At 38.0% G+C, this 113,277-nt stretch carries 113 protein-coding genes, 1 pseudogene and 1 riboswitch; of the genes and pseudogenes, 87 read left to right on the top strand and 27 right to left on the bottom strand.

Annotation, left to right across the window (positions count from 1 at the left end; genetic code table 11):
- Positions 1 to 248: 248 nt before the first annotated feature.
- The 8 genes from K364_RS0118940 (at position 249) to K364_RS24795 (ending at position 6,535) form a co-directional block, all read left to right on the top strand.
- Positions 249 to 941, top strand: coding sequence for a C39 family peptidase (locus K364_RS0118940; protein ID WP_028309324.1), 693 nt, complete (start codon positions 249 to 251; stop codon positions 939 to 941).
- 119 nt (positions 942 to 1,060) lie between these two features.
- Positions 1,061 to 1,597, top strand: a complete 537-nt coding sequence (locus tag K364_RS0118935; protein ID WP_156946534.1) for a hypothetical protein — start codon at positions 1,061 to 1,063, stop codon at positions 1,595 to 1,597.
- A gap of 370 nt (positions 1,598 to 1,967) precedes the next feature.
- Positions 1,968 to 2,051: riboswitch (cyclic di-GMP riboswitch) on the top strand.
- A gap of 401 nt (positions 2,052 to 2,452) precedes the next feature.
- On the top strand, positions 2,453 to 2,956 hold the full coding sequence (locus K364_RS24800; protein WP_156946533.1) for a hypothetical protein: 504 nt from the start codon (positions 2,453 to 2,455) through the stop codon (positions 2,954 to 2,956).
- Between the two features lie 311 nt (positions 2,957 to 3,267).
- On the top strand, positions 3,268 to 3,441 hold the full coding sequence (locus tag K364_RS26835; protein WP_156946532.1) for a hypothetical protein: 174 nt from the start codon (positions 3,268 to 3,270) through the stop codon (positions 3,439 to 3,441).
- 220 nt (positions 3,442 to 3,661) lie between these two features.
- A complete protein-coding gene (locus tag K364_RS0118915) occupies positions 3,662 to 4,093 on the top strand; it encodes a hypothetical protein (protein WP_028309322.1) in 432 nt (143 codons plus the stop codon).
- A gap of 203 nt (positions 4,094 to 4,296) precedes the next feature.
- Positions 4,297 to 4,620, top strand: coding sequence for an IS200/IS605 family transposase (tnpA, locus tag K364_RS0118910; protein WP_028309321.1), 324 nt, complete (start codon positions 4,297 to 4,299; stop codon positions 4,618 to 4,620).
- A 1,110-nt stretch (positions 4,621 to 5,730) separates the two neighbouring features.
- On the top strand, positions 5,731 to 6,072 hold the full coding sequence (locus tag K364_RS0118895; RefSeq protein WP_035270253.1) for a transposase: 342 nt from the start codon (positions 5,731 to 5,733) through the stop codon (positions 6,070 to 6,072).
- Positions 6,029 to 6,535 (top strand): transposase, encoded by a 507-nt coding sequence (locus K364_RS24795; protein WP_169734772.1) that lies wholly within the window; start codon positions 6,029 to 6,031, stop codon positions 6,533 to 6,535. The genes K364_RS0118895 and K364_RS24795 overlap by 44 nt, the downstream gene beginning before the upstream one ends.
- A gap of 334 nt (positions 6,536 to 6,869) precedes the next feature.
- Here K364_RS24795 and K364_RS0118885 read toward each other — a convergent pair whose 3' ends face one another.
- Positions 6,870 to 7,310 carry a hypothetical protein gene (locus tag K364_RS0118885; RefSeq protein WP_028309319.1) on the bottom strand — a complete coding sequence of 147 codons (441 nt, stop codon included), beginning with the start codon at positions 7,308 to 7,310 and terminating at the stop codon, positions 6,870 to 6,872.
- Positions 7,311 to 7,414: 104 nt separating this feature from the next.
- A complete protein-coding gene (locus tag K364_RS0118880; protein WP_028309318.1) occupies positions 7,415 to 7,627 on the bottom strand; it encodes a hypothetical protein in 213 nt (70 codons plus the stop codon).
- 537 nt (positions 7,628 to 8,164) lie between these two features.
- Here K364_RS0118880 and K364_RS0118870 point away from each other — a divergent pair.
- Positions 8,165 to 8,515: a hypothetical protein gene (locus K364_RS0118870; RefSeq protein WP_028309316.1), complete on the top strand. Its 351-nt coding sequence runs from the start codon at positions 8,165 to 8,167 to the stop codon at positions 8,513 to 8,515.
- A 23-nt stretch (positions 8,516 to 8,538) separates the two neighbouring features.
- Entirely contained in the window at positions 8,539 to 9,351 is an 813-nt protein-coding gene (locus K364_RS0118865; RefSeq protein WP_028309315.1) for a DUF4179 domain-containing protein, read from the top strand.
- Positions 9,352 to 9,951: 600 nt separating this feature from the next.
- Here K364_RS0118865 and K364_RS0118860 read toward each other — a convergent pair.
- The gene (locus K364_RS0118860) at positions 9,952 to 11,385 is read right to left on the bottom strand and encodes a DDE-type integrase/transposase/recombinase (protein ID WP_028307679.1); all 1,434 of its coding nucleotides are present in this window, start codon (positions 11,383 to 11,385) and stop codon (positions 9,952 to 9,954) included.
- A gap of 349 nt (positions 11,386 to 11,734) precedes the next feature.
- Between K364_RS0118860 and K364_RS0118855 the strand changes: the two genes are divergently transcribed.
- From K364_RS0118855 to K364_RS0118820, 9 genes are all read left to right on the top strand, one after another.
- Positions 11,735 to 11,938: a hypothetical protein gene (locus K364_RS0118855; protein ID WP_156946531.1), complete on the top strand. Its 204-nt coding sequence runs from the start codon at positions 11,735 to 11,737 to the stop codon at positions 11,936 to 11,938.
- 244 nt (positions 11,939 to 12,182) lie between these two features.
- Positions 12,183 to 12,950 carry a hypothetical protein gene (locus K364_RS0118850; RefSeq protein WP_028309313.1) on the top strand — a complete coding sequence of 256 codons (768 nt, stop codon included), beginning with the start codon at positions 12,183 to 12,185 and terminating at the stop codon, positions 12,948 to 12,950.
- A gap of 320 nt (positions 12,951 to 13,270) precedes the next feature.
- Positions 13,271 to 13,678: a hypothetical protein gene (locus K364_RS0118845; protein ID WP_028309312.1), complete on the top strand. Its 408-nt coding sequence runs from the start codon at positions 13,271 to 13,273 to the stop codon at positions 13,676 to 13,678.
- A gap of 190 nt (positions 13,679 to 13,868) precedes the next feature.
- Positions 13,869 to 14,120: an N-acetylmuramoyl-L-alanine amidase gene (locus tag K364_RS26410; RefSeq protein ID WP_084296077.1), complete on the top strand. Its 252-nt coding sequence runs from the start codon at positions 13,869 to 13,871 to the stop codon at positions 14,118 to 14,120.
- 31 nt (positions 14,121 to 14,151) lie between these two features.
- Positions 14,152 to 14,718, top strand: a complete 567-nt coding sequence (locus K364_RS0118840; RefSeq protein ID WP_051534225.1) for a DUF6036 family nucleotidyltransferase — start codon at positions 14,152 to 14,154, stop codon at positions 14,716 to 14,718.
- Entirely contained in the window at positions 14,705 to 15,082 is a 378-nt protein-coding gene (locus K364_RS0118835) for a hypothetical protein (protein ID WP_028309310.1), read from the top strand. Before K364_RS0118840 ends, K364_RS0118835 begins: the two co-directional genes overlap by 14 nt.
- A 124-nt stretch (positions 15,083 to 15,206) precedes the next feature.
- Entirely contained in the window at positions 15,207 to 15,674 is a 468-nt protein-coding gene (locus K364_RS0118830) for a nucleotidyltransferase domain-containing protein (RefSeq protein WP_051534224.1), read from the top strand.
- Between the two features lie 94 nt (positions 15,675 to 15,768).
- A complete protein-coding gene (locus tag K364_RS0118825) occupies positions 15,769 to 16,113 on the top strand; it encodes a nucleotidyltransferase domain-containing protein (protein ID WP_028309308.1) in 345 nt (114 codons plus the stop codon).
- Complete coding sequence (locus K364_RS0118820) at positions 16,110 to 16,439, top strand: HEPN domain-containing protein (RefSeq protein ID WP_028309307.1); 330 nt, start codon at positions 16,110 to 16,112, stop codon at positions 16,437 to 16,439. Before K364_RS0118825 ends, K364_RS0118820 begins: the two co-directional genes overlap by 4 nt.
- 312 nt (positions 16,440 to 16,751) lie before the next feature.
- Here the strand turns inward: K364_RS0118820 and K364_RS0118815 are convergent, their stop codons facing one another.
- The 6 genes from K364_RS0118815 to K364_RS24790 form a co-directional block, all read right to left on the bottom strand.
- Entirely contained in the window at positions 16,752 to 16,991 is a 240-nt protein-coding gene (locus tag K364_RS0118815; RefSeq protein ID WP_028309306.1) for an MTH865 family protein, read from the bottom strand.
- Between the two features lie 132 nt (positions 16,992 to 17,123).
- Positions 17,124 to 17,777 (bottom strand): Crp/Fnr family transcriptional regulator, encoded by a 654-nt coding sequence (locus K364_RS0118810; protein WP_028309305.1) that lies wholly within the window; start codon positions 17,775 to 17,777, stop codon positions 17,124 to 17,126.
- Positions 17,778 to 17,947: 170 nt separating this feature from the next.
- Entirely contained in the window at positions 17,948 to 18,313 is a 366-nt protein-coding gene (locus K364_RS0118805; RefSeq protein WP_156946530.1) for a GerW family sporulation protein, read from the bottom strand.
- Positions 18,314 to 18,390: 77 nt separating this feature from the next.
- Positions 18,391 to 19,104 carry a hypothetical protein gene (locus K364_RS0118800; protein ID WP_028309303.1) on the bottom strand — a complete coding sequence of 238 codons (714 nt, stop codon included), beginning with the start codon at positions 19,102 to 19,104 and terminating at the stop codon, positions 18,391 to 18,393.
- Between the two features lie 11 nt (positions 19,105 to 19,115).
- Positions 19,116 to 19,535, bottom strand: coding sequence for an anti-sigma factor family protein (locus K364_RS0118795; protein WP_028309302.1), 420 nt, complete (start codon positions 19,533 to 19,535; stop codon positions 19,116 to 19,118).
- A 3-nt stretch (positions 19,536 to 19,538) separates the two neighbouring features.
- Entirely contained in the window at positions 19,539 to 20,054 is a 516-nt protein-coding gene (locus tag K364_RS24790; RefSeq protein WP_084296075.1) for an RNA polymerase sigma factor, read from the bottom strand.
- Positions 20,055 to 20,642: 588 nt separating this feature from the next.
- On the opposite strand from K364_RS24790, the gene K364_RS0118780 reads away from it, so the two are divergent.
- The 39 genes and pseudogenes from K364_RS0118780 (at position 20,643) to K364_RS0118575 (ending at position 66,061) form a co-directional block, all read left to right on the top strand.
- Entirely contained in the window at positions 20,643 to 21,872 is a 1,230-nt protein-coding gene (locus K364_RS0118780) for an IS110 family RNA-guided transposase (protein ID WP_028306748.1), read from the top strand.
- Positions 21,873 to 22,213: 341 nt separating this feature from the next.
- Positions 22,214 to 22,489, top strand: coding sequence for a MoaD-like domain-containing protein (locus K364_RS24785; RefSeq protein WP_035270246.1), 276 nt, complete (start codon positions 22,214 to 22,216; stop codon positions 22,487 to 22,489).
- A 108-nt stretch (positions 22,490 to 22,597) separates the two neighbouring features.
- Positions 22,598 to 23,113 (top strand): hypothetical protein, encoded by a 516-nt coding sequence (locus K364_RS0118765; protein WP_156946529.1) that lies wholly within the window; start codon positions 22,598 to 22,600, stop codon positions 23,111 to 23,113.
- A gap of 138 nt (positions 23,114 to 23,251) precedes the next feature.
- Positions 23,252 to 23,827, top strand: a complete 576-nt coding sequence (locus K364_RS24780) for an RNA polymerase sigma factor (protein WP_051534222.1) — start codon at positions 23,252 to 23,254, stop codon at positions 23,825 to 23,827.
- Complete coding sequence (locus tag K364_RS0118755; RefSeq protein ID WP_028309300.1) at positions 23,808 to 24,410, top strand: hypothetical protein; 603 nt, start codon at positions 23,808 to 23,810, stop codon at positions 24,408 to 24,410. The genes K364_RS24780 and K364_RS0118755 overlap by 20 nt, the downstream gene beginning before the upstream one ends.
- 13 nt (positions 24,411 to 24,423) lie before the next feature.
- Positions 24,424 to 25,497: a DUF8173 domain-containing protein gene (locus K364_RS0118750; protein ID WP_028309299.1), complete on the top strand. Its 1,074-nt coding sequence runs from the start codon at positions 24,424 to 24,426 to the stop codon at positions 25,495 to 25,497.
- Positions 25,484 to 26,446, top strand: coding sequence for a DUF8173 domain-containing protein (locus K364_RS0118745; RefSeq protein WP_028309298.1), 963 nt, complete (start codon positions 25,484 to 25,486; stop codon positions 26,444 to 26,446). The genes K364_RS0118750 and K364_RS0118745 overlap by 14 nt, the downstream gene beginning before the upstream one ends.
- A gap of 119 nt (positions 26,447 to 26,565) precedes the next feature.
- A complete protein-coding gene (locus K364_RS28005) occupies positions 26,566 to 26,715 on the top strand; it encodes a DUF4160 domain-containing protein (RefSeq protein ID WP_422857243.1) in 150 nt (49 codons plus the stop codon).
- A 12-nt stretch (positions 26,716 to 26,727) separates the two neighbouring features.
- Positions 26,728 to 26,988 carry a DUF2442 domain-containing protein gene (locus tag K364_RS0118735; protein WP_028309297.1) on the top strand — a complete coding sequence of 87 codons (261 nt, stop codon included), beginning with the start codon at positions 26,728 to 26,730 and terminating at the stop codon, positions 26,986 to 26,988.
- 341 nt (positions 26,989 to 27,329) lie between these two features.
- On the top strand, positions 27,330 to 29,426 hold the full coding sequence (locus K364_RS24775; RefSeq protein ID WP_035270243.1) for a sigma 54-interacting transcriptional regulator: 2,097 nt from the start codon (positions 27,330 to 27,332) through the stop codon (positions 29,424 to 29,426).
- Between the two features lie 271 nt (positions 29,427 to 29,697).
- Positions 29,698 to 30,927: a homocitrate synthase/isopropylmalate synthase family protein gene (locus tag K364_RS0118725; protein WP_051534221.1), complete on the top strand. Its 1,230-nt coding sequence runs from the start codon at positions 29,698 to 29,700 to the stop codon at positions 30,925 to 30,927.
- Between the two features lie 19 nt (positions 30,928 to 30,946).
- On the top strand, positions 30,947 to 31,813 hold the full coding sequence (locus tag K364_RS0118720) for a creatininase family protein (RefSeq protein ID WP_028309295.1): 867 nt from the start codon (positions 30,947 to 30,949) through the stop codon (positions 31,811 to 31,813).
- A 21-nt stretch (positions 31,814 to 31,834) separates the two neighbouring features.
- Positions 31,835 to 33,034, top strand: a complete 1,200-nt coding sequence (locus K364_RS0118715; protein WP_028309294.1) for a pyridoxal phosphate-dependent aminotransferase — start codon at positions 31,835 to 31,837, stop codon at positions 33,032 to 33,034.
- A gap of 359 nt (positions 33,035 to 33,393) precedes the next feature.
- Positions 33,394 to 34,386, top strand: a complete 993-nt coding sequence (locus K364_RS24770) for a tripartite tricarboxylate transporter substrate binding protein (RefSeq protein ID WP_051534220.1) — start codon at positions 33,394 to 33,396, stop codon at positions 34,384 to 34,386.
- A gap of 74 nt (positions 34,387 to 34,460) precedes the next feature.
- Complete coding sequence (locus K364_RS25845; protein WP_051534219.1) at positions 34,461 to 34,922, top strand: tripartite tricarboxylate transporter TctB family protein; 462 nt, start codon at positions 34,461 to 34,463, stop codon at positions 34,920 to 34,922.
- Between the two features lie 12 nt (positions 34,923 to 34,934).
- Positions 34,935 to 36,437: a tripartite tricarboxylate transporter permease gene (locus K364_RS0118700; RefSeq protein ID WP_207640886.1), complete on the top strand. Its 1,503-nt coding sequence runs from the start codon at positions 34,935 to 34,937 to the stop codon at positions 36,435 to 36,437.
- A gap of 19 nt (positions 36,438 to 36,456) precedes the next feature.
- Positions 36,457 to 37,851 (top strand): MmgE/PrpD family protein, encoded by a 1,395-nt coding sequence (locus K364_RS0118695; protein WP_028309292.1) that lies wholly within the window; start codon positions 36,457 to 36,459, stop codon positions 37,849 to 37,851.
- A 24-nt stretch (positions 37,852 to 37,875) separates the two neighbouring features.
- Positions 37,876 to 38,562: a GntR family transcriptional regulator gene (locus K364_RS0118690; protein WP_028309291.1), complete on the top strand. Its 687-nt coding sequence runs from the start codon at positions 37,876 to 37,878 to the stop codon at positions 38,560 to 38,562.
- 41 nt (positions 38,563 to 38,603) lie between these two features.
- Complete coding sequence (locus K364_RS0118685; RefSeq protein WP_028309290.1) at positions 38,604 to 39,272, top strand: cyclase family protein; 669 nt, start codon at positions 38,604 to 38,606, stop codon at positions 39,270 to 39,272.
- Positions 39,269 to 40,108, top strand: coding sequence for a carbon-nitrogen hydrolase family protein (locus tag K364_RS0118680; protein WP_028309289.1), 840 nt, complete (start codon positions 39,269 to 39,271; stop codon positions 40,106 to 40,108). The genes K364_RS0118685 and K364_RS0118680 overlap by 4 nt, the downstream gene beginning before the upstream one ends.
- A 23-nt stretch (positions 40,109 to 40,131) precedes the next feature.
- The gene (locus K364_RS0118675; RefSeq protein WP_028309288.1) at positions 40,132 to 41,775 is read left to right on the top strand and encodes an FAD-dependent oxidoreductase; all 1,644 of its coding nucleotides are present in this window, start codon (positions 40,132 to 40,134) and stop codon (positions 41,773 to 41,775) included.
- Entirely contained in the window at positions 41,766 to 41,993 is a 228-nt protein-coding gene (locus tag K364_RS0118670) for an ATP-binding protein (RefSeq protein WP_028309287.1), read from the top strand. Before K364_RS0118675 ends, K364_RS0118670 begins: the two co-directional genes overlap by 10 nt.
- A gap of 44 nt (positions 41,994 to 42,037) precedes the next feature.
- The gene (locus K364_RS0118665; RefSeq protein ID WP_035270240.1) at positions 42,038 to 43,957 is read left to right on the top strand and encodes an aconitate hydratase; all 1,920 of its coding nucleotides are present in this window, start codon (positions 42,038 to 42,040) and stop codon (positions 43,955 to 43,957) included.
- A 699-nt stretch (positions 43,958 to 44,656) separates the two neighbouring features.
- Positions 44,657 to 45,592 carry an ABC transporter substrate-binding protein gene (locus tag K364_RS0118655; protein WP_028309285.1) on the top strand — a complete coding sequence of 312 codons (936 nt, stop codon included), beginning with the start codon at positions 44,657 to 44,659 and terminating at the stop codon, positions 45,590 to 45,592.
- 90 nt (positions 45,593 to 45,682) lie between these two features.
- The gene (locus K364_RS0118650; protein ID WP_028309284.1) at positions 45,683 to 46,804 is read left to right on the top strand and encodes an ABC transporter ATP-binding protein; all 1,122 of its coding nucleotides are present in this window, start codon (positions 45,683 to 45,685) and stop codon (positions 46,802 to 46,804) included.
- Between the two features lie 41 nt (positions 46,805 to 46,845).
- Positions 46,846 to 47,526 (top strand): ABC transporter permease, encoded by a 681-nt coding sequence (locus K364_RS24760; protein ID WP_084296067.1) that lies wholly within the window; start codon positions 46,846 to 46,848, stop codon positions 47,524 to 47,526.
- A complete protein-coding gene (locus K364_RS0118640; protein ID WP_207640885.1) occupies positions 47,504 to 48,133 on the top strand; it encodes an ABC transporter permease in 630 nt (209 codons plus the stop codon). Before K364_RS24760 ends, K364_RS0118640 begins: the two co-directional genes overlap by 23 nt.
- 19 nt (positions 48,134 to 48,152) lie before the next feature.
- Positions 48,153 to 49,502, top strand: coding sequence for an MmgE/PrpD family protein (locus tag K364_RS0118635; protein ID WP_028309282.1), 1,350 nt, complete (start codon positions 48,153 to 48,155; stop codon positions 49,500 to 49,502).
- A gap of 10 nt (positions 49,503 to 49,512) precedes the next feature.
- Positions 49,513 to 50,130, top strand: a complete 618-nt coding sequence (locus K364_RS0118630; RefSeq protein WP_028309281.1) for a type 1 glutamine amidotransferase — start codon at positions 49,513 to 49,515, stop codon at positions 50,128 to 50,130.
- Between the two features lie 218 nt (positions 50,131 to 50,348).
- A complete protein-coding gene (locus tag K364_RS0118625) occupies positions 50,349 to 52,394 on the top strand; it encodes an alkaline phosphatase family protein (protein ID WP_028309280.1) in 2,046 nt (681 codons plus the stop codon).
- A 141-nt stretch (positions 52,395 to 52,535) separates the two neighbouring features.
- Positions 52,536 to 52,862 (top strand): thioredoxin family protein, encoded by a 327-nt coding sequence (locus K364_RS0118620; protein WP_028309279.1) that lies wholly within the window; start codon positions 52,536 to 52,538, stop codon positions 52,860 to 52,862.
- Positions 52,863 to 52,900: 38 nt separating this feature from the next.
- Positions 52,901 to 54,121 (top strand): thioredoxin-disulfide reductase, encoded by a 1,221-nt coding sequence (gene trxB, locus K364_RS0118615; protein ID WP_028309278.1) that lies wholly within the window; start codon positions 52,901 to 52,903, stop codon positions 54,119 to 54,121.
- Between the two features lie 297 nt (positions 54,122 to 54,418).
- Positions 54,419 to 56,032 (top strand): BCCT family transporter, encoded by a 1,614-nt coding sequence (locus K364_RS24755; protein WP_242841748.1) that lies wholly within the window; start codon positions 54,419 to 54,421, stop codon positions 56,030 to 56,032.
- Positions 56,033 to 56,329: 297 nt separating this feature from the next.
- Positions 56,330 to 57,754 (top strand): annotated as a pseudogene (gene mttB / locus K364_RS27405) ([trimethylamine--corrinoid protein] Co-methyltransferase).
- Positions 57,755 to 57,912: 158 nt separating this feature from the next.
- On the top strand, positions 57,913 to 59,307 hold the full coding sequence (locus K364_RS0118595; RefSeq protein WP_035270236.1) for a sigma-54 interaction domain-containing protein: 1,395 nt from the start codon (positions 57,913 to 57,915) through the stop codon (positions 59,305 to 59,307).
- A gap of 254 nt (positions 59,308 to 59,561) precedes the next feature.
- Positions 59,562 to 60,977, top strand: coding sequence for a trimethylamine methyltransferase family protein (locus K364_RS0118590; RefSeq protein ID WP_028309274.1), 1,416 nt, complete (start codon positions 59,562 to 59,564; stop codon positions 60,975 to 60,977).
- 152 nt (positions 60,978 to 61,129) lie between these two features.
- On the top strand, positions 61,130 to 62,926 hold the full coding sequence (locus tag K364_RS27670; RefSeq protein ID WP_028309273.1) for a sigma-54 interaction domain-containing protein: 1,797 nt from the start codon (positions 61,130 to 61,132) through the stop codon (positions 62,924 to 62,926).
- Between the two features lie 184 nt (positions 62,927 to 63,110).
- Entirely contained in the window at positions 63,111 to 64,562 is a 1,452-nt protein-coding gene (locus K364_RS0118580) for a trimethylamine methyltransferase family protein (RefSeq protein ID WP_028309272.1), read from the top strand.
- 56 nt (positions 64,563 to 64,618) lie between these two features.
- A complete protein-coding gene (locus tag K364_RS0118575) occupies positions 64,619 to 66,061 on the top strand; it encodes a trimethylamine methyltransferase family protein (RefSeq protein WP_051534218.1) in 1,443 nt (480 codons plus the stop codon).
- Positions 66,062 to 66,131: 70 nt separating this feature from the next.
- On the opposite strand, the gene K364_RS0118570 is transcribed toward K364_RS0118575, so the two are convergent.
- From K364_RS0118570 to K364_RS24740, 9 genes are all read right to left on the bottom strand, one after another.
- Positions 66,132 to 67,118: a zinc-dependent alcohol dehydrogenase gene (locus K364_RS0118570; protein WP_028309270.1), complete on the bottom strand. Its 987-nt coding sequence runs from the start codon at positions 67,116 to 67,118 to the stop codon at positions 66,132 to 66,134.
- A 45-nt stretch (positions 67,119 to 67,163) separates the two neighbouring features.
- Positions 67,164 to 68,657: a tripartite tricarboxylate transporter permease gene (locus tag K364_RS0118565; RefSeq protein ID WP_028309269.1), complete on the bottom strand. Its 1,494-nt coding sequence runs from the start codon at positions 68,655 to 68,657 to the stop codon at positions 67,164 to 67,166.
- Between the two features lie 26 nt (positions 68,658 to 68,683).
- Complete coding sequence (locus K364_RS0118560) at positions 68,684 to 69,160, bottom strand: tripartite tricarboxylate transporter TctB family protein (protein WP_028309268.1); 477 nt, start codon at positions 69,158 to 69,160, stop codon at positions 68,684 to 68,686.
- Positions 69,161 to 69,250: 90 nt separating this feature from the next.
- On the bottom strand, positions 69,251 to 70,261 hold the full coding sequence (locus K364_RS24750) for a tripartite tricarboxylate transporter substrate binding protein (RefSeq protein WP_051534217.1): 1,011 nt from the start codon (positions 70,259 to 70,261) through the stop codon (positions 69,251 to 69,253).
- Positions 70,262 to 70,324: 63 nt separating this feature from the next.
- Positions 70,325 to 71,539 carry an NAD(P)/FAD-dependent oxidoreductase gene (locus tag K364_RS24745; protein ID WP_051534216.1) on the bottom strand — a complete coding sequence of 405 codons (1,215 nt, stop codon included), beginning with the start codon at positions 71,537 to 71,539 and terminating at the stop codon, positions 70,325 to 70,327.
- An 18-nt stretch (positions 71,540 to 71,557) separates the two neighbouring features.
- Entirely contained in the window at positions 71,558 to 72,199 is a 642-nt protein-coding gene (locus K364_RS0118545; protein WP_028309267.1) for a hypothetical protein, read from the bottom strand.
- Positions 72,196 to 72,942 (bottom strand): 4Fe-4S dicluster domain-containing protein, encoded by a 747-nt coding sequence (locus K364_RS0118540; RefSeq protein WP_028309266.1) that lies wholly within the window; start codon positions 72,940 to 72,942, stop codon positions 72,196 to 72,198. The genes K364_RS0118545 and K364_RS0118540 overlap by 4 nt, the downstream gene beginning before the upstream one ends.
- Before the next feature lie 31 nt (positions 72,943 to 72,973).
- A complete protein-coding gene (locus K364_RS0118535; RefSeq protein WP_028309265.1) occupies positions 72,974 to 74,539 on the bottom strand; it encodes an anaerobic carbon-monoxide dehydrogenase catalytic subunit in 1,566 nt (521 codons plus the stop codon).
- A 46-nt stretch (positions 74,540 to 74,585) separates the two neighbouring features.
- A complete protein-coding gene (locus tag K364_RS24740; protein WP_035270231.1) occupies positions 74,586 to 75,128 on the bottom strand; it encodes a 4Fe-4S dicluster domain-containing protein in 543 nt (180 codons plus the stop codon).
- A gap of 253 nt (positions 75,129 to 75,381) precedes the next feature.
- Between K364_RS24740 and K364_RS24735 the strand changes: the two genes are divergently transcribed.
- The 4 genes from K364_RS24735 (at position 75,382) to thmT (ending at position 78,871) form a co-directional block, all read left to right on the top strand.
- Entirely contained in the window at positions 75,382 to 76,968 is a 1,587-nt protein-coding gene (locus tag K364_RS24735) for an ATP-binding protein (RefSeq protein ID WP_051534215.1), read from the top strand.
- A 15-nt stretch (positions 76,969 to 76,983) separates the two neighbouring features.
- Positions 76,984 to 77,691 carry a response regulator transcription factor gene (locus K364_RS0118520; protein WP_028309264.1) on the top strand — a complete coding sequence of 236 codons (708 nt, stop codon included), beginning with the start codon at positions 76,984 to 76,986 and terminating at the stop codon, positions 77,689 to 77,691.
- A gap of 167 nt (positions 77,692 to 77,858) precedes the next feature.
- On the top strand, positions 77,859 to 78,593 hold the full coding sequence (locus tag K364_RS0118515; RefSeq protein WP_028309263.1) for a type II toxin-antitoxin system Phd/YefM family antitoxin: 735 nt from the start codon (positions 77,859 to 77,861) through the stop codon (positions 78,591 to 78,593).
- Between the two features lie 89 nt (positions 78,594 to 78,682).
- Positions 78,683 to 78,871 (top strand): 2-hydroxymuconate tautomerase, encoded by a 189-nt coding sequence (thmT, locus tag K364_RS0118510; protein WP_028309262.1) that lies wholly within the window; start codon positions 78,683 to 78,685, stop codon positions 78,869 to 78,871.
- A gap of 112 nt (positions 78,872 to 78,983) precedes the next feature.
- On the opposite strand, the gene K364_RS0118505 is transcribed toward thmT, so the two are convergent.
- A complete protein-coding gene (locus tag K364_RS0118505; RefSeq protein WP_028309261.1) occupies positions 78,984 to 80,354 on the bottom strand; it encodes a glucose-6-phosphate isomerase in 1,371 nt (456 codons plus the stop codon).
- A gap of 200 nt (positions 80,355 to 80,554) precedes the next feature.
- Here K364_RS0118505 and K364_RS0118500 point away from each other — a divergent pair, with 200 nt between their 5' ends.
- Genes K364_RS0118500 through K364_RS24725 form a run of 3 tightly spaced genes read left to right on the top strand, consistent with a single transcriptional unit; the run spans position 80,555 to position 83,471 of the window.
- Positions 80,555 to 81,649, top strand: a complete 1,095-nt coding sequence (locus tag K364_RS0118500; protein WP_028309260.1) for an AI-2E family transporter — start codon at positions 80,555 to 80,557, stop codon at positions 81,647 to 81,649.
- Positions 81,649 to 82,581, top strand: coding sequence for an amidohydrolase family protein (locus tag K364_RS24730; protein ID WP_051534214.1), 933 nt, complete (start codon positions 81,649 to 81,651; stop codon positions 82,579 to 82,581). Before K364_RS0118500 ends, K364_RS24730 begins: the two co-directional genes overlap by 1 nt.
- The gene (locus K364_RS24725; RefSeq protein WP_051534213.1) at positions 82,548 to 83,471 is read left to right on the top strand and encodes an amidohydrolase family protein; all 924 of its coding nucleotides are present in this window, start codon (positions 82,548 to 82,550) and stop codon (positions 83,469 to 83,471) included. Before K364_RS24730 ends, K364_RS24725 begins: the two co-directional genes overlap by 34 nt.
- 175 nt (positions 83,472 to 83,646) lie before the next feature.
- Here K364_RS24725 and K364_RS0118485 read toward each other — a convergent pair whose 3' ends face one another.
- The 3 genes from K364_RS0118485 to K364_RS0118475 all read right to left on the bottom strand — a co-directional run bounded on the left by K364_RS0118485 (position 83,647) and on the right by K364_RS0118475 (position 85,506).
- The gene (locus tag K364_RS0118485; RefSeq protein WP_028309259.1) at positions 83,647 to 83,898 is read right to left on the bottom strand and encodes a type II toxin-antitoxin system RelE family toxin; all 252 of its coding nucleotides are present in this window, start codon (positions 83,896 to 83,898) and stop codon (positions 83,647 to 83,649) included.
- On the bottom strand, positions 83,888 to 84,220 hold the full coding sequence (locus tag K364_RS0118480; RefSeq protein WP_028309258.1) for a type II toxin-antitoxin system Phd/YefM family antitoxin: 333 nt from the start codon (positions 84,218 to 84,220) through the stop codon (positions 83,888 to 83,890). The genes K364_RS0118485 and K364_RS0118480 overlap by 11 nt, the downstream gene beginning before the upstream one ends.
- Before the next feature lie 158 nt (positions 84,221 to 84,378).
- Complete coding sequence (locus tag K364_RS0118475; RefSeq protein WP_028309257.1) at positions 84,379 to 85,506, bottom strand: radical SAM protein; 1,128 nt, start codon at positions 85,504 to 85,506, stop codon at positions 84,379 to 84,381.
- Between the two features lie 224 nt (positions 85,507 to 85,730).
- Between K364_RS0118475 and K364_RS24720 the strand changes: the two genes are divergently transcribed.
- From K364_RS24720 to asnB, 7 genes are all read left to right on the top strand, one after another.
- Positions 85,731 to 86,549: a polysaccharide deacetylase family protein gene (locus K364_RS24720; protein ID WP_084296059.1), complete on the top strand. Its 819-nt coding sequence runs from the start codon at positions 85,731 to 85,733 to the stop codon at positions 86,547 to 86,549.
- 87 nt (positions 86,550 to 86,636) lie between these two features.
- On the top strand, positions 86,637 to 87,047 hold the full coding sequence (locus K364_RS0118465) for a PocR ligand-binding domain-containing protein (protein ID WP_028309256.1): 411 nt from the start codon (positions 86,637 to 86,639) through the stop codon (positions 87,045 to 87,047).
- A gap of 187 nt (positions 87,048 to 87,234) precedes the next feature.
- Positions 87,235 to 87,828 carry a hypothetical protein gene (locus K364_RS24715; RefSeq protein ID WP_051534212.1) on the top strand — a complete coding sequence of 198 codons (594 nt, stop codon included), beginning with the start codon at positions 87,235 to 87,237 and terminating at the stop codon, positions 87,826 to 87,828.
- A 235-nt stretch (positions 87,829 to 88,063) separates the two neighbouring features.
- Complete coding sequence (gene grpE, locus K364_RS0118455; RefSeq protein WP_028309255.1) at positions 88,064 to 88,714, top strand: nucleotide exchange factor GrpE; 651 nt, start codon at positions 88,064 to 88,066, stop codon at positions 88,712 to 88,714.
- Positions 88,714 to 90,573, top strand: a complete 1,860-nt coding sequence (locus K364_RS0118450) for an Hsp70 family protein (protein WP_028309254.1) — start codon at positions 88,714 to 88,716, stop codon at positions 90,571 to 90,573. The genes grpE and K364_RS0118450 overlap by 1 nt, the downstream gene beginning before the upstream one ends.
- A gap of 19 nt (positions 90,574 to 90,592) precedes the next feature.
- Positions 90,593 to 91,873 carry a J domain-containing protein gene (locus K364_RS0118445; RefSeq protein ID WP_028309253.1) on the top strand — a complete coding sequence of 427 codons (1,281 nt, stop codon included), beginning with the start codon at positions 90,593 to 90,595 and terminating at the stop codon, positions 91,871 to 91,873.
- A 165-nt stretch (positions 91,874 to 92,038) separates the two neighbouring features.
- Entirely contained in the window at positions 92,039 to 93,889 is a 1,851-nt protein-coding gene (asnB, locus tag K364_RS0118435; RefSeq protein WP_028309252.1) for an asparagine synthase (glutamine-hydrolyzing), read from the top strand.
- Positions 93,890 to 93,900: 11 nt separating this feature from the next.
- On the opposite strand, the gene K364_RS0118430 is transcribed toward asnB, so the two are convergent.
- Both K364_RS0118430 and K364_RS0118425 read right to left on the bottom strand, forming a co-directional pair.
- On the bottom strand, positions 93,901 to 94,323 hold the full coding sequence (locus K364_RS0118430) for a PIN domain-containing protein (protein ID WP_028309251.1): 423 nt from the start codon (positions 94,321 to 94,323) through the stop codon (positions 93,901 to 93,903).
- Positions 94,320 to 94,538: a type II toxin-antitoxin system Phd/YefM family antitoxin gene (locus K364_RS0118425; RefSeq protein ID WP_028309250.1), complete on the bottom strand. Its 219-nt coding sequence runs from the start codon at positions 94,536 to 94,538 to the stop codon at positions 94,320 to 94,322. Before K364_RS0118425 ends, K364_RS0118430 begins: the two co-directional genes overlap by 4 nt.
- A gap of 269 nt (positions 94,539 to 94,807) precedes the next feature.
- Here K364_RS0118425 and argH point away from each other — a divergent pair, with 269 nt between their 5' ends.
- From argH to K364_RS26830, 4 genes are all read left to right on the top strand, one after another.
- Positions 94,808 to 96,184, top strand: a complete 1,377-nt coding sequence (gene argH, locus K364_RS0118420) for an argininosuccinate lyase (RefSeq protein ID WP_028309249.1) — start codon at positions 94,808 to 94,810, stop codon at positions 96,182 to 96,184.
- Between the two features lie 169 nt (positions 96,185 to 96,353).
- A complete protein-coding gene (locus tag K364_RS0118405; RefSeq protein ID WP_028309248.1) occupies positions 96,354 to 96,758 on the top strand; it encodes a hypothetical protein in 405 nt (134 codons plus the stop codon).
- A gap of 206 nt (positions 96,759 to 96,964) precedes the next feature.
- The gene (locus K364_RS0118400; RefSeq protein ID WP_028309247.1) at positions 96,965 to 98,452 is read left to right on the top strand and encodes an aminotransferase class I/II-fold pyridoxal phosphate-dependent enzyme; all 1,488 of its coding nucleotides are present in this window, start codon (positions 96,965 to 96,967) and stop codon (positions 98,450 to 98,452) included.
- Between the two features lie 29 nt (positions 98,453 to 98,481).
- Complete coding sequence (locus K364_RS26830; RefSeq protein WP_156946528.1) at positions 98,482 to 98,622, top strand: hypothetical protein; 141 nt, start codon at positions 98,482 to 98,484, stop codon at positions 98,620 to 98,622.
- Between the two features lie 112 nt (positions 98,623 to 98,734).
- Here K364_RS26830 and lepB read toward each other — a convergent pair whose 3' ends face one another.
- Positions 98,735 to 99,262 (bottom strand): signal peptidase I, encoded by a 528-nt coding sequence (gene lepB, locus K364_RS0118390; RefSeq protein ID WP_028309246.1) that lies wholly within the window; start codon positions 99,260 to 99,262, stop codon positions 98,735 to 98,737.
- Between the two features lie 163 nt (positions 99,263 to 99,425).
- Here lepB and K364_RS0118385 point away from each other — a divergent pair, with 163 nt between their 5' ends.
- The 8 genes from K364_RS0118385 (at position 99,426) to larC (ending at position 107,061) form a co-directional block, all read left to right on the top strand.
- On the top strand, positions 99,426 to 100,043 hold the full coding sequence (locus K364_RS0118385) for a nitroreductase family protein (protein WP_051534211.1): 618 nt from the start codon (positions 99,426 to 99,428) through the stop codon (positions 100,041 to 100,043).
- Positions 100,043 to 100,966 carry an inositol monophosphatase family protein gene (locus K364_RS0118380; RefSeq protein WP_028309244.1) on the top strand — a complete coding sequence of 308 codons (924 nt, stop codon included), beginning with the start codon at positions 100,043 to 100,045 and terminating at the stop codon, positions 100,964 to 100,966. Before K364_RS0118385 ends, K364_RS0118380 begins: the two co-directional genes overlap by 1 nt.
- Positions 100,967 to 101,179: 213 nt before the next feature.
- A complete protein-coding gene (locus K364_RS0118375; protein WP_035270226.1) occupies positions 101,180 to 102,148 on the top strand; it encodes an ABC transporter substrate-binding protein in 969 nt (322 codons plus the stop codon).
- The gene (locus K364_RS0118370; RefSeq protein WP_051534248.1) at positions 102,135 to 102,908 is read left to right on the top strand and encodes an ABC transporter ATP-binding protein; all 774 of its coding nucleotides are present in this window, start codon (positions 102,135 to 102,137) and stop codon (positions 102,906 to 102,908) included. Before K364_RS0118375 ends, K364_RS0118370 begins: the two co-directional genes overlap by 14 nt.
- Positions 102,909 to 102,940: 32 nt before the next feature.
- On the top strand, positions 102,941 to 103,726 hold the full coding sequence (locus K364_RS0118365; protein WP_084296056.1) for an ABC transporter permease: 786 nt from the start codon (positions 102,941 to 102,943) through the stop codon (positions 103,724 to 103,726).
- A gap of 98 nt (positions 103,727 to 103,824) precedes the next feature.
- Positions 103,825 to 105,030 (top strand): MFS transporter, encoded by a 1,206-nt coding sequence (locus K364_RS0118360; protein ID WP_028309240.1) that lies wholly within the window; start codon positions 103,825 to 103,827, stop codon positions 105,028 to 105,030.
- Positions 105,031 to 105,048: 18 nt separating this feature from the next.
- Positions 105,049 to 105,804, top strand: a complete 756-nt coding sequence (gene larB / locus K364_RS0118355) for a nickel pincer cofactor biosynthesis protein LarB (RefSeq protein WP_028309239.1) — start codon at positions 105,049 to 105,051, stop codon at positions 105,802 to 105,804.
- Positions 105,805 to 105,861: 57 nt separating this feature from the next.
- Complete coding sequence (larC, locus tag K364_RS0118350; RefSeq protein ID WP_028309238.1) at positions 105,862 to 107,061, top strand: nickel pincer cofactor biosynthesis protein LarC; 1,200 nt, start codon at positions 105,862 to 105,864, stop codon at positions 107,059 to 107,061.
- 114 nt (positions 107,062 to 107,175) lie between these two features.
- Here the strand turns inward: larC and K364_RS0118345 are convergent, their stop codons facing one another.
- Together K364_RS0118345 and K364_RS0118340 are read right to left on the bottom strand one after the other, a co-directional pair.
- Positions 107,176 to 108,882 carry an aldehyde ferredoxin oxidoreductase family protein gene (locus tag K364_RS0118345; protein ID WP_028309237.1) on the bottom strand — a complete coding sequence of 569 codons (1,707 nt, stop codon included), beginning with the start codon at positions 108,880 to 108,882 and terminating at the stop codon, positions 107,176 to 107,178.
- 15 nt (positions 108,883 to 108,897) lie between these two features.
- Positions 108,898 to 109,815, bottom strand: coding sequence for a fumarylacetoacetate hydrolase family protein (locus tag K364_RS0118340; RefSeq protein WP_028309236.1), 918 nt, complete (start codon positions 109,813 to 109,815; stop codon positions 108,898 to 108,900).
- A 516-nt stretch (positions 109,816 to 110,331) separates the two neighbouring features.
- On the opposite strand from K364_RS0118340, the gene K364_RS0118335 reads away from it, so the two are divergent.
- The 3 genes from K364_RS0118335 to K364_RS0118325 all read left to right on the top strand — a co-directional run bounded on the left by K364_RS0118335 (position 110,332) and on the right by K364_RS0118325 (position 113,242).
- Positions 110,332 to 111,360: a TRAP transporter substrate-binding protein gene (locus tag K364_RS0118335; RefSeq protein ID WP_028309235.1), complete on the top strand. Its 1,029-nt coding sequence runs from the start codon at positions 110,332 to 110,334 to the stop codon at positions 111,358 to 111,360.
- A gap of 116 nt (positions 111,361 to 111,476) precedes the next feature.
- Positions 111,477 to 111,962 (top strand): TRAP transporter small permease, encoded by a 486-nt coding sequence (locus K364_RS24710; protein WP_051534210.1) that lies wholly within the window; start codon positions 111,477 to 111,479, stop codon positions 111,960 to 111,962.
- Positions 111,962 to 113,242, top strand: a complete 1,281-nt coding sequence (locus K364_RS0118325; protein ID WP_028309234.1) for a TRAP transporter large permease — start codon at positions 111,962 to 111,964, stop codon at positions 113,240 to 113,242. The genes K364_RS24710 and K364_RS0118325 overlap by 1 nt, the downstream gene beginning before the upstream one ends.
- Positions 113,243 to 113,277 lie beyond the last annotated feature (35 nt).

The following is a 113,277-nucleotide window of genomic DNA, read 5'->3' as shown; positions in this document are numbered from 1 at the left end:
GTGGCAACCTGGAAAGCTCCCTTTGCCCGGGAGTACACCCTCCTTTACCAAAGGCAAAGGTGAGGTTTAAGCTTATTCTAAACCTTTCCCAGCCTGAAGTAAAGAGATTAAGAGCTGTGGAGGTGGTGTTTATGAGGGTTTTTGTGGTAAAAAAGTAATTTTGGTAAAATCGAAAAATATCTTAATGAATATATAGGTGCCTATGTTTGTGTGATAAATAATTAAAATTTTCACTAGGAGGTTTTAGAATGAAAAAAACAGTTTTAACCCTGATCGTTTTGACAACTCTATTAGTATCAAGTGTGGGTTTAGCCGATTTTATTGAATATGATAAAGAATATATACCATTTGATAATTATCGTATGGAACCGTCTGTAAGTGGTAAATATGCTGAACCAAGGTCTGACATAGGAATTCAACAAATATACAATGTCTATATCCCTACAACACATTTTTATCAAAAGGATGAGGAGTGGAAAGATGACATCATGGAGTGGAGGGGTCAAACTTTGGGAGATGCAGGCTGTATTGTCACATCTTTTGCTATGAATATGAGATCATATGGTAGACAAACTGACCCCAAAAGAGCTAACATTGATATGGGTGATTCCTCTAACCCGTTTGTCTGGAACGATGCACCAAATAAAGCTGGATGGGGATTAGTATATCTTGATACTTTAGAATGGGATGCATCTAGAGAGGTTTTTTATAATATAGCTCTAAATGCATTATTGGATGGCGTGCCTGTAATTGTAGGTTATAAACAAGCCACTAGTGATAGATCACATTATGTTTTAGTAAACTACTTATATGGAACAGGATACAATCTAAGTGATTATTGGGTGACAGACCCTGATTCTAGCAGTTCAAGCCTAATACGGTTAAGTACTTTAATAGGGGATAGACCTCTAAGGAATGTAGCGGTTTATCCACCTAAATAATATGTTATAATGTAGATAGGTTGCTAAAGCAATGCATTTTCATGGGGGGTGCAGCTATCAAAATAATTATTACCTTGTTAATAATGCTATTTCTGTCTATAGGGTGCTCCTATAACGCAATGGATGAACAAAAATACAAAAATACCACAATGGCAAAAAAAGACTTAAAAGAACAATTAAATGATGATCATTCTAATAAAGGAACAAGCATAAATGAAGTTAATGATACTCTGGACAGAGATAAAACATTGAATAATGGAACTGAAAGAAAAGTTATTGAAATTTCGACTTCGTACTATAACCCAACTTATAATTTCTGGATAGATATACCAACCATATGGGAAGATGCTTATGAAATAGTTGAAAAAGATTCTAAGGTAGAATTTTACTTTATTGTATGTGGAGATATTAAGGTTAAAAACTTTACAATTTATGCATGGACACATGAGGAATTTGAAGACTTGTTGGAAACAATGGGTTCAGACAGATTCTTCATTGAACAAGAGGTGTTAGGCAAGAATAGAGATTATGGTTTCCACATGATAGCTGAGATTTCTTTAGATGCTCTGATAGAATCTGAAGAGTGTATACAGGAATGGAGAAAGTTGGGTACCATTAATTTTTATGAAATGAGAGAATTGATTCGTTTAGAGTAATAAATTTAAATCCTTGCAGGTTCTACAGCCGTCAAGGATTTTTTTTGGAACTAACTTAAAATACAAGAAATTTTAACATTAAAAACGAAGTTTTGGACATAATAACTAGGATTTTGACATGGCAGAATGAAATGACTTTAAGAACCATATATCCCAGATTATATATGTTTGATAATAATGGAGTCAAAATTAGAAAAGATAAAATATTTGCTAGACTTCCATTATGTATCAAGAGTGATTATGTTTTTTAAGTGTCAGTGAAGCTCAAAAAACGGAAAGTTTCAAACTAAAGGGTAAGGTTGAATTTTAAAAATTTAGCAAAAATGGAACTTTTAAAGATTTGTTACGTCTAATAAAATAATACAATATTGAAAATTAGTGGCAAAGCCATTGAAAGATGGTGACGCAAAGCCATGGGTCTAAAGCTAAAAGCCATGACTGCCAGGTTGCAAAGTCAAAAAGCTGTTCAACAGGATTACCTGGGACAGCTTTTTTGTATTTTTGGACTAACCTAAATTACAAGAAAACGAAGTTTTTGACATTAAAAACGAGGTTTTAGACATTAAAAGTGAGGAACTTGACATGGAAGATAGTATTAAACGTTAATTTATGGTAGGTTTAAATCAATAACTTTGGGCAGACAACATGGTTTTTTAAAAAAATATTCCCGGGCAAATAGTGGCACCCTGGAAAGACCCATTTGCCCGGGAGTACACCCTCCTTTACCAAAGACAAGCTATCCCAGCCTGAAGTAAAGGAGAGATTACAGGTTAGGGGAGTGGTTATTTATGGGGGTTTATATATCTATTAAACTATTGAAATGAAAGGAGCATTAAATAGGAGGTGAAATATACAATGAATAAAGGAAAAAATACCATATTATTAACTGTTGTTATTCTTCTTGTTACTATATTAGGTTATTTTAGCATTAGCTACGCTATGGTACACGATGTATTTTTTCAAAAAAATTACAAAATAGATGAAACAGGCCAACTTATTTGTGCCAAAACTAATGAAATAATAACTGAAGAAAACTTTGATCCTTCCAAAGTTTACAGAGTTAATGAATATGGGCAGACCTATGGTTCCTCTCTTTTTGCAGTTTCTTTTGAAACTGAGCCTGACTTAATTCTTGCAAAAGGCATTGATGGCACATTAGGTTATGTTTATGCCACCGATTTATATGGAGAAGAACCAAAAAATCCTGAGGAGGCTCTCGCCATGCAGAAAGCAAATGCTGGTAAAGATCGAGTGATCCCGCTATATGCTTCTGATGGCAAAACTATAATAGCAGAATTCATAATGTATGCAATCGATATAGATGAGATTAATTTAATTACAGCAGAAGAAAAACATTAAAATATGAAGTACACACCAATCAGGAGAAATTCAGAGCAAAAGGCTGGAAAGAACAAAAGATGAGAAAATCGACATGGAAAACGAGATTTAGACATGAAAAGCGAGGAACTTGACATGGAAGATAGTATTAAAAGTTAATTTATGGTAGGTTTAAATCAATAACTTTGGGCAGACAACATGGTTTTAAAAAAATATTCCCGGGCAAATAGTGGCAACCTGGAAAGCTCCCTTTGCCCGGGAGTACACCCTCCTTTACCAAAGACAAAGGTGAGGTTTAAGATTTAGGGGTTGGCTGGATTGATGAAACAGAAATGATAGACTATCCTAGTGTTGGAGTAGATTATGTAAAATACGACCCAGAACCAAATGTTTACTATGATGTTCAACCTTGGTCATACTATGTATCCGCAAGAGTAAAAGTAGATTTGTCTAGAGGAAATGATGAGTGGTCCGTATATGTAGATTTTAAAGAAGAAGGGATTTAATACTTAGAAGCTAATCATTTTGCCTGCATACCAAGGGTTATATATATTCCCCTTGGTATGTAATTAAATTTTATAAATTAGGAATCATATATTTTTTATTTAAAATAGGGTAGAAACACTTAATTGCTTAATTAACGTTATCTTTGAAAGTGCTTAGATAGTTTTTATTGTTTTTTAAATAAAAACTGTGATATTTTATGTTTAAGGGGGTTAATGTAGAATGCATAGAACTTCGTATGCTATTTTATTTTTTCTTGTTAGCATAGTACTATTAGCTGGCTGCAGCTCAAAGGAATATATTTACCAAAATAATAGGTTTTATGGTGAAGGCCAATACTGGCAAGCAGAATATATAATTGAAAGCAAGAAAGATCCAGAAGATGGCAGTTTTAAAGAAAGCAAGTTTGAGTTTATAGTCATATATAAAGGAGATGTGTCTGAATTAAAATCAGTAGAGCAATTGCAAATGACCATTATAAATGACATTGATGAAGAAATATCCAAAATAATAAACTTTACGGATCCTCCAGATAAAAAGGTCTTCAGAATGTCTGGAGGCTCAAGTGGATCATATATTAGTGAAGATGATATATTTGAGGTAAATGTGGTTTGGGGTGATTTTGAAGAAAAATTCGAGATATTTCACAACTAAATTAAGTTATGCAAAAGCGGTTATTCCACCAATCTGGCTGGAACAGCCCTTTTTAGTGTTAAGGAGCACTGTAAAAAGGAAATGAGAGAATTGATTCGTTAGAGCTTTAGCTTTGAGAAGAAAAGTAGAAAAATCTACCTCCATTTGATAAAATAGTGCAGGTTTCGTCAGCCGCACTACAATAAAGGGAGGTAGATATCCGAATGGATACAGAAAGTTTATCACACACGCAGTGGAATTGTAAATATCACATAGTATTTGCACCTAAGTACAGAAGACAGGTGATATATGGAAAGATTAAAACTGCAATACCACCAAAAATGAGTATATCTAGTTTCATGGGTTATCTTAAGGGTAAAAGCTCACTCATGATATTCGACAGACATACAAATCTGAAGTATAAGTGTGGCAACAGGCATTTCTGGTGCAGAGGCTATTATGTGAATACAGTTGGCAGAAACAAAAAGGCAATAGAGCAGTATATCCGAAAGCAATTACAAGAGGATATAGCGTCAGAACAGATGTAATAATTTTAGAAGTATAAAAAGTCTTTATAATTGGGTTAAAATAAAAGAATATATTGAAAGAGGTGAGATACATATGACTTTTGGAATGCCTGAATGGATTATTACTATTATACTTGTATTTTTTGTGCTTTCTATTATTTGGTTTGTTTTTTTAAAAAAGAATTAGTCTTATGCTTATTTATGTAATACTATTTGCCTTAGGAGGTATGATGAATATTAAAAAGTATAATGTACACATAAAACCAGACAAAATTTTCTAAAACCTAAGTGAACCTGATATAATACAAGACAGGAAACTGTCAGTCGCAGCCTATAACCTCACTTATCTAACCGGTGAAAGTCCGGTCGTGACGATTTCCCATTCGGTCACGTAGTTATATCCAACTCTCGCTTAAGGTGACTTGGCGGGGGAAAGCTTGGAAGTAAACGCTCTGACTGCTCAATTAAGGGTAGGACTGACACAGAGAGCTAGCAATTTCTGGGGCCGTAGCATAAAGCGAAAACTGCTGCATCGAAAACGTCCCCTGCATGAAGTCAGTGGCAGGGAGTTGAGGGCGTCGAGTCTCACTGACGTAGACGAAGACTGGTAAGATTCTGGAAGTAATGGGAAGGTGCACAGAGTCTGCCCTCCGGTGTACGGGTTGCGGCACCAGAAAAAGGATAAGTGGGCAAAGTAGGGAAGGTCTCGGAACCAGCCAAGACAGTTCCGTATGGCAAAGACCGGGCATATAACCGAGAACCGGGAAATTGTTCGGAGGATTCGAGATTGGCAGATGAGGGCGTATTAAGCAATGACGGTGAGCGACAACATAACGACACCAGAGTCAAGGCCCTCTGGACTGAACGGCCTCTACAACAGCGAAACCTTGAAAGAGGGAGTTAACTAGCACAGAGGCGAAGGCACAGGTAAACCAAAAGAGAACTGCAGGTATACGGGAACTGCGTTTAAGTGTAGTGCACTTGCGGGAAGACCTTGTTGACCGACGGGCGTTCAGTTTGAAGCCGGATTGTGGGAAAACCCGATGTCCGGAATTTTAGAGAGGATCCAGGAAACAGGGCTTACGAGTCACTGCGCCTGGGTTCTACTCGGTGAAAGAAGGTTCGCATACAATGGTGAAAAGAAGAACATTTTCAGCAGAATTCAAAACTAAGCTTGTACTAGAATTACTCCGAGAAGAAAAGCAGCTCGGTGAGATTGCTCAAGAGCATGACATCAGTCCAAATCAGCTAAGAAACTGGAAAAAAGAGTTTCTGGAGAATGCACCAAAGGTCTTTTCAGAGAGCAGCCAAGAAAAAGAACTGCGTGTTAGAGAAAAAGCAATGGACGAACAACTACATGGACTAATGGCAAAAGTCGGTCAGCTCACAATTGAGAATGACTGGCTGAAAAAAAAATCTAAAGAAGTGTTTGGCTCCGAATGGGAGACTAAATCTGGTTTCAAAAGACGATAAGCTGTCAGTGACCAGACAATGCGAATTGCTCGAAGTTAACAGGACCAGTGTATATTACACACCTGTAGAACCTGACCGTGACTTTGAAAATTTGGTTAAGAACAGGCTTGACTATTGGCATACAAAGATGCCATATATGGGGGTCAGGAAACTCCGGGACAAGCTGCAAAAAATAGATAAAATTCCCGTCGGACGCAGGCTAATCAAACGATACATGGAAGAGATGGGCATATATGCGATGTGCCCAAAACCAAACCTTTCAAAGCGTAATAAGCAGCATAAGATCTACCCGTATTTGCTACGCAACCTTGAAATTAACCGCTCTAATCAAGTCTGGGCAGGGGTTGGGATTATTACTCAGATGCTAAATCAGCATCATTTAATACCCAAGTTAAATAAACAAAAATTTTTTATATTCCAAACACCAATTGGCTTATTCAACGAGGTAATATCCATAGAATAATTATTGATATTACCTCGTATTTGCGAAATACTCGCACTAGTGTCATTTATTAGATTTATTTGCAGAATAAACTCAAATGAACACCCCGAAATCTACTAGGAGATGATAAAACTGACAAAGATTTAAATTAAGATATAGCTTATTACAGCAGTTAAGGCACAATGGAGATTAACGGCTAATAGTCAAACCCAACACACGCTTACGGAGGAGGTGATTACTCCCATGCCTTGCTCCCTAAATCTGCTTTTTCCATACGAATGTTACTCTTCTTTTGATTGAAAATAGTCTATAACAGTCATAATGCCTTTTATTGCATTAGCATCTACTTGATAATTTATACCTCTGAAATATATCCAGTTTTCATTGGGATACTCCCCTCATTATCTTTATTTTTTCTAAAATCGCTTATTCTTAGACCTTGTTCAATTGATTGTAGTAAATTAAACGGTAATCCCAATCCGTCAATATTTTTAATCTCAGTACCATCAGGCATTACTACAAATACGTCGTCGATTGTCCATGGATAAAATCGGTGAGGCTCACCGATTTTATTTTCATCATTTATACCTTCAATACTACTACTAAGTTTATTAAGTGATGCTTTTACTGTCGCTATCTCTTGTTCTAAGTTTTTGATTTCTGCATGAAGTTCCTCTATTTTTTGTTCCTTACTCTCACTAGCTTTTTCATTTTTATTAACTACATCAGTAGAAGCTGCACAACCTAACAAAAACAGCACGAACAAAAATACCACTATTACAAATACCTTACGCATACTCATCCCCTCCAGTTTAATAAATACTAAGGTTTATATCCTTACCAAAAAATGTCATATATCTATTTCTCGATAAAGCAAGGTGATTCCTTTTTCTAGCTGGATTAAATCTTAAAAATCAACTTCTCATAAACCCTTTTTGCCCAACAATATGGCTCTGTATTGGTATGTTTTAACTTTTCATGGCTTATATCTTCCAGCCATTTTGTAGGCCAATTGCCACCATTAAGTATCAATCTAAGAAGTAACCCCTGTATAGCTTTCTCTTCGCCTTCTCGACTTTTCGCCTGTGTAAATTGAACTATCAGAAGCTTCACGAGAAATCCAGCCCTGGTCTAGAAGCACCTATCTGGTTGTTTTTAACAATACTAAAAAACAGCATTTATGACAGAGGAGAAATACAAGGTACTGCAGCAAAGGTTTAATCTAGAGTAAACTTGGCAATCGAAATGAGAAAATCGACATGGAAAACGAGGATTTAGACATGAAAAGCGAGGAATTTGACATGAAAGATAGTATTAAAAGTTAATTTATGGTAGGTTTAAATCAATAACTTTGGGCAGACAACATGGTTTTAAAAAAATATTCCCGGGCAAATGGTGGCAACCTGGAAAGCTCCCTTTGCCCGGGAGTACACCCTCCTTTACCAAAGGCAAACTTTCCCTGCCTGATGTAAAGGAGAGATTAAGGATGGGAGGTGGTGTTTATAAGGGTTTAGAAAATAACATTTACGTTATTGCAGGAATAATACTTAAGATAAGAATTGAGTTATCTCTAAGTTTCAATAATTAAAGATGTAGCTAGGAAGAAACACCTTATTAAACCTTTAAAATGTATGAAATGGAGGTAAAGTAATGGTTAATCTTAAAAAGACAATTATTTTGATTCTAACAGTATGTTTTATTATGATTAGTTTTCCCAGTAATGCACTGGCTTTATCAGTTAGTATATCACCAAAAAGTCAGTCTGATTATCTTAATAAAACTTTTGAATGGCGTATAACAGTTAGTGGACAAGATAGCTTTGATAATAGTTATGGAGATGGTAATCTATCCATATGGATTAACATGCCGGATGGAACATATTATGATCAGCATAATTACGAAAAGAAAGGCTATTATGATGGGATTGCTAGTGCCACTTCCGGTAAGCCAGGGGAAATACAAATCACGATTTACGATAAATGGAATGCAACTGTAATGTAATTTAAATACGAGGAGTAATTTAAATGGAGAAATGGCTAAGACATAAAAAGATACTACTTGCTTTATTATGCACAGTATTTGTTTTTTATGTAACTTATGTTAATGCTGAAAATCTTACTATATTAGGAAGAAATGCAATTTCCGGCAAGATGGATACAGGAACCTTCAATGCCTATTCATTATATGGGGAAACTGTCAACGAGGAATATGAGAACGAAGATGGTTCTACATTAAAAGTAGAGGATATTGTAAGAGATGAGATTCAAACCAAAATATCATTTAGACTGGATAATCAAGAAGGCTTATTATTAAGTCCCGATTTTACCATAACGGATAACATTGGTAATACTTACAAGGGATCTTTTGTTACCATGAACTATGATGAAATAAATGAAGTGGTTATGGGTGTTGTGAGTTTTGAACCAATTGAACCTAGGGCAGAAGAACTTCAATTTATTGTACGAAATAACGACAATAATCAAGAATGGGTAATAAATTTCGAAGTTGACCCTAGTAGATATGGAAAAGCAAATGATACAGTAATATTAAATACAGCTGTTGAAGAAAAAGAAGAAAAAATAGTTTTATTAAGGATTAACAGCACTCCAAGTGTTTCAAAAGTATATTTGGATACAGAAGCCTCTATACGTTCTGTAAAAATTAAAGATTCTAAAGGTCAAATTGCATCTAGAATGTTGGGAGGGTTCGCCCCACTCGAAAAAACTAAGGATTGGTCCCATGAGTTTTCTTTCAATCCTATCCCAGAAAATGTAAATCTATGGCTTGAGGTAACTTTAGATAGTGAAAACATAATAAGCATACCTTTTAAGCTTTAATCCCAGTGGGGGGGGACCTTACTGGTTAAGAAATACAAGGTACTGCAGCAAGGTTTAATCTAGAGTAAACCTGGCAATCGAAATGAGAAAATCGACATGGAAAACGAGGATTTAGACATTAAAAGCGAGGAACTTGACATGGAAGATAGTATTAAAAGTTAATTTATGGTAGGTTTAAATCAATAACTTTGGGCAGACAGCATGGTTTTAAAAAAATATTCCCGTGCAAATAGTGGCAACCTGGAAAGTCCCATTTGCCCGGGAGTACACCCTCCTTTACCAAAGACAAAGGTGAGGTTTAAGTTTATTCTAAACCTTTCCCAGCCAGAAGTAAACGAGATTAAGGTAGTGTTAACTAACGTATGAAAAACTATTGTTTTTAAAAAAACCAGGATACAGGACAAAAAAGTAGACCTAAGATTATACATGAAGGGTAAAAACAGACTAGAAAGCAGGAAAGAACCCTAGTCAACCTCATCAAAGAGCATAACAATGCAGGCACAATACCTGTCAAGGGGTCTAGCTTTGGGGAAAGCTTGACAGGTATTGCACCGCATGTTTAAGGATAATTAAGAGGTTGAAGGGTTAGTTTTAGGTGAATTATGCTAACTGCTTAGACAGAATAAGCTGTTGAGATAACTCAATCAACTTCTGCCATTTGGCAGGCATAGTAGGAATAGCTGCTAACTCTGGGATAGAGTTTAAAGGTTCCCAATAAGTGTAGGAATGTGGTCTTAAGAAGTTGTAATAGGCTACAAACAAGGCCACATGAGTATCAGAGCCTTCACCACTACCGTAGCCATTAGTAACCTGGTAGGAGAATTTAAAAGTCCTGTTAAGACGTTCAATAATCTGTTTAAGCCAACGATACTCTAAAGAAACAGGATCATCATTGGTAAGGCCAATTATTTGAATAAGAACAAAATCCATATCATTAAGCATAAACTGCTGCTGAGCAAGCTTATAAGCAGTATAACCATCAGCAGCAAATCTAAGAGCCATACCAGGGAACTCCTTAAACTTAGCAAAAGCCATGCGCATAGCCAGGATACAGGGACCTACATCTCTGGAGCTAGAAACACGATAACCTAAAATAGACTTTTTGAGGGCATCCATAACAAACCAGACATAATGCTTAATACCCTTAACCTTGATATAGGTTTCATCAGCAGCCAGATAGGTTGTAGGTTTGTAGTCATAACTATCAACAAAAGGCTGAACCAAAGCAGCAGCAGACTTAGCATACTTGCTTACAGTAACATGAGAAATTCTAACACCATGGATTTCCCAAAGAGCCCTGGCAGTAGCACGAGTAGAGAGTCCGAGGTTAACAAGATAAGTCATACAAAGCCCAAGAACATGAGGAGAAAAATCACGAAACCTAAGGCTAGCAGATCCTTTAGGCATAGTATTTAAATCCACTTCAAAAAAATTGGTAGTAAACTCACGGTAAATGTAGTGGAGCTTAAACTTATACGGATCCTTCTTGTACTCCTCCAGATCCTCAGGCGATAGTTTCTTAAGAGAATTAAGATAGAAAGAGCACTTTTTATTAACACACTTATGGATATTAAAACTCTTACGCTGTTTCTTTTTATCAAGGATACGGCCACAGTAAGGGCAAACCAAAGCACCAATCTTAAAATCACTTTTAACCTTGCTAAATCGCAAACCACAGACCTTGCACCAGAGCTGACCACGACCTCCAGTATTGTCGTAAAGATAAGTATGAGGAGCACCACAGCGGTGGCAAGTAACATCAGCTGATACAGGACTACCACCACGGGACTTTACAGGCTTAAGTTCCTTCCCGTGCTGGGACGAATACTCACGAAGTAACTGCTTGTAATCAAGCTTCTCCGGTTGCTTGATAAAAGGGAGCCTGTCCACAGTATGTTTACAATACTTTGGACTATAGATATCTTGCTTAGGGCCCTTTAAAGGAATATTTCTCACGATAAATAAAAGTAACTGACGAATTTGTTTAAGTAAAAATTGATTATATAGCAGTAAACCTGATATAATTGAGCTCACAATGACACACCCTTTCTTGGGATTTTTGTTTGGTGAGACACTCAATTATACCAAAAACAGGGGGGTCATTGTTTTTATTTACTAAAAAAACTTGAAACCCTTGATATATAAATGTTTTATTGTCTAGAGATTTAAAATAGGTTTACAAAACGGAGATTAAGGGAGAGGTGGTGCTTATGAATAGAAGTCACTAGTGTTTTTTATGGAACATTTTCGAGCATAAGATTAGACTTGTTGCATGCGTAATGAAAAGAAATTTTAGAAAGGGATGATTGTTTATGAGGGTTCAATTTACCCTTGCCAATTTTGTTTCTATAGATGTTAAAATTCCTTATTGCTTGGAGGTAAGATGATGTTTCCAACAACTCCACCGCCTCCACCACCTCCACCCTGGTGGCACGGTGTAGGGGGAGATATTTTAGGGTTAATATTCGTGTTGATTTTAATAACATTTGTTACAAGCTATTGTTTCGTAATAAAAAAAATATTTTCAATTGATAAGCGGTTAAAGGAAATACAAAAGCAATTAACTAACATAACCACTAAAAAGTAAGAGACATGTCTTGAAGTAAACTGTGTGGTAAATCTAATTTGTTTACTAAATTATTTGGTAAAAACATATTGGTCTAAATCAAGGAAGGATTACGAAAATTTACCTACAAGAACAGATGTGTTTGCATGTAGATAATTATTAGCAGTAAGTGTTAAAGAGTTTATGTGCGTGTGTTAAATCTTTAATTAATTTAGAAATGTGATGGTCTAAATACATTCAAATATTTAAATTGGAGGTTTATTAAATGATAAAAAAACATAAAAACTTATTATTATGTACAATAATTGTGTTGTTATTGATATCAGTCACCTCAACTGCATTTGGTTTTCAGGAAAATGGTGATAATTTCCCTATAGTAATATTTGAGAAAGAGCTAATAGAAGATAAAGATGAACTGTTTGAACGAGCAAGAAATAAAGTTTCAGATGTGGTTAATAACAACAACATTGTATCTCAGGGGTTTTTGAAAGAAAAAAATTCAGAAACAAAAATCCCATTGAAAGTATATACTACCACTCAGTTATACAGAATAGAAAAATTACCTGGAGGGGGAATCAATACTTATTATGCAACAACTAACCTTATAGAAATTCAATCATCTGGAGGATCTAGAGATGCTTGGAAATGGGATGAAACTGGAGGTGTAAAAGCTTATAATACAATCTATTATAGCTTAAAAGGCAACAAGAAGTATGCTCATTTTTTGAAAGGAGAAGGGGGTTGGATTAACTACGACTATCCACAAGTATCATTAGCTAATAGACAAGTAAAGCACGGTAAGTTTGGAATTAAAGAAGATGGTGGACTTATTGATGAAATTAGAAGATATAAACCAACTTCTAATTATAGCTATAATACACCAAGTCACTGGACATATATTGAGGCACATCCTTTACATTATTTTGGTGAAACAACACTAGTAGATATCATAGCTACTGATGGAAGTCAGTGGGAGCTAATTCTTGATAATGATGCCGGATCTACTTTTAGCGGTGATCAGTGGGCTTTATAGTATAAACTGAATCCGTAAGTAACGTAAAGAGAAACAACCTTCTTGAAAACGTAAATAAATGTTGTATAGTAAAGGTATAAATGCATAACATTTACATTGACGCTCCGCATGGGCTTGTCCTGTGAAGTGTCAATGTAGAGATAATAAATAGTAATAATAACGTAAACCGGATTACATTAAGTTTTGTAAGATAAAGGGCCTTCTGCTTTTCCGGCGCACCCTTTGTCAATTAACAAAACTCGGAATTCTTTTTGCACCCTTTAAAAAAATGTTTGTATTTCTTTGAAATGGTACTACTATAGTTTGGAGGCGTACTTAACATGAAATCTATAAATGCTAAAATCTACTTGCTATATGCTAGTTTTATATATGGGTTTATTTTTTTTATTACTAGTTTATTTAAATTACAACACTGGTTTTTTCAAATTAGAGAACATGATTACTTTCATCTAATCAGTTTTAATTATGTTCTAAAAATTTTAGATTTTTTTGGCTTTTTTATTATAGGCACCTTAATGGGAATAGAAATGTTTCTAATTGAGAAGAAAAAAAGAGGAAAATGGATATTTAGATATGAAAAATTTCTTTTTTTGGTTGTTCCTGGAATAATTTTATTAATTATAAAAGCTATATACAATGTTTCATTAATTAATTATCATACAGAAAAAATTCTATTAATTATTATGGGTTATAGTACTATCACAGCATTTTTTAAAGAAGAACAGTAGTGTTGCTAAATTCAAAATATTGATGTAGTGCGACAGGCTAATCTGCAGTGACTTCGACAAGCTAGCCTGCAGGAGAAACAATAAACCATCATAGGTATGTGTAGACAAAATAAACTGCAATATTTTGCCTTGATAATGTTCCTGATAGATTTTTTCAAAATCCTCACCAGAACACTTGAAAGGCAGTTCAATGTCTAATGCAGATATCTTCATTAGCATTCACTGTGACGTTAGTAGCAATTCTTCTATTAGAGGTGTGCATGCTTATCATCCCAGTAACCATGATGTAGTGCTCAGTGAACGCCTTGGAAATGCAGCAATTCGTGGAGTTTACTCATATTCGTCTATACCTAAATTTGTTGATGCCAGATATGGCAATAATCCATGGGGGTATAATCCATGGAAGTATAATTGTTTAAAAATCATCCAATTTATGGTATAATAGTGGATAAAGGTATTTAATTGGAGGTATTATGGATATAAATAATGGTGTTAACTTGTTAGATAAAAACAAGCTCTTGCAAATATTTGATTATCTAAATGAACGGTTAAAAGAAAATCAATTACAGCTTGAGATAACAATTTATGGTGGTTCAATAATGACTATGGTTTATGATAATAGACCTGCTACTAAAGATATAGATTGCGTATTTAGTGAAACTAATTTTAAATTACTGGAGAATATATTAAATCTTACGAAATATACTTTCAATCTTTCTGATGGATGGATAAATGAAGAAATCAAAGAACCATTAAAGACTATTTTGAAGGAAGATAAAGAAACCTACAAGACATACTCAAATCTAAAAGTATTAAAACCCAAAGCTGAGCAATTATTAGCAATGAAAATATTGGCTGCAAGACCAGAACCAGCAAAGGATTTTTATGATGCCTATATATTGTGTAAAGATTTAAATATAACTACTAAAGATAGATTGATGGAAGTAATTTCTACTTATATACCTTTGACTATCCTTGGGGAGAGGCAAATAAATTTTATTAAATATCTAGGAGAGGATCTGGGCTATGATTGGAAATAAATACCTGCAGGCGTTATTTGCATATCCAGATGAAGATACAAGCTTAAATCAGCTGTTGGAATTATTAAAATCAAAAGACAAGAAATTTATAGACAGTTTATATGAACCAATAGATTTAAAAGCATGTACTAGTAACGAGAAAATATTTTTAACTAAAGTATCGGCGCTAATAGATTATTATTTACAGCTTCATGGAATTGAAGTTCCTGATTGGCTTAGAGATGAAAGCTTAAGCTTTGATAAACCCTATTACCATTCTAAAAGAATCAGTGATTTTGAAAAAGTTAAGCTGCTTTATGCTAATCCTGCCCCCTTTAGAGCAAGGAATGTATACTTTGATTTAGAAGGAATAAAAAGAGTATAAGTTAAAAAATACAATTGAGGCGTCCATGAATATTGTTATTAGAGATAATACGCAAAGATCTTATAGATGTCAATGAGTTTCTTAATGAAATAGGTAAGATTACCCTTGGAAGGGGAAATTCATAATGAATAAATCCATGAAAAGTATTATTGAGGCAGATACTGACAAGAATAGCTTACGAAAGTACTCAGTGGATGATAACAATAAAGAAAAAATAATACAAAAGATTGTTAAAGAATTGGAAAAAGTAGAAGAAATAGAATTTTCATTTCTTCATGGTTCTTTTATTGAAGAAAAGAGTTTTAGAGATATTGACATTGCTGTTTTCTTTAAACCTAATACAAATATAAAAGCACATTTAGATATTTGCAACAAGTTAAGCATTGAACTGACAAGGATAGTGGAAATTCTTGTAGATGTAAACTCACTTAACTCTGCACCTCTTAGTTACTGCTATTATGCTACACAAGGAAAAACCTTAACTTATAAAAATCTTGAAGATGTTTATCTATATAAAGAGGATATATGGATTAAGTATATGGATTTTTTCCCATTATTAAAAGATAATTTTATGGATTTGATAAATACCTAATGTTTTTTTCCGGCGTTATCAGATGTAAGATGATATAGTCATTGTATTGAGAATTTATGGTTTATAAGGGAATTATATAAAAGTGGTGAGATATATGAACCAAAATTGGTCAAAAGTTACCCCGGAAGTCTTAAGAATTGTTAACAAGTATACTCAAACTCTCAAAGAAAGAGCCATTCCGGTGGAAAAAGTAATATTGTTTGGATCTCAAGCAAGAGGCACAGCAACTGAGGAGTCTGACATTGATGTTTTAGTAGTTGTTAAAAAGATAGATAAAGAGATTCGTGCTATTATTATTGATGAAGCATTTAATTTAAGTTTACAAGAAAATGTAGATTTAATTGCAATACCCTATGATATTGAGGAATATTCTTCACCCCTATTTAAAATAGGTAGTTTTTATAAAAATGTATATAATGACGGGGTAGTAATAATATGAGCAACAATTTAAAAAAGGAACTTGCCAGAGTGAAAATGGAGAAAGCTCGCGAGGCTTGGGAGGAAGCTTTGTGGTGTTTTGAGGGCGGGAAATACCCCGCAACTGTTAATAGAATTTATTACTGTATGTATCGTGCGTGTCTTGCCCTCTTGGTTTTTGAATATAAAGTACCCACAAAACATTCATCAATAATAGGTATGGTAAATAAAAAATATGTTAAAAACAAGGAATTCACCAAAGAAGAAGCAGAGGAACTAATTGAAAATGGTGAGAAAGCCCTAGCAGCTATGGAAGAGTTTCTTGAGAAAATACTAGAGGAAATATAAAAAGAGTCCTAGACTCTTATATTTCACTATCAGAAAGTATAAGTTCCACAAGGTAGATAGTGGTCGGCTAAAACGCAGCGTCCTGCTGCATAGCCGACATTAGAACGTCCTGTTCGTCATTCACTAGACTAAGGCTTCCGCCGATGTCAGAAGACTTGGCGTAAGCCAAGTTTTGTTTTATGAAAAAGTTAAGCTGCTTTATACTAATCCTGCCCCCTTTAGAGCAAGGAATGTCATACTTTGATTTAGAAGGAATAAAACGAGTTTAATCAAATCAAAAAGCCAGATCATAAGATGACCTGGCTCTTTTACTTATAGGCCGGCTTTTTCAACTATAGTTTCGGCTACGTGCTCAGGACTGGTAAAGGGAAAATCGTCTGCAGTTAAAAGTTTACCTGCTTCTCCTGCAGTAACCTTTAAATCTCCTGCCTGGCAGGTGGTTTCTGCACCAAAGGGAAAGGCAGCTAGAAGGGCTTCCGGACTTTCAATTGGGAAACTAGCATTTTGTAAGGCACCTATAATTTGATTTTTAATAGTTTCACGAACTGACATATTCTATTCCTCCTTATTTAAAATAATTTTTAATTGCAAGTAAAGTTTACATTTTTTTTAGCTTTCATTCAGTAAACTGTTTTACAAAAATTATAATTAATTTGGAGGATTAATTACGCAAACCATTTTTTATTAATCTAATAAATGAAATCTACGACCATGTACAGTAATTCTTCCATCCTGTTTTAATGATGACAAAGTATTTGTTACCATTACCCGTGATGCATTAACCAGACATGCAAGATCCTGGTGATTTAATGGAATGTCTATCATTATTCCCTGGGGAGTATTTTTGCCATACTCTTTGGATAATCTTTCAAGTGTACTTAAAATTCTAGTTTTTACATCATTAAAAGCCATTGCTGCAAGTTGTTCTGTATAATTGTTAAGTTTATCCCCAAGAGCCTTCAACATTTTCAAAGAAATCACTGGGTTTTTTAACATTTCTAGGAAATCTGTTCTTGTGCAGGTGCAAACATAGGAATGCTCAAGAGCTTTTGCATTCATTGTATAAAGGGCATCGTCAAATATTGTATTTTCACCAAAAACATCATCCTTTTGTAATATGTCCAGGGACATTTCCTTGCCTTCCTCAGATATCTTATATAGTAGAATTTTGCCACCTCTAATAAAATATATTGTATCGGCTGGAGAGTTTTCTGCAAAAATGATTTCTCCCTTGGTATAAAATCTAGGTTTGGCCAGTAAAGTAATGAGCTCTTTTTCCTTTTCATCTAAGGGTTCAAATATAGCTAAATCTTTCATGCATTTTAGTTCAGGTGCCATGGTTTTCACCTACCTCATTAATAAATAATAAACAGTATTATGTAGAAATATTCACCAGGATGGAAGGAATTCCTTCACATTAATTATTTTTGTTGTCAAGCACTTGGCTTTCCCAGTATTAAAAAACAATAAGGACCTAGTTTTCTAGGCCCTGAGGGTTTATACTGTTTTTATTCTTCCTTCTCATTCTTTGGTTTGCAGCAATCTACTTTAGAAATTATCTCTGGCATCATTTCAAATAGCTTGTCAAAGGAGCCTTTGCTGCTTAAAGGCAGTACAGTCACCTCTTCATTTTTTATGACAAGCATTGCATTAGGTTGAATTTTTGCTCCCAGACCTCCGCCAGAGCCAGTACCATCATTACCCTTTTCATCCTTGCCGCCGCCACCTCCAGCACCAACGCCAAAGGATACAGTGACAATAGGTATTAGAGTTACATTACCTACCTGGATTTGTTCACCTACTACAGTTTCAGTACGAATAAATTTTTCTAGCTTTTCAAACATGGAGTTGATTACATTTTCAGTTGGATTCATTTTAATTGGGCCTCCTTAATTTTTTATATATTAATTTTGATTTTGTGTTTACAGTTATAGATACACATGTTTTGTTGTCAGGTTGCAGGTCTTAACACCTTTTTTTTCTTTCTTTCTCTAATAATAATTAGTATAACCTTTAAAGTATTTTTCGAGATAAGGAATTTAAGGAGTCTTAAGAGAACAACTATTATTGCTATGTGCCCCTTAATTATAAGCTCACCTTCAAAATGTTCATCCTCCCAAACAGTATCAATATCCAGCTTTGTAAAAATATTTAATCCTGAAAGAGTTGATACAATGGCTTGAAGCCAGGCTGTATGGTGTGGTTCATAAAAACCAATTCTTCCTTTTATCATCAGCACCCTGGGCTTTAAGATGCCAACCAGGTCTCTTAGAAGATATAATACATGAAAGATAATATCTCTTTGGAAAAGATTTTTGAAGAGACTGGTCCCCCCTTTAGCTTTACTAGACTTTTCCCTTTTCTTGACTTCTTTTTGAGATTTTTCTTTGTCTTTCCCATTTTTAGGCTTTGCTTTTTTCCCTTTAGTTATCTCTGGATCAATATTTATGGAAAACCCAAAAATATTGAGTTTAGCAAGCAGCCCTTTAGTATTATATGAGGCAGAAATTCTGCAGAACTGCAGTATGGTCATGCTGGCAAAACAATACGGGTTATCATTGTAGCCTCCGTAAAAGGAGTATCTTATGGGTATAATTATTGCTGCCATGAAAACAGCTAGTATAAATAAAAGCAAATACATTATTATACTTAATATTATTGACATTTGCTCACCGCCTATAACCCAATTATCTTGGAAAGCAGAGATTTGTTCTTGGTTTCCCTGGTACTCTTTGCAGCAGCTTTTCTGACTGCATTTTCTACTATTTTTTTACCAGGGAGATAATTTATAAAGCTTACAGTATTTTTCAGGTTTCTATACTGCAGATTCATAATATCTTTTCTTTCAAAAGAGGTTTCATTTTCGTCTATAGTTTTAAAGTACTTATCAAGTGCTGCATTTCGAACAGCAGTCAGCTCCTTGGGAACCTTGGGTATAGCAATATTATTTAAATCCCACTCCATAATCTTTAGTTGGTTTAGATCCCTGCGGCATTGGGGGCAGCTTAATAGATGGTTTTCCAATAATATTTTCTCTAGGGGGTCAATATCTTTATCCATATATCTTTGCAGCAAATCCTTATCCAGATTACACATGTTTCATACCTCCAGTATTCCATGGGATTGAAGAGATTTCTTCAGGATATTGCGGGCTCTAAAAACACTATTTTTCACAGTGCCTAAAGGTTGTTTTAAGGCAGCAGCAATTTCTTCATAGCTCATTTTTTCCAGATATCGTAGAGTTAAGGGAAGACGATAATTATCAGGAAGTTCCTGTAATGACTTGATAATAATTTCTTGTGTTTCGTGGAAAACTGCTGTTTCTTCAGTGTCATCAGCAGCAGCTATACAATCCAGTAGGGTAGAGCTCCCATCTTCACCAGTTTCCAAATCCAAGGACAGCTGTGGGAGTTTTTTATTATCCCTTTTATAGTTTAAACAGGTGTTAATTGCAATTTTTTTTAACCAGGGTAGGAAGGGGCGAGTCTCGTCAAACCCGTGAATATTACGGAAGATTTTTATATAAACCTCCTGCATAATATCCAATGCCTCATCCTGATTAAAGGTATACCCATAACAAATTTTATATAGATATCCTTCATATTTACCGAGCAGACTATCAAAAGCAGCTCTTTCATTATTTTTACACCTCGTATAATATGTTTTGTAAACCTAAACTTTAGAATTTCCAGTTAGAATTTTGTTCTTTGAAAAGTGAATAATCACTTTTACAGACTAAGGTTAGCCCGTTCACTTTACCCTTGACAGGGAGTGGTCCATAATGGTAGGCTCATTAGCCGCACAGACACCCCAAAGGGGAGGTGGCTGGCTAAGTCTGTGTAATCCATTATGGACAGAGGCTCACTGTCAAGGGCGGGCTCTTAGTACCTACAAACTTGTTTTAAATTAGGGCTTGGATTTTTCGTGATGTTCCCAGACAATAGTCTTAAGGATTATTTGGGGTAATGCTTTTTCCTCCTGTAGCTTTGACTACTTTTAAAAGTCTGTTTCCCCAGTACTCGTTTGAACTTCTAACCCGCAGGCTGTTCCTCCTGGCAACCCATGCTAGAAGACAGCAGCTTCTAGGTAGCCCATGGATCAGGATGAGTTCATATACACGAGGGTGATGATCTACGAGTTCCCTGGGGGCGTCCCGGAAAGTCCAATCCCTTTAATCCTAATTTGAAAGGAGGGATAACCCTTATGAAGTTGTTTGTAGGTATAGATGTAAGCTCTCTGGACTTAAGAGTACGTGTTATTAATTGTGATGGCGATACTCTTGATAAGTTTACTGTAAGTAATAATCTAAATGGTGCCACCCATTTGCGTGATAAGATCATTACTTTAGCAGAGAAGCTCTCTTGTACTAATATTCAAATTGGTATGGAGTCTACTTCTGTTTATAGCTGGCATCCTTCTATGTTCTTAAATGAGGATGAGGCTCTACGTAAGCTTAATGCTAAGGTTTATACCATCAATGCTAAGCTTGTGAATAAGTTTAAGGAAGCTTATGCTGATATGGAAAAAACTGATGATATTGATGCCTTGATAATTGCTGATCGTTTACGGTTTGGTAGACTCCCTTTTACTGTTATCATGCAGGAACAATATATTGCTCTGCAAAGATTAACACGAATGCGTTATCGTCTAGTTCATAATCTGACTAAGGAAAAACAGCATTTTCTTCAAAACTTATTTTTAAAGTGTAATGCTTTTACTTCTGAGGTTGATAGTTCTGCTTTTGGTAATGCCATGATGGATCTCTTTTTAGAAAAGTACAGCCTTGATGAAATATCTGCTATGGATGTTGCTGATTTAGCTAATTACCTTAAGGATAAAGGGAAAAACCGTTTTCCTGATCCTGAAGGTGTAGCTAAGTGTATCCAAAAGGCTGCCAGGTCTTCTTACAGACTCTCTAAGTGTATTGAAGATTCGGTTGATATTGTCCTTGCTACTTCTATTGAGACTATCAGAAGCCTTAACAATCATATTAAACAGTTAAACAAGGCTATAGAAAGAGTTCTTGATGGCATCCCTAATACTTTACAAACTATCCCTGGTATTGGCCCTGTTTTCTGTGCCGGTATTCTTGCTGAAGTTGGCGATATTTCTCGCTTTAAGGATCAGGCTGCTTTAGCTAAATATGCAGGGCTTAGCTGGACTAAACACCAGTCAGGAAAGTTTGTAGCTGATGAAACTAAGCTAATACGTTCTGGTAACCGTTATCTCCGTTATTACCTTGTTGAGGCTGCCAACTCGGTAATGCGCTATGAGCCGGAGTTTAAAGCTTATTACCAGAAAAAGTATCGTGAGGTGCCTAAGCACCAACATAAAAGAGCACTCGTCTTAACTGCAAGAAAACTTGTGCGTTTGGTTGATACGCTGCTGCGTAACGACCAAATCTACTCGCCTAGAAGGAAGGTGAATAGTTAGGTCAACACCCCCTAATTTGCCCTTCGGTTATTTCCAGTTTTTTACTACTCAAACTGGGTTTGTTAAGCATGCCCTTTTTTAGCAAAATTAGCAAATTAAATTTCCAATTTTATTATTTAGGGTATTGACATATTACCGCAGGACTTTTTATTAGACTAACATTAATATCCACGTCTTCACCTCTTGGAAAGTTACCCTACATATAGTTATACACCAAAATCTCAGAAAAAGTTGCACTCTTTTGAGATATTTATGAACCTTAACAGAAGGAAATAATTATAAAGGGTTAGAATCATTATAATTATTACAATAGAAAACTATATAGGGGAAAATTAATTACCATGCATGATAATATTGACATTATTACCAGGAAAATTAAAATGAGGGGTGCCTCCAGGGAAGAAATTGCGGAATATTTCAGAGGCTTAAGTAAGTATATCCATGATGACAAAAGATTTTACGGTACAGATTGGGTGGTTGAATTAGGGGATGAAAAGCCGTGTGTATTAGGTTCAATAATGCTCATGGAAGTTGATATAACCTTTTCTGCTTCCCGAGAATGTTTGGAAGCTTTACTAGCTGACTTTCGTTTAAAGTTTATGCGAGCTGGTGGATAAATTAATGGTAGTGCTTAAAAAAGTAGTAATTGATGAAATTGGTATATATGAGGTTGTACCTGTAAATATTAAAGAAGGAAGCAAACTTTTTTGAAAGGAGCTTTATTCATGAATAAAACTATAATAGCCGCAATTGTAATTACTGCGCTTGTAGTTGGCGGCATAGTATTTTGGTGGCAGAACTCTACCTGGTCCAATGAAGTTAACAGGCTTAATAATGAAATAGTAGACTTGCGTCAGCAAATTGCAGAAGGGCAGCCAGAAGATCCACAGGAAGAAAACGGGGACGAACCGGACCCTGGAACAGAACCAGCTGACGGAACTGAGATTGCTCAGAAACCCAATCCAGGATGGGAACAGTACTTTCCCAATTATGATGAAACAACCCTTGAAGGAAAACCTGTTAAAGAAGTAAGGATGCTGCTTGGTGAGCCGCCTGTTCTGTTCAGAAATATTGCTGTTAACCCGGAGTTTAGCAGGGAGATCTGGGTCTACAGGCCGTATGATGAGGATCCCACAGGGCTTTATTTGTATTTTAAGGGAGGAAGTCTTGTAAATAGCCGATTGGATGAGTTTAGCGGGCTTGACAGTCTTTTAGGTGATACTGACTTCTGGTATAATTAATGAGAATAAAAGCCTGAAATGGCTAAGTATTTAAGTCACAGCTTTGTGGCTTATTTTTTTTAAAGATTAAATTTGTTTTGAAACTATTTCAAAGGGCTCTTCGTATAAACTTGTAGGTGGCGAAAGAAGGGATCTAGGTTGGATTTAGAGCTTTGTGTTGACAAAATACTTGCAGGTGAAAAAGAATATTTCAATGTCCTTGTTAAACATCTGCAGGTTCAGATATACAGTCTGGCAGTTAAAATGACAGGGGATAGAGAAGAAGCAAAGGATCTAACCCAGGAGATCTTTTTAAAGGTATATAAGAGCTTTGCCACCTATGATAAATCTGCCAAGATAACAACCTGGATTTATAAAATTGCCACCAACACATGTATTGATTATCTTCGCAAAAAGAAAGAACTATTGATGATTGAGGAGGAGCAAGAAATACAGGTTGAAAACAGGTTTTATTCACTGCCTGATAGGGCCCTTGAAAGTAAAGAGTTAAAGCAGCTGATACATTCAAAGATCAATCTTTTACCCGAATCTTACAGGATGGTGGTAATTCTAAAATATATAAATGAATTAACCTTTGAGGAAATAGCAGATATTTTAAAACAGCCGGTTAATACAGTAAAAACAAAGCTCTATAGAGCTAGGGAAAAGTTGAGAGATAGTCTTATAGAAACGGTAAAGGAAGGGGGTGAGCAGGATGGACTGCAAAAGCATTAGACAGTTGATGCATGAGGTGCTGGATAAGCCTGAAAAAATGCTTAAGGAAAGTGAGAATATTATTTCTCACTGCCAGGGGTGTCCTGACTGCTCATCCTTGTGGGCAGAGTTACAGCTTATAGAAAAAGGGCTTTTTGATATGGATTGTGAGGAGCTGCCGTTAGACTTTTCAACCATTGATTGGGAAATGCTGTCCCAGGCTGACAATGGGATTTCTAAAGAATTTGCTGGAGATAAGGGAGCTTCTTCAAAGCTGCCTCGTTGGGTAATAGTTCTGTTAACAGGACTAGTAATATTATCTCTAGGCGTTTGGGGAAGCATCACTATCCCAGGTGTTTGGGGGTTTATATCCCAGGCTTTGGCTGTAGACTTAGGAGGTATTTTCAATGCAGCTCCCCTTGTAAATCAGGTAATAGGCCTGATCAAGGATATTGCTTATTGGATTTTACTTCTAAGCACCTTGTGGGATGTCAGCTTGTCCTTTGTTCTGACCAATTTTGTGCAGGTAGTAATTACTGTTTTGGCTTGCAGTGCACTGGTAATACACCTGTTAAAGACAAGAGAAAGAATTAGTTTTAATTGAGGAGATGAATTTTATGAATAGAGTGGCTAAAGGCATATTACTTCTTACTGTAATAGTATTGCTTATATTTTCTCTTGGGTCAGCATCACTGGCCCAGGAAGCCAGGGAAGGCATAGTCCAGTTTGGCGGCGATGTAGTTATAAGTGCCGAAGAAATAATTTATGGTGACGTGGTAAGTTTTAAAGGTGATGTAACGGTTCAGGGTCAGGTTCATGGAGATGTTGTAAGTTTTCTGGGAAATGTAACCTTGTCGGAAAATGCCCTGGTTACAGGCGATGTGGTGGTTTTCAAGGGTGAGGTGTTAAAGCAGGATACTACAGTCATAGGAGGCAAGATAGTTGCCGGAGAAAACCTGGATGAATTTAAAATTTTAGAAAGGGATTCCGGGGCCGGTGATACCAGTATACCCAATTTGCCTGTAGTGAAGCGTGATTACAGAGACCATGGGACTACTACATTTTTTTCTTCAGTATTACAGCTTCTTGGACTTCTGGGATTAGCTGCTTTAGGAGCAAGCATATTTCCCAGGCACCTTAATACAATGTCATTAGAGCTTACTAAAGACATACTGAGAACCTTCTTAATAGGTCTTGCAGCATGGATAATATATCCATTTACAATGCTTGTGCTAGTCATAACTATTATTGGCATTCCAGTTGCCTTAATAATGGGTTTATTAATTCCAGTAATCTTTTTGCTTGGTGCCCTGGTAACTGCCGTTGCCCTTGGCAGTGCAAGACTAAGACCCATGTTGAGCAATACCTTTAGCTGGGCCAAGGAACCAAACCTGTTAATAGAAGGTATGTTGGGAATATTTGTGCTGTGGCTTGTTAGCAAAGCGCCAATTATTGGTTGGCTTGTTGTGCCATTAATAGCTATTTTCGGGCTGGGTATTATTTTAACCACAAAATTTGGCACCAACAAACCATGGTTTGCAAGGAAGGAAAAGCAAGAAAAGCAACCTGTAGAGACTAAATTTTTACAGTCAACAGATGATGGGATTGTAGATAAAGGTCATGATGGAGAGATTTCTTATAATGTTGAGGAAGCCAAAAGTGGGGAGGAAGAAAACAGTGAAAACAAATAAAAAGGGAATGCTTATCTTATGTTTATTAATTTTAAGTGTTATATTGCTGATTCCAGCTTCAGCTTATGCTGCAGATGACATTATTAGATTTGGCGGACAAATCAGAGTTGGAGAGGATCAGACAGCTCACAATGTGGTGGCTTTTGGAGGCCCTGTTAGAATAGAAGGTACAGTTAATGATGTTATAAGTTTTGGCGGCTCAGTCAGGTCAACAGGAATTATTCGCGGTGATACAGTTGTATTTGGCGGTGGAGTTTTAATAGAAGGCCCAGTGGGTGGAGATCTGGTGGTTTTTGGTGGGGGCATCAACCTTGGAGAAAATGCTGTAATAAATGGTGACGTAATTACCTTTGGCGGTGGAGTCAGCAAACATGATGACGCCATAATAAGAGGAAAAATTGTAAGAGACACTTCTGATGTCTTTGTTAGAGGGCCCGAAATCTTTGGAGATAGGGGACATGAAATATTTACAGGTGTTTCATTGTGGTTTAGAATTGTTGGCGGAATTTTCATGGTGGTTTTCGGTTGGCTGATTGCTGTTTTAATGCCAAGAAATACTGAAAATATTCTTGATACAATTTGCAATGAAGGTTTAAAATCCTTTGGGATTGGCCTGCTCATCAAGCTTTTAGCTATCCCAATAACAATTGCCCTTTTAATTACCCTTCTTGGAATTCCATTAATACCTATATTCTGGCTCACCTTATGGTTTGCCCAGTTAATGGGTCTGGCAGCACTTGGTCTACTGCTTGGAAGAAAGCTCTTTAACAAATTTGGTAGCGATACCGGCATGGGAATATCAGTATTAGTAGGCTTAATAGTAATAGCTTTATTCAGGCAAATACCCTTTGCAGGAGGAATTATTTTATTCTTTGTCAAATCTTTAGTATTAGGTGCAGTTGTTATTTCTAAATTCGGAACCGGTGGCTGGGGAACTAAGGCTATTTAACAAGTATCTAATAGCACTATACTGCTATATACAGAAAACAGAATGACAATTCTTAGACTGAGTATATTATTTATAACTGAAAGTTTATGTTTATATAATTTTGTGGTGAATATAATGGATTGTTTCATTTGAAAACCCTAGAGATGCTAGAGGGAGATTTGCCTAGCAGGGCAACAAAGCTTATTTTAGAGTGGGCAACTATTTATCAAAAGGATCTTATAGAAATATGGGAAACCCAAGAATTTAGAAAGCTCAAAGGGTTAGAATAGGAGGGATTGAAGATGGTTCCTAAAATTAAAGACATTAAAGTTAAGGATGATTATAAACTAATTGTTTTATTTGATAATAATCAGGCAAAAGAATATGATGCGAAAATGCTTATTGAAAGGCATAAAAGCTTTCATGTTTTAAAAGATAAGATGATTTTTAGTATGGTAAAGGTTGACGCTGGGGGGTATGGTATCAGTTGGAATGATGACATTGATTTAAGTGAATATGAATTATGGAAAAATGGTCGAGATGTGGAAAATGTCATGAACTAATTTACTTTAACAAAAAATTAATTTAGCACAAAAAGCAAAATTAGAAAGCATATTTTATAGCCAAGTAACTTGGTGAAATATATAATTAGGAAGCCTTTTAACCATGGTTTTTCATTTTTCATGGACATAAAGGCTTTTTGTTTAAACATAGATTTTAAATAATAGGCAAATCATGGAAGGATAATGAAAGCATTATACCTGTAACCTATAAGTATTGGTTATAAATAGCAAAGACATGGAAATATTCAAAAAGGATTTCTGTGGATCTTATTGAATTTAATATAATGGTCGACAAGTTTCGACATTCCAGAATAGGAACAATTAACTTGGAGGAGTTTTTTATGCTTAATAGCTATAAAAGAAAAAAGATCCTTTTAATTACAAGGGGAAAGAAAAACTCCAAGATTCTTACCCAGCAGCTAGAGGAGCTTTTTGGCGACCAGGTAGACATAATAGGTCATTGTGTGGAAGAATACGGTCCTCCATATCTTTATGACAGTGACTTGATTCTTCTCTCAACAGAATCTATCTTAAACTACATTCCTGCGGATATAAAAAGCAAGCATAAAAATAAAATAGTTATTGCTGGAAGAACAATAGATTTTAAAAATCTGTACAAACTTTTCACTGTTCCTTCCAACCGTAAAATAATGCTAGTAAATGACAGAAAAGAAACTGCCGAGGAGGTAATATCATTACTATATAACATGGGTTTTAACCATCTATGGTTAATCCCTATTTACCCTGACCACCCAAATCCTCCTAGGGTAGACATTGCTATCACCCCTGGCGAAAGTCAATTAGTTCCTTCCTATGTCTCAGAAATCTACGATATAGGAACAAGAATAATTGACCTGTCAACCCTAATGGAAATACTATTTAGATTTGATCTATTAGATAGTAAGCCCAATATACTATCTGCTAAATATGTGAGCAATATTATTGATATTAGCCGAAAGCTTTCAGAAAGCTTAAACTCTAATGAAAAGCTCAACCACCTATTAGAAGCCATAATTCAAAAAATAAATAATGGTGTTATAGCTACAGATGAAAGTGGAAAAATTGCCATCTGTAATAGGATTGCCGAAGAGTTATTTGGTTTGAATAAAGAATATGTAATAGGAAGAAACGCAGATGATATTGTGCCTAATTTAGAGGTTAACAAGCCCTTATTAACTGGGGAAAGTGATGAATATATTGAAAAAACCATTAATAATAAACACATTTTACTTAATAGAATACCATTAGAAATAAATAATAAAATTAGTGGATCTGTTTTAACCTGTTATGAATTTGACGAAGTTGAAAAGCTGGAAAAGAAGTTAAGAAGGCATGTATATTTCAAGGGTCATGTTTCTAAGTATACCTTTGAGAACATACATGGTAATAGTGAAAAACTACAACAACAAATTAAAAATGCTAAAAAATTTGCGCCCCTTGATACTACAGTTTTGATAACAGGAGAAACTGGAACAGGTAAAGAGTTAATGGCCCATGCTATTCATAATAGTTCCCTTCGCAGTAAAGGTCCTTTTGTTGCAATAAATTGTGCAGCCTTGCCCAGGGATTTATTAGAGAGTGAGCTCTTTGGTTTTGAAGAAGGTACTTTTACTGGGGCTAAGAAAGGTGGAAGGGCAGGCTTGTTTGAACAAGCACATCAGGGCACCATATTTCTTGATGAGATTGGTGAGATACCGGCAGAAATCCAAGTTAAGCTCTTAAGGGTTCTGGAATCTAAAGAGGTTATGCGAATTGGCGGAGATAAGCTTATAGCTGTTGATGTAAGAGTTATTGCTGCGACAAACCGTGATTTAAAAGAGATGGTTTTAAAGCATAACTTTAGAGAAGATTTATATTACAGACTTAATGTTTTAAAGGTATATATTCCCCCTCTGAGAGATAGAAAAGAGGATTTATTATATTTGCTAGACATGATGCTTAAGGAGTACGGGAAATGTGTGAAGGGGTTTCTTTCTGATGAAGCAATTCAAATCCTTCAGAATTATAAATGGCCAGGAAATATAAGGGAATTAAAGAATGTGGTTGAATTTCTTGTTGCCACAGTAGATGAAGACAGGGTTTGTAAAAATGATTTGCCTCAGGATTTACTGGATGTTACTAGTAGTTTTCAAGACGGTTTCACCATTTCTACTATTGATGCACGGGAATATAAACCCTATATAAAAGAGGATTTAGCCATATTGAAACTATTAACATATTTTGCTCAAAATGGTCAATCATTAGGAAGACGCAGGCTTCTAGAGTTAATGGAAAAAGACGGAGTTGATACTACTGAGGACAAGATTAGGACAAGGTTAAAGGTCTTGGAAAACAATGGTTTGATAAAAATTTTAAAAGGCAGAGCAGGGTCAACTATTACTGAAAAGGGCAAAACACTTATCAATACTATTACCCATAATATCAATACAACTAACTAATGGCTATGTCACAAGACATAGCCATTAGTCTATACATTAATATAATAAAATCCCCCACAAAACACCCATTAATCACCCCATAAATGCCTATTGGCAGTTTCCCAGTATAAGTTTGGTGCTGCAAAAGTTATTGCTTTAGAATGGCTTCAAAGACACCTTGTTTTTTTATTGCATATCTTCAATAAGTGGCATTAGACTTGCAAGTAATAGATTGCATAAATAAACTAAATACAAAATTTATATATCATTATAAATTGAAAGGAGAGACTACATGTTGCAACATAAGATAATAGACATGGAAAAGGGACCATGGAAAGGAGAAAACTGGTGGGTTAGTCAGTTTAACTTTGAAAAGGAAGTACTGGATACCCTTGAGCTTCCATCAAAAGTTCTAATACATGACTCTACCCTAAGAGATGGAGAGCAGGCTGCCGGTGTTATATTTACCAAGGATCAGAAAGTAGAAATTGCTAAAATGCTGGATAATGCAGGAGTCCAAATTATTGAGGCTGGTTTTCCAGCAGTTTCACCAGCAGACCAGGAAGCCATAAGGGCTGTATGTAATGCCGATTTAAATGCCAAGATTACCTGTCTTTGCAGGGCCATGGAAAAGGACATTGACCTGGCTAAAAAATGCGGTGTTTCAGGAGCAATAATTGAAGTTCCAGTGAGCTATCCCAGATTAAAGTACCAGTTTGAATGGCGTGAAGAAGATGTTATAGAAAAAGCCCTCAGGGTTGTCTCATATGCTAAAGAAAGTGGATTAGAGGCCCACTTGTTCTTAATTGATTCCACACGGGCCCGCATGGAGTTTTTAGAGAGTTTGGTTACAAGGGCAGTTAAAGAAGCAGGTTCGGATAAAGTTACGGTAGTAGATACCAATGGCTGTATAAATCCGCCAGGCATTAAGTATTTGGTTAAAAAAATAAAGTCCTGGGTGAATGTGCCAATTGAAATGCATTGTCATAATGACTTTGGCTTAGGAGTAGCTAATTCATTGGCAGGAGTAGAAAATGGAGCAGAATCTATTTCCTGCACCCTTAATGCTTTGGGGCAAAGGGCTGGTAATTCTTCAACTGAAGAGGTAGCTTTTGCTTTAGAATGTCTTTATGGTGTTAAAACTGGTATAGACTTTTACAAGCTTTATGAAGTCAGCCAATTGGTAAAGCGATTAAGTGGATGGTCATTTCCTCCTAATAAGCCCATTACTGGAGATAATTTGTTTACCTGGGAAGCTGGGATACCAACAGCTGCCTTAATGAAAAACCCACATACTGTAGAACCATTTCAGCCTGAAATATTTGGCAGAAAGCATGAAATTAAGCTGGGTAAGAAGTCCGGAAAAGCAAACATTCACTGGAAGCTTCGAGAGCTGGGGTTAACATTGCCAGAGGAAAGGATTGAAAAGGTTCTGGAAGATATAAAACAAAAGGCAATCACTTTTGAAAGAGCCCTAACTGATGAAGAATTTATAAAAATCATTGAAGAAAATTCTAAATAACATAGGAGAGGTGTATTAAGTGAATACAAAAGATAGAGAAAGTATCTACCAAAAGCACAGAATATTTGATATGACTTGGGTTGAAATGAAGGAATGGTTGGAAAAAACTGATGTAGTTCTTGTTCCCCTTGGCAGTGTAGAACAGCATGGGCCTCATTTACCAATTGGGATTGATTCATATGCCGGATATTATGTATGCATGGAGGCTGCCGTTAAAGCCGATGTACCAGTAGCTCCCTTAATGCCTTATGGATACAGTCCCTTTCATATGCGTCCAAATGAGCCAGGAACCATTACTTTAAGAGATGAAACACTTTTTAATGTTTTATACGACATAGGAAGAAGCCTTGTATACCATGGATTTAAAAAGATAATATACAGCACTGGTCATACTTCAAATGCACCAACTATAGATAGGGTTTTAAGAGCCATAAGATATGAAACAGGTGCTCTTGCAATTGGTTATGCTGCTGATACAGAGGTTTTTTCCAAATTGTGTGATGATATTATTGAAGGAAAAGATCAGCTGCCAGGTTGGCATGCTGGTGAAATTGAGACCTCAGCAGGGTTATTAATATGCCCTGAGCTTGTAAGGCTAGAAAGGGCTAAAGCTGAATTCCCAACTACTCCAAGCTGGCTGCCTGAAGGCAGTGTGAAGGATTCTGGATCGGGCTTTGAGATTAAATATAAGAATTACCCTGTACGAATAGCCCTTGACCAGTTTGAATATGGCAAGTCAGGAGTAATGGGTAATCCTCTATTAGGGAGCAGAGAAAAGGGCGAAAAAATTTATGAACGCATGACGGATCTTTTTGCAGAGTTTATAAAAGGTCTAAAAGATGTCCCGGTAGAGATCAAAAAGAGAGATTTTCCGGAAAGATACTAGAATGTGAAAGGGTGTAAATTGATGAATAATGTTTTTTCTCCTGGAAAACGATTTTTAGCCAAAAGGCTTGAAGAGAGTGCAACTGATGAGAGACGTAAAATGATAGCTTTATCTAATGAAGTAAAAGATGTAATTAATTTGGGCAGGGGAGATCCGGATTTAAAAACGCCTTCCCATATAATTGCTGCAGCTAAAGAAGCACTGGATGCTGGACATACAGGATATACACCATGGGCAGGGCTGCTTGAATTAAGGCAGGCAGTTGCAGAAAAATTAAAAAATGATAACAACATCATTGTGGACCCTGATAAAGAAGTAATAATAACAGTTGGTGCACAGGAAGCTATTCTTTTAGCAATACTATCTGTAATTAATCCAGGTGAAGAAATTATTGTCCCTGAACCTAGATATACTCCCTACGATAGTGCAATTAAACTGGCTGGGGGAGTAATGGTTCCTGTTCAAACTAAACAGGAAAACAATTTTGAAGTGAAGGCTGAGGATATTGCAAAAGTAGTAACAGAAAAAACAAAAGCAATATTATTAATATCACCAAACAATCCAACAGGATCAGTTATTAGCAAAGAAAACCTTGAGGAAATTGCAGAGCTGGCAGAGAGAGAGGACTTAATAGTTATCTCTGATGAGCTGTATGAAAAACTCATTTTTGACAACACTCCTCTTTACAGTATAGCATCCCTTCCCCGCATGTTTGAAAGAACTCTAACTGTGAATGGGTTTTCCAAATCATATTCAATGACTGGCTGGAGAGTTGGTTATATTGCAGGTCCCAGGGATTTAATTTCAGCAATGTTAAATTTGAAATATACCATGACTATTTGTACACCTGCAGTTTCACAAATGGCAGCCCTGGCAGCATTAAAGGGCCCTCAAGAATGTATTAAAGAAATACAAGAGGTCTATGATGAGAGGCGTGCAGTAACCATGCGCAGGCTAGATAAACTAGGCATAAAATATGTAGTTCCAAAGGGAACCTTCTATATTTTTCCAGATATTAGAAAGTTTGGAATGACCAGTTATGAATTTGCTTCATGCATTCTTAAGAATACTGGAGTTTTCACCTTCCCTGGTACTGTATTTGGCCCGTCTGGAGAAGGATTTATTAGGATCTCCATACTAGTTCCAGTGGAAAAGATAGAAGAAGCATTTGATAGGATGGAGGATTTCCTAACTGAACAAAACCTTCTAAATATAAGTTAGAACCAATTTAAAAAAATGGGGGGCGCAAGCTTATTTTCCCCCATTAACATCCCCAATGTTTGGGTACTAAAGGGTACCTGAAATGTGAATATCCTTATGTATCAATGGTTTTTGCTGCTGTCATTTTAAAGTGTATATTGGCATAATACTTGCAACACCTATATGGCAAGAGCTTATAAATGCAATAACTATATTTAATCCATTTGCTGTTTATATGCATTAATGTATACAACAATGTATAATCTAGCAATCAGCATGAAGTTATCATTATATCAAGGGGGGGGTGCGATTTCTCAGCGGCATATGGTTGGTGGTAGTTAAATATTTCCGAATTACAAAAATATGAGGAGGTTATGATTTTGAGAAAAAAATCAATATGGTTAATTTGTCTAATAGTAATTATGGCTTTTCTAGTGAGTGCCTGTGGAGGCGGACAAAAGCAACAGACTGATAATAGTGGAGGTCAAGAAGTTCAGTTTCCAACCAAGCCTGTAACCTTAATAGTGCCTTATGGTGCTGGTGGAGGTACAGATGTTACAGCAAGATTATTAGCCGAACCTTTAGGAAAATACTTGGGGCAGCCTGTAGTTGTAATTAATGTTACCGGTGGCGGAGGCTGGAATGGTTGGGGTCAGCTTGCCCAATCTGATAAGGATGGCTACACAATTGGTTATGTTAATATTCCTAACGTATTTGCAGGATATTTAGATCCTGCAATGAATAGGTCAGAAACCATTGATAGCTTTACAATGATTATGAACCACGTGACAGATCCAGGTCTATATGCAGTTCGTCCAGATAGTCCATTTAAAACAATGCAGGATTTAATTGATTACGCCAAAGAAAACCCTGGCAAAGTAAGTATTACAGCCCATGGCAGTGGTGGGGATGAGTATCTGGGTATCAAGCAGCTGGAGCAGTTTGCTGGTACAGAATTTACCATGATTCATAATGATAGTACTGCTGAAAGTATTGCACAAGTGCTTGGAGGGCATGTGGATGTTTTAGGAGCAAACGTGAGTGAAGTTACCAGCCTGGTAGAAAATGGTGAAATAGTAGTTCTAGGTTTAGCTTATGATGAAAGATCAAAGTTTTTGCCTGATGTTCCCACATTAAAGGAACAGGGAATAGACGCGGTACACTTTGCGGCTAGAGGTTTAGCTGTTCCAGCTGGAACTCCAGATGAAATCGTTGAGATACTAGCAAATGCACTGGAGCAGGCGGTAAATGATTCAGAGCATATTCAAAAATGTGATGAGCTTGGATTATCCTTGATAAGCATGAAAGGACAGGAATATACTGATTTTATCAAATTCTGGGAAGCTAAAGTTAAAGATTTAATGGGTTGGTAAATATTGCTTAAATCTAAAACAAGGTTGGAAGCAAATTATTATTGCTTCCAACCTCCAATATTGGAGGATTGAACATGAGAAGATTAAAGGCAGATATTATTCTACTGTGTATCCTTTGCCTTGTATCAATCTTTTTATATTATAAAAGTTTGAACTTTCCCAAGGGCGCTGACACTTTCCCACAAGTTTTAATAATTATTGTCCTAATACTATCAGTTTATCAGATTGCAGCTTCCTTCATAAAAAAAGAAGCTTTTCAACCACAAAGGGAAAAACAGGAAAAAAGTCTGCAAATTAGCTGGAACCAGAAATACAGTTCCTATATTATTTTTATATTTTCGGTGGCATATGCAGTTTTAATTACAAGGTTGGGATTTTTTATATCTACAGCTATTTTTATATCTACAGCTATGTGGTTTTTAGGTGCCAGGAAATTAACAGCTTATGTATTTTCAACATTGGGAATTTCACTATTTATTTACTTCTTGTTTGTTATGCAGCTAAAGGTGCCGCTTCCCAAGGGAATATTATTCTAGGTGGTGAGATAATTGGAACCAACAGTACAGTCAGTATTAATTGAAGTTTTTACCTGGGAAAGTTTAATTGCAATCTTAATAGGTGTTTTTGCTGGTATTATTATTGGTTCACTTCCAGGTTTAACTGCAAACATGGGGGTAGCCTTACTAATCCCAGTTACATTTGGTATGGATCCATCTGCAGCATTATTGATGCTTGTTTCAGTTTACACCTCTGCCATTTATGGGGGTTCATTAATTGCAATCCTGCTGCATACTCCAGGAACTTCTGCCTCAGCAGCCACAGCCATTGATGGTTATGAACTTACCAAGCAGGGCAAAGCAGGTCTCGCTATAAGGGTAGCTACCGTATCTTCGGTAATAGGTGGAGTTGTGAGCGGAATCTTTTTACTTACCTTAACACCTCCCTTATCATTAATTTCATTAAAATTTGGCCCTCCAGAATATTTCCTGGTTGCAGTATTTGGTCTTACTATCATTGGAAGCATTTCTGCAGGTTCAGTGGCCAAGGGGCTTATATCAGGCGCTTTGGGATTGCTAATCGGAACAATAGGCCTGGATGTAAGTTCTGGATTTCCAAGGTTTACTTTTGGTTTTTTACAATTAAATTCAGGGATAGCCTTTGTACCAGCAATGATAGGCTTATTTTCTTTATCTCAGGTTATGATGCTGGCAGCAAAGGCCCACAAACAAAAGGAAATTATCTCCAACCCAATCTCTGACTGGAAATATATCCCTAGCTGGAATGAGATTAAGAAGGTTAAGACAACTATAATGAGGTCATCAATTATAGGAGTACTGGTTGGAATTCTTCCAGGAGCAGGTGGAGATATTGCTTCTTGGGTTAGCTATAATGAAGCTAAAAGATTTTCCAAAAATAAGAAGGAATTTGGCAATGGTTCAATTGAAGGGGTAAGTGCTTCCGAGGCAGCTAATAATGCTGTAACAGGAGGCTCATTAATTCCGCTTCTTACCCTGGGCATACCAGGAAGTGCAACTGCAGCAGTTTTATTAGGGGGATTAATGATCCAGGGTCTTGTTCCTGGAAGGCAGCTGTTTACTCATTATGGACAAATAACCTATACAGTTATTGTAGGCTTTATTTTTGCCAATCTACTAATGGGTGTTGTGGGGATGCTCTTGGCCAAGCATTTGTCAAAGGTTACAATGGTCCCCAATAGAGTCCTTGCACCATTAGTAGTAGTATTCTGTGTTGTAGGTTCATTTGCATTAGGTAATAATTTTTTTGATGTATGGGTTATGATAGCCTTTGGTTTAATTGGTTTTGGAATGAGACTCACAGGATTTCATCCGGCCCCAGTAGTATTAGGACTTATTTTAGGGCCAATGACAGAAAAGGGCTTTAGGCAGAGCATGCTTTTATCTGATGGAAACCTATTAAGTTATATGATAGGTCGGCCTATTTGTGTGGTTTTACTTGTATTAATAGTAATAGCAATAGCTTCACCATTTATTATTGAAAAGAAAACAGGTAAAAAGTTGGGTGCTCATTAATTTTTTTAAGGAGGAATCTATGGACAACAAGAAATTCAGTGAGATCATTAGTGACTTTATTGTATCAGCTAAATATGAGGACATTCCACCTGATGTCATTAAAAAAGCAAAATTTTGTTTAATTGATATGCTAGGTGTAATTATTGCTGCCTGGAGTGAACCCAGCAGTAAGATTTTATATGAAATATTTAGCAAAACCAGAGGGGTTGAGGAAAGCTCTGTCATAGTTTTAGGAGATAAAATGCCCGCCTTTAATGCTGCTTTAATTAATGGTGCCATGGCCCATTCTCTGGAGCTTGAAGACCACCATAATCATAAAAGGTCACTTAATCATCCTGGTGTAACAAGTATTCCAGCAGCTTTAGCATTAGGTGAGAGGGAGAGAGTATCTGGCAAGGATTTTTTACTTTCAATCATTTTAGGGTATGAAATTGGAAGCAAAATTAGCAGGGCTATCAAAATTGGACATTTAAACCTGGAAAAGGGATTTCATGAGTCATCTGTATGTGGGCCCTTTTCAGCAGCTGCAGTTGCTGGAAAACTGCTTGGTCTAAGTACAGATCAGCTGGCAAACGCCTTTGGGATATGCGGTTCACTGGCTTCTGGATCAATGGAGTTTAAGACTAATGAAGCATGGACGAAGAGGCTGCAGGTGGGAAATGCCAATAGAAATGGGATTTTGGCTGCTGAACTTGCAGAAAAAGGATTTACCGGCCCTCTTAGTGTTTTTGAAGGGAAGCATGGGTTTTTCAATTCCTACTGCGGAAAGGGCAGCTATAATCTTGATAGTTGGCTGGAAGACCTAGGACGTGACTGGGATATAAAATATATACAATTCAAGCCATATGGATGTGCTGGTGTGCTTCATTCAGCAGTAACAGCTGCCAAGAGGCTGCGGGATGACAATAATATTCTTTTAGACAATGTTGAGAAAATCATAGTATATACAAGCAGGAAAATATTTGAAGAATATGCCACTCCAGTTGAACAAAAGATTAGACCCAATAATATGGTAGGAGCCCAGTTTAGTCTGCAGTACTGTGTTGCGGCAATGCTAGTAAAGGGCCAACTGCTGCTAGAGGAGTTCTGGGATGACCATTTAGCTGACCCAGTGATTTTAAGTCTATCGTCAAAAATTGAAGTAAAAGTTGATGAGGCTATTGATAGGAACTGGCCCATTGATGACGTTACCATTATTGAATGCCATGGAGCAGATGGCAGTGTAATTAAAACCAGGGTGGATCGAGCCAAGGGAGACCTGGATGACCCTGTTACAGAAGAGGAATTGATAGATAAGTTTATAAAGCTGGCTTCTGTATTTTATTCTGAAAAGCAGTATATGGATATCTTAAAAACCTGTGAAGATATAGAAGGGGTCTCTGATGTAAATGAATTAATAAAGCTGGTAGTATAAAATAACCTTTTTGAGGTGATGTAATTGCCTAAAAGAAAGTCTTTTCATAGTGAAAGAATTTATAATGAGATAAAGAGTCAAATTATTTCAGGGGTTTTGAAACCAAGGGAAAAAATTTTTGAACAGGATCTAGCGGAACAGCTTGAGGTCAGCAGAACCCCCATAAGAGAATCTATTAATAGATTATTGGCTGAAGGACTTTTAATCAAGGATTTTGCCGGCACCGTGGTTAAAGATATTAATCTATCACACATGATGGAAGTATACGAATTAAGAGCCGTTCTGGAGGGGTATATAGCCGGAGAAGTAGTGGAGAAGCTGACAAAAGAAGACTTTGATAAACTTGAAATTACCCTGGCCAAACAAAGAAGGTCTCTGGAACTTAAGCAATATGTTGAAGCCGCCAAGGCTGGTACAGAATTTCACTGGATTCTTATCCAGAAATCAGCCAATGTTCTTTATCAAAAAACACTGGCTACATTATTCGATGAATGTGAGCGCTTCAGAAATGTTACATTCTTTTTTGAGGCCTGCCGCAGAAATATCATTGTCAATCACCAGGACTTAATAGATGTATTAAAGGAAGGCAATAAAAAGAAGGTTGAGGAAAAGTTTAGAGAGCATCTTCTGGAACTGCGCAGGGAAATTGAACAGATGAATTTAGATGCCATACAGGCTGTAAATCAATTAAAAATGTATGGTGGTCTTTAACACCGGTTTAGCAGATTTTTAGTGAAAAGGAGGCAATTCAAGTGTTTAGAAACTTTGTAGATTTAAGTAGGACTCTGGTTCCAGGCATAGGTGAACCTGCAGGACATCCTCCGACAGAGATTAAAGAGTTTCAAACCCATCAATCACACAAAAGATCAAATTCTTGTCTTTTTTATAGTATACATTGCGGTACACATGTTGATACACCATACCATTTCTATGAAAATGGGAAAAAGGTTGAAGAACTAGATTTAAATAGATTTATTGGTCAAGGTGTATTAGTAAATCTAGAAAACAAAATTAAGGAAGCCACTCCCATTAATCTAACACAAATACTATCTGAATCCAGTCTTTCCACAATGACAGATGACGATTTATTGGAGACAGTAGTCTTAATCTACACAGGCTGGGGAAGCAATTATGGATATGCAAATTATTATCAAAATAATCCTTACCTATCAAATGAAGCTGCCCAGTGGTTAGCCAGCAAAAATATCAAGGCAGTAGGCTTGGATTTCCCGCCGGACAAAAAACAGGGTGCTGATGTACATCTGATTCTTTTAGGTGGGGAGGTTCTTATTATTGAGAATCTGACAAACATGGATTTACTTAAGGGTAAGGATTTTAATGTTATGTTTTTCCCAATTAAACTGCACGAGCAGGGTGGGGGACCCTCAAGGGTGGTTGCGGAGGTATTTGAAAAAAGATGAAAATTCGAATTGGTGGTGTGCAGCTAGGGCCGAGCAATGAGTCCATGATATTGAATGCTCAAAAGGTAATGGAATACATCCAGGCTGCAGAAAAACTTAGCATAGATATATTCTGCCTTCCAGAGTTATGTGTCACAACCTATTTCCCTAAAAACTATTATGAAAACGTGGAAAGATTTATATTGGCTGATAACGATAATTTATTTCAGCATATTTTAAGCGTTACATCCAGCATAAATACTGCAGTATTGTTTCCCTATGCAGAGCATACAGTGGATGGGGTTTTCAATACTGCAGTAATAATGGAGAAAGGCAGGTCCCTTGGCAAATACCGTAAAATACACTTGCCAATATTACAAGGGGGCAGCAAATACAATAACATGGAAGCAAAATATTTCAATGTGGGAAACCTTGGTTTTCCTGTATTTAATATCAAAGGAATTAGTATAGGGATACAAATATGCTTTGACAGACATTTTCCAGAGGGCTTTAGAATACTGGGTCTTAAGGGGGCAGATGTTATATTTGTTCCAACAAATTCAGCCTTATTTGATACTGATCCCAATAGATTATTAATTTGGGAAAGATTAATGCAAATCAGGGCATATGAAAATTCCACTTATATTGTTGCTGTTAATAAAACTGGCAATGAAGATGGATGGAAATTTATGGGTAATAGTCTCATTGTAGATAAGGAAGGTAACATATTACAAAAAATGAGCAAAAATGAGGAAGAAATTTTCTTTCAGGATATAAACATAGAGGATAATACGCCCAAGTGCAAGTTTTTTGATAAGAGGCGCCCAGATATGTATAAAGAGCTCTTAGAGACTTAATTGTATTTTTGTGAGGTGGTCATATGTATAGTACTGATGTCCTTGTAGTGGGAGCGGGAATGGGTGGTATGCTTGCCGCTAAAACAGCTGCTGAAGCTGGTCAAAAGGTCATATTAGTTGATAAGGCTAGAGCTGGGACAAGTGGACCCACGGCATTTGCAGCAGGAGACTTTTTATGTTGGGTCCCAGAAGAGGATTCATTGCAAGAGTGGGTAAATTATTACCTTGAAATAGGAGAAGGCATTAATATTAAAAACTGGGTTATAAAACTTTTTGAAACTAATTACGAAATTATTAAAGACCTGGATCATCAAGGCTATTATATAGAAAAAAATTCAGATGGCTCCTATATGCGAAGGGGCGGCAGGGGCAAAATTACCAAGTGTGTTTTAATCCCCACATACAGACTCATGCAGGAAATGAGAAAAGATTTAATAAAAATGGGTATTAAAATACTAGATAGGGTTCAGATTACAAAGGTTGTTAAGGATGAAGCTGATGCAGTTTGTGGTGTAATGGGCTTTAATATAAGAAATGGAGAAAGCATACTCATTAATGCAAAATCAACAGTCCTTGCTGCAGGTGGCTGCAGTTACAGGGGTCCGTTTTTTGGTCAGGATGTTGTCTCTGGAGAAGGCTTGATAATGGCCTTTGAAGCGGGAGCAGATCTGGCATATATGGAGTATGGAAACCACTTCAATGTATCATTAAAGGCTTATGATACCTATGGACAGTCCAAGTTTATGGCCCATGGCGGCAAATATATAAATAAACTGGGGGAATCCTTTCTAGATAAATCTGGAGATGGCAGCAGGGCAAGCGGACATATTGCAGTGCGAAAAATGGTAGAGGAAGTTGAAAAGGGAAGTGGTCCCGTTTATTTAGACCTCCGGGACTTTACCGAAAAGGATTTGGTTAAGAGGCTAATGCCTAATTTAGATCTACTATTACAAAACAGTACAATTGATTTTTATGGTGCCCCCAATGAAGCTATTCCAGGTCTTACCGGGACATCCAACGCCTCCTCTGCAGGTGTCTTGATAGATGACATGGGCAGAACCTCTGTAAAAGGCTTATATGCTGCAGGTGACAATGCAAGCAAGGGACTTGTAACAGGAGCATGTGTTGGCTTATCTGGAGTGAGTTTGGCCTGGGCCAATGTTACCGGACATCTTGCGGGCAAGAGTGCTGCAGCTTATGCTAGGAGCAAAGAAGAAAGTACAAGTATTATTATGAAAAACATTGAAATTAATGAATTTCATGAATTTAAGGGCAGTAAAGGCAGTATCAATCCTCGGGAGGTAATCTGGAAGCTTTCTGAGATTATGGGCAATGGCTATGTCAGTATAGTAAAATCACAGGAGCGATTAGATGGGGCATTAGACAGGTGCCGGGGATTAGAGCGAATACTGTATAATGATGCTCTAGTTAATGATTATCACGATCTTATGTTATGGCATGAGGCAAAAAATGCATTAAATACTGCACGATTAACATTAAATGCTTCCATCTACCGAAGGGAAACCCGGGGCGGTCACTATAGAGAGGATTATCCCCAGAGAGATATGCTATTGGACAATAACATTTTGGTGGTAAATAAACATACAGGTGAGTCAGCTTTTAATTACCTAAGTGTTCAAAGGGGAGTGGCGTTTACATGGTCATAAAAGGTATTGATTATAAAAAGTGTACTGCATGTCTTAAGTGCTACAAATTATGTCCCATGGATGTTCTTTCCTATGAAGAAAAAACAGTTAAAATCAAATACGCTGAAGATTGTCAGTCATGCTATTTGTGTGTTTATGAATGCCAGTCTGATGCATTAAAGGTCGAACCCAATAGGCCAATAGACATATATGACGTGTATAACAGAAAGCTTGTGTAGCAAATGCAGATATTACCTAAGTTTGCCGAGGGGTGATTTAAATAATGCAAAATGTTTTTCATAAAATTCTAAAAAATAATAAAGCAGAATTTACTAATGATGAAGTTATACTATATCCTGATCAAATTTTAACTCAGGATGCCACAGGAACAGTTGTCTATCTACAATTAGAGGCCATGGGCATTAAAAAGGTTAAGCCCTTTTCAATAATGTATATTGATCATAATACACTGCAGGTTGGAAATGAAAACCAGGATGATCATAAGTATCTGCAGAGTTTATCACAAAAGATAGGGGCACATATATCTAAAGCCGGCAATGGGATTTGCCACTCGGTGCACCTGGAAACCTTTTCAAAGCCTGGGCAAGTAGTGGTTGGTTCTGACAGTCATACACCAACTGCAGGCGGGGCAGGAATGCTTGGCATTGGCGCAGGTGGTTTAGACGTGGCTGTAGCAATGGCTGGTGAAGCATTTTATTTGCCTAGGCCCAGGGTTGTTGGAATAAGGCTGGAAGGCGAGCTTGGCCCATGGGTTTCTGCAAAGGATGTTATTTTGTACATACTTCAGCAGCTTACAGTCAAGGGTGGCTATGGAAAGGTAATTGAATATTTTGGCCCGGGGATAAAAAAACTTTCTGTATATGACAGGGCTACAATATGCAACCTGGGAGCAGAGATGGGGGCAACCAGCTCTGTTTTTCCTAGTGATGAAATTACTCTAGAATTTTTAAAAAGTGTGGGAAGAGAATATGATTGGAGAGAACTAGTGGCTGATAGTGATGCCCATTATGATGAGCTATATGACATTAATCTCTCAAATATTGAACCCCTTATAGCTTTACCTCATAGTCCGGATAATGTGGTAAAGGTTTCTGAAGTTAAGGGAATTCCCCTAGCCCAAATAGCTATAGGCAGTTGTACAAACTCTTCCATGAGAGATATGGCTGTAGTGGCAGAAGTTTTAAAAGACAGAAGGGTTGCTCAAAGCACAGACCTTGTTATAACACCAGGAACCAGGCGGGTTTTAACTATGATGATTGAAACAGGTGCTTTAAAAAATATAGTTGATGCAGGGGCCAGGATATTAGAGGTTGCATGTGGTCCCTGCAATGGAGTAGGCCAATCCCCGGCTTCAGGCTCTAATTCACTGCGGACATATAACCGTAACTATAAGGGAAGGTCTGGAACTGCAGATGCAAATGTCTATTTAGCCAGTCCTGAGACTGCCGCCGCTTCTGCACTTACTGGTTGTATAACAGACCCGCGCGGTCTAGGTAAGTATCCACAAATTAGCTTACCTGAATTTTATCCTGTAAATATAAATATGATTATTAAACCCGTTAAAACTTCTGAAGTTGTTGAAGTTATTAAGGGGCCCAATATAAAACCTGTGCCCATAGGTAAACCTGTTCCAGATTGTATTGAAGGTACGGTGGAACTAAAGGCTGGTGATAATGTAAGTACTGATGATATTTTGCCAGGAGGGGCCAAGATGCTGGCCCTAAGATCAAATGTTCCAGGCTGCGTTCCCCATGTGTTTTCCAGAATAGATCCGGAATTTAAAAACAAGGTGCAAAATCTGTCCTCAAGCTGGTTTGTTATTGGTGGAGAAAACTATGGGCAGGGCTCAAGCAGAGAGCATGCAGTCATGGTGCCAATGTCAATAGGTATGCGAGTTGTAATAGCTAAATCCTTTGCCAGGATATATAGACAAAACCTAACAAATTATGGAGTAGTTCCTTTAATATTTACCAAAAGTGCAGACTACGATTTAATAGAGCTTTGTGATGAACTGATTATTGAAAGATTTCATGAGCAGATTAAAAACAATCATATTGAAGTTTATAATAAGACGAAGGATTTTTCTTTTACAACTAGCTGCAGCCTAACCAACAGGGAACTGGTAATTCTGTTCCATGGCGGCTTGATGAATTATACTAAAACAAAGCTAGAAGCTAAATAACCTCACCTCCTCTCTTTATATATTCTGAAGCAGGTGGCTTTTGTCACCTGTTTCAGAACTATAATCCAGGCCACAACTTCATTACTTCTTTATTAGTTTTAATACAATACTGCCTTGCAGATTTGATGACATAATTGAAAAAGTCAGAGACAGCAAGGCTTTTTTGTGTATGTTTTAAGCTGGCATATTATTTGCTTTAATAGTCTTTTAAATGCTATTTTAACTATTACCATGATTTTTAATTTCATGATACACTCTGAAAATTTGTACTTGCACTTTCTATTTCCCTGGCTGAATTGAAGGAATGTATTTGTATGAAGCTTAACGAGATTTATAATGCTAAAATAAAGCTGGGGCATTATTAAAAATAATAAAACGTTAAGGTGATTTTTTAAAAATTAATAAATTTAAAATAAATGTTAGAGCTTTATATACTTACCCAGCTAAAAAATACTGCTGAACACTTCTGGGAAGGCTTAACGGGTAGGGTATTCGCCATATAAAAAGACATGTGCAAAAAAGCTGCAGCCAGGGCATTCAATGGAATAGAACTTGCAAAGAAGATGAATGATGAATTAAATTTAGGAAATATCAAGACAAGTATCTTAAAACGCAAATCACTTGAATATTAAGGTAAAGGGAGGGAGCATTAAATTATTATCAGTTTTTTCTAAAAATTCAAATGAGGAGGGAAGGTTAATGAAAAAAGTTTTATTAATTCTTTTAGTTCTGACATTGAGCTTAGCCTTGGTAGTAGGTTGTGGGGGGAACAGTTCAAAACCGTCGGATACTAGCGGTCAAACACAAGATAAACCACAAGAAAAACCCAAAATCATAGTTGGGTCGAAAAACTTTACTGAACAGCTGCTGGTTGGCTACATGATAGGGGCGTTAATGGAAGATGCAGGCTATCCTGTAGATTATAAGCTGCGTCTTGGTGGTACAGGTTTAGTACATGAATCTCTTGTTAATGGAGACATAAATGTTTATGTTGAATATACCGGCACTGGATTGATTGCTATTCTGCAGCAGGAGGTTATGACAGACCCAGATGCAGTTTATGCAAAGGTCAAAGAGATGTATCAGTCAGAATTTGGATTGGTCTGGCTTGAACCCTGGGGATTTAACAACACCTATACAATAACCATGCGTCAGGATGAGGCACAGGAGCTAGGTGTGACAAAAATTTCAGACCTTAAGGGTATAGCAGAAAATCTAGTGATAGGAGCAACTCAAGAATTTATACCACGCAGCGATGGCCTTGCAGGCTTACAGGAAAAGTATGGTTTTAAATTCAAAAATGCCCTTGGAATGGATTCAGGTTTAATGTATCAGGCACTACAGGAAAAGAAGGTAAATGCTATTTCAGGCTTTGCAACTGATGGCCGAATCCCATCCTTTGGCTTTATTAACCTGGAGGATGATCTTAATTATTTTCCACCTTATTATGCTGCTCCTGTAGTAAGGGCTGACCTCCTGGAAAAGGATCCAGAAGTAGCTAACGTCCTTAACAAGCTGGCAGGTAAATTAGATGACACTACTATGGCAAATTTAAACTATGAAGTGGATGGAAACAAGAAAGATCCAGAGGATGTGGCAAAACAGTTCCTTAAAGAAAAGGGTCTTATTAACTAATGTGAATGATTAACTGATGTAAACGAAATAAAGGATGGAATAGCTAGCCAGGGTTAGTTATTCCATCCCCTTCTTAAGGAGAGTGGTGCAATGATATTACTTGACAGCGTTACTAAAAGATTTCCCAACGGGCTGGTGGCAGTTGATAATGTTTCTCTTGAAATAAAAGAAGGAGAATTTGTAGTTTTTATAGGACCTTCAGGATGTGGTAAGACCACTACCATGAAAATGATCAACAGACTGATAGAGCCTACCTCTGGAAAAATCATAGTTAATGGCAGGGATATTAGCAAGCAGGACCCCATTCAATTAAGAAGGGGCATAGGTTATGTAATACAAGAAATAGGCTTGATGCCCCATATGACTGTTGCTGAAAATATTGCCTTGATACCTAATCTTCAAAAATGGCCAAAAGAGAAGCAAAAGAAAAGGGTCGAGGAACTGCTGGAAATGGTTGAGCTTGACGTGGCTGAGACTATAAACAAGTATCCAAGACAGTTAAGTGGTGGGCAAAGGCAGCGTGTAGGTGTAGCCCGGGCCCTGGCAGTTGACCCCCCTATCATGCTCATGGATGAGCCCTTTGGAGCATTAGATCCAATTACAAGAGAACAGATGCAGGATGAATTTATTAAACTCCAGGAAAAGGTGAAGAAAACAATTGTCTTTGTAACCCATGACATGGATGAGGCATTGAAGTTTGCCAATAGAATAGTCCTCTTAAACAAGGGTAAAATCGTTCAATGTGCCTCTCCCCAGGAAATATTGAGGAATCCGGCCAATAGCTTTGTTCGGGATTTTGTTGGAACTGACCATGCCCTTAGACAGCTCAGTCTTATTAAAATAAAGGATGCCATGAAAACAGATATAAGCACTGTACATCCAAAGGATACTATTGATGATGCAAGGAAGCTCTTTAAACAAGGCTACCGCAGCATTATTGTTGTTGACAAGAATAAAAAGGTTGTGGGTTATATAAATAGAGAAGACGCTGAAAAAATGACAGACGATATGTATGTTTCAGATATTATGATTTCTCCCATGGGGACAGTACATTATGAAAAGTCCTTGAAAGAAGCCTTAAATCATATGCTTAGATTTGATTTTGGGTATCTGGCAGTAGTAAATGACCAATCAATGCTGTTAGGTATTATAACCTCCAACTGTTTATACAAAAATGTTGGCGAAGGCTATATGGACAGAGAGGGTGCATAAAAATGCTTACTACCATAAACAGTCAGGGAGGTGGGGAGTAAATGAATTATATAATGCAAAATCCACAAAGGGTACTAAATTTAACTATAGAGCATTTACAGATAATTATCATCGCAGTCAGCATAGCAGTTATTATTGGAGTGCCTCTTGGAATCCTCTTAACACGTATGAAATTCTTACAGGGTCCTGTATTCGGCATTGCCGGAGTTTTGTATACCATTCCTGCATTAGCCCTTTTTGCCATAATGATTCCCTTCTTCGGCCTTGGAGTAAAGCCGACAGTAATAGCCCTAATACTATACTCCCAATTAGCAATAATCCGCAATACGGTTACAGGCATTGAAAACATTGATAAAAGCATTATAGAAGCCGCTACAGGCATGGGCATGACAAAAATGGAGCTATTATTAAAAATACAGCTGCCCCTGGGATTGCCTGTCATCATGGCTGGTATCAGAATGGTCACAGTAATGGCAATAGGAATTGCTACAATTGCCAGCTACATTGGTGCTGGGGGACTTGGAGATTTAATATTTCTTGGAATGTTTACTATAGATACCGATATAATCCTGGCTGGCGCTATACCAATTATTATTATGGCCCTTGTGGCCGATAAGGTGCTGGTTATGTTTCAAAAGAGGCTGGGAAAATGGAAAGCCGAACCCAAAAAGACTACTAAGTTGGTTAAGGAGGTATATGATGGTTCAGTACATTCTAAATAACCAGGAAGCATTTTTAACCCTGCTGGGCCAGCATCTTAACCTGACCTTCTTATCTGTTGGCCTGGCCATGATATTTTCTATACCCCTTGCAATAATTGGAACCAGGGTGCCGTATCTGGAAGCACCCATAATGGCATTTGGCAACCTTGGCCAGACCATCCCTAGCTTGGTTATCTTGGCACTGGCTATTCCTCTGGTTGGAATAGGATTTGCTCCAGCCTTGCTGGCGTTATTTTTAAGAGCAGTACTGCCTATTTTGCTCAATACCTTTGTGGGTATCAAGGAAGTTGATCCTGCTGTAATAGAAGCTGCACGGGGAATGGGAATGACAGATAACCAGATCCTCTTTAGAGTCCAATTACCCCTTACTGTTCCAGTTATAGTAGCGGGAATAAAAACAGCTACAGTTCAGTGTGTATCCCTTGCCACCCTTGCAGCCTTTGTTGGTGGAGGAAGCTTAGGAGATTGGATTCAACAGGGTATTATGATGGTAAATCAAACCCTCCTTCTTGCAGGGGCAGTTCCAACTGCTGTCCTGGCTATTATGGCTAATTTTCTAATAGGCGTTATACAGAACATTGTTACTCCAAGGGGATTAAAGGTGTAAAAGTGGGAGGCATCAGTCCATGATTGATGGTAATATTAAAGTGAGTCAATTCATTTATAATTTCACCTATGATGATTTACCAGAAGCTGTAATCAAAAAAGCGAAGCTCTGCCTTCTGGATTTATTGGGGGCTGTTCTAGGGGGAAGTAATACAAAGGCAGCGGGCCTGGCCAGGAATTTTGCTAAATCTATTTGGCCGGGGACCACTAATACCATAATTACAGAAGGAAGGGGCAGTAACTGTGTAGGTGCTGCCTTTGCCAACTCATTTCAAGCAAATGCAATAGATATTGATGACGGGTTTAGACCTGTAAAGGGTCACCCAGGTGCCCTGGTGATACCTGCAGCTTTAGCCATGGCTGAACACACGAATAAGTCAGGCAAGGAATTATTAGAGGCTATTGTGGTGGGTTATGAAATAGGCACCCGTGCTGGTATTATATGGCATGACTATTATCCTCTTTACCATGCTTCAGGATCCTGGGGTGCGGTAGCTGCAGCGGCAGCCTCTGCTAAACTATTAAATTTGAATGTGGAGCAAATATATAATGCTCTGGGTATGGCCGAGTATCAGGCCCCCATTAATCCCATGATGCGCTGTATAGACTATCCATCAATGGTCAAAGACGGCATAGGATGGGGTTGTACAGTGGGCGTAACTTCTGCCCTCATGGCATTCCAGGGGTTTACTGGCGTTCCAAGTCTGTTAGGCTTTCAAAAATACGCAAACCATATTAATTCCCTGGGCAGTGAATTTAATCTTTTAAAAGTATATTTTAAACCTCATGCATGCTGCCGTTGGGCTCAACCCGCCATCCTTGGAACAATAAAACTTATGGCTCAACACAGTTTAAATTCTGATGAAATCCATAAAATTAATGTATTTACCTTTAAAGAAAGTGCAAGGCTAAAAGCTGTCTCACCTAAAAACACAGAGGAAGCACAGTATAACATAGTATATCCAATTGCAGCAGCAGTTGCAGACGGAGAGGTAGGTCCCAAACAAATCCTGGATGATAACCTCCAGAATCCACAGATAATAGATGTGATGAATAAAATCAAAATTTTACATGATAGCCGTTTTGATGAGAGATTTCCGGAGATAGCGGAATCTGAGGTGCAGATTATCACAAAATCTGGACAATCATTTTTATCAGGTCCAGTACGTGCCAAGGGGGATTGGGATTACCCTTTAAGTGAAAAAGAATTGATTGAAAAGTTCTTTTGGTTAGCATGTCATGCAGTGAGTGAACAAAAAGCAAGAGATATAGTTGACCTTATAGAAAACCTGGATGAGCAGAACCATATTAATAAGCTGATGTCATTATTATCACAAGATACAAATCAAAGGCACAGCTTGAGCAGCTAGGAGGGACAGGGTGAAGATACTACTTGTTAATAATGAAAAAGATAAGACTGATCTTGGCTCAATTAATGCTCTAAAAAATAGTGTGCAGCAGGTTGCTGAAGCTGATTTTGTTGTCAAGCATTATACTGGGCTATCTGGTGAAGAGGTGGATGAACTTGCTGTAAATTTTGTGATTCTCTCAGGCAGACATAATTCAAACTGGGGAATAGATGAAATGTACCTATTTAAGAGTGAATATGACATAATAAGAACCTGTAAAGTACCCCTGCTGGGAATTTGTGCTGGTTTTCAACTTATGGGTCTTGCTTACGGAGCTGCATTGAATTATATCTGCCCAAAACGAAAGGATAAATGTAAAGAATTTGGATATCAAAAGGTAAACTTACTTGGTAACGATAAAATTTTTTCTGGCCTTTCCTCAACTCTTACTGTTTATCAGAATCATTATTGTGAACTTAAAGATGTACCAGATGGGTTTATCAAACTGGCTGAAAGTGATATGACAAAAATTCAGTGTATAAAGGACACCAGCAGAAATGTTTACGGAGTTCAGTTTCACCCCGAATTATTTAATGACAAATGTAATGATGGTAAGGTTATATTGAAGAACTTTTTTAGCTTAACTTAGCTATTCATAGTTTTCATAACCTTGGTAGTAGTGGGCAAAGTCAAATGCACTCACAATAAGTTATTAAGACTTATTAATGAGTGCATTTTTGTATGCCTGCAGTCCAACCCTCTCTGTTTTACAAGGAAAAGCGCTTGTCTCAAGCTTCTGACAGCCATGGCACGTTAATTGCTATAAATATCCTAAGCAAAACCATCTAAGGAGTTGTTATTTAAATTATGAAAAGAGAAGCATTAACACAGAAATTATTGGTATTAGGGATAGACGGGATGGATCCCAAAATAACCCGAAAATTCTTGGCCGAAGGAATAATGCCAAACTTACAAAAGTTTATTGAAAGAGGCTCGGCCAGAGAAGACTTATCCCACTTAGGTGCCCTGCCAACTATTACACCTGCATGCTGGACTACCTTAGCAACCGGCGCTTATCCAGGAACACACGGCATTACTTGCTTTTGGCGACAGTCACCAGAGAGCTTGGATGCCGTAGTATATAATATGGATTCTAGAAACTGTGAAGCTGAGCAGTTATGGAATGTAACTGCTGCAGCAGGTATCAAAACCTTAGTATGGCATTGGCCCGGTTCCGCTTGGCCTCCGACCAGTGACAGCCCAAATCTACACGTTATTGATGGAACACAGCCCGGTTCTGTAAACATGGGTGTGGCACAACTTGATTGGGAAAAAATTATTGTTGCTGATGAGGAAATTAAAGAATTACAATATGCTCCTAAAGTTGAACGTCCTGCCGGTGTTGGTTGTATGATTTCCGATCTGGATGCTATTACTGAAGAAAAAGAACCAACTACCGATATGATGGAATTATGGTATGGTGAAGCTGCCATGTCAGGCTGTGAAATCCGTGAATATATCATGGGACCAGAAAATATGGAAATGGTCATTGAATCTATTCCCCATTATGATTTAGTCAATTCCCCGTTGAAAGATGCAGAAGGATGGGCTGCCGCACCGGCAGACGCCAAAGAATTTACGATTTTAACATCGGATGGTATTGTAAGACGTCCCGCACTAATTCTAAAGAATTCTGATGGCATCTATGACCACATAGCAATTTATAAAAACAAGAAGGCAGAGAAACCAATCGTAGTATTAGAAGTGGGGAAAATGGTTTCCTATATTGTAGACGACATTAATAAAGATGGTGAATTAAAACCCGCATGTAGGTCCATGAAACTCCTGGAACTTTCTCCGGATGGTAGAAAACTGAAAATGTGGATCAGTAACGCACTGGATACTGCCCAGGATAAGGTATTCCACCCCAAGGAATTGTTAAAAGATATTGTTGAAAATGTTGACCCAATTCCGCCTGTTAGCTTGGTTGGGGGAGAAGATGCTTACCTGGTTGAGAATGTTTATGAACCAGCCTGGGATTTGTACTGTCAATGGCAGGCAAAGGCTTTAAATTATTTAATTAAAAATCGTGAATACCAATTAGTATTCACTCATTTGCATAATGTTGACTGTGCAGGTCATATGTTTTGGCATTTAGCGAAAAACCTGGAGCGCTGGAGCTATACTGACCCTGAAGTTAATCAGAACTTTATCCGGAAGTTTTATATTCAGACAGACAAATATCTGGGAGAATTCCTACATCTGTTAGATGAAGGATGGACCATCATGATTGTAGCTGACCATGGTTTGCTGGTAGGGGAAGAATTCCCACCACAAATTGGTGAATATGGCGGTATGAATGTACAGGTAATGGAGGAACTCGGTTATACCGTTATGAAAAAGGATGAAAACGGTAAGACTTTGAAAGAAGTAGATTGGGAAAAGACAACCGCTGTCCAGACTCGAAGTAACTATATTTATATTAACTTAAAGGGTCGTGATGCCCATGGCATTGTTGACCCGGCGGATAAATATGAACTGGAAAGAAAAATTATGTCTGACCTGTACTCTTATAGATATAAGGGACAGCGTGTTGTCGGGCTTGCCATGAGGAATAAAGACGCAATTGTATTAGGAAATAACGGTCCGCAGTGTGGGGATATTTTCTTCACTGTCGATGAGGGCTTTAACCGTTTACATGGTGATGGATTAGCCACTGTAGAGGGTGCTTTCGATACTTCTGTTGCCCCGATTTTTCTAGCAGCTGGGAGTGGAATTAAAGAAAACTTTACAACAGCTAGAACCATTAGACAAGTTGATATTGCACCAACTATTGCAGCATTATTAGGTGTAAGAATGCCTGCCCACTGTGAAGGTGCACCAATCTATCAGATTCTAACCGAAGAATTCTAATATATTAAAGGCAGGCCTATTCACATAAACAGGATTCTTGACTTCATGAAATGGCCTGCCTTTATTCTAAATAATTTGAGATAATCAATAAGCATTTTAATATTCGGCTTGCCAAATTCATTGAATAAAGGAGTGGAAAATATGCCCTTAGAACAAATAAATGCAAATAGTTTTGAAAAAATTATCTATGATAATGAGGACTCCTGTCTTGTTATTTTCTCAAGAAAAGACTGTCACGTTTGTAAAGATGTGGTTCCTATTTTGGAGGAGCTGCAACTGCAATACCAAGACAGGTTTGGATTCTATTACGTGGATGTAGAAGAAGAAAAGAACTTGTTCCAAAGGTTCTCTTTAAAAGGAGTTCCTCAGATTCTTTTCTTTAAGGATGGCGAATACCAAGCAAAACTAGCAGGTGCTGTTGACGAAGACAAAGTCATAGATAAGATTGAGGAAGTTTTAGAATCGTAATGATTAAAACATTTTACGAGAGGGAGTAATTTAGGAAAATGGGAGATCTGACGTACGATTTAATCATAATCGGTGGGGGTCCCGCAGGACTCACAGCAGCTATTTATGGGGGAAGAGCGAAGCTGAGAACTTTGGTTATCAACAAGGGAACGGTTGGCGGTTTGGTCAATACTACACGAGAGATTGTAAATTATCCAGGCTACAGCCAAATTAGTGGACCTGATCTTATGAAAGACTTTAAAAATCATGCCGAGTCTTTTGGCGTAGAATTTTTACGAGATGAAGTTGTGAGTGCTGATTTTGCAAAAGAAGACAAAATTATCTTTACCAAAAAAAAGAAAAAATACTCAGCCAAGGCGGTTATCATTGCTTGTGGTAGTGAGCCGAGACTATTAAATATTCCTGGTGAGAAGCGGCTACAGGGAAGTGGAGTTGCGTATTGTGCAACCTGTGATGCTGAGTTTTTTGAAGGAGAAGATGTTGTTGTCGTTGGCAGCGGGGATCAAGCCATGGAAGAAGGCATGTACATTACCAAATTCGCTCGCAAAGTCACAGTGATTGTACTTCATGATGAAGGCGTTCTCGATTGCAATAAAGTGAGTGCGGAAAGGGCCTTCCAAAATGAAAAGATGGAGTTTATATGGAACTCCACAATTGAAGAAGTCCTGGGTGAGGATAATGTGGAGGGGGTTAGAATCAAGAACTTAAAAACGGGCCGTTCAAGCAAACTTGCTTGCCAGGGTGTTTTTTTCTTTGTTGGGATGATTCCTTCAACTCATTTCCTCAAGGAAAGTGGCATTGTGATGGAAAGAGGCTATATTCCCGTTAATGAAATGATGGAAACCAATCTCGAAGGGGTATATGCAGTTGGAGATAATCGGGTTAAATATTTACGGCAAGTGGTTTCAGCTGCAGGGGATGGGGCAACGGCCGCAGTCGCTGCCGAACGCTATATTGAGGAACTCAATGCATTTAATACGAGTGTTCTAAAAAGCGATAAAAAAGTTCTCTTGCTTTTCTTTAATGCCTTAGATAATCAAAGCTTGGAGTTTAGCACTTTATTAGAAGAAGCAAATCAAGAACTAGCGGAACGCAGCAAAGTAGTTAAAATCGATATGGCTACTAAGAAAAAACTTGCCCAAAGGTATGATGTGAAAATCGTGCCATCAGTTGTTGTATTAGACAGAGGGCAAGAGATCAGGCGATTGGACTATTCCATGGATAAAGAGAAACTAAAAGCTCAATTAAGAGAAAAATAACAAGTCACTTTGACTGAGTAGATTGCTAATTAATTAATAGATTAACAGTAAAAATAGCGTTTGCTAAACTAAAAAGTATTGATAAATATAGCATATTCAGAAAATAAGAACAAATGGCACAATACTTGCTATATCTGCATTAATAAGTAAAACATATGGTGGTGATGCCATGGTATAATCAAATTTGTGAACAATGGTCATGTTATGGTGGAGATTTATAAGTGTAGATTGCAGAGCTGCAAAAATGGAAGGACACGATTTATTGGAGCCAATAAAAATGAAGGGTTGGGGAAAGCGGTGGATAAATCCAAGATAAGTCAGTATGCAAAAATTAATCCTTTGGTGTTTTATGCTGGAGTAATCTTATGTATTCTTATATATGGACCCATGCTAGTACTTCGCGAACAGCTGCGGCCGCTAGGTGCACAAATTTTAAAAGCTGTGACATATAGCCTTGACTGGTTATGGTTGTTGTTAGCATTTGGATGCTTTGTTTTTCTAGTATGGTTAGCCTTTGGGCGCTATGGTAATGTAAAGCTGGGCGGGGCAGATGATGAACCGGAATTTTCAAGATTTAGTTGGTTATCAATGCTTTTTACTGGTGGGGTAGGTGCAGGTCTTGTTTATTGGTCAATGGCTGAACCTATTTTTTATCTTAAGTGGCCTCCATTCTGGGGTGAAGCTTTTTCAGCTCAAGCTGCTCAGTTTGCTATTGCCTATGGAATATTCCATTGGGGTGTTTTAGCCTGGGGTCTATTTACACCAGGTGCAATTGCATTTGCATATATTGTTTATGTAAGGAAGAAGCCATATTTTTACCCAAGTTATGCATGTAGAGGAGTATTAGGTGATTTAGTTGACGGTTGGGTTGGAAAAGTAATAAATGTGTTTGTTATTGTAGCACTAGTTGGTGGTTTGGGTACAACCATGGGAGTAGTTATCCCTATGATTTCAGCGGTAATTGCTCATTTTCTAGGTGTTGAAAATACTTTAACAGTAAAAATTGGAACAACTATTTTACTTTCTATCATATTTGGATATAGTGCATGGTCAGGATTACGTGGTGGTATTAAAAAGCTGTCAGAAATAAACAGCTGGTTGTGCTTTGGATTGTTAGGCTTTGTATTAGTAGCGGGCCCAACACTTTGGATGCTATCATTTTATGTAGATAGTATTGGAGTACTTTTACAAAACTTTTTCCGTATGAGCTTATATACTGATCCCATTACAAAGTCTGGATTTCCGCAGGATTGGACAGTGTTTTATTGGGCATGGTGGGTTGCATGGGCAATATATTTTGGACTTTTTATTGCCAGGATTTCAAAAGGCCGTACAATTAAGGATGTTATTGTAAATATGGCTTTTACAACTACATTAGGATGCTCAATATTCTTCCTGGTATTCGGAGGTTATGCAACACACCTCCAGCTTACCCAGGGTATGGGACTTGATGAAATTTTAACTTCAACTGGTGGCGGCGCAATGATAGTAGCCATATTGGAAACCCTGCCTTTAAGTGGGTTAGTGATACCATTCTTTATCGTGGTAATGTTAATCTTCCAGGCTACTACCATTGACTCAAATGCCTATACAATTGCAATGATTTCCTGTGATGAGATTAAGTACACCCAGGAACCACCACGTTGGACAAGGTTATTCTGGTGTTTCCTATTAGCTGTCATTGGAATTGCCATAATATCAGTGGGCGGACTTCAAATTGTACAGCTTTCATCAGTGGCAACTAGTGTCCCTGTAGTGATTATTATAATAATTTTGATGATGTCTGTATTGAAAATGCTTAAGGAAGACTTTGGTGATGTAGCGGGTCCTAAGATACTCACAGTTGAATATACTGATAGCGTAGAAGAAAAGAATATAGTAATTGATGATAAGACTGCTAAAAATGTATAATAATTTCTAAATAACGAGCAGGCAATAGGGATATATCTACTCTATTGTCTGCTTATTTTTTAATAGTGCCCGAGTCAGATGAACTTAAAATCAGTCATTTTGCCTTATTAATTTAAGGAGAAACTATGATTTATAAGGGCTGCAGGTGTTTAAAAGGATAAAGTTAATTGGTATGATATTTGCAATCTCTATATATAAAGAGCTCATTAACATATTAAAATACTAAGTCAGGAGGAGATTTATTTGGCTAGAAAGTTTTATGCAGCTTCAAACTTTATTCGGGGTTTTGGCTTGAATATGTTCTCTGATGATGAACTTTACTCAATTCATCTGGCTACCCTTGAAGTATTACAAAAAAGTGGAATAAAAGTTGAAAGTAATGAGGCATTAGAAATATTTGCTGCAGGTGGAGCTTTTGTTGATAGAAATACCCATATAGTGAAATTTCCCCCATATCTTGTGGAGGATGCAATTCATTCTGCACCCAGCAAAATTGTTCTAGCTGGAAGAAACCCCAAGCATGATGTGGTTATAGAAGATAAAAGGGTTCACTACACAAACTTTGGTGAAGGCATTATGGTAATTGACCCTTTTACTGGTGAATATAGAAAATCCATAAAGCAGGATACTGCTAATGCTGCACTAATGTGTGATGCTCTTGATGAAATAGATATATGCTTGAGGGCTGTTGCAGCCCATGATGTCTCTCCAAAGGTTCACCCGCTGCATGAAGTAGAAGCATGCTTTAACAACACAAGCAAGCATGTTTTTACTGGTGGAATTAGCGGCAGACAGGCTGAAATGATATTCGACATGGCGGCAGCAGTTGCTGGTGGCAAGGATAAGCTCAGGGAACGTCCTGTGCTCTCAGTTAATGTTTGTCCAACCAGTCCCCTGCAATTAACAAGTCATTGTACTGAGGCAATAATCAAATGTGCAGAATATGGGATTGCATGTAATATACTTTCCATGGCAATGGCAGGTGGTTCTGCACCTGTAACTCTGGGCGGCACTTTAGTTATGCATAACGCTGAGGTTCTAGCTGGAATTGTTTTAAGCCAGCTTACACGCAAGGGCTCGCCAGTTATTTATGGAAGTTCAACTACAATTATGGATTTGAAAACTACAACTGCACCAGTTGGCGCTCCAGAATTGGGTATGATTAATGCTGCTGTAGCAAAATTAGCACAGTACTATTTATTGCCTAGTTGGGTGGCTGGTGGATAGGCTGATAGCAAAGTTCCTGATGCACAGGCTGCTCATGAAAAAACCATGTCTACTCTGTTAACAGCATTGGCAGGTGCCAATATAATCTACGGGGTGGGCATGCTGGAACTGGGAATTACCTTCAGCTTTGAGCAGTTTGTAATGGATAACGATATAGTTAAAATGGCAAATAAGGTTGTACAGGGCATAGATATAAATGATGAAACTCTAGCTGTAGATGTCATCAAGCAGGTAGGTGCCGGCGGAGACTTCTTAATGCAGGAGCATACCATGAAATATATGAGAACTGCACAATCGAGTCCAAAATTAATGAACCGCAAAATGAAATATGCATGGAATGAAGCTGGTTCCAAGGATTTAACCCAGGTTGCCAGGGAGGAAGCTGTTCATATTTTGAAAAACCACAAGCCAGAGCCTCTCCCATCAGAAATAGCATCAAAACTAAAAACTATTATTGCAGAAGCTGAGGAAGAGTTTGGTGTTATTAAAAAATAGTAATTAAGATTAATAAGCTCTCTACGTATGAGAGCTTATTAATATTCTAAATATTAACAGCTCCAATATACAGTTATTCTTAAATGCTTTAATTTTAGAAGCTGCAAATATATGTTATAATTAAAGCACTACTAATAAAACAATAGTTGGTGGTTTTCATGAGACAAGATGAGGATAAAGATGAGATGAATTTAGAGAAGCTTCAGGAAATACTAAATCATTCCTATGATGAAATTTTTGTAATAAACAGCAAGGGGATTGTGGTTTATGTAAATAATGCAAGCGAAAGAAATTACGGTTTGAAACCATCTGAGATTATTGGCAAAACAGTATACCATCTAGTTGAGGAAGGATATTATACTCCTTCAATAACTCCAATAGTCTTCAAAGAGAAAAAGCGGGTTACCCTTTCTCAGGAAACAATGATAGGAAAAAAACTGGTGGTCACTGCCACACCTATATTAGATGAACATGGAAATATTGATCTGGTTGTTATGAACAGCCGAGATATGACAGAAATAGAGGAGCTTAAGTGCAACCTGGAAGAGACGGAAAAGCTGGTGCAGATGTACAAGCAGGAGGTAGAAGAACTAAGGAAAAAGGAATATAAATATGAGCATTTGATTGTCCGCAGCAAAAGCATGAAGGAATGTGTTGAACTGGCACAAAAGGTTTCTTCAACTGATTCAACAGTCCTTATACTGGGAGAATCAGGGACCGGCAAGAACGTAATGGCTAAATATATACATCATATTAGCAATAGAAACAAGGGTCCCTTTAAAAATATAAACTGTGCAGCCATTCCAGATCAGCTGCTGGAATCTGAGCTGTTTGGATATCATCGAGGAGCTTTTACCGGGGCAAATACTGCCGGTAAGGTGGGCTTACTAGAGCTGGCTAATGGAGGAACCTTGTTTCTGGATGAAATAGCTGAAATTCCCTTAAGGCTGCAGGCAAAACTCCTGGAAGTAATTCAAGAGGGCAGATTTATTCCAGTGGGAGGTACAGAATATAAAACTATTGATACCAGGATAATAGCTGCAACCAATAGAGATCTGGAAAAAATGGTCAGGGATGGGCTGTTTAGAGAAGATTTATTCTATAGAATAAACGTAATTGAATTAGAGATACCGCCTTTACGTGAAAGACTTGAAGACATAGTGCCCCTGGCTCATTATTTTTTGAACATGTATGATAAAAAATACAGTGCTTCCCATTATTTTAGCCAGGATAGTCTAGACACATTAATGTCCCATTCATGGTCAGGAAATGTTCGTGAGCTGCAGCATGTAATTGAGCGTTTGGTAATAACTGTGAAAGAGTCTAAAATATTACCAGAACATTTCCCTAAAAACTTCCGGAAAACTGAAAAGGCAAAAGCTAATCTTGCATTACAGAATCTTGTCCCATTAGATATCCTTGAGGAGGAATTAATTATCAAGGCTTACAAGCAGCTGGGGAGTTCCTATAAAGTTGCAAAGGCGTTAAACATTTCCCAAAGCAAGGCCAACAGACGGATTCGTCAGTATTTGAACAACAGCAATAAAAAATAATAAAAGTAATAGCAATAATAACTGCAAGAAGGAGAACCTGGTGTTCTCCTATTTTCATACTATTACTACAGCGAAATGCGCCATGGCTCCGCAAAGTTTCACATCACCAATTTTTTTGACTTACAGCAAGTCATAAGGACTTAAAACAGGATGTGATAAGCCTGTTTTTGGGTTAGAATTGCCTGGCACAGACATTGCATTACAATAGAGTAAACTTGTGCCCATTTTATTATTAGAGCAAATATGGAGGGATTATGGTGTTAAAGACAAAACTGGAGGTCATAGCTCAAGAAGATTACCAGATGATACATGATGCATCAATTAAAATATTAGAGGAGACTGGGGTCGCTTTTCATTCGGAAGAGGCCCTGGAGATTTGCAAGCATCATGGAGCAAGGGTTTTAGGTAATACAGTTTACTTTACTCGAAAAATGGTAGAAGAAGCTATAAAAGAATGTCCAAAGACCTTTTCCTGGACAGCTAGAAACGCTGAGAAATCTGTAACAGTTGGGGAAGGATTTTTGATTCAACCCAATCTGGGACCTGTATTTATTCAGGATTTAGATAGAGGTAAGCGTGCGGCCACATTGGAGGACTTCAGCAATATCCAAAAGCTCTGTCAATACAGTGATGTAGTACATCTTGTTGGTTCAATTCCAGTAAATCCCGGTGATGTTCCGCAAAATGAAAAGCATCTGCATATTATCTATGAAACACTTAAAAATACTGATAAACCTGTCATTGGACACACAGGATACAGGTATGAAGCCAGGGAAACATTGGACATGGTTGAAATTGCTTTAGGCAGAAAGCTAGAGCATGGACATTATGTTGGTGTGGCTATTAACCCATTAAGTCCCCTTAGTTATTCCAGGGATGCCCTGGAAACTATCATGGAATATGCCAACCGCAATCAGATTGTATTTTTAGCCCCTTGCATTATGGCCGGTGTTTCAGGTCCCATAACCCTCCTTGGAACAGCCCTGCTGCAAAATGTTGAGATCCTTGCCGGACTTACCTTCATACAACTAATAAATCCAGGCAACCCTGTTTTATACTCAATTGCCTCCAATACTGCCTATATGAAAACCGGCAGCTTTATTGGCGGCAACCCTGAAGGCCTGCTAATGGATATTATTAATCTCCAGATGGGGCTGGATTACTACAAGGTTCCAACCAGGATACTAGCAGGCATAACTGATGCCAAGGTAGTAGATTGTCAAGCAGGCTATGAAACCATGCAGAACCTCATGCTGGGAGTTCTGGGAGGAGGACACATAGTTGTCCAATGTATGGGGGTTCTGGATGCTATTATGACAACATCCTACGAAAAGTTTATCATAGATGAGGAATTAATTAAAAGAATGATACGTATTAAACAAGGGGTTGAAGTTTCTGAAGAAGAACTAGCCATTGCAGCTATCCAGGAGCTTGGACATAAGGGGTCTTATTTGACCCATGAAAGTACCTTTGAAAAATTCCGCAGCAGATGGATGCCCACCATCTCAACGTGTGAATCCTATATGGACTGGGAAGCTGCAGGTTCTAAGGATGTGGTAGTCAGGGCCAATAGAAAATACAAAAAGATACTAGGTGAAGCTCCAGCAACTTTATTAGAAAAAGACCTTGAAAAATCTTTAAAGGAATATATGAATATAGTTAAGAAATAATTATTTAATTAGAAAAATCCCAACAGCTTCTATATAATATTTAATAGGAGCTGTTTCATTTTGCCAGCTGCTTTTAATCCGCTGGATGAAGGAAATTCATACTAATTCATAGAATATTGCGACATACGGTTTTCAATGGAAAGAGGGTGACAGTGCTGTCTGAGATGAGGGATATACAGGATTTTGTCCAGGATATAGCGGAGGCTATTAGTGCTGCTTTGGACATGGGTGTGGAAATTATAGACAATGAGCTTTTAAGAATTGCAGGGACTGGCGCATCGAAATCTAAAGTGGGCACACAAATGCAGATGGGCCATGTTTGCAGGCATACGCTGTATTATAAAAAACCATTTATTCTTGAAGCCCCAGGCAGGGATAAAATCTGTGAGGTATGTCATTTGTATGGAAGCTGTGACATAATTAAAGCCGGTTTTTTTGTGCCAATAATATTGGGGGGAGTGCCCGTTGGATTAATTAACCTGATAGCCTTTACAGAAATGCAGAAAGACCGCTTGCTGAAACAAGAGCAAACCCTATTAAAATACGTTTCCAAGATGGCTGAGTTATTATCCAGCAAAATAGCCGAAAACCGCAGTACAAAGCAGCTTAAAATAACAGCTGACTTTGTCAAAACTATTATTAATTCTATAGAAATAGGCATAATCGGTGTCAATGCCGATGGATATATTACCCAGATTAACCCAACTGCTGGCAATATTCTGGGCTTGTCCTGGGCTGATATAAAGGGAAGCAACATTAAAACTGTTTTGCCCCAGTCCCAGCTCTGCAAGGTCATTTTGGGTCTAGAAGTGGATAGTGAGCAGGTCATAACATATCAAGTAGGTGAGAGAAAAGTTAGGGTCTTGAGCTATCTTTATCCTGTATATAGTGATGATGTAATAACAGGAGCCATTGAAGCATTTTATAATCTAGCTGACGTCCAGATGAAAGCCGAAAGGTGGGAAGGGACAGAGCATCAATCTACTTTATATGAAGTTATTGGAGAAAGTGAGGTTCTCAGAGAAGTAAAGGCCAGGGTAATGAAGGTTGCCCAGGGCAGTTCTACTGTCCTAATTCAAGGGGAGAGTGGGACCGGCAAGGAACTCTTTGCCAGGGCAATACATGCAGCCAGTCCTAGGGCAAATAAGCCCTTTAAAGTAATTGATTGCAGTGCTATTCCAGACAATCTTCTTGAAAGTGAGCTTTTTGGCTATGATGAAGGAGCATTTACTGGAGCCAAGCAGGGAGGTAAAGTTGGCAAGTTTGAACTGGCTAATGGTGGTACAGTATTTCTTGATGAGATAGGAGAGCTGCCTCTGCATCTCCAGGCAAAGCTCTTGAGAATTTTGCAAAATAGAACCATTGAGCGTGTAGGTGGTAATAAGGAAATAAAAATAGATGTGAGAATAGCAGCGGCAACCAACAGGAACATTGAAAGGATGGTAGCACAGGGGGAATTTAGGGAAGACCTGTATTACAGGTTAAATGTCATTCCCTTGTACATCCCGCCCCTCAGGGAGAGAAAAGAGGATATAGCGCTGTTAGTTGATTATTTCATCCAAAAAGCAAATGAGTTTCTAAACAAAAATGTAAAAACCATACATCCAGAAGCCCTGGAAATCCTTAAAGCCTATTCCTGGCCGGGAAATGTCAGGGAGCTGGAAAATGTTATTGAATATGCATGCAACTTTGAACAGAGCCTGATTATCATGCCGGCCAGCCTGCCTCCCAGGATACTTCATGCTGTTAAGGGCGTGGAAGCTGGAGACGGCAACCTGGAATTAAAATACCATGTAAGAGAATTAGAGAAAAAGATTATTGCAAAAGCTATTTCCCTGCATGGAGGATCATTAAAGGAAAAAGAAATTATTGCAGCAGAACTGGGCATCAGCGTTCCCAGCCTCTACAGGAAAATAAAGGATTATAATATCAGGGTGGATAGCTCCTAAAAAAGGCAGCATCCTTCATATTATTAATGATAATACAAGAACAGGAATTATTAATAATAATAAAATACAAAATCCCCAATGCTTATAAGCAAGGCAATCAGGGGATTTTTTGTTTTTCATTTTTGGCACTAATCTTGCTAAAATCACTTGTAGATTGTTATTAATAGGATGGAAGGAGAAAAAAATGACCTTTTATGGATTGCCTAGTGGTTATTACAAGCCTTTATCAATAAAAGAAGTTGAGAGCATTCATAAAACCTCCCTTAGGATATTGGAGGAGGTTGGCTTCATGGTGGATAACCAGAGGGCCCTGGATGTACTTGCAGACCTGGGCTGCAGCGTTGATTACGAAAGTAAAGTAGTCAAGGTAGAACCTGATTTGCTGATTAAAACCATCAAGCAGGCTCCAGCAAGGATAACCCTCTATGGAAGAGATGAAAAGAATGATCTTGTTATTGAGGCAAATCGTACCTATTTCAGTAATGGCGGAACAGCAATTAAAACCATTGATTTGGAGACTGGTGAACGAAGAGATCCAAAAACTGACGATATAGCACAAATCTGCAAGGTTATAGATTATTTAGAGCATATTCATATGATAATGCTGCCTGTATATCCAGCTCAAACAGATACCAGTCAGGTGGATGTTAATCGTTTCTTTAATGCGTTAAATAATTCCACCAAGCATGTTATGGGAGGTATTTATGATGAAAAAGGTGCAAGAGATGTAATTAATATGGCCCAGATTATTGCTGGCGGGGAAGAAGAGCTTAGAAAAAGACCCATTATAACCTTCATAACCTGTTTGTTAAGTCCACTAAAAATGGAGCATAACTATGTAAACTTCATGTTTGATGCAGCAGAAGCAGGTATACCGGTAGTCACATCAGTATGCCCCATCTCAGGATTGACTGCACCCATGACACTGGCAGGGCAGCTAGCTCAATTAAACGCTGAAGCGTTAAGTGGAGTCCTGTTACTTCAAGCCATTAAGCCAGGAACTCCTGTCTTTTATGGAGCAGTACCAACCATTGCTGACATGCGCTCCATGGGTTTTTTATTTGGCTCAGTTGAAAGTGGAATTATGAATGCAGCATGTGCTCAATTAACATCGTTTTATAATCTGCCCATGTATTCAACGGGAGGTATTTCAGAATCTAAACTGGGTGACGCACAGGCAGGCTATGAAAAGGCAATAAGCAGCCTGATGCCGGCTCTAGCAGGAGCCCAGTTAATTCATAACTCGGCAGGGCTTCTAGAAGGCAGCCTGTGCTTTAGCCTTGAACAGCTGGTAATTGATAATGAGATAAATGGAATGGCTTTAAGGGCTGTACGTGGCATAGAAGTAAATGAAGATACCCTGGCCTTTGAAACAATAAAAAATGTTGGTCCTGGCGGCAACTACCTTGCACAGCCTCATACTGTTAAATACATGAGAAATGAAACCTTCTTCCCACAGGTTGCTAACAGAAGCATTTATGTTGATTGGCATAAGGATGGGAGAAAAAGCTCGTCACAAAGGGCAAATGAGCTTGCAAGGGAGATCCTGGCTGCCCATTGGGTGGAGCCCATAGCTAATGAGATGATTAATAAAATTAAAGAGCAATTTCCCTGGATCAAGGATGTTAGAGCTTAAATATGGTGTTAAGGCTTAAACGCATTTTAACAAACATATAGATTGGAGGAATTAAAATGTTTCCAGCACTTAAGGGAGGACAGCTGAGTTTATTAAACCAAAAGCAAATAGCACAAGTACATGAAGCAACAATAGAAATCCTGGAAGAAGTAGGAATAAAAGTAAAAAGTGAAAAAGCACGAGAAATATTTGCACAAGGTGGAGCTGCAGTAGAAGGAGAAATAGTAAAAATTTCAGCCTCCATGTTAGAAGCCGCCATTAAATCAGCACCATCTAAAGTCATACTTTATGGACAGGAAGAAAAAAATGACCTCCACCTGGAAAAAAACCGTACCCACCTTGGAACAGGAGGCACAGTGCTCTATGCCCTGGATTTAGATAAGGGCAAAAAGCGCAAAACCAACACCCATGATGTGAGAGACATTGCCCGTATGGTGGACTATCTAGATAATGTATCCTTCTATGTTATTAACACCTACCCTACAGACGTACCAGACGAAGCTGCAGATGTTAACCGCTTTTACTGGGCCCTTACTAATACCACAAAGCATGTCATGGGCGGCATGTATACCATGGAAGGACTAAAAAATGCCATAAAAATAGCCGAAACAATAGCAGGCAGCTCCCAAAAGCTAAGAGAACGCCCCTTTGTATCTTTTATTACACTAATGGTAAGCCCTTTAGTAATGGACGGATTATACACTGACTTTTTAATAGAAGTGGCAGGCAAAGGATTACCCCTGGCAATACCATCAGAACCCTTAAATGGAGCAACCTCACCTGTAACATTAGCAGGAACAATTGCCATAAACAATGCAGAATCCCTGGCAGGGATAGTACTAGCCCAATTAGTCAATCCAGGCACACCGGTATTATTTGGCTCAACCTCAAGCATCATGGACATGAGCCAGGGCTTTTACGTAGCAGGATGTATAGAATCAGCCATGGTAAATGCAGGGCTAGCACAAATGGCCCAGTACTATGAGCTGCCCATGTATGGAACAGCAGGCATGTCAGACTCAAAAACAAACGACTCCCAGGCAGGGTATGAAAGTGCCTTAACAGCCATGACAGTAGCTCTAGCAGGGTGCAACTATATCCATGATGCAGTGGGCTTACTGGAAATGTGCCAGGTATTCTCCTATGAAAAGATGGTTACAGACAATGAGATCATAGGCAACATCTTCAGGGTTATGCAGGGTATCGAAGTAAATGAAGATACCCTGGCAGTAGCTAGAATAAAGGAAGTAGGTCCGGCAGGACATTTCCTGGCAGACCCCCATACAGTTAAATATGTACGTAAGGAGTTTTTCTTCCCCAGGGTTTCTGATAGAAGAACAAGGATAGCCTGGGAAGAGGCTGGCTGCCCTGAGACAAAAGACCGTGCCCATGGTATGGTGAGAGATATCCTGGCAGTTCACAAGCCTGCTCCTGTTTCTCCTGGGTTAAAGGTTAGAATTCGTGAGGAGTTTCCTGAGATAAAGGGGGAGGAAGTTTAACAAGTAATAGTTTTTTGTCCTAACCCTACTAAGTATATCCTTAGCAGGGTTAGGACATTAGGGAACTTGATTAAGGTCGTAAAACAACTTTAATAGCAGCATCATTCTTATCAACCAGTTCAAAGGCTTCTTTAATTTGGTCTAGTTTAAACTCATTAGTAATTAAGGACCTCACATCAATCAATCCTTGAACTACAGGACGTAGAACGTTAGGAGTCCATACATATCTTTCTCTATAGGTATGGTGTACCAGGCAGGTATTGATAAACTCTAATCCATCATCATGCCAGCGGCTAATATTTAAAGTAACAGGAGTAGTAATCCAGCTGTACCAGACAAATTTACCATTGTGTTTAATCATTTCAGTGCATTGATTAATTGACTGTTCTGAACCAGCAGCCTCTACAACCACATCAGCACCCACTCCTTTAGTTAGATACTTGACTATTCCCACAGGATCCTCGTTAGCGGCGTTGATAGTTATATCCGCTCCCAACTTTTTAGCTAGATTCAACTTTCCTTCAAGGACATCTACTACTATAACCTGGGCTGCACCCTTTTGTCTGGCACATTGAGCGATAATTTGACCAGCAAAACCTCCGCCCATAACTACCACCGTGTCTCCCAATTGAACTCCTGAATTCATTCCTGAATACATGGCACATCCAATTGCTTCACCCAGACTAGCCAGGTCCATATCCATCCCCTCGGGAACAGGCTGTAACTCCCAGTCCTTGGCTTTAAAGTATTCAGCCAGGTTGTTATTCCAGCCAAAGGCTATTACCTTATCACCTGTTTTATAATCTCTTACCTTTGAGCCCACCTCTACGACAGTACCACCACTTTCATGTCCCAAATAAAAGGGTAATTTAGGTTCCTGGCGAAACTCTGAGGTTTTAGGAGGCAGCTGCCCCCGGTAAAAAGTCTTATCAGAGCCGCAAATTCCTATCAGGTGATTTTTTACAATTACCTCATCATCACCACATTCTAGTTCTCTTTCCACTAAATAGATATTATATGGTTCATATAATAGTGCGGCTTTTGTCTTAAAGAGCATGTTCCAGTCCTCCTTGATTTTAATTAATCTTCTTTTTTCAAATTATTAAGCTGCAGCGCTTTTCTTTTTCACCAGATTAACTACTTTTAAAATTAGCGGCCAGAACATCATTACAGCACCGAAAATCAAAAGACCCACAGCTATATTGCTTTCCAAGAATATGCTCCAGCTTCCCTTTGAAATAATAAGAGCCCGTCGCAGTTCTTGCTCGGCCATACCCCCTAAAACTAATCCCAGGATAACAGGGGCTAGGGGATACTTATATTTTTCCATTACGTATCCCACCAAACCAAAGATTAGAGTTAACCATACATCCAGCATATTGTTTCTTAAAGCATAAGAGCCAATAATACATAACATTAGGATCAGAGTACCTAAGATGCTGTAGGGAATGCGAATAATATTGGCAAACATTTTGATAAATGGTTTGGCCATTGCTAATATTAAAAAGTTAGATAAGAATAAGCCGATAAACAAGGTCATTACCAGCACCGGCTGCTCGGTAAAAAGCAGTGGACCTGGCCTGATGCCATGAAGGATAAATGCTCCCAATAATACTGCGGTGGTGGCACTGCCGGGAATGCCTAGTGCCAACAAAGGTACCATGGCTCCGTTTGCAGCTGCATTATTAGCTGATTCCGGTGCGGCTATTCCTTCTTCTGCCCCTTTTCCAAATTTATCCTTATCTTTTGCCCAGCGAACAGCTTCACTGTAGCTGACCATTGAAGCAGTGGTTGCGCCAATACCAGGCAGGATACCAATTATTGTGCCTAGTAAAGAGGACCTGCCAATAGTCATCCATAGTCTTTTAATGGTGGACAATCCAGGTAAGGTTGAAGTAATTTTTCCTACCTGCTGCTTTACTGTAAAGTCTTCCATAAATCTACGCAATACCTCGGAAATGGCAAACAAGCCGATTAACACGGGGATAAAGTCAATTCCACTCATTAATCCGCCTACCCCAAAGGTGAACCGGGGTACACCAGTCATGGCATCTATTCCTATGGTAGCCAAAAATAGGCCAAAAAGGCCTGCCAGCAGTGCTTTCAGCAGGTTATTTGCTCCTAGCACCGTTATCACACTTAGGCCCACCATTGCAAGGGCAAAATATTCCACAGGCCCAAACTTTAAGGCAAACTTGGCTAATTGAGGTGCTACAAACATTAATATAAGGCTGCCAATTAATCCCCCAGTGGCTGAGCTAAAAACAGATATTCCCAGGGCTTCTGATGCACGGCCCTGTTTGGTTAATTCATATCCATCCAAGGTAGTAGCTACTGCCTCTGGAGCACCCGGTGTTCTGAATAGAATAGCACTAATGGATCCGGAGAATACTGAAGCAGCATAAACAGCTGAAAGCAGCAAGAAGGCTGTGTCAGCTTCCATTCCATAGGTCAAGGGTATTAGTAAAACTACTGCCATCAATCCACTTACTCCCGGGGTGGCACCACTTAAAAGACCTAAGAACACTCCGGAAGCAAGAATAAAAAGATTCAAAGGCTCCATTATATTTACTAGTCCTGCCAAAAAGTTGCTCAATTAGCTTACCTCCTTTCCCTACGGTTCTAATAAAAAAATAAAGTTATTGTTCGAAATATTCCTGTACCCCTGGGCAAAGGTACTGACATTAACTTTGGGAAAAGCATGATCAAGCCTAATGTTAAGCTTAAAGAATAAAAAGACAACCATTGCCATCGCCTTATTTTAAGGACCCATAGCATTGTGACAATAAACAATAAAGAAGTAACTGGGAATCCCAAAATCGGTAAGAATTTGGTATATAAGAAGACTGCAGCAACAGCAATCCAAAAATTATGACTATTTGGTAAATTTACCTTGTTATCCTGCTTACATTCTTTAAAGCTGCGCAAAATTTTAATAATAAGCAGAAAAGATAGAATAACCATACCAGTTAAGATTATTTGGGGCCAGTACTCTGGTCCAATAGAAGCTATCCTTGTAGCAGGAAATTTGGCAGTTTCAAACAATAAAAATCCCGAAGAAAATAGGATAACCAGGGCAATAATCAGTTCAGCCAGCAAAAAATCACCCCCCATCAAGGCTTTATCGCAAAACCAATAAAGAATTTTTGGGGGCTAAGCCCCCAAAAGTTAAGTAATGGGTACCATTTTTTAAATATGACCTAATTTTTTTAAGGCTTCACTAAAAATTTCAATTTCCTTTTCAATGAATTCCCTGAAATCCTTGCTATTTAAATATCCTGGTCGTAGATTTAAATAGGAATCTGCTTCATATTGTAAATACTCCTCATTGTCCTTGGCTTTAGCAAAGGCATCTTGTAGCTTTTCGACAATATAATCGGGTGTTCCCGCTTTAACCATAATTCCTCTCCAGTTTCCCAGGGTAATATCCCACCCTAGTTCTACTGAAGTAGGTATATCTGGAAGTCGGGTACTCCTCTCCTCAGTAAAAGCCATTAGAGGGATTAAGGAGCCTTCTTCTACCAGACCAGAAACAGGTCCAATTTCTTCAAACATTACATCTATATGACCACCAAGGAGGGCAGAATGCATTCCACCAGCACCTTCATAAGGTACATAAATCAAGTCCAATCCTGCAGCTTCTGCCCAAAGGGCCACCACAACGTCATCAAAACTTCCGGCTCCAGTGCCACCAATTCGTATTTCACCAGGGTTATTTTTAGCATATTCTACTAGTTGATCTATTGTTTTAAATGGTGACTCTTTAGTAACCTGGATCATGGCAGTGTCGTGCTGAATTCTAGCAATTGGTATATAGCTGTTTAGATTATGAGGTGTTCTATTTAAAGCCATATTTACTGCAGTATTAACTCCCATAGCCCAAATGGTGTAACCATCAGCAGGCTGTTGGATGATGAAATCACCAGCAATTGCTTCTGAGGAACCAGGCATATTTTTTACTGGCATTGCCTGCCCTAAAATCTCTGAAGCAGCTTTGGTGATCGAGCGGGCAAAAACATCTGTACCGCCACCAGCACCCCAACCAACAATAACTTCTATAGCTCTTTCTGGATATTTATCATCAACTTCTTTGCCGCCGTCTGCTCCAGGCTGATTGTTGCCGCCACATCCGCCACCAACCAACAAGACAATTCCTAATACCACAACCAATAAAATTGCCAAATATTTATTCTTAAACATAATATATAACCCCCTTAATCTTTTAATCTTTGTTAAAAGTGAAGTGTTATTAAACTAACCATTTTACACAGCTATTTCATCAGCTTCCATGATTTGTAGCTTTCTCCAGAATCCCGAATCAAAAGGTCGACCCAATTTATGGTACAATATTCCAGCTAACTGTATTTCTCCCATTAGCAAAAATCCAACTAACCGATTTTCTTTAACCAGCAGCTTCTGATAACTACCCAATGAAGGTAACTTCAGGTAAATTTCCTCTATCCCAGGGCAAGCAAAAGTTAAACCACAGGTAATGATAGGTACTCCAAAGAGCTGAATAGAATTCATATTGTAGCTGCCGGGATAGTTTTCTGTTAAGCCCGCCATATTGGCCCCAGCTGCTTTCCCCTGTTGTACTGCATTAAGCCACAGGGCTCTTACCATTTGATTGTTTGTTAGGAGGCAGTTGGTTTCTGCCACGTCTCCCGCTGCATAAATATTGGAAACATTGGTTTCCAACCGTTTATTAACCACAATGCCGTGTCTTATGGCTACTTCTGTTCCTAAAATCAACTCCAGGTTAGGCTTTACTCCAATGGTTACCAGCACCAGGTCAGCTTCTAAAACAGCATTGTCAGTTTTTATCCCCTTAACCTGGTTGTTTTCAGTAATAAGATTTTTTGCACAGGTTGATAAAAAAACTTCTATTCCCCTGGTTTCCATGGCTTTTTTTAGTAATTTACTGGCAGTACTATCTAACTGGGCAGGCATAAGTCTATCGGCTAGTTCCACCATTTTTACCTTTATCCCATAGGAAGTTAATGCCCTGGCTGCCTGGAGACCAACTAAACCGGTACCAATAATTACTGCCTGTCTGGTTGAGGGTAAATATTGCTTGATATTTTCTGCATCTTCTTTATTCCAGAGACTAAATACTCCATTTATTTCCATATTAAAACCATTTGGGAAACAAGGTCTGGACCCTGTGGCAATTAAGAGTTTTTTATAGCTAATTGTCTCTCCGTCATCTAATACTACCTGGTTTGCTTTAGGTATTACTTGTTCTACTTTATGTCCTAGTCTGGTCTCTATTCCATAATCCTTATAAAAGGATTTGCTTCTAATGTAGATATCTTCTTCTAAAATCTCATTCACCATATATTCAGGAGTCATAATCCGACTATATGGAGGATTGGCTTCCGAAGCTACCAGGATAATTTTTTCTTTCGGGTTTATTTGACGGATGCGTTCCATGGCATTAACACCTGCAGGTCCATTGCCCACAATCACGTAGGACATATAGCTTCACCTCGCAACTCAATATTCATCAAAACACCACATTTCCACCAGTTCCCCCAGTAGTTGTTCAGCTCGCTTTGGATTAAACACTCCGCAAACACAGGGAGTGGCTAGTAACTGTCCGGCCTCAGCAATAGAGCGCTTGCCCTGCTTAATATCTAACAATATCTGCCGGGTTAAATGTTGAGAGACCATTCCATGACCACACATGGTGGTAATCTCTAGGATTTCTTCCTCTGGCAGCTTGGAAAGTTTCCCTCTAATACCCAGGGAGTGCTCCACTGTGTGCCTGTCAATACCTGCAGCTTGACATGCCCGGTGTGTTTCTTCTATAATTCCCGAGACAATTACCGATACACCCAGTTCTGCTTCTTTAAGTTCTTTCAATATTCGGGAGACTGTTTCCTGATCTGTAAATACCCCATGAACTATGGAAGTATCTTGTACATTATTTATAATTTCTTCTCTACTGACAATGAACTCATTGCCGGTTTTCATATCTCCCATATTTACTGGTTGGTATTTGGCTAGGATTTGCAGAAATTCTTTTAAAGCATTCTTTGAACCAACTTCATTAAAACCTTTAGCAGTCATGGAAAATACGATAAAGTCCTGACTTAAATTTTCTGCTGTTCCCTTTCTGTGTAATGTGTGACTCATCTACTCATCGCTCCTTTCACCTTTAAGCTTCCCAGTCCCACATTAGTTTTGCCATTGATGGAATACCATTTGTGGTTTTGCTCCATGATCTTTTGTGTAGGTATAGATAAATCCTCGTCAACTCTTGCTACCAAGTCAATGGAAAAGACGGTATCAATTTCTTGAGCTACTTGTTCCATTGTTTCCAGCACTAGTAATACTTTCTCCAGGGGAACAATCATCTCAATAATGGCAGATAATACTTTTTCATCCAGCACCTCTGGGTTCATTTCGCCAGTTTTTTTATTCATCAGCAATCCTGTTAAAGGGTTGTGGGTTTCAAAATCTACACCTACCCTGGCCAGTGCTTTAAAAACTTTTTCTGTATCTCTTAACCGGGCTCCTGTTCCCGGGCGCCCCATTTCAGCTGCCATGCCTGCATAACCTCTTTTGTAGCGGTTTGTAATATCATTAGTCTTTATTTCTTCAGTTCCCCGGCCAGGAACCCTGGTTTCTTTATGCTCAGCCAGGGGATTGCTAAATGTTCCCCTGATTGAACGTGGCCAATCATGGATAGCCTGGTGTAAAGCATCAACCTTGCAAACATTAGCACGATAACAGATCCCACAGTCTACACATTCATCTTCATTAATAAAACAATGAACCTTAGCACCTTTCCCACCGCGTGTAAAATGAATTACGCCCATTGTGCAGAAAGGGCGACATTGGCCGCAACCTATACATTTACTTGCATCTATCTGCACAAGCAGACCTCCTTTCACATTTTTTTACTTCTTAATTTTTTATTAAATCAACTACCTTGTGCTCTAATATTTTGGCTTCACAATATTCAATAAACTGAGCCAGTGCTGCTGCTACCACTTTACTGCCGTCCACCGGAAGTCTAACACCAGTCAATACCCTGGCCCCAACTCCAGATAAAGCAAAGGCTAGCTGGATGTCAGCAGCTGTTGCTAATTCTGGGAAAACAGCTATAGCCTTGTTAGGTTGAATATTTTTGACGAGTTCCATTAGAGTACCAACTTGCCAATTTCCACCGATAGCATAGGCAGCTGGTCCTTCGTCAAAACCAAGGGCCTGGGCCACGGCTTTACTTCCTTGTTCAGCACCAGTCTTGAGATATCCATGTTTTCCCAGAGAAACGGCTGCATTTCCATAAGTCACACAGAGAATATCTTGCCGGGAAAGATGTTCCGTGATTTTTATCAGGCCTTCATCTCCGGTAACCTTGATATTTCCTGCTCCACCCAGGATGCAGACACCTTTAATTTTTCCTTGCTCCAATCCTAATTTTACTTTTGCTGGGTCTAGTGCATAACCGATTTCTCCTACTTCACTTTGCTCATAAACACTTATTTTTTCTTGAATTCTTTGAGTAAAGGCATTAGCTGCCTGCAATAGCAAGTGGTTTAGTTCCTCCTTGGTGGGAACTGCTGCTATTCTAGCCAAGACAGTATGATATTTTTCTGTAATGCCCCGTCCTTGGCCTGACAAATTATCATTTCCTGTTAGACATAAATCCACCAACCCAGTCATGAGAGCAAACTCTCCACTTCCAGCACTGGTTATTGCATTTATATCATCTTTAGAGGATAAATCCCCTATTAATAATAAGTTAAAACCTTCAGCCCCCTTGTGGATTGCTTCTTGGACCATTTTCCCGGCTGCTTCCTTGGTTAAAGTTAAGGCTAAAGGTGATAGCCCTGCAAGGCAGACGTTTATAGAAGTTGGCTTTAAGGATGACAAACCAAATGTTTGAGTAGTAACATTACCTTTACCAAATGCTAATTCGTGTAGATCGTTAACAAAGCGGGCCAGAGTTATCTGGTTTACAGCAATCTCTTGTATTTTTGCCAATCTGGAATCTACAGAGCCAAATAAAACCTGGTTATTTATATTGCTTACTAAATTAAGTAACTGCCGGGTTAACTCATTAATAATCTGTTCTGGTTTAAGACATCCAGATATGCCCCAGTAAAAAGCTTTTTCTTGAAGCAGTTCATTGTTTAATTTACTCACTTCATTATTTGCAAGACTCTTAAATAATGCATTAGCTACAGCTAGCTGGTCGCTATTTTTAACAACCTGATGCCCGAGCCAGTTAAGAACTAAATCCTCCTTATTTAAACCACAAATAGTTCTTGTCTCACCTTCATGAAAAGGGCTTAAGCGGCACGGTCCCTGCAAGCAATCATGACAGCTTAAACCAAGTAAATTAAATCCATCCTGGGGCAACATGGCTTCGTAATAATTCCAAGATAATTGGATACCTTCTTTTCCGGCCTTTAGCAAAAAAGTTTTGGCTGCTTGATCCATGGTTTTTCTTCGTACCTGGCGCATATTTTATTCATCCTCCTTAACTTTTTTATCTCACTATCTTACATGATTAACTTATAAGTTCTTCACTGATTCTTTGGAGCTTATGTAGTCCCTGGCGTCTTTTTTGTTTTAGCTGTCCCATATATTCATTGACAGTCATCAATTCCAACGCCCCAGTTGGGCAAGCCGCTACACAGCTTGGTTGGACCATTTGAAAGCACTGGTCGCACTTATCGGCTGCTCCCTTTTCTGCTGCCGGAGCAATGGCTCCAAAAGGACACATCATGACACACATCCAGCAGGCAATACACTTATCTACACTGATAAAGGTGCAGCCTGTTTCAGTGTCCCTCTGCATAGCTCCTGTAGAACAAATTTCAAAGCAAGGAGCATTTTCGCAATGGCGACATTGTATAGCAAAAGTGTCATTTCCATCCCATTCTACGTAGACTCTTGATCTCGGTAAAATATCTTCTCCAACAGCTTCAGCAAGCACTTTACTTATTGAACTGCGTTCTACTGCACATTTTAATTCGCATGTCCTACAGCCAAGGCATTTTTCTTCCATTACAAAAATTCTTTTAAATTCATCACATACTCTATCAACCATTCAGCGCACCTCCATCGGTTTTGGCAATATTTTGACAACTGTTAATAATAAACCTATATTATTTAATAAATTTTTTTTATAGTAATTAAATTTCATAGTTAATTTCATATATTTATTAAATAATAGCTCTTGTGGTTTGAATAAAGATAATATGTTAAAATTGTTTTTATAATAAATGAATTTTTAGAATTTTTATACAGTTAATTTATTCATATAGTATTACAATACAATACTAATGAAAAAGGTGAATATTTTGAGCAGATACATACCCCTTAGAGTTAGAGTTTTTGCAACTACAGCCATCAGTGGTTTGATACCGTTAATTATTGCTGTGACAATTTTGCACTACAACTTTATTAACAGCTTTGAGGAGCAGATTCGCAGCCAGGCCATGGATATAGCCATGCTGGCTGTCGACAGAAGGGATGTAAAGATGGCTTATTCTACTGCCAATCCCAGTGATGAGCTGCAGCAAATAGCCAACGATATCCAGCTCCGAACAAAAGCTGTCTTTGTAGTCTTTATGGACATGGAGGGTAAGAGGTATAGCCATCCTAACGAAAGCTTAATTGGCCAGTATTTTACCGGAGGTGATGAAGGTCCTGTATTACAAAAAGGTGAATCATACACATCTAAAGCTGTAGGCATTTCCGGGCCATCAATCCGGGCTTTTGTGCCAGTTTTTGACTTAAATAACCAGCAGGTTGGTGCTGTGTCAGTTGGTTTCTGGGAGCCGGATATTTCTTTAATACTATCCAAGATTTACAAGATATTTTATCTGGTATTGCCCCTGGGCTTGATAATCATCCTGGTTTTTTCGGTTTTACTGGCTAGAAGCATTAAAAACTTAATCTTTGGGATGGAACCAATTGAGATAGCAACTTTATTGAAGGAACGGGATTCTATGCTTCACTCAATTAAAGAGGGAATTATAGCCATTAATAACAGGTGTGAAATAACAGCCATCAACCATGCAGCCCAAAATCTATTTCCTGTCGGCATTCAATTTATTGGCAGAAACATAATCGAGCTAATACCTGATTCCCAACTGCCATCAGTAATGAAAACCGGGCAAGCAGACCAGGATCAACAGCTAATTATTAATGGCAATGTGGTCCTTACTAATAGAGTACCTTTATCCATTAATGGGAAGGTGGTGGGAGCCATTGCAACTTTCAGACCCCTAACTGAGGTAAGCCGTATTGCTGAGGAACTGACAGGTGTTAAAAAATTAGTTGATGCCTTAAGATCTCGTAGCCACGAATTTTTAAACAAGCTGCATGTTATATCCGGCTTGATTCAGCTTGATTGTTATGATGAAGCCAGAAAATACATAGCAAATTTAACCTATAAAGAGCAGTCTCTCATCAGCTTTTTGATTAACAACATTCATAACGCTGCCGTGGCAGGACTATTAATAGGCAAGGCTAGTGAGGCTGAAGAAAAAAATATCAAACTGGAAATTGACAGGTCAAGCCAGTTATTTAAGTTGCCTGATTATTTCAATGAAAACGCCATGGTTGTAGTACTGGGCAATCTTATAGAAAACGCGTTTGACGCAGTAAGTGAGGCTGGGGGTGAAAGATTGGTAAGGGTTTTACTAAAGCAAAATGAAATTGGGCTGACAATAAAAGTAATGGATACAGGTTCAGGAATATCTGAAGAGGTTAAGTCAAAGATTTTTTACCCAGGCTTTACCACCAAGAAAAAAGGACAGGGTGTTGGTTTAACTAATCTAAAGAATAGAGTAGATGTGGCAGGAGGTACTATCACAATTAATACATCTGCTGCTGGAACAACTTTTCAGATAGCCATACCTTTTTCATTAGAATTGGAATGAGAGGAGATGAATTCTTTGAAAAAGATAACTGTCTTTATAGTAGAAGATGATCCTATGGTTGTCAGCATCAATAAGCGGTTTACTGAAAAGATTGTTCCTTTCAAGGTAATAGGAACCAGCAGCAGCCAGGATAATGCCCTTACTCAAATTAAACAGCTTCGACCAGATATTGTTCTATTAGATATATTTTTACCACAGGGCAATGGCCTGGAAATACTGAAGCAGATTCGTCAACAGGATATTCCAACTGATGTAATTTTGATTACTGCAGCCAAAGATACTTACACTATCTATCAGACTATGCGCTATGGTGCTATAGATTACATTATCAAACCCTTCGATATGGAAAGACTAGAACAGTCACTTCGCAATTACGAAAAGCTGCGGCTGCTTCTGAACAAAAAAACTGACTTAAACCAATCAGACATAGATAGGATTACTACTCCTGGAGAGGATTCCAGTCAAAAAGCTCAACCTTCTTTGCCTAAAGGGTTACATCTGATTACCTTAGAGCAGATTATTAGCTTTATGTTAAAACAAAATAAACCCTTGTCGTGTCAGCAAATTGCCACCTCCCTGAACATGTCTAAGATAACTGCTTGGCGTTATCTTGATTATCTAACAAATGTAGGAAAAGTATTGGTAGCATTAGAATATGGAATAGGCAGGCCAACCAAGCTTTACATGGTAAAATCCAATGATACAAACAACTTTGATAAATAGTTCCTGACCGGAATAAAAGTACAAAATTTACATTGCTAAAAAGTTTGGGCTTGCCCTCAAAGAGCAGTAACAATAACTTTTACATTGGGCCTTGAATATAGCCAATACAAATTGACATATTAGCTATTTTTTATTATAATAATAGCTAAAAAGTGGATGGTGATAACATGCGTGTTAATGCTACTGATTTGCAGAATGCTTTTGGAAAATATCTTTCTCTGGCAGAAAAGGAAGACATTATTATTACGAAAAACGGCAAGAGCGTGGCCAAGCTTACTCGCTATAAAGAGCCGGACTATTATTTTGTTCATGAAGAATCATTAAAGTATAAAACCACAAGGAAAATCAGCTATGAGGAGTATATGGCACTGGTTGATTCCTCTGATCAACGATATGAATTAATTGATGGTGAGATTTATCTATTGGCATCACCTGGTTTTAACCATCAGGTTGTGGTCAATGAAATTGCATGGCACTTTAACAACTATTTTAAAGGAAAACCCTGCCGATCCTTAACAGCGCCATTAGATATAAGGCTGTTTGGTTATGCCACCAAGTTCGAAGAGGATCCTAATGTTGTCCAGCCAGATGTGATTGTGATTTGTGATGAAGATAAGGTCAATGAGGATAATAAGTATGAGGGCATACCCGCACTACTTGTTGAAGTCTTGTCTCCTTCCACAAAAGGCAAGGATATGATAACCAAGCTTAATCTGTACATGAAAAGCGGGGTCTTGGAATACTGGGTCGTTGATATAGATAGCAAAGCCATCACTCAATACACCTTTTCCAAGGAAAGAGAACTGGAAAGTATGGCAAGCTTTGGAGAAGGAGATACCATAAAATCAACAGTTTTTGAGGGTCTGGAGATGCCGTTGAAAGATATTTTTTCTGAAATCTAGTCCATCAATAGAAGTATATTAGAATCTATTGTCTTAACAGCTAAAGCATATTATTATTAATGTAGAAAAAATACAAGAGGTGATTAAACATGCCAATAGTACGAGTGGATATGCTTGAAGGCAGGACTACAGAACAAAAAAGAGTTTTGGTGGAAAAGATTACTGAAGCAGTATGCACAAGTGTGGGAGTCCCTCCAGAGCGTGTAACAGTTGTCATTCAAGATGTGCCTAAAACAAATCTTGGGAGTGCTGGAAAGCTGCGAATTGACATGGAATAAAGAATAAAAGGGGCTGCTCACAATAAATTATTAAATTCGTTTGTGAGGCAGTCCCTTTTTATTTACTTTACTTTACTTTGTAGTTAAAACTATTAAACACTATTTAAATTAATTAAAGCTTTCTTGCCAGATCATGAAGCTTTCTTTCAATTTCCTTCCTGGCTTCCTCTGTCCCTGGCTTACCTAGTAATGCGAACATGTTCTTTTTATATGTCTCCACACCTGGTTGATCAAAGGGATTCACACCTAATAGGTAGCCGCTTATTGCACATGCCTTCTCAAAGAAGTATACAAGCTGCCCATAGGTATGAGGACCCAGGTCTGGTATGCTTACCTTCAGATTAGGAACTCCACCTTCAGTATGGGCTAGAATTGTACCCTGGCAGGCTTTTTCATTTACATGATGAATTGTTTTTCCAGCAAGGAAGTTAAGTCCATCAATATCCTCTTTAATTGCTTTTATCTCCATGTTTACAGGTGGGTTCTCTACCCATATTGTTGTCGCAAAAAGGTCACGTCTGCCATCCTGTATGTACTGACCGAGGGAATGGAGGTCTGTAGTGAAATTAACACTGGCAGGAAAGATGCCTTTATTATCCTTACCCTCACTCTCTCCGAAAAGCTGCTTCCACCATTCTGCAAAAAAAGTAAGGTCAGGTTCGTAATTTACCAGCAGCTCAATACTCTTGCCCTTGGCATAAAGAATATTTCTAATTGCAGCATACTGGTAGCATGGGTTTACTGCAAGATCACTGTTATTGTAATTATTATAGGCCTTTGCTGCTCCAGACATAATTTCATCTATATCTATACCGGCAACTGCAAGGGGGAAAAGACCAACTGCTGTCAGCACAGAATAGCGTCCCCCTATATCATCAGGTACAACAAAGGTCTCATAGCCCTGTTCGTCTGATAATTTTTTTAAAGCACCCTTTGATTTATCAGTAGTAGCAATTATTCTTTCCCTGGCTTCATCCGCCCCGTATTTTTTTTCCATTAGCTCTCTGAATACCCTGAAGGCAATGGCAGGCTCAAGGGTGGTGCCGGATTTGGAAACAACATTGATAGCAAAATCCCTATCCTTGACCAGCTCCACCAGCCTTGCAAGGTAGGTGGAACTAATGTTATTTCCGGCAAAATAAATTTCAGGAGACCTGCGGCTGTCTTTCGAAAGCTGATTATAAAAGGAGTTCTTGAGAATTTCCACTGCAGATTTAGCACCAAGGTAGGAACCACCAATTCCTATTACAATAAATACCTCAACCTTATTTCTGATTTTTTCAGCAACCTTCTTAATTCTTTCATACTCATTTTTATCAAAATCATTGGGTAAATTCAGCCATCCTGTGTATTCACTGCCAGGACCCTTTCTGCTGTGAAGCAGTTCATGGGCAGCTGCTGCCCTACTTTTCATATATTCCAGTTCATGACTTTTAATAAAGGGTTGCGCATTACTGTAGTCAAATCTGATATCAGTGGTCATAAGTGGTGGCTCCCTTCCTTCTAATTATTTTATTGGTTAAATATTCCTGTTAGGGTTTAAGTTTATCATTTTTAGTATGCCTTGTGAACACCTTGTTAATCATTATAAAGAAAATATCCATAAATGTTGGTGTTTGTGAACAAAGTGGATTATAATATAAACGTTACAAAAAAATCCAATAAAGTGTTCAGGTGAAGATAATGCTTAATTCAAAGGCTTTTCAGGCAGCTCTGTGGGTATTGCTTATATTTTTAATAATATTAGTGGGAACAAATATTTCCTTCATTTTCAGGCCCATAGTTGTTCTAATCTCAACTATTTTTTTCCCCGTGCTGATTGCAGGGATTCTATACTATTTGACAAGTCCCATAGTCAATTGGCTTCATTCAAAAAGAATACCTAAAGGTTTAGCTATTTTAATTATTTATATTGTGCTCCTGGGTATTTTAACAATTACAATACTATATATAGGACCTATCATTCAATTTCAGCTATTAAATCTTATAGAAAATGCTCCCAGGTTTTTAAACCAGCTTCATAGAACATTTATTGATTTTCAGGAGAGTACTATTTTTGAAAGATTTCAGGAGACTGATTCCTTTGAGAGATGGAGGACTGTGGATTATGCTGCTGAAGTGGAAAAGTTTGTGTCCACGGCCATTGACCAGACTTACTATTTAATTGGATTTATAACTAATATTTTAATAATCTTTATTACCATTCCCTTTATCCTCTTTTACATGCTAAAGGATGGTCACAAGCTTCCAAAAGCTATAGTAAAATATCTGCCCAGCAAATATCAGGATGAAGGACTGGAGATTTTAGCCCAAATGAATAAGACCATTAGTTCTTTTATACAGGGCCAGTTAATTGTAAGTTTTTTTGTGGGCTTCATGGTATATTTGGCCTACATGATAATTGGGCTGGACTATGCACTTCTGCTGGCTTTAATTGCAATGGTTACCAATGTTGTACCCTATTTTGGCCCTATTATTGGAACAATACCTGGCATGATAGTTGGTCTAATCCAATCTCCCTGGACTGCCCTGCAGGTGCTGTTTTTTGTGTTTATAATACAGCAGATAGAGAGCCAACTTATTGCCCCCCAGGTTTTTGGCCGTAAGCTTGCCATTCATCCTGTCACAATTATAGTTGTATTATTAACAGCAGGAAGCCTTGCAGGTATCCTGGGAATGATTCTGGCAATACCCACCTATGCCGTGGGAAAAGTGGTGGTAATTCATGTACATTCCTTGATAAAGCTGCGCATGGCTGAAGGAGCTGAAGAAAAATAATGATAGTTGATTTTCATACCCATATCCTTCCTGAACAGATTGTAAAGGATCCTAAAGGCTTTGCAATGAGAGATGATTATTTTGGTTTTCTATCAATGGCAACGCCGGCCAATCATACCAAACAGTTTTTTGTAACTTACAAAGAAGCTCTTGAGCAAATGAATAAGGACGGGGTGGATAAAATAGTAATTCAGGGGTGGCCATTCTTGTCCCACGAATATTGTGTAATGCAGAATGATTATGTCCTTGAAGCAATGAAAGCTTACCCAGATAGGATTATAGGATTTTGTGTAGTCAATCCCAATGATGGAATAAATGCACAGCGAGAGGTTAAAAGATGCATCCAGGCAGGCATGGCAGGGGTAGGTGAGCTGGACCCCTATGGGCAAAGCTTTTCTCTAGGGGATGACAGCTTCCTGAGAATATGTGACTTATGTATGGATTTTGATGTTCCTATAAGTCTCCATATTAGTGAGCCTGTAGGAGCCTTTTACTTTGGCAAATCAGATGTTCCCTTGAATGACTATGTACACCTGATTATGGCTAAACCGTTATTGAAGGTAATTCTTGCCCACTGGGGTGGAGGACTGCCCTTTTATGAGCTCATGCCTGAAATCAGCAAAGCCTTTACCAATGTGTATTATGATACGGCGGCAAGCCCACTTATCTGTTCACCACAGGTTTATATGTCCACAATAAACCTTGTAGGACATAGAAAAATACTTTTTGGAACAGATTATCCCTTACTTTTATACCCCCAAAGTGAGAAACAGCCAGATTTCATAACAATGATTAATGAGATACGTACCCAAATAGAATCCAAGGAAGCCTTGGATGATGTTTTAGGCAGGAACGCTTTAAGGCTGTTAGGCCTTCTTAAGGAAGGGGGAGACAAGACATGCAGCTATCCCATGCTGGACAGGGGGGAATAATAGATATCCATACCCACATGTTTCCTCCCGACGTAATTAGAAATCAAGAGAAGTACTGCAGGCTAGATACGTATTTTGGCGTCCTTGCAGATCCCAAATGCACAATCCAACGCTATGCTACTTGTGAAGAGGCTGTAGCCCTGGCAGATGAAGCAGGTGTAGAGAAGATAGTAATGCAGGGGTGGTACTGGAGAGACCATGGATTATGCAGATATCATAATGACTATATGCATGACTTAATCAGCAGGCATCCTGAGCGTTTTATAGCCTTTGCAAGTGTAAATCCCAGAGCTGGCTGGCGTGCCATATGGGAAATGGAAAGGTGCTATGAAATGGGCTTTGCAGGTGTTGGTGAAATGGGACCAGGCGGGCAGGGCTGGGATTTAAATGACAAGGACTTTCTGAATTTAATGGAGGCTGCTGCAAAATGCAACATGCTGGTGAATATTCATGCTGGGGAGCCTGTGGGGAAAATATATCCTGGCAAGGATCCCACTCCCATACAAGGCTTTTATGAGCTGGCCAGGAGACTGCCGGATTTAAAGCTGATTCTTGCCCACTGGGGTGGAGGGCTGCCATATTTTGAACTCTGGCCAGAGGTCAGGGAAACCATGAAAAATGTTTATTACGATTCAGCTGGGAGCCCACTATTATATAAAATGGGTGTTTTTAAAGCAGTAACTGGGCTTGTTGGTGCTGAAAAAATACTATTTGGCTCAGACTTTCCCCTGCTGGTATATCCAAGAAAGCAAAGGGAAGCTGACTTTACCCTGTTTATAGAAGATATCAAGGAGCAGGGAGGCCTGAAAGAGGACGAGCTAACCCTTATCTTTAGAGAAAACTCTCTGAAACTGTTAAATAATGCAGGCAAGCTCAATCTTAACGTATAATAAATGGTCAGTAATGTATCGTTTTGGAAAGTACAGGATACCGGGGGCAGGAAATCTCACTGCTTTAAATAATAAAAGTTAAACCTGGTCCAAGGAATGCTTTGAAGTTTATTTATAATTTAGATATGAAAGTAAAAGATTCAAGCATTCGAGATTGAAACGGCAAAATTGCTTATTATTTGTAAATATCGCCTCTTGTCTCTAATCCAAAAACAAAAATCTCCATTTTATAATCATCTTTTACGAATAAAGCCCTCATATTACCAATTCTCAATCTAAAAAAGGGTGGATTATTTTGCCCTTGCAGCTTTTTAATATCACCATGCGGTAAATTATTTAATGCTTTATAGATTCTATCACGAGTCGGTTTTTGGTATTTAAGGATTTTTTTCATAACCGATTTTGAAAAACGAACACTATAATTCATTGTAGTCTATTCCTGATTCAGCAATTTTTTCTATTTCATCAGCAGTAAACTTTTGTTCTTTTTGGGCGTGTCGAAGCAAAGCTATTGCTTTATCAGCTTCTTTATTAGAAATATTTTCAGTGGGCAATTTGTCCAATGCATCACTTATATTTTTCCATTGCAGATAATCAAGAAATTGATTGTATTTTTCAATGCTGATAATCGCAGCTTCGAGCTTATTGTTACGAATAATAATAACATCTTGATTTTTAACTTTGTCAATAGTTTTTGAAACGTTTTGCTGTAACTCTGATGTGGAAATAAACTTATCTTGTGTAAACAACTGTATTCACCTCCAGTAATTACATTATAGGGCATCATAAAATTTTATGCAATATTATATATAAAATTAGTTATAACTAGCAGACCTCCAACAGGAAAATAGCAGCTCATTTTTTGTCAAATAATTAGTTTGTATAGTTTTAATAAGTATTATATAGCTTAAATTCCATATGCCTTTGGGCAGCTTTGGCATTCTACAGGCAGGGGGTTTTTCTTTAAACCCTCTGCGTATTTTTTTTCGGCTTCCTTTATCCTTAGCAGGTTAGGCTCATGGTCAGTAAAGGCACTCATTAGCATATTATATTCCTGCAGACGAACAGTGAACCTGTTACGAAACTCCTGATAATCTGCTCTTTCCCAGATTTCTTCAAAAGTATTGACTTTAATATTACCAAAGGTTTTCCTTGGTAATTCAATTAGCCTGCCTTCATATACCCTTGGGTTTATCTTTCTGCCTAAATAGGTACAAGGTGTTACATCTCCATCTGCGGTAATAAATACAAATCTATTTGGATTTAGCTCGCAAACAGGCTCTTGTTCCTCCATGCTTAATAAATAGGATCTAAAGGAGAAGTCTAGCTCTGCGGCTATTTTTTTAGAATCTCCAGTGATCCTTTCATAATCCTCACGGGGTTTTCCTCCCCAGTTAAATACCTTATTCTCGTCAGCCTCATGACTGAATACATAATCTAGATTTATAGCATATAGATCATCAGCCCCTATTTTATGGGCTAACTTAACTGTTTCTGGAAGGTGTATTATACTGTCCTTTGTTAGCATGTAAGATAGGCTTACCTTGGGAGTAGCTGAACGAAGCTTTTTCTTTAGATCAATCAAGTATTTTACATTATTTATAATAGTAGTAAATTCTGAACCCTTTCTAAGCTTATTATGAATTTTTGAGGCATCCCCTGCCACGGAGATAGAAACCAAATCTATCCCATCTTTGATAAGTCTCTGGGCAATTTCCTCATTTAACAAGGTTCCGTTAGTTGTAAAACCCACCTTGGTGTCAGAAGCCTTTACCAGGGCAGCCATTTTCCATATGCTTTTGTTTAGCAATGGTTCGCCCCATCCCTGGAGATAAACCCAATTGGTCCATGAAAAATAAGGCTCAAGCAGCGAAAAATCCTTAAAAGTCATGAGCTCTGCTTTTTCTTCCGGTATAAATGTTGTGGGGCAAAAGGTGCACTTTAAATTGCAAATAGGGGATATGCCTACCTGTATGGCTTCTAGAGGCCTTTGTATTCTCTTTTTACCCAAGAACAGTTCCCGGAGTTTAATCATGGTAATCTCCCTTTATATTACATTTTACATTAATGATACTTGATAAAAGACCTGCAATCAATAACAATTGGGCATATTCAGCACTGGGAAATTGTTTTTAAACTTTACGAAACTATACCTGGCAATCTTAATGCTCAAATGCTGCAGAAAATAAAACCCACCATTTTTATTGTAATACATGAAGTGTGCATTAAAAGGGGAAAATAGTTGCTGAGGTGATAAATATGAAGCATAGACCTTTATATTATCTTATTGGAATTTTTGGTATAGGCATGTTTTTATTATGGATCTTTGTCATTCCAGGTAGTAATTATGGTCAGCGAGCTCAAGTAAATGATTTTGACCTGGCGGGAGGACCTGAAAGAGAGGGGAGAGGGTTCCCGCAAAGAGAGATAATTGATCTAGCATCAGAGTACCCAGATGTTTTCTTTCGCTTTGGCTCAAATGAAAAAAAGCTAATAGCATTAACCTTTGATGATGGGCCAGATGATTTGTTTACTCCCCAGATTCTAGATGTGCTCAAGGAGCATGAAGTTCCAGCTACATTTTTTGTAGTTGGAAGAAGGTGTGAGTTGTTTCCTGAAGTATTAAAAAGAATGGCTTCGGAGGGCCATATTATTGGAAACCATACATGGTCCCATCCCAATATAATTAAACTGTCTAACGACAAGGTTATTGAGGAGCTAAAACAGACAGATGAGATCATTAATAGGCTTGCAGGCTATATTCCTATTTTATTTAGATCTCCCTATGGTTCCATGGATAGAGAAAAAGTAGAGCTAGTTGCAAAGAGGGGATACAAGCATATTGCCTGGAGCGTTGATTCCCTGGATTGGAAGGGACTATCAGCAGAAGAGGTAAAGACTAATATCCTGGAAAATGTCATTGAAGGCTCAATTATTCTTCAACATTCTGCAGGTGGTGTTGGTGAGGACCTGAGCGGAACAATTAAAGCATTAAGTGATATAATCAAGGTTTTAAAAAAGGATGGATATGAATTTACAACTATAGATAAGCTTCTTGGTTTGCCGTACAAAAAATAATTAAAAGAATAATCATTATACTTTTTACAGGAGTTTAACAGGCTATATAGAATTATTGAAATATAGCGACATTTCTGGAGAGGGAAAATGACTGATATTAAGATAGGTCAGGAGGACAGCAATACTTTTCCAAATAAAAAAATCCTTGAGGATATAATAGAATCCTTTTCGGAAACAACAGGATTAGGTGTGTCTTTAACAGATCTGGATGGCATTCCAGTAATAGATCCAGGTAGTTCAAGAATGCCGGATTTCTGTAAAATAATTAGATGTTCTGCTGAGTACAAGTGTTATAAATCATATGCAACAGCTGGTCGCGAAGCTGTTAAATGGGATGAACCTTATGTATTTAGATGTCATGCCGGCCTAATAGGTCTAGCTGTCCCTGTTTTCATGAACACTATGCATATTGGAAATATTGTATGCGGACTATCTCTAAATCCCACTAAAAGGACTATTACACAAGTAATAGTCCTTTCATTAGGTAATTTTATATAAATAATCTAATGCCATTTGAGCCACCAAGTTAATGTTTGAGAGCCATCATAAAGTTATCCTTGCAAGTCAGAGGGGTTTGACCTGGCCACGACAGTAGATATTGCAGATGGGGTGGTTACAAAAAAGTTAGTGTAGCTTGACGATTGGCTATGGTAAAATAGATGCAATGAACAAGGGAGTGATATTTTTGAAAAAACATGTGGATTATTACAAGCTTGAAAGAATATCTTCAAGAATGGCAAAGGAATTTGGTACAATCCCTAAAGGTGATGAGGAAGAGTACAGCTTCTTACTGTACCCAATGGAAGGAAATCTCTTGAAGCTCCATCGCAAAGATTCTTTAAGAAATGGAAGGCATGCCATTGATGCAATCCATATGTGCCTGTTAAAGATTGATGGATATATCAATGGGATAGAATATGATTACGACAGATTTGTCACTGATGAGAACAAGGCCTTTCTTGAAGGATTATTGGCAAGCTTTGACCCTTTTACGAATCAGGAGATATTTACTATAGCAAATAAAACATATGACCTAAACACATCAGGTGATTTAAAGAAATATTTTGAAACTCCTGTGAAATGTCTTCTGAGGATAGAGAAGTCAATAGAGCTATGGACAAAGGAGTTTGGAGTTAATGGATATTTTAAATTTATTGAAGAGCAAATGGGTCATCTTGTCAAAAAAGACGAAAAAATGAATTACGCTCTGATGCTGAAAAGCAAGGATGATTTTGAGAAGCTTGGTATTGACACTTCAGAAATACCAGTGCAGAGATAGAGGATGGAGTCTTAGTGGTGGTTAACCATGGGATAAATAGTGTTTTGAAGAAGTTATAATGGCTTTTTTGTAAAGAAAATGATGAACAGCAGTTATACATAATATAGAAATTTATGTTAGAATATAAATGTTATTGGTTGCTATTTATACATGATATCCTAGAATATGCTGCAAATCTAAAAAATATGACGAATTATGGGAAAAAGATGACTTAGAGAAAAAAGGATGTGTTTAAGTGTTTTGGAAATTTTGGAACAACAGTAAACTAGATTCAGAATTAGTGGAAATAAATAAAAGGTTAGATGCTCAAGAAAAAACTAATCAACTTTTATTGGAAAAACTAGACGAAAATAGCCAACAGGGTAATAAAATGCTTCGTATGCACTACAAAGCTACCCAGGAAATAATAGATGGTCAGGAAAAGTACATGAAGAGTTTTTTAATGTTAGAACAACTCAAAACTGAACATCAGCAGCTGCAAATGCAAAATAATGCTGCTGTTAACTGCCTTATTGAGATATTAGATGATATTGACTTAGCAATTATTCGTCTTCACGATTCAGAAGTACATGAAGAAGGAAAGGATAGTTGGCAGGGACTATTTAAAGGCTGGGCTAACAGAATCCTTGAAGCCTTAAGGGACAATGGGATTATAGAAATTGAACTTTTAGGTAAGGGCTTTGATCCATTATATGCAGAATCCATAGGTACAGTAACCAAGGAACAGTTGAATATGGAAATTACAGCCTACTGCCAAATAGTTACTATTTTTAAAAGGGGTTTTGTCAACAGTGATGGTATCCTGTTAAGGAAGGCCCAAGTTATTACCGTTGCAGATAGTGAGTATGAAGACCTTGATAGTAATGGAGAGGAGCAACCAAATTAATGAAAAAAACAATTAATAATAACCAGAATGGTCACCCAATAGTTGGAATAGATCTGGGTACAACTAATTCAGCTGTAGCCTTCATTAACAAAGGAAGGCCAGAAATCATACCATCTCCATCTGGAGAACGTATAATACCATCTGTTGTTCATATCAATCAGCAGGGCCAGGTTGAAGTGGGAAAAACTGCACAGGATGCACTAATTGCCATGCCCAGCCGAACAATAGCTGCAGTAAAACGTAAAATGGGTTCAGAGGAAGAAATAATTTTAGCAGGACAAGCATTTTTACCCCACGAAATATCTGCTCTAATACTAAAGAAACTAAAGGAGTTTGTTGATGCCAGACTTGGTGAAGGAGATAAGGAGGCAGTTATTACTGTCCCTGCATATTTTACTGATAAACAGCGCAGGGCTACTAAACAGGCTGGAGAGCTGGCAGGTTTTATAGTAGAAAGAATTGTTAATGAGCCCACGGCAGCAGCCATGGCATATGGACTATTCAACTTGGATAAAGACAAGCATATTCTAGTGTATGATCTTGGAGGCGGTACCTTTGATGTATCTGTAGTGGAGATAATGGGCGGAATATTGGATGTAAAGGCATCAACAGGTAACAGCCAGCTAGGTGGAGAGGATTTTGACTGGAGAATCGCAGAATGGATGGCCCAGAAAATACAAGCACAGCATGGAGTTAATCCATTGGATGACCTACGTGCCAAGGCAATTTTGAAAGAAGAGGCAGAACAAGTTAAAAAACTTTTATCAGAAAGGGATACTGTAGAAATTTCTCTTCCAGTTGTCTTATTTAAGGATAAAACACCTATAGGATTATCTACAAGCATTGAACGTAACTTTTTTGAAGAGATGATAGAGGACTTGCTAAAGGAAACCATGGATAAGGTTCAGGAGGTTTTAACCCAGGCAGAATTAACTGTTGAAGAAATTGATGAAATACTTCTTGTAGGAGGATCCACCAGAATACCCATGGTAAGCAGATTAATCAGCCAATTCTTTGGAAAATCACCCAGGAAGGATGTGCATCCAGATGAAGCAGTTGCTTTAGGTGCGGCAGTTCAGGCTGGTATTAAATCAGGATTACTTTCTAAAAGCGGCATGGTAGTAACTGATGTGGCACCCTTTTCCATGGGTATTTCAGTTCTGGAACAGTGGAAGGGCATTTCCTATAGGCCAGGGGGTTTTTCTGTAATAATACCCAAAAACACTACAATACCAGTTACAAGATCAGAGAAATATTATACAGTTAATGATGGTCAGGAAGCTGTTAGTATTGAGGTTTACCAGGGAGAGCATGAAAGAGTTAAATATAACCACCATTTGGGGAAATTCTTACTTGAAGGTATTCCCTCTAATTCTGCAGGTGCTGAAAGTATTGAAGTCAAATTTCATTATAATATAAATGGGATTTTGGAGGTTTCAGCAAAATGTCTTTCCAATGACAGAGAAATGAGTGTGCTCATGCAGGATGCATTGGATCGTTTCTCCGAAGAGTCCTTTTTGGAAAGCACAACTTCCTTGGAGAATTTATGGAAGGATGTTAAAGAAGATGTGCTAAGTGCAGAAGAGGAAGAATGGAAGAGATTTCAGCAATTTTTGGATGATGCCGTGGAAGATTATGAAGCTGAAGATGTTGAAAAAAACATCACAGAGTTAAAACAGGAAGTTAAAAGGCTTATTAAGAGGTCCAAGCATCTCCTGGAACATGCATCAAGTGAGGAAAGTGCAGGCTTGCAGGAAATTATAGAATCTCTCAATGCAGTTGAGGAAATGGAAGATGTTGAGGAAATTCTTGAAGCAATTAATAATGCAACAGATGCTCTAATAGAATTGGAAACTTAAGAAGGGTGGTTAGTAAGGAATGTTTGACAATACATGGAGAAACCCAGATGCTGCGAAAAAAAAGAAAAAACCTCAGCACACCATGGAAAATTATTACAAAATACTAGGAACAACTGCTAATGCTTCTCAAAAAAAGATTAAAGAAAAGTATATAGAAGGTGTTAAAGCATTTCCTCCTGAAACCCATCCAGAGGAATTCCAGAAGATTCGTATGGCTTATGAAACATTAAAAAGCCCCCAAAAGCGAAGTGAATATGATTTTGCACGCAAATATGGAGGCAAAATAGATAAGATTATTGATAAGGGCAACTATTATCTGGAAAAGGGGCAAATGGACAAGGCATTGCAGTGCTTTGAAGATGCTTTAAAAATTGACAGCACAAGTGTCCAGGTTATGTTAACCCTGGCATATATTTCTTATGAGCTAGAAAAGACTGCTGATTTTAACCTGTATCTTGACAGGGCATATGAAACTGCACCAGAGGATTATAAAATATACGTCTTACTGGGAAAAACTCGCATCCTTGTTGATGGAGAAGAGTATGAAGAAGCCTTGTCGGTGCTGCATGAGATACATGCATTGCATCCTCACCATGTCCATGATTATTATGTATTGTTTCGTAATGTTTATCTGGAGCTTGATATGCTGCAGAATCTCTGGGAAATGGCACAAGCAAAAATTGATTCTTTACCAAATGATAAGCAGGAGCCTGAGGATATTGTTTACTACTTGAACTGGATTGATGCCATGGCTTATAGCGGTAAGTGGAATTTTAAAGGCAAGGTCCTTTCTCAGACCAAAAAATACTTAAAAAGTTTAAAGATGGATGAAGAGGAAAGGGAGTTTGTAATAGATTCTATATTATTTGAATATGAAGGCAACATGGGAGTTCATAATTATAAAACTGCCTCTATATTCATGGAACTACTCAGGCTTTTACAGCCTAATGATAGTGTACTTAAAAAGGAATTTTCTCTTTTACAAAAAAAGATGGCTCTTAGAAATGAAATTGACATGATCCACAAAGATGAAGAGTTATTTCCTCTCGTCTACATAGCAGCTCTTGAAACATATCTTAAGGAACATAGCTTCCAAGCCTATCTGGAATTCTCAGCTTCTGTGCCCGATACAATACATGAAGATTTTGGCTTTGATGATGAAGGCTTTGCAGAGGGTCTGGCACGTCTAAAGAAGAGATATAAACTGGTTTATTTGGAATACCAGGAAATGTGGGATGAAATGTTTGCAGAAAAATTACCCAATCTAAACAGGGAAGCCAGACGCAAAATTAAATATTAACCAACTAACAAGGGTCAGGCTTGACAAATTGACATTTTGGATGCATTTCCTGTTTTAATTGATGCATTTCCTGTTTAATAAATGCAGCATGTACAAGCACCTAAAGTTTCTCCTTGCATATGATATTGCTGATAAAGAAAATCGTTTTCAAGGAGGTTGAAGGAAATGTGTGGAATAGCAGGGTGGATAGATTGGGAGAATGATTTGACCAGAGGGGACAGAAAAAAGCAGGCTAAGAGGATGATGGAAGAACTGACACATAGGGGTCCTGATGCAGATGGGATGTGGGTTTCACAAAGGGCATCCCTGGTCCACAGGAGACTTATAGTGGTTGACCCTGAGGGTGGCCTGCAGCCAATGGTACGCCGGGTAGGCAACAGAGATTATGTAATAGTATATAACGGCGAATTATACAATACAGATGAAGTGCGTCAAGAACTACAGGCAAGAGGACATAACTTTTACACAAGATCTGATACAGAGGTGGTGTTAGTGGGATACCTGGAATGGGGTCCTGCTTGTGTTGAACACTATAACGGGATTTTTGCCTTTGCTATCTGGGATGATGGAGACGAAACACTATATCTAGCAAGGGATAGAATTGGAGTAAAGCCCCTGTTTTACACCTATCAAAACAATAGATTTATCTTTGCCTCAGAACAAAAAGCCCTGTTAGCTAATCCCTATGTTGAGCCAAAGATAAACCTAGAAGGCCTGGCGGAAATCCTTGCCTTAGGTCCGGCTAGAACTCCAGGGCATGGAGTGTTTAAGCAAATATCAGAGGTAAAACCAGGTCACTATTTAATACTAAACCGAAATGGCCTAAAGACAGGAAAATACTGGGCTTTAGAAAGTCGTCATCATGAAGATGATTTAAGAAAAACATTAGAAAAGGTAAGATATCTTTTTTGTGATGCAGTTAGCAGACAGCTGGTGGCTGATGTTCCTGTATGCACTCTGCTATCAGGAGGAGTAGATTCAAGTGCAATTACAGCAGTGGCAGCTCAAGAGCTTAAGATGCAGGGGAATGGACCCATCCATACTTATTCAGTTGATTTTGTTGATAATGATATTCATTTTAAGTCAAATGATTTTCATCCTGATCCAGACAATCCCTGGATAAAAGTAATGGCGGAATACTTAAACACCAAGCATCATTATATAAACCTGGATACCATGGAACAAATAAAAGCCTTAGATTTAGCAGTCCATGCAAGGGATCTACCTGGTATGGCAGATGTTGATGCATCTCTTTTACTTTTTTGCCAACAGATCAAAAAAGGTGCAACTGTTGCCTTGTCAGGAGAGTGTGCTGACGAGATATTTGGCGGTTATCCCTGGTTTCATAGAGAGAATCTTATTAATTCAGGAACATTTCCCTGGTCAACCAATATTGATATTAGAGAGAAGGTTCTCTCCCACGACCTGCAAAAGCAGCTTAACCCAAGACAATATATACAGGACAGATACCAGGAAGCCCTATCTGAGGTGCCGAAATTACCAGGTGAAGGTGCAGGAGAAGCACGTATTAAAGAAATACTTTATTTAACCCTTACCAGATGGATGCCTACTTTGCTTGATAGAAAGGATAGGATGAGTATGGCCGTTGGTCTTGAGGTAAGGGTACCCTTCTGTGACCACAGGCTTGTAGAGTATGCATGGAATATTCCATGGGATGTTAAGCAGCTCAAGGGCAGAGAAAAGGGACTGCTTAGAGAAGCCCTTGTAGGTATTCTCCCAGATGATGTTTTATGGAGAAAAAAGAGTCCATATCCAAAGACCCACAATCCCCAGTATTTACAGGCTACAAAAAACCTGGTTAAAAATATTCTTACTGACAAGAATTCACCCATACTTCCCTTAATTGATGTGGTTTTAGTCAACAACATGCTAAAGAACAGCCAAAAAGATTTTGGGCTCCCCTGGTTTGGTCAGTTGATGGGTGAAGCTCAGTTTTATGCATATTTGTACCAGATTAATTCCTGGCTAAAAGCCTACAAAATACAAATAGTGTGATAGGATGATGATTACTCCCTACTGTCAAATTGCGTGAGAAAGTCTTTCGGATCCATGGCAGGTATGGGAGAATTATTGAAGTCCTTTGTATTTCGGGTAACAATATAATTGGCCTTTACTCTTTTGGCGATTGCCCCAATAAGGGCGTCTTCGAAATCTGTTATTTTGCTTGATAATGTATTCATAACATCAGATGCAAGAACATCTGCAATATTGACCAGACCTAGCAATTGAACGATTGCATCTTTAGATTTTATTGGATCTTTGTTTGCGCGATGCATGATGTAATAAATGTCTGTAATACTATTGGCGGTAATAAGCACTTCAGCTTTACCAAGGGCGGACAGCTTTAACACATCATAGGATGCATTAAAAAAATCAGTGCGGTGTAATAAAACATCAAGAACTATATTTGTATCAATTAATATTCTCATTGTCTGGATAACCTATCCTTTTTAGCATCATCCAGTGTATAACCATCGTCTTCAATGAGGCCGACAAGTCCCTCAAGAAGCTCAAGTTTATCTTCACGTAAGTTTGTCAGCTTGACAATGGGCTTATTATTCTTAGTGATAATTATATCATGTGTTTTCGCCAATTGAAGATATTTACCCATATTTGTTTTAAACTCTGTAGCAGTAATTATCATGCTAAAAGCCTCCTTTTTTTACATTTGTTACACTAATATTATATAAAATATCGCTCGATTTTGCCAACAAAACATTGTGCTATGTAATGTCAATGAAAGAAAAAGTAATTAAGAAAAATTTTGAGACCAAAAAATTTTAAATATATTTAAAACTAAAATCCCTGAAAAAAAATATGCCTTGGTGTATAATTTAGAAAGTGATACCAAAATATAAGCAAAGTATAAACAAGCATTTTAAAATAATTTGCAAAAACCTTGGAGGAATAAGCATGAAACTATGGGGCGGTCGTTTTTCTAAAGAGACAGATAAGCTTGTGGAAGACTTTCACTCATCAATTTCCTTTGATAAGAGATTGTATAAACAGGATATAAGGGGTAGTATTGCCCATGCCAGGATGCTTGGAAAATGTGGAATAATTTCAACATATGAGGCTGAACAAATTATCAGCGGATTAGAAGCTATATTAAAGGAGTTAGAAGAAGGCAAGCTTGAATTCTCCCAGGATGCAGAGGATATCCATATGAATGTGGAAACCCTTTTAATCCAAAAAATCGGGGATGTTGGCAAGAAACTCCATACTGGGCGCAGCAGAAATGATCAAGTGGCATTGGATGTAAGGCTCTATCTAAAAGAGGAAATAGTTTACATAATCCAGCTGCTTGTCAAGTTAGAAAAAACACTATTGGATCTGGCCCAAAAGTATATAAATACCATCATGCCAGGATACACCCATCTGCAGAAAGCCCAGCCAGTAACCTTTGCCCATCATTGTATGGCTTACTGGGAAATGTTTTATAGAGATATTCACAGGTTCAAGGATGCACATAAAAGAACCGATATGATGCCCCTGGGTTCCGGAGCCCTTGCAGGCACCACATTTCCCCTGGATAGGAATATGGTTAAAGAAGAGTTAGGCTTCGAGAAAATCACGCGTAACAGTATGGACGCTGTTAGTGACAGGGATTTCATAATAGAATTTAATAGTGCGGCAGCTATTCTCATGATGCATTTAAGCAGATTTTGTGAGGAGCTTATTATCTGGTCCAGTGATGAGTTCAGGTTTATAGAAATGGATGATGCCTTTAGCACAGGCAGCAGCATCATGCCCCAGAAGAAAAACCCTGATGTAGCTGAGCTTGTTCGCGGCAAGACCGGCAGGGTCTATGGAAATCTGGTGACCATACTTACAGTAATGAAGGGTTTGCCATTAGCCTACAATAAGGATATGCAGGAGGACAAGGAAAGCTTATTCGATACAATTGATACCGTAAAGGGATGCCTGATTACCTTTACCCCAATGCTTGCTACCATCACAGTAAAAGAAAGGATAATGAAGGAAGGGGCAAGGGGAGGCTTTGGAGGTGCTACAGATGTGGCTGATTATCTTGTTACCAAGGGAGTACCCTTTAGAGAGGCCCACAAGATTGTTGGTGAACTGGTTGCATATTGCATTAGTAAGGGAATAGATTTAGAAGGGTTAAGTCTGGAAGAATATAAAGATTTTTCCCCAGCAATTGAAAATGATATTTTTGAAAAGGTAAATATTGAAAATGTCGTGGCAAAAAGAAATGTTGCAGGGGGGCCAGCCCCTGAGCAGGTGGCAGCACATATAAATACTGCAAGGAAATTATTAAATGAAATTTAAATTAATTCCTCCAAAACTATTGACAAAAAGCTTAAGTCTGAATAAAATAGAATTACAGAATAATTGTATGCAGAAATACAAACATGGATGAACGCAAAAATGTAAAGGTACAGTATAACATGGTACTTTTTCATAAAGGCAAGGCAAATATGAGAAAGGAGGAATTAAAATGGTAAATTTAGACCATGTTAAAAGGTTAGTTGAAGAAGTGGAGGCCAGCCAGGCTGCTAATGTAAAGAAGAAGGTTGTACAGAGTGCTGAGGAATTAAAGAAGGTATTGACCAATGAGGATATAAAGATGAAATATGATTGGACTGGTGACAGGGAACACATTAAGAGAGTTATCGGCGTAGCATCAACCAGACCTGAATCTGTTATTCTAGGTGAAGTTACTCAATTCGAGAAGTTAGACTATAACAAATCTACTTATTTAGATAGAAAAGAGATTCCTCCTAGTTTTGATCCCGATGCAAAATACGCTATTCTGGTCCATGAAATTGATGAAATTAACTATAGACATGACTATCAGCATGAAGAAACATATACACTCTATACTTATAATGATGTAATTTAAAAATTTAACATACACAAAAGGCCTGGCTGATGCCAGGTTTTTTGATTCCTTTTTTGATTCCATATGTAAATTAGAGGCCCCTTAATTACAATAATTTCCATGCAATCTTGCTAAAAAATAAAAAAATTAATATTGAACTTTGACAATAATTATGTTCTAATTATCATTGCAAGTTATTGTGTTTATTGAGAAAGGCGGTGAGCTCGATGTTAAATCATCAGTCAAAAACTCCAGTATTTGATGCAGTAAAAAAATACATGACAGACAATACAATACCTTTTCATGTACCAGGTCACAAACAAGGCAGGGGAATACCTGAGTTTTGTGAGTTTGTAGGTAAAAATACCCTGGGTATAGATTTAACATGCTTGCCGGATACCGATAATATTTGTAACCCAACAGGAGTTATTGCTGAAGCAGAAGAATTGGCCGCAAAAGCCTTTGGAGCTGACAAGGCTTATTTTCTTGTAAATGGAACTACAAATGGTATTCAGGCTATGATCATGTCTGTTTGCAAACCAGGTGATAAAATTATTCTACCAAGAAATGCCCATAAATCAGCCTTTGGAGGTTTGATTATCAGTGGAGCTATTCCCATTTATGTAAGGCCAGAAATGGATCTAGAATATGGCATATCAACAGGTGTTTCAGTAGAAACCTTAAAGGCTGCATTAGATCAACATCCAGATGCAAAGGGTATATTTATAATTAATCCAAACTACTATGGTACTGCTTCCAAGTTAGAGGAAATAGTTGAACTAGCTCATAGCTATGGGGTGCCAGTTCTAGTGGACGAAGCCCATGGTGCTCACCTCCATCTATCAGATGAGCTGCCATTATCAGCCATGCAGGCTGGAGCAGATATTGCTGCCAGCTCCACACATAAGCTTTTAGGCTCCATGACTCAAAGCTCCATGCTGCTTATAAAAAGCAAGTTAATCAGTCCACAAAGGGTCAAGGCAGTTCTCAATATTACCCAGACCACCAGTCCTTCCTATGTGTTAATGTCATCCCTGGATGTTGCAAGGAAGCAAATTGCACTAAGAGGCGACGAACTAATAAGAAAAACCCTGGAACTAGCTAGATGGGCTAGACAAGAAATGTGCAAAATACCAGGCATTAAGCTGTTTGAACCTGAAGAAGAAACCTGTGGTTGCAAAAAATATGATATTACCAAGCTGACTATCAATGTTAAAAGCCTTGGTTTATCGGGCTATGACATGGAAAGAATATTAAGGAGAGATTATAGGATTCAGGTTGAGCTTGCTGACCTTTATAATGTGATATTTTTACTAACCCTTGCAGATGATGAATATACAATTAAATATCTAATTAACTCCTGCAGGGAAATTGCAGAGGGCAGACAGTTAGAAAAAATACTTAAATATGTACCGCCATGGCCAGCAATTCCAACAGTGTCAGTTTCACCAAGGGATGCCATGTACAGCGAAACAAAAAGGGTTCCCCTTATTGAAGCTGTAGGAGAGGTTAGTGCAGAAATGATAATGGCTTATCCCCCTGGAATACCTTTAGTGTGTCCTGGTGAGTATATTAGTAAAGAAACCATTGATTATGTTCAGGTCCTAAAAAATGAACAGGCAGATTTACAGGGAACTGAGGATCCAAAGATTAATTATATCAAGGTGCTAAAGCCTGCCTTATCACTTGCCAGGGTAGGAGATCAGATAAGCTAATAGATTTTGAAACCAATGGAGGTGTCATAATGATTTGGGGTGTGGTTTTTGGTGTAGGTGTTGTTGCAGCTCTAGTTTATTATGTGCAGAGACAAAGTAAGGATCCAGGCTATAATATGTTCCCTCATAATGTGATTGAAAGAACTAACCTTACTGAAGAAAACAACTAAAAACAACTAACAAAAAGCTTAAAACCAAATAGATAAAACAAAAGGGGTGCCTATACTTTGATGTATGGTACCCCTTATTTCTTTTTCCTTGCTTAATTTCCTTATTCAAAATCTATTCTATTCTTCCAATTCTATCTAGGGGCCAGTATCTAAAGAATACCTTGCCCTTAACATCATCTAATGACAACCAATCTAACCATAGATGACTATCATAGCTATAGTTTCTATTATCCCCTAACACAAAAAGACTGTCTGCTGGAACCTGTGTGGGAGGGTATTCATAATTAGGAAGCTCATTAATATAATCTTCCTGTACAGCTTCACCATTGATATACAGTACTCCATTAGTTACCTCTACTATATCGCCTGGCATGGCAATTAATCTTTTAACATAGTCGTACTGGGAGTCCACACTTGGGGGAGGTTCAAATATTATAATATCGCCCCTTTGCATTTCACCAAATTTATAACTCAGCTTGTTAACAAGCAGTCTGTCCTTTATCTGTAGGGTAGGATGCATTGATGAGCTGGGTACATAGCGGCTGTCCATTACATAGGCCTTCAATAATAATGCAAAAATAATTGCCAGGACAATTTCATTCAATAGTATCTTTTTGACCAGTGTTCTAAAAGTTCCCATTTATTAGGCTGCCTCCTTTGGGTTACGCAAACATTATACTACTCTATTTGTTTTATGGAAAGCCTTTTATCATGAATTCAACTCTGAATTAAACTCTTATAAATATTCAAAACTTGCTATATTTCCAGCTTTGTCCTAAAATATTTGAAAGGAGGTTTTTATGATGGACTTTAAAAAAGTGGTTGAAGAAAGAAGAAGCATTCGCAAGTTCAAGTCAAATACAATTCCAGTGGAAGACATTAGAGAGATAATTAGAATGGGGACATTAGCACCTAGTGCTCATAATAACCAGAACTGGTTCTTTAAAGCAGTATATAATAAAGAAATAAATGACAAGGCTTCTAAAACAGTGCTGGAAAAAATTGATGCCATTGTAGAAAAATATGAAATTAATGAGTCTGTAAAGGGGTGGAGATGGTACAGCTCCTTTTTCAATAATGCCCCTGTAGTCATATATGTCTTTTACAGCCACTCACAGGGCTTTATGGAGGAACTTGTTGGACACAAAATAGATCCTCATGAGATAGCTAGATTAAGTGCTCAACCAGGTATCCAAAGTATAGGTGGGGCAATCCAGAATATCCTGCTAGCTGCAGCTGATATGGGCTATGGTGCCTGCTGGATGACTGCTCCCAATGTAGCAGCAAGAGAAATTGAGGGGCTTTTAGGGGTCCCAGAAGAATTGAAGCTGGCAGCAGTTATTCCTGTAGGGGTTCCCTTGGAAGTTCCCCAGGCTCGCCCTAGAAAGCCTTTAAATGAGGTAATGGAGATTGTAGAATAATGATAGAATTAGATAACAAAGAATTGCTTGAGATTGGTTTACATATTACAGATGAAGTTTCCTGCCATGTGAAAAAGCTTTTGAGTAAAAATATAAAGCTTCACACCCATTTTGACAGGGTAAATTCATCTGGGGACAAGATTACCCTTTTTGACCAGGAGGTTAATGAAAGGATTATTACAATACTTAAAAATCTACCCCAAATTCATCCCCTGATAATTATAAGTGAAGAAACTGGGGTAGAGGTGATAGGTTCAGGAAACCCATACTATTTTGTGGTGCTTGATCCTGTGGATGGTTCAAATAACATTAGACCTTTTTTCACACCTTCTCCAAACATTGCCATGTCCATTGCAGTAGGCTATTTTAGGGACCTTTATGAAAGGCCTTTAACTGAGGCTATAAGGGTAAGTGTTCACAGGGAAATCTTTGGCCAAAGGGTTTTCTATGGTTTAACGGGTCAAGGCGCTTTTTTTACAGATGGCAGTATCACTTGGCCCATTAAAGCCTCTCCAATCAATTCGTTAAAAGAGAAATGTATTATTGGTATTGACTTTGATAATAAAAATGAAATTTCTCATACTCTGCAGGGGTTGGTTTCGTCACATATTATCCAGCGCAGACTGGGAAGCTCACACTTGGATCTATGTCAGGTTGCTTGTGGCCAATATGATGGATATATATCTGATTCAGCCAGATTAAAGGTGACAGACGTGTGCCAATCTCACCATCTGGTAAATGAGGCAGGTGGAATCTATGCTTATCAGATTTTTTACAAGGGCAAAGCTGCGCCACAATATCATGGGGACTATTTGACAAAGGTTATAAATAACCAGAGTCTCCTTAGAGATTTAAGATTTAAGGTCATAGCTGCAGGCACCCATGAATTATTTGAGGAATTAAGCCCGGTATTTAAAAGTTAATAGCAAATCTCCTGTTAACTTTTTACCAGGAGATTTTTGCTTTTTTACTGTAAATCCTGCAATATAAAGAAGGATTCTAAAAAATAAAATAGAAATAAAGCAAGGAGATAAATGAACCACGGTTCATTTATTTTAATTATTAGTTTTTAAGTGTTTTAATTAATTTTTCAGTTAATTATTTTAAATTAAGTACAAAAGGGAGAGTTGGTAATAATGAATATAAGGAATAAGAGAATAATTATAATAATTGCTATTTTATTGATGTCTGCTTTAATTGCAGGCTGTGGCAATTCACAAACTAGTGAACCCAAAGCAGAAAACATTATCAGAATAGGAATATTTCCAATAGGTGATATGCTTCCCCTTGTCGTAGGAATTGAAGAAGGTTATTTTGCAGAAAAGGACTTAAAGGTTGAACTGGTTCCCTTCCAAAGTGCAGTAGAAAAAGAAAGTGCCTTTCAGTCTGGTAATCTTGATGGTATAATAACAGATATAATTGTAGCATATTCTTTAAAGGCTGCTGGAGTTCCTATAAAAATTGGCTCCCTGACCACAGGTGTTACCCCTGAAGAGGGCCCTTTTGGTATTGTAGCAGCACCTGAATCAGGAATAAATAGCCTGCTGGACTTACAAGGGAAAAAAGTAGGCATCTCATTTAATACCATTATTGAATATGTGCTGGATGGTCTCCTTGACCAGGAAGGCTTGAATGAGGACTTTGTTGAAAAGGTTTCAGTACCTAAAATACCTGTCAGAATGGAAATGCTGATGAACGGCCAGCTGGATGCTGCCGTTTTGCCGGAACCTTTGCTGACATTTGCCCAGTTTCAAGGGGCAGCATTAATTGCAGATGATACTTCAGGTGAAAACCTTTCACAGGTAGTATTAGTCTTTCATTCACAATTTGTTGAAAAAAACCTGAATCAGCTTAAAGACTTTTATGAAGCATATGCTCAAGCTGTAGATGCAATTAATTCTAACCCTGAAAAGTATCATGAACTATTTATAGCAGAGACTAGGGTTCCAGAAGCAATAAAGGATATTTATCCCGTACCCGTATTTCCCAGACCTCAGCTTCCTGAACAACGGGACATGGAAAAGGTAAATAATTGGCTTATGGAGAAGGAGCTGCTGAGTATTCCTATAAAATATGAGGATTTGATAATTGATGGACTTTATTAAAAATCATAAAAGCACAGTCCCTTTTGCCCAGCTTAAATCCTTAAGTGTGGTATATGACCAGAAGGGTGAGCAGGTAGAAGCTGTAAGGGATGTAAGCCTGGACATTAGACCTGGGGAATTTGGTGTAATAATTGGACCTTCAGGGTGTGGAAAAAGCACACTATTATACGTACTGTCTGGGCTTCTTAAACCCCAGGAAGGGGAGGTTTATATTGACGGGCAGGCACTTACTTCAAGAAGAAATGATACAACCCTTATTCTTCAGGATTATGGGCTGTTACCCTGGAAAACAGTTGAACAAAATGTTGCCCTGGGTCTTTTAATTAGAGGATATTCAAAAGGTGAAGCCAGAAAGCGGGTAAACACAATACTAACTGATTTAGCTATTGATGCCCTTGCCAAACGTTTTCCTGCCCAGTTAAGTGGCGGACAAAGACAACGGGTTGCCATAGCGAGGAGCCTGGCTCTAAAGCCCAGGCTTCTTCTTATGGATGAACCATTTTCCTCGTTAGATGCTTTGACAAGGGAAAGCCTGCAGGGGTTATTGCTAGACATCTGGGAGAAAACAAAGTTAAGTATTCTCCTTGTTACCCATAATATTGAAGAAGCAGTTTTCATGGGTCAACGCATATTTGTTATGTCCAAGAACCCAGGAACAATAATCAATATAGTAGACAATCCCATGGCTGGAGATATTTCCTATAGAGGCAAAAAGGAATTCTATGACGGGTGCGCCTATTTACGATCTCTGCTGCAGTAGTCTAAATTATTTATTGATAATCGGGTGAGCAAATGCAAAAAAATGGCAATAAAATTAAGGGAATCACTACTAAAATATTTGACTCCCAGTCCTACATTATAGCGGTAGCTGTTTTGCTCGTTATATGGTGGGTTGTTTCTGTGCTGATTAATAAGCCCGTGCTGCCAACCCCAGGTGCTGCCTTATTGGAGTTTTATTTTCAGCTTCAAATGGGACTAGTACATCATGCCTGGGTTAGCTTCTATAGAATTGGCGTGAGTTTGTTCCTTGCCCTGGTCATTGGTGTACCCCTGGGTATCTTGCTGGGCACTCATAAAAGACTAGATTCATATATTGCCCCAATGGTATATTTAACTTATCCTATCCCCAAAATAGTTTTTCTGCCAGTGTTATTAATTCTCCTTGGATATGGGGACAGTTCAAAAATATTTTTAATTACGCTCATTGTCTTTTACCAGATACTTGTTACCACTAGGGATGCAGCAAGGGGGATAGACCCCGGGCTAATTATGTCAGTAAAATCTCTAGGTGCTGGATACTGGCACTTATATTTTCATGTTTATTTCTTAGGCTGTCTTCCAGAAATATTAACTGCTTTGAGGGTTGCATTAGGTACCGCTATTGCTGTACTATTTATAGCAGAGGCATATGCTACCCAGGAGGGTCTTGGCTATTTTATCATGGACTCCATGGGTAGATTTAATTACTCTAGAATGTTTGCAGGAATCATTGGTATGGCATTGCTGGGGTTTTTCATGTATATTGTGATAGACCTTTTTGAAAAGGTGTTCTGCAGGTGGAAACACCTGAAAAAGTAGGTTAATAAAGGATTTACTCTGTTTAAAGTAGAACATTTATAAACTGTAAATTCTAAAACTAAGAGATATTACAAATTAAAACCAATGGAGCACTGGATATGACTAAAACTAATATACGTAATATGCTTTTTTTATTTCTGATAACATTTGCTTTCTTTTTAAGCCTGGACATACTGCAGCTTCCTTTCCCTCTTTATATTGAAGGCCTGGGAGGGAGCCCGCGTACAATTGGTTGGCTAATAGGTATAACTGGGATAATGACAGTTATAGTTAGACCATTAATGGGTGCCTGGAGTGATGTTCACGGTAAAAAGGGAATACTTATTATAGGTATGCTTGCCTGGTTTTTATCTCCCCTGTTCCTGCTTATGGGAGATAGTTTTTTATGGATAGCTATGATTAGAATATTTCAAAGCATAGGCATGGCAGGGGTAGTCCTTGCCACCCAGGCCCTTATGGCAGAGCAGGTTGAGCAGGAAAAGAGAGGTCAGGCACTAGCACTTCAGGGTATAGGAGATGCTTCTGCTATTATTATTGGGCCCCTTATTGGATTTTTGCTGGCAGAATACTATGGCTTTAACTGGGTTTTCCTTGTGGCTGCATTGGTTGCGGCTGTTGGACTGGTACTAACCCTTGGCGTCAAAGAAGAGAAAGGGCCGATTAACCCTTCCAAGAAAGAAGTAATGAAAAGGCCAAAAAGGTCAAAAAGATCATGGAAGGAACTGGTTAAGGATCCTCTTTTGCTTGTGCCAACAACAATTGGCCTTGCAATAGCATTTTCCTTTGGTGCTATACTAATTTTCATGGCAGTATTTGCTAACCAGCTGGGTGTTGCCAATATAGGATATTTATTTGCCTTCCTGGGAGTCTTCCTGGTAATGGGAAGATATGTAGTAGGCAGGATTTCCGATAAGGTTGGCAGGGAAATAGTCATATTACCCACAATACTTTCAACAGCCGCCGGTATGTATATAATTGCCTTTTTCCCTGGGGACATATATTTTTATATTGCTTGTGCTTTAATAGGCTTGGGCTTTGGTGGAGGACATACAGGACTAATAGCTTTTACCGTAGACAACTGTTCACCAGAAAACAGGGGCTTTACCATTTCTTTTTTCGGCAATGCTTTTGATCTGGGCATATCCCTGTCAGGGTTTATTTTGGGTGTAATAGCAAGCCTTACGTCATATAATATAGCTTTTTTTGCTGGAGGAACATTAACAGTTGTTTTAGGGTGTTTAGTGTGGTTTTTTTACCTATCGTATAAGGTTAAGATAGGTAATGGAAGAAAAATAGACATATAAAACGAGAGGTGGCAGATTATGAATGAAAATATGATTAAACAATTGCTCTTGGCTGTTAAAACAGGGGAAATGGATATTGAGCAGGCCGTTTGCCAGTTTAAAAACCTGCCTTTTGAGGACCTGGGCTATGCAAAAATAGATCACCATAGACAGCTTAGAAAGGGTTTTCCAGAAGTAATCTATGGTGAAGGAAAAACTTCCGAGCACATAGTAAATATCATGAAAAAGCTAAAGGAAAGAAGCTGTAGTAATGTGCTGGCAACTAGAATCAACAAAGAAGTCTATGAGGTAATAAAGGAGCAGCTGCCAGAGGCAAAGTATTATCAAGATGCAAGGATTCTCATGATTGAACAAGGCGAGAAGAAGGCTCGAGGGTGTATTGTAATTCTTAGTGCAGGCACCTCAGATTTACCAGTTGCAGAGGAAGCGGCCATTACAGCTGAAGCCATGGGGAATAATGTTGTACGCATCTATGATACAGGTGTGGCAGGTATTCACAGACTTCTTGCCCAAAGGGAGAGACTCAACCAAGCAAAGGTAATAATCGTGGTAGCTGGAATGGAAGGGGCCCTGGCAAGTGTAGTGGGTGGTTTAGTTGACAAGCCCATAATAGCAGTTCCTACCAGTGTTGGTTATGGTACAAGCTTTAATGGTCTTTCTGCTTTATTGACCATGCTAAATAGCTGTGCAAGTGGGGTTAGTGTTGTAAATATTGATAATGGCTTTGGGGCGGCATATTCAGCTTCCTTGATTAATGCCCTGGGGGAAGAATAAGAAAAGAGTGAAAAATTTGTTGAGTAATTATATATAACTGGAAGGCAGGTAAGCTATTTGAATAGGATACTATATTTTGACTGTTCAGCTGGAGCTAGTGGAGACATGACATTAGGAGCCCTTTTGCATCTGGGAGTAAAAGTTGATGATTTAAATGCAGAGCTTGGCAAGCTGCCAGTTAAAGGCTTTCAAGTAAGTGTACAAAAGGTTAAGAAAAGGGGAATTGAGGCCCTTAAGGCAGAAGTGCTCATAACTGAAGAGGATGCACCCCACAGGGGACTTACTACAATTAAAAACATCATAAATGAAAGCACCCTGGATGGAAAGGTAAAGGATATAGCTATTAAAATCTTCACTAAATTGGGGGAAGCAGAAGCAAAGATCCACGGTACTACAGTTGATAAAATTCACTTTCATGAGGTGGGCGCCATTGATGCAATAGTGGATATAGTTGGCACTGCAATCCTTATAGACAGGCTGCAGATTGATGAAGTGTATGCCTCATCAATCCATACTGGAAGCGGTTTTGTTACCTGTCAGCATGGAATAATGCCCATACCTGCGCCAGCAACCCTGGAGCTTCTAAAGGGCGTACCTATCTACTCTACGGAAATTAAGGGAGAATTAACAACTCCTACGGGAGCGGCTATTTTAAGTACCCTGGCAAAGGAATTTGGCAGGATGCCATTAATGAAAGTAGATAGGATAGGCTATGGAGCAGGTACTAAAGATCTAGCTATACCAAATGTCCTGAGAGTGTCCCTCGGTTACTTGCAGGAGGGGCAGGATAGCAGTAATCAGGAGGCGTGCCTTGACCACCACCAACAGTGGATGCTGGAATGCAACATAGATGATATGAATCACGAATTTATAGACCATATCATGGGCAGGCTTTTCCAGGCAGGAGCTAGGGATGTTTACATAACACCAATTCAGATGAAAAAGAACCGCCCGGCATTAAAGCTGAGTGTATTATATGGTAAGGAAATAGAAGAAAAGGTATTCTCAATAATCTTTACAGAAACTACTAGTATAGGTATAAGAAAATATCCCGTGGAAAAAGTTATGCTCGACAGAAAAACCCAAAGTGTAGAAACACCCTGGGGTAATGTTAATGTAAAGCTAGCGTATTATAAAGGGGATTTGGCAAATATAGCCCCTGAATATGAGGACTGTAAAAGACTGGCAGAAAAAACCGGACTGCCAATAAAACACATTTATTCGGAAGTAAATAACTTAATAAAAAATATGCTGTAGGTAGTTTATAGATTATCCATAGGCATAGAAAAAAGGGTTGGGCCAAAAACAAAAACTTTAGGCCAACCCTTTTTTCAGTTATATTATATATGAGGGGAGGAGGTTGTTAATGTTTTATTCTTCACTACCATGGACCCAATCCAATTCATGATCAGGAACATCAAAAACAGTATCAGCTGAAGGAAGCTTTTCCTTATACATAAATTCAGGCAGTCTATCATCTATATTTCTAAAACCTGCGTTAGAATTGAAATTCCTTTCTGCGGTTATTGTATCTATACTTAATTGAATTAGGCTGCTTTCATTTAGGGTAAGACCATATCTTGCATTAACCAGATTTGCTAAAGTTTGAATGTGGATACCCAGGCTGGGCATTGTAAACATGCACATCCCCAATGAATCAAATAGGGTCATTGTTCTCTGGGATTTTCTTGAAGCCTGGGCCTGGCCGTCAGGTTTTCTATGATCTACTTGTGCTCTCAAGGTTGAACCTGCAGTATGGTCAGCACCCATTGGAGTAGTAGAATAAGTTACCCCAAGACCCTTTAATCCCCTTGGATCATATGCTGCCAGTGCCTGTCCTTTAACTGTTGGAATCCTTTTTACACCAAGAACCCTGCCAGTTATAAGAGTTCCGTTTCCTATTAACCTGCCTAAAATGGTATTGTCTCTAATACTTTCTACTAATTCTATTGTCTTTACGCCATCACCAAAGGGCAGAATACCAGCTTCCATGGCAACTCCTACGGCAGCTCCTGTTTCTATGGTATCAATGCCAATATCATTACAGAGGTAATTTAGTTTGGCAATGGTATCCAGATTATCTATGCCCAGATTAGAGCCCATTAAACCTATGGTTTCATATTCCAGGGGAGCCACTAATTCATTGCCGCTGGCATCTGGGTAAATATTTGAACAGCCAACTATACAGCCTGGCATGCACCTATGGCTGGTTCTGCCCTGGCCGCCACGACTTTTAATAAGCTCAAACATGGTCTCGCCAGAGATATTGTCTGCACCTTCAAACTGGCCATTGCTAAAATTTCTAGTAGGCAAACAACCCATGTTGTTTGTTATGTTTACTAATGCAGCTGTTCCATAGTCCCTGTAAACAGATATGGATGGATGTTCTTTAATAAACTGTACAACCTGCTTGCTTTCTTCAAAAAACTTTTCCTTATCATAATAAGAAATGAAGTTAAGGTCAGAATTTAGAATGACTATGGCTTTAAGACCCTTTGTTCCCATAACTGCACCTAGGCCGCCGCGGCCATTAACCCTGCTTGGACGGCAATCAGGATCAGTATTGGCTATACATGCAGTTCGTAGTCCAAGCTCTCCGGCAGGACCTACTGTTATATATCCGCTGCTGCTTCCATATTTTTCTCTCAACTTATTAACTAGTTCATAATTCCCAAGTGATGCAAGTTCATCTGCACTAACAAGGATCCCCTTTTGTCCATCTATAACTAAAATATATAATCCCTTTTGGGCTTGACCTTCAACAATAATTGCTTTTAAGCCAATTTTAGCTAGTTTATGTCCTGTTACACCTCCTGCATTACTTTCCTTAATTGTTCCAGTTAAAGGACTCTTGGCACCAATTGAAATCCTGCCGGATAATGGTACATTCGTGCCTCCCAACAATCCAGGAGCAATAATAACCTTATTTTCACTTCCCAATGGATCACAGCTAGCTGGAACTTCATCGCAAACTATTTGTGATGTAAGTGCCCTGCCTCCAAGTTTTTGATACTTTTCTAGAACATCTTCTAAAGAAACTTTTTGATTAGTCATATTTACTCTTAAAATCTTATCCATTCAGCACTCTCCCTTCTAGGAAATTTTTTTTGCAACATTACGCAATATGCCTAGATTATCTATGGCAATCTCAATAATATCATTATCGACTAGTGTGAAATCATCAGGTGGCACAATACATGTTCCAGTTAATAACACCGTTCCATGCCATAAATGATTATCCCTTTTCAAAAAGGACACCAGCTCTTCTAATGATCGTTTTAATTGAGACGTGTTGGCTGTCTGTTCAAAAACAGTTTCATCATTTCTTATAATCTTGCATGAAATGTTTAGGTCTAGCGGATTACTAATCTCTTCTGCAAGCGCCAGGATAGGACCAAGTGAACATGCATTCTTAAAAAACTTGGCCTGGGGGAGGTATAGAGGGTTTTCTCCTTCTATGTCACGGGAACTCATGTCATTACCAATTAAATATCCTACAATATTTCCTGTACCATCAATTACTAATCCAAGCTCTGGTTCGGGAACCATCCAGTTTGAATCGCTGCGCAGGCCAACCCAATCATTGGTACCAACTATTCGCTGGGGAGTTGCTTTTAAAAATATTTCTGGTCTTTCAGCATCATAGACCCTGTCATAGATGCTTTTTGCCACAGTTTCAAATTCTCTTGCTTCACGGCTGCGCATATATGTAACACCTGCACACCATACTTCTGGCGGATTAAAAGGAACTGTTAAATATGGTTTATTGGAGTTTGGCTGGATATATAGTTCATCATAAAGATAAGTGTCCAGGGATTTCAAATCATCTGGATTAACAATATTTCCAAGAAATTCACTAACACTAGTATTTTGTTCAACCGCCTTTTCCAGAAGGTATATAAAGTTTTCTTTTCCCTCTGGCAGCATTGGGGTAATATCATACACCTCATTATTAATCAAGATTCCTAATCTGGTAACGTTTTCAGGTAAAACAAATTGCACAAGCTTCATGCAGCAGCACCCCCTATTGGTTTCTCATTGTGAAACAAGATTTCTTATATAGTAACATAATTGTAACATGGTAATAAAGGTTTGCCAACAATAAAACTTTTAAATCTTAAATAAATTGAATTTAAAAAAAATTTAAAAAACCAGAAGGATTTTTAAAAAATAGATAGAATAACTTTATTGTTTAATATAATGAATATAAATTTCGCATTGCGAAACAATTTAAGAACCAATTAATTGTTATAACAGTCAAATTATTTTTATAATTTTAAGCTCAATAAAAAGCTGTGAAAGTGATAAATATAACCTGTAATTTTAAGATTCAAATAAATAAATTATACGAGGGGGTGTTTGAAATATGAAATAAAGAAAATCTAAATCTTATATACAGTCCTGTTTTGGTGATCTCTTTTTCGAGCTTACCTCGGATTATTTTGTGGCTAAGTTATGTTTTGTTACTATAAAAAAGTAAATACATATGTTCTATGTTAAGCAAAAAAAGAAAGGGATGATAAATTAATGAAGAAAACAAATATACTTCTTTTAGTTTTGTTGCTAGCTGCATTAAGCTTGGCTTTAGTAGGATGTGGTGCTGGTGAAGAAAAAGACTTAAAAAAGTCAACAGATAAAGTATACACAATAAAAATTGCAAGCTATTTTGCAACGGAACACCCACAGATAGTAGCTATACGAGAAACTTTTAAGCCATATGTGGAGTCAGAAACAGGGGGGAAAATAAAGGTAGAGATTTATGAGAATTCTGTATTAGGTGGAGAGGAACAATTTATTGATGGTGTTAAAAACGGCACAATAGAAATGGCTATTACAGGACTGCTTATTGCCAAAGATGAACCAATGTTAGGGGTTTTGGAGATTCCATATATTTTTAGAGACTATGACCATGCTAAAAAGGTTTTAGAAAGTGAAATCGGTAATGAACTGACTGAAGGCTTTATTGCGAAAATGGGTTTTAGAAGTCTAGGTTGGACAGCTAATGGGTTTCGAGTTGTGTCTTCAAACAAAGAAATTCAAAAATTTGAGGATTTTCGAGGATTTAGGCTGAGAGTACCAAATGCAGACCGCTTCATTAAAATGGCAGAAGCCTTAGGAGCTAATGCATTACCGATGCCTATGCCTGAAGTTTTCACAGCGCTGGAGCAAAAAGTAATTGACGGACAAGAGAACCCTTACGCTACTTTAAGAGCATCAGGTTGGTGGGAAGCACAAAAATTCGTGGTAGATACAAGGCATATTTTTGGACCTAATTTATATATCATTAATGAAAATTTTTTCCAGACCCTAGATTCAGAACTTCAAGAAATAGTTAAAGAAGGTGCAAAAAGGGCTGCAGAGCATCAGTGGGAATTACTTAAAAATTCAGAGGCTTTAGATATCAAATTCTTGGAAGAGAACGGTTTGAAAGTTATCTATCCTGATGCAGAATTTAAACAAAAATTAATTGACTCTCAAAAGCCTGTTCATGAATGGTTCTTTAATATGGTGCCAGGTAGTGAACAAATGGTAGAGCGGATTAAAGCAGTACAATAACTAACCAATTAGAATATTGCCTCTGCAACCTCGCAGAGGCAATATTTATAAAGCAACTTAAATCCTTAGTGTATCTAACTTTCTTATAAAAAGTCTTGGAAGGAGGTTTTTATTAAATGGTTAAATTTCTTAACAGGTTAGGAAGCATGGTTTATGCACTAGTGGAGAATTTAATGTTTTATGCATTATTAGGGATGGTTATTTTAGTAACCCTTAATGTCTTTTTAAGATATGCGATGAATTCTGGTATAACTCAAAGTGAAGAACTAGCCCGGTATTTATTTGTATGGACTGTATTTATGGGGGCTATTATCGCTTTTAAAGAAAAGAAACATGTAAGTGTTGATATATTAGTCTCAAGACTAGTAGGTATACCAAAAAAAACAGTAAAAATCCTAACTTATAGTTTTATTATAGTAGCTTGTGGAGTAATGCTTGTTGGGGGAACTGCTTTTACTCAATTATCTGCAGGATCTCTAGGTCCGGCAACAAAAATACCTTTTTCCTATGTTAGTATTGCTTATGTGGTTTCGGCCTTAATAATGGGGGTAATGGCAATAATAGAGATAATTAATCTAGTATTTAAAGGGGAGACGAAATAATGGCCTTAGCAGTTTTTTTTGCAACTCTTTTTTTGTTTCTGCTGCTGGGTGTTCCTATTGCCTTTACAATGGTTCTCTGTGCAGTAACGTTAATGGTGTATATGGATATCTTTAATGCTCAAATCATTGCTCAAAATATGATTTTTGGAGCCAACAATTTCCCATTAATGGCTATACCTTTTTTTATGTTAGCCGGTGAAATAATGGGGTACGGAGGGCTTTCCAAAAGAATTGTTGCATTTGCTAACTTAATTTTTGGCAGATTCAAGGGTGGTTTAGGTTATGTTGTTGTTTTTGCCAGTATCCTTTTTGCTGGTCTTTCAGGAAGTGCGGTTGCTGATACAGCGGCACTAGGGAGTATTCTAGTGCCTTTAATGGCAGCAGAAGGCTATAGAAGAAGTACTGCAACAGGGCTTGTATGTTCTGCTGGAATTATTGCACCTATTATTCCACCTAGTATTCCAATGATTTTATTTGGAGTAACCAGTGGTGTTTCTATTACTCGCTTATTTATGGCAGGTGTTGTTCCTGGATTAATAATGGGTATAGTACTAATGTTTGTCTGGTTTCTGGTAACCAGAAGGGGAGAATTTCCTGTAGGAAAAGTATATGATAGAAAACAAAGCATTAATATTATAAAAGAATCAATTTGGGCTTTAATAATGCCATTTATAATAATAGGTGGTATTAGATTTGGCATATTTACACCTACAGAAGCTGGAGCTATTGCAGTAGCATATGCATTGTTTGTATCATTATTTATTTATAAAGATATAAATATTTGGAACTTAAAAGAAATTTTTGTATCAGCTGCTAAAACAACAGCAGTAGTAATGTTTGTTGCATCAGGTGCAATAGCAGTTGCATGGCTATTAACAGTAGCTCAAATTCCAATGCAGCTGGCAAGTATGTTCTCAGGAATATTAGATAGACCACTATTGTTGTTATTAATGATTAACGTATTATTAATGGCTGTAGGAATGGTGATGGATGCTACACCTGCTATTTTGATTTTTACACCAGTCTTATTGCCAATTGTTGTTCAAGCAGGGATAGATCCTGTGTTTTTTGGAGTGATTATGGTATTAAATTTATGCATTGGTTTAATTACCCCACCTGTTGGAACGGTACTTTATGTGGGATGCGGTGTAGGAAGAGTTACTTTAGAAGATTTGGTAAAAGCAATGTGGCCCTTTTTATTAGCTCAAATTTTTGTATTGGTACTTCTAATTCTATTCCCAAATCTAGTTTTAGTGCCCATGGAATGGTTAATGAAATAACCATACAATATTAAAATGTCTAATATAGTGAAGTT

The organism is Desulfitibacter alkalitolerans DSM 16504, from assembly GCF_000620305.1.
GTDB lineage: Bacteria > Bacillota > DSM-16504 > Desulfitibacterales > Desulfitibacteraceae > Desulfitibacter > Desulfitibacter alkalitolerans.
Note: the sequence above shows the minus strand (reverse complement) of the source record. Positions and strands in the feature narration are given on the sequence as shown.

Coding starts and splice junctions, on each gene's coding strand:
- K364_RS0118780 (WP_028306748.1), top strand. CDS start 20,643: ATGAAGTTGTTTGTAGGTATAGATGTAAGCTCTCTGGACTTAAGAGTA.
- K364_RS24725 (WP_051534213.1), top strand. CDS start 82,548: ATGCAGCTATCCCATGCTGGACAGGGGGGAATAATAGATATCCATACC.
- tnpA (WP_028309321.1), top strand. CDS start 4,297: ATGGATACAGAAAGTTTATCACACACGCAGTGGAATTGTAAATATCAC.
- K364_RS0118595 (WP_035270236.1), top strand. CDS start 57,913: ATGAGACAAGATGAGGATAAAGATGAGATGAATTTAGAGAAGCTTCAG.
- K364_RS24775 (WP_035270243.1), top strand. CDS start 27,330: ATGCTTAATAGCTATAAAAGAAAAAAGATCCTTTTAATTACAAGGGGA.
- K364_RS24760 (WP_084296067.1), top strand. CDS start 46,846: ATGAATTATATAATGCAAAATCCACAAAGGGTACTAAATTTAACTATA.
- argH (WP_028309249.1), top strand. CDS start 94,808: ATGAAACTATGGGGCGGTCGTTTTTCTAAAGAGACAGATAAGCTTGTG.
- K364_RS0118835 (WP_028309310.1), top strand. CDS start 14,705: ATGATTGGAAATAAATACCTGCAGGCGTTATTTGCATATCCAGATGAA.
- K364_RS0118400 (WP_028309247.1), top strand. CDS start 96,965: ATGTTAAATCATCAGTCAAAAACTCCAGTATTTGATGCAGTAAAAAAA.
- K364_RS26830 (WP_156946528.1), top strand. CDS start 98,482: ATGATTTGGGGTGTGGTTTTTGGTGTAGGTGTTGTTGCAGCTCTAGTT.
- K364_RS0118620 (WP_028309279.1), top strand. CDS start 52,536: ATGCCCTTAGAACAAATAAATGCAAATAGTTTTGAAAAAATTATCTAT.
- K364_RS0118820 (WP_028309307.1), top strand. CDS start 16,110: ATGAGCAACAATTTAAAAAAGGAACTTGCCAGAGTGAAAATGGAGAAA.
- K364_RS0118800 (WP_028309303.1), bottom strand. CDS start 19,104: ATGTCAATAATATTAAGTATAATAATGTATTTGCTTTTATTTATACTA.
- K364_RS0118670 (WP_028309287.1), top strand. CDS start 41,766: ATGGTCATAAAAGGTATTGATTATAAAAAGTGTACTGCATGTCTTAAG.
- K364_RS24710 (WP_051534210.1), top strand. CDS start 111,477: ATGGTTAAATTTCTTAACAGGTTAGGAAGCATGGTTTATGCACTAGTG.
- K364_RS0118370 (WP_051534248.1), top strand. CDS start 102,135: ATGGACTTTATTAAAAATCATAAAAGCACAGTCCCTTTTGCCCAGCTT.
- K364_RS0118830 (WP_051534224.1), top strand. CDS start 15,207: ATGAATAAATCCATGAAAAGTATTATTGAGGCAGATACTGACAAGAAT.
- K364_RS0118825 (WP_028309308.1), top strand. CDS start 15,769: ATGAACCAAAATTGGTCAAAAGTTACCCCGGAAGTCTTAAGAATTGTT.
- K364_RS0118545 (WP_028309267.1), bottom strand. CDS start 72,199: ATGAGTCACACATTACACAGAAAGGGAACAGCAGAAAATTTAAGTCAG.
- K364_RS0118625 (WP_028309280.1), top strand. CDS start 50,349: ATGAAAAGAGAAGCATTAACACAGAAATTATTGGTATTAGGGATAGAC.
- K364_RS0118870 (WP_028309316.1), top strand. CDS start 8,165: ATGGTTAATCTTAAAAAGACAATTATTTTGATTCTAACAGTATGTTTT.
- K364_RS26835 (WP_156946532.1), top strand. CDS start 3,268: ATGATAGACTATCCTAGTGTTGGAGTAGATTATGTAAAATACGACCCA.
- K364_RS0118385 (WP_051534211.1), top strand. CDS start 99,426: ATGGACTTTAAAAAAGTGGTTGAAGAAAGAAGAAGCATTCGCAAGTTC.
- K364_RS0118715 (WP_028309294.1), top strand. CDS start 31,835: ATGAATAATGTTTTTTCTCCTGGAAAACGATTTTTAGCCAAAAGGCTT.
- K364_RS0118505 (WP_028309261.1), bottom strand. CDS start 80,354: ATGACCACTGATATCAGATTTGACTACAGTAATGCGCAACCCTTTATT.
- K364_RS0118655 (WP_028309285.1), top strand. CDS start 44,657: ATGAAAAAAGTTTTATTAATTCTTTTAGTTCTGACATTGAGCTTAGCC.
- K364_RS24720 (WP_084296059.1), top strand. CDS start 85,731: ATGAAGCATAGACCTTTATATTATCTTATTGGAATTTTTGGTATAGGC.
- K364_RS0118850 (WP_028309313.1), top strand. CDS start 12,183: ATGATAAAAAAACATAAAAACTTATTATTATGTACAATAATTGTGTTG.
- K364_RS0118450 (WP_028309254.1), top strand. CDS start 88,714: ATGAAAAAAACAATTAATAATAACCAGAATGGTCACCCAATAGTTGGA.
- K364_RS0118895 (WP_035270253.1), top strand. CDS start 5,731: ATGGTGAAAAGAAGAACATTTTCAGCAGAATTCAAAACTAAGCTTGTA.
- K364_RS0118515 (WP_028309263.1), top strand. CDS start 77,859: ATGCGTGTTAATGCTACTGATTTGCAGAATGCTTTTGGAAAATATCTT.
- K364_RS0118345 (WP_028309237.1), bottom strand. CDS start 108,882: ATGGATAAGATTTTAAGAGTAAATATGACTAATCAAAAAGTTTCTTTA.
- K364_RS24740 (WP_035270231.1), bottom strand. CDS start 75,128: ATGGTTGATAGAGTATGTGATGAATTTAAAAGAATTTTTGTAATGGAA.
- K364_RS0118465 (WP_028309256.1), top strand. CDS start 86,637: ATGACTGATATTAAGATAGGTCAGGAGGACAGCAATACTTTTCCAAAT.
- K364_RS0118940 (WP_028309324.1), top strand. CDS start 249: ATGAAAAAAACAGTTTTAACCCTGATCGTTTTGACAACTCTATTAGTA.
- K364_RS0118425 (WP_028309250.1), bottom strand. CDS start 94,538: ATGATAATTACTGCTACAGAGTTTAAAACAAATATGGGTAAATATCTT.
- K364_RS0118755 (WP_028309300.1), top strand. CDS start 23,808: ATGGACTGCAAAAGCATTAGACAGTTGATGCATGAGGTGCTGGATAAG.
- K364_RS0118570 (WP_028309270.1), bottom strand. CDS start 67,118: ATGCTCTTTAAGACAAAAGCCGCACTATTATATGAACCATATAATATC.
- K364_RS0118640 (WP_207640885.1), top strand. CDS start 47,504: ATGGTTCAGTACATTCTAAATAACCAGGAAGCATTTTTAACCCTGCTG.
- K364_RS26410 (WP_084296077.1), top strand. CDS start 13,869: ATGTCTAATGCAGATATCTTCATTAGCATTCACTGTGACGTTAGTAGC.
- K364_RS24785 (WP_035270246.1), top strand. CDS start 22,214: ATGCATGATAATATTGACATTATTACCAGGAAAATTAAAATGAGGGGT.
- K364_RS24800 (WP_156946533.1), top strand. CDS start 2,453: ATGAATAAAGGAAAAAATACCATATTATTAACTGTTGTTATTCTTCTT.
- trxB (WP_028309278.1), top strand. CDS start 52,901: ATGGGAGATCTGACGTACGATTTAATCATAATCGGTGGGGGTCCCGCA.
- K364_RS0118915 (WP_028309322.1), top strand. CDS start 3,662: ATGCATAGAACTTCGTATGCTATTTTATTTTTTCTTGTTAGCATAGTA.
- K364_RS0118865 (WP_028309315.1), top strand. CDS start 8,539: ATGGAGAAATGGCTAAGACATAAAAAGATACTACTTGCTTTATTATGC.
- lepB (WP_028309246.1), bottom strand. CDS start 99,262: ATGGGAACTTTTAGAACACTGGTCAAAAAGATACTATTGAATGAAATT.
- K364_RS0118795 (WP_028309302.1), bottom strand. CDS start 19,535: ATGTGTAATCTGGATAAGGATTTGCTGCAAAGATATATGGATAAAGAT.
- K364_RS0118665 (WP_035270240.1), top strand. CDS start 42,038: ATGCAAAATGTTTTTCATAAAATTCTAAAAAATAATAAAGCAGAATTT.
- K364_RS0118815 (WP_028309306.1), bottom strand. CDS start 16,991: ATGTCAGTTCGTGAAACTATTAAAAATCAAATTATAGGTGCCTTACAA.
- K364_RS0118765 (WP_156946529.1), top strand. CDS start 22,598: ATGAATAAAACTATAATAGCCGCAATTGTAATTACTGCGCTTGTAGTT.
- K364_RS0118430 (WP_028309251.1), bottom strand. CDS start 94,323: ATGAGAATATTAATTGATACAAATATAGTTCTTGATGTTTTATTACAC.
- K364_RS0118340 (WP_028309236.1), bottom strand. CDS start 109,815: ATGAAGCTTGTGCAATTTGTTTTACCTGAAAACGTTACCAGATTAGGA.
- K364_RS0118885 (WP_028309319.1), bottom strand. CDS start 7,310: ATGCGTAAGGTATTTGTAATAGTGGTATTTTTGTTCGTGCTGTTTTTG.
- K364_RS25845 (WP_051534219.1), top strand. CDS start 34,461: ATGAGAAGATTAAAGGCAGATATTATTCTACTGTGTATCCTTTGCCTT.
- K364_RS0118725 (WP_051534221.1), top strand. CDS start 29,698: ATGTTGCAACATAAGATAATAGACATGGAAAAGGGACCATGGAAAGGA.
- larB (WP_028309239.1), top strand. CDS start 105,049: ATGAATGAAAATATGATTAAACAATTGCTCTTGGCTGTTAAAACAGGG.
- K364_RS0118935 (WP_156946534.1), top strand. CDS start 1,061: ATGGATGAACAAAAATACAAAAATACCACAATGGCAAAAAAAGACTTA.
- K364_RS0118575 (WP_051534218.1), top strand. CDS start 64,619: ATGTTTCCAGCACTTAAGGGAGGACAGCTGAGTTTATTAAACCAAAAG.
- asnB (WP_028309252.1), top strand. CDS start 92,039: ATGTGTGGAATAGCAGGGTGGATAGATTGGGAGAATGATTTGACCAGA.
- K364_RS0118535 (WP_028309265.1), bottom strand. CDS start 74,539: ATGCGCCAGGTACGAAGAAAAACCATGGATCAAGCAGCCAAAACTTTT.
- K364_RS0118360 (WP_028309240.1), top strand. CDS start 103,825: ATGACTAAAACTAATATACGTAATATGCTTTTTTTATTTCTGATAACA.
- K364_RS0118380 (WP_028309244.1), top strand. CDS start 100,043: ATGATAGAATTAGATAACAAAGAATTGCTTGAGATTGGTTTACATATT.
- K364_RS0118810 (WP_028309305.1), bottom strand. CDS start 17,777: ATGGCACCTGAACTAAAATGCATGAAAGATTTAGCTATATTTGAACCC.
- K364_RS0118475 (WP_028309257.1), bottom strand. CDS start 85,506: ATGATTAAACTCCGGGAACTGTTCTTGGGTAAAAAGAGAATACAAAGG.
- K364_RS0118485 (WP_028309259.1), bottom strand. CDS start 83,898: ATGAATTATAGTGTTCGTTTTTCAAAATCGGTTATGAAAAAAATCCTT.
- K364_RS24745 (WP_051534216.1), bottom strand. CDS start 71,539: ATGTCCTACGTGATTGTGGGCAATGGACCTGCAGGTGTTAATGCCATG.
- K364_RS0118675 (WP_028309288.1), top strand. CDS start 40,132: ATGTATAGTACTGATGTCCTTGTAGTGGGAGCGGGAATGGGTGGTATG.
- K364_RS0118635 (WP_028309282.1), top strand. CDS start 48,153: ATGATTGATGGTAATATTAAAGTGAGTCAATTCATTTATAATTTCACC.
- K364_RS0118695 (WP_028309292.1), top strand. CDS start 36,457: ATGGACAACAAGAAATTCAGTGAGATCATTAGTGACTTTATTGTATCA.
- K364_RS0118805 (WP_156946530.1), bottom strand. CDS start 18,313: ATGAATCCAACTGAAAATGTAATCAACTCCATGTTTGAAAAGCTAGAA.
- K364_RS0118445 (WP_028309253.1), top strand. CDS start 90,593: ATGTTTGACAATACATGGAGAAACCCAGATGCTGCGAAAAAAAAGAAA.
- K364_RS0118335 (WP_028309235.1), top strand. CDS start 110,332: ATGAAGAAAACAAATATACTTCTTTTAGTTTTGTTGCTAGCTGCATTA.
- K364_RS0118680 (WP_028309289.1), top strand. CDS start 39,269: ATGAAAATTCGAATTGGTGGTGTGCAGCTAGGGCCGAGCAATGAGTCC.
- K364_RS0118840 (WP_051534225.1), top strand. CDS start 14,152: ATGGATATAAATAATGGTGTTAACTTGTTAGATAAAAACAAGCTCTTG.
- K364_RS24750 (WP_051534217.1), bottom strand. CDS start 70,261: ATGTTTAAGAATAAATATTTGGCAATTTTATTGGTTGTGGTATTAGGA.
- K364_RS0118580 (WP_028309272.1), top strand. CDS start 63,111: ATGACCTTTTATGGATTGCCTAGTGGTTATTACAAGCCTTTATCAATA.
- K364_RS0118365 (WP_084296056.1), top strand. CDS start 102,941: ATGCAAAAAAATGGCAATAAAATTAAGGGAATCACTACTAAAATATTT.
- K364_RS0118325 (WP_028309234.1), top strand. CDS start 111,962: ATGGCCTTAGCAGTTTTTTTTGCAACTCTTTTTTTGTTTCTGCTGCTG.
- K364_RS0118750 (WP_028309299.1), top strand. CDS start 24,424: ATGAATAGAGTGGCTAAAGGCATATTACTTCTTACTGTAATAGTATTG.
- K364_RS0118500 (WP_028309260.1), top strand. CDS start 80,555: ATGCTTAATTCAAAGGCTTTTCAGGCAGCTCTGTGGGTATTGCTTATA.
- K364_RS0118855 (WP_156946531.1), top strand. CDS start 11,735: ATGATGTTTCCAACAACTCCACCGCCTCCACCACCTCCACCCTGGTGG.
- K364_RS0118590 (WP_028309274.1), top strand. CDS start 59,562: ATGGTGTTAAAGACAAAACTGGAGGTCATAGCTCAAGAAGATTACCAG.
- K364_RS0118405 (WP_028309248.1), top strand. CDS start 96,354: ATGGTAAATTTAGACCATGTTAAAAGGTTAGTTGAAGAAGTGGAGGCC.
- thmT (WP_028309262.1), top strand. CDS start 78,683: ATGCCAATAGTACGAGTGGATATGCTTGAAGGCAGGACTACAGAACAA.
- K364_RS0118650 (WP_028309284.1), top strand. CDS start 45,683: ATGATATTACTTGACAGCGTTACTAAAAGATTTCCCAACGGGCTGGTG.
- K364_RS24730 (WP_051534214.1), top strand. CDS start 81,649: ATGATAGTTGATTTTCATACCCATATCCTTCCTGAACAGATTGTAAAG.
- K364_RS0118845 (WP_028309312.1), top strand. CDS start 13,271: ATGAAATCTATAAATGCTAAAATCTACTTGCTATATGCTAGTTTTATA.
- K364_RS0118375 (WP_035270226.1), top strand. CDS start 101,180: ATGAATATAAGGAATAAGAGAATAATTATAATAATTGCTATTTTATTG.
- K364_RS0118735 (WP_028309297.1), top strand. CDS start 26,728: ATGGTTCCTAAAATTAAAGACATTAAAGTTAAGGATGATTATAAACTA.